The organism is Bacillus sp. CH30_1T, assembly GCF_008364765.1.
Classification (GTDB): Bacteria; Bacillota; Bacilli; order Bacillales; family Bacillaceae_B; genus Rossellomorea.
On the sequence record NZ_VTUY01000004.1, the window covers coordinates 403,700 to 519,042 of the forward strand.

The 115,343-nt window shown below is 39.2% G+C and carries 121 protein-coding genes, 1 pseudogene and 1 riboswitch (2 of these 123 running past the window's edge); of the genes and pseudogenes, 83 read left to right on the plus strand and 39 right to left on the minus strand.

Annotated elements, in window-relative coordinates; all coding sequences use genetic code 11:
- Positions 1-2,336 carry the 5' portion of an efflux RND transporter permease subunit gene (locus F0342_RS09595; RefSeq protein WP_149155729.1) on the minus strand. 724 nt of this gene lie to the left of the window's left edge, so the window shows 2,336 of its 3,060 coding nt (coding positions 1-2,336); the start codon lies at positions 2,334-2,336; its stop codon lies beyond the left edge, outside the window.
- A gap of 212 nt (positions 2,337-2,548) precedes the next feature.
- On the opposite strand from F0342_RS09595, the gene F0342_RS09600 reads away from it, so the two are divergent.
- Both F0342_RS09600 and F0342_RS09605 read left to right on the plus strand, forming a co-directional pair.
- Entirely contained in the window at positions 2,549-3,430 is an 882-nt protein-coding gene (locus F0342_RS09600; RefSeq protein WP_149155730.1) for a TetR/AcrR family transcriptional regulator, read from the plus strand.
- Between the two features lie 291 nt (positions 3,431-3,721).
- On the plus strand, positions 3,722-11,278 hold the full coding sequence (locus F0342_RS09605; RefSeq protein WP_149155731.1) for a carboxypeptidase regulatory-like domain-containing protein: 7,557 nt from the start codon (positions 3,722-3,724) through the stop codon (positions 11,276-11,278).
- Positions 11,279-11,351: 73 nt separating this feature from the next.
- On the opposite strand, the gene F0342_RS09610 is transcribed toward F0342_RS09605, so the two are convergent.
- Positions 11,352-11,777, minus strand: coding sequence for a VOC family protein (locus tag F0342_RS09610; protein WP_149155732.1), 426 nt, complete (start codon positions 11,775-11,777; stop codon positions 11,352-11,354).
- A gap of 92 nt (positions 11,778-11,869) precedes the next feature.
- Here F0342_RS09610 and F0342_RS09615 point away from each other — a divergent pair, with 92 nt between their 5' ends.
- The 7 genes from F0342_RS09615 to F0342_RS09640 all read left to right on the plus strand — a co-directional run bounded on the left by F0342_RS09615 (position 11,870) and on the right by F0342_RS09640 (position 16,194).
- Positions 11,870-12,505 (plus strand): RNA polymerase sigma factor, encoded by a 636-nt coding sequence (locus F0342_RS09615; protein ID WP_262481688.1) that lies wholly within the window; start codon positions 11,870-11,872, stop codon positions 12,503-12,505.
- 12 nt (positions 12,506-12,517) lie between these two features.
- The gene (locus tag F0342_RS09620; protein ID WP_188048472.1) at positions 12,518-12,991 is read left to right on the plus strand and encodes a GyrI-like domain-containing protein; all 474 of its coding nucleotides are present in this window, start codon (positions 12,518-12,520) and stop codon (positions 12,989-12,991) included.
- 362 nt (positions 12,992-13,353) lie between these two features.
- Positions 13,354-14,091 carry a glycosyltransferase family 2 protein gene (locus tag F0342_RS09625; protein WP_149155735.1) on the plus strand — a complete coding sequence of 246 codons (738 nt, stop codon included), beginning with the start codon at positions 13,354-13,356 and terminating at the stop codon, positions 14,089-14,091.
- Between the two features lie 13 nt (positions 14,092-14,104).
- Positions 14,105-14,248 carry a hypothetical protein gene (locus F0342_RS24790; protein WP_188048473.1) on the plus strand — a complete coding sequence of 48 codons (144 nt, stop codon included), beginning with the start codon at positions 14,105-14,107 and terminating at the stop codon, positions 14,246-14,248.
- Between the two features lie 240 nt (positions 14,249-14,488).
- Complete coding sequence (locus tag F0342_RS09630) at positions 14,489-14,884, plus strand: VOC family protein (RefSeq protein WP_149155736.1); 396 nt, start codon at positions 14,489-14,491, stop codon at positions 14,882-14,884.
- Positions 14,885-14,978: 94 nt separating this feature from the next.
- Positions 14,979-15,551, plus strand: a complete 573-nt coding sequence (locus tag F0342_RS09635) for a sugar O-acetyltransferase (RefSeq protein ID WP_149155737.1) — start codon at positions 14,979-14,981, stop codon at positions 15,549-15,551.
- Positions 15,552-15,699: 148 nt separating this feature from the next.
- Entirely contained in the window at positions 15,700-16,194 is a 495-nt protein-coding gene (locus tag F0342_RS09640; RefSeq protein ID WP_262481689.1) for a GNAT family N-acetyltransferase, read from the plus strand.
- Positions 16,195-16,235: 41 nt separating this feature from the next.
- Here F0342_RS09640 and F0342_RS09645 read toward each other — a convergent pair whose 3' ends face one another.
- Positions 16,236-16,871 carry a glycosyltransferase gene (locus F0342_RS09645; RefSeq protein WP_149155738.1) on the minus strand — a complete coding sequence of 212 codons (636 nt, stop codon included), beginning with the start codon at positions 16,869-16,871 and terminating at the stop codon, positions 16,236-16,238.
- Between the two features lie 778 nt (positions 16,872-17,649).
- Between F0342_RS09645 and F0342_RS09650 the strand changes: the two genes are divergently transcribed.
- Positions 17,650-19,059, plus strand: coding sequence for an N-acetylmuramoyl-L-alanine amidase (locus tag F0342_RS09650; RefSeq protein WP_149155739.1), 1,410 nt, complete (start codon positions 17,650-17,652; stop codon positions 19,057-19,059).
- 130 nt (positions 19,060-19,189) lie between these two features.
- A complete protein-coding gene (locus F0342_RS09655) occupies positions 19,190-19,504 on the plus strand; it encodes a DUF3892 domain-containing protein (protein WP_149155740.1) in 315 nt (104 codons plus the stop codon).
- Between the two features lie 97 nt (positions 19,505-19,601).
- Here the strand turns inward: F0342_RS09655 and F0342_RS09660 are convergent, their stop codons facing one another.
- Together F0342_RS09660 and F0342_RS09665 are read right to left on the minus strand one after the other, a co-directional pair.
- A complete protein-coding gene (locus F0342_RS09660) occupies positions 19,602-20,363 on the minus strand; it encodes an AAA family ATPase (RefSeq protein WP_149155741.1) in 762 nt (253 codons plus the stop codon).
- A gap of 100 nt (positions 20,364-20,463) precedes the next feature.
- Positions 20,464-20,700, minus strand: a complete 237-nt coding sequence (locus F0342_RS09665; RefSeq protein WP_149155742.1) for a hypothetical protein — start codon at positions 20,698-20,700, stop codon at positions 20,464-20,466.
- A 204-nt stretch (positions 20,701-20,904) separates the two neighbouring features.
- Here F0342_RS09665 and F0342_RS09670 point away from each other — a divergent pair, with 204 nt between their 5' ends.
- From F0342_RS09670 to spoIIP, 3 genes are all read left to right on the plus strand, one after another.
- Positions 20,905-22,380: a flavin monoamine oxidase family protein gene (locus tag F0342_RS09670; RefSeq protein ID WP_149155743.1), complete on the plus strand. Its 1,476-nt coding sequence runs from the start codon at positions 20,905-20,907 to the stop codon at positions 22,378-22,380.
- Positions 22,381-22,520: 140 nt separating this feature from the next.
- Complete coding sequence (locus tag F0342_RS09675) at positions 22,521-22,994, plus strand: DUF2975 domain-containing protein (protein ID WP_149155744.1); 474 nt, start codon at positions 22,521-22,523, stop codon at positions 22,992-22,994.
- A 99-nt stretch (positions 22,995-23,093) separates the two neighbouring features.
- Positions 23,094-24,257, plus strand: coding sequence for a stage II sporulation protein P (gene spoIIP / locus F0342_RS09680; protein WP_262481690.1), 1,164 nt, complete (start codon positions 23,094-23,096; stop codon positions 24,255-24,257).
- A 160-nt stretch (positions 24,258-24,417) separates the two neighbouring features.
- On the opposite strand, the gene F0342_RS09685 is transcribed toward spoIIP, so the two are convergent.
- Positions 24,418-24,633 carry a Fur-regulated basic protein FbpA gene (locus tag F0342_RS09685; protein ID WP_149155745.1) on the minus strand — a complete coding sequence of 72 codons (216 nt, stop codon included), beginning with the start codon at positions 24,631-24,633 and terminating at the stop codon, positions 24,418-24,420.
- Between the two features lie 108 nt (positions 24,634-24,741).
- A riboswitch (SAM riboswitch) is annotated at positions 24,742-24,849 on the minus strand.
- Between the two features lie 236 nt (positions 24,850-25,085).
- Here F0342_RS09685 and F0342_RS09690 point away from each other — a divergent pair.
- Positions 25,086-26,483 carry a protoporphyrinogen oxidase gene (locus F0342_RS09690; RefSeq protein WP_149155746.1) on the plus strand — a complete coding sequence of 466 codons (1,398 nt, stop codon included), beginning with the start codon at positions 25,086-25,088 and terminating at the stop codon, positions 26,481-26,483.
- Between the two features lie 102 nt (positions 26,484-26,585).
- On the opposite strand, the gene F0342_RS09695 is transcribed toward F0342_RS09690, so the two are convergent.
- From F0342_RS09695 to F0342_RS09725, 7 genes are all read right to left on the minus strand, one after another.
- Positions 26,586-27,512 carry an NAD-dependent epimerase/dehydratase family protein gene (locus tag F0342_RS09695; RefSeq protein ID WP_149155747.1) on the minus strand — a complete coding sequence of 309 codons (927 nt, stop codon included), beginning with the start codon at positions 27,510-27,512 and terminating at the stop codon, positions 26,586-26,588.
- Between the two features lie 48 nt (positions 27,513-27,560).
- Positions 27,561-28,829: a glycosyltransferase family 4 protein gene (locus F0342_RS09700; RefSeq protein ID WP_262481705.1), complete on the minus strand. Its 1,269-nt coding sequence runs from the start codon at positions 28,827-28,829 to the stop codon at positions 27,561-27,563.
- Positions 28,830-28,858: 29 nt separating this feature from the next.
- The gene (locus tag F0342_RS09705) at positions 28,859-29,920 is read right to left on the minus strand and encodes a phosphotransferase (RefSeq protein WP_149155748.1); all 1,062 of its coding nucleotides are present in this window, start codon (positions 29,918-29,920) and stop codon (positions 28,859-28,861) included.
- 2 nt (positions 29,921-29,922) lie between these two features.
- Positions 29,923-31,101, minus strand: a complete 1,179-nt coding sequence (locus F0342_RS09710; protein ID WP_149155749.1) for a carboxylate--amine ligase — start codon at positions 31,099-31,101, stop codon at positions 29,923-29,925.
- Positions 31,101-32,435 carry a glycosyltransferase family 4 protein gene (locus F0342_RS09715; RefSeq protein ID WP_149155750.1) on the minus strand — a complete coding sequence of 445 codons (1,335 nt, stop codon included), beginning with the start codon at positions 32,433-32,435 and terminating at the stop codon, positions 31,101-31,103. The genes F0342_RS09710 and F0342_RS09715 overlap by 1 nt, the downstream gene beginning before the upstream one ends.
- Positions 32,432-33,088 carry a PIG-L deacetylase family protein gene (locus tag F0342_RS09720; protein WP_149155751.1) on the minus strand — a complete coding sequence of 219 codons (657 nt, stop codon included), beginning with the start codon at positions 33,086-33,088 and terminating at the stop codon, positions 32,432-32,434. The genes F0342_RS09715 and F0342_RS09720 overlap by 4 nt, the downstream gene beginning before the upstream one ends.
- A gap of 92 nt (positions 33,089-33,180) precedes the next feature.
- Positions 33,181-34,989, minus strand: a complete 1,809-nt coding sequence (locus F0342_RS09725) for a hypothetical protein (RefSeq protein WP_149155752.1) — start codon at positions 34,987-34,989, stop codon at positions 33,181-33,183.
- A 267-nt stretch (positions 34,990-35,256) separates the two neighbouring features.
- Here F0342_RS09725 and F0342_RS09730 point away from each other — a divergent pair, with 267 nt between their 5' ends.
- The 3 genes from F0342_RS09730 to F0342_RS09740 all read left to right on the plus strand — a co-directional run bounded on the left by F0342_RS09730 (position 35,257) and on the right by F0342_RS09740 (position 37,028).
- Positions 35,257-36,342, plus strand: a complete 1,086-nt coding sequence (locus F0342_RS09730; RefSeq protein WP_149155753.1) for a hypothetical protein — start codon at positions 35,257-35,259, stop codon at positions 36,340-36,342.
- 134 nt (positions 36,343-36,476) lie between these two features.
- On the plus strand, positions 36,477-36,683 hold the full coding sequence (locus F0342_RS09735) for a hypothetical protein (RefSeq protein WP_149155754.1): 207 nt from the start codon (positions 36,477-36,479) through the stop codon (positions 36,681-36,683).
- 156 nt (positions 36,684-36,839) lie between these two features.
- A complete protein-coding gene (locus tag F0342_RS09740; RefSeq protein WP_149155755.1) occupies positions 36,840-37,028 on the plus strand; it encodes a hypothetical protein in 189 nt (62 codons plus the stop codon).
- A gap of 171 nt (positions 37,029-37,199) precedes the next feature.
- Here the strand turns inward: F0342_RS09740 and F0342_RS09745 are convergent, their stop codons facing one another.
- Complete coding sequence (locus F0342_RS09745; protein ID WP_149155756.1) at positions 37,200-37,748, minus strand: kinase; 549 nt, start codon at positions 37,746-37,748, stop codon at positions 37,200-37,202.
- A gap of 719 nt (positions 37,749-38,467) precedes the next feature.
- On the opposite strand from F0342_RS09745, the gene F0342_RS25150 reads away from it, so the two are divergent.
- Both F0342_RS25150 and F0342_RS09755 read left to right on the plus strand, forming a co-directional pair.
- Positions 38,468-39,625, plus strand: coding sequence for a hypothetical protein (locus tag F0342_RS25150; RefSeq protein ID WP_223145710.1), 1,158 nt, complete (start codon positions 38,468-38,470; stop codon positions 39,623-39,625).
- Between the two features lie 947 nt (positions 39,626-40,572).
- Positions 40,573-40,947: a nucleotide excision repair endonuclease gene (locus F0342_RS09755; RefSeq protein WP_149155757.1), complete on the plus strand. Its 375-nt coding sequence runs from the start codon at positions 40,573-40,575 to the stop codon at positions 40,945-40,947.
- Positions 40,948-41,026: 79 nt separating this feature from the next.
- Here F0342_RS09755 and F0342_RS09760 read toward each other — a convergent pair whose 3' ends face one another.
- Complete coding sequence (locus F0342_RS09760) at positions 41,027-41,464, minus strand: hypothetical protein (protein ID WP_149155758.1); 438 nt, start codon at positions 41,462-41,464, stop codon at positions 41,027-41,029.
- Positions 41,465-41,856: 392 nt separating this feature from the next.
- Between F0342_RS09760 and F0342_RS09765 the strand changes: the two genes are divergently transcribed.
- Positions 41,857-42,390 (plus strand): GNAT family N-acetyltransferase, encoded by a 534-nt coding sequence (locus F0342_RS09765; RefSeq protein WP_149155759.1) that lies wholly within the window; start codon positions 41,857-41,859, stop codon positions 42,388-42,390.
- Between the two features lie 363 nt (positions 42,391-42,753).
- Here F0342_RS09765 and F0342_RS09770 read toward each other — a convergent pair whose 3' ends face one another.
- Positions 42,754-43,632 (minus strand): LysR family transcriptional regulator, encoded by an 879-nt coding sequence (locus tag F0342_RS09770; protein WP_149155760.1) that lies wholly within the window; start codon positions 43,630-43,632, stop codon positions 42,754-42,756.
- Between the two features lie 115 nt (positions 43,633-43,747).
- Between F0342_RS09770 and F0342_RS09775 the strand changes: the two genes are divergently transcribed.
- Entirely contained in the window at positions 43,748-44,833 is a 1,086-nt protein-coding gene (locus F0342_RS09775) for a citrate synthase/methylcitrate synthase (RefSeq protein ID WP_149155761.1), read from the plus strand.
- 208 nt (positions 44,834-45,041) lie between these two features.
- Here the strand turns inward: F0342_RS09775 and F0342_RS25705 are convergent, their stop codons facing one another.
- Together F0342_RS25705 and F0342_RS09780 are read right to left on the minus strand one after the other, a co-directional pair.
- Positions 45,042-45,593 carry a CBO0543 family protein gene (locus F0342_RS25705; protein WP_395940673.1) on the minus strand — a complete coding sequence of 184 codons (552 nt, stop codon included), beginning with the start codon at positions 45,591-45,593 and terminating at the stop codon, positions 45,042-45,044.
- An 804-nt stretch (positions 45,594-46,397) separates the two neighbouring features.
- Positions 46,398-46,904, minus strand: a complete 507-nt coding sequence (locus F0342_RS09780) for a GNAT family N-acetyltransferase (protein ID WP_149155762.1) — start codon at positions 46,902-46,904, stop codon at positions 46,398-46,400.
- 270 nt (positions 46,905-47,174) lie between these two features.
- Here F0342_RS09780 and F0342_RS09785 point away from each other — a divergent pair, with 270 nt between their 5' ends.
- The 5 genes from F0342_RS09785 to F0342_RS09805 all read left to right on the plus strand — a co-directional run bounded on the left by F0342_RS09785 (position 47,175) and on the right by F0342_RS09805 (position 50,871).
- Positions 47,175-47,822, plus strand: coding sequence for a pentapeptide repeat-containing protein (locus F0342_RS09785; protein ID WP_149155763.1), 648 nt, complete (start codon positions 47,175-47,177; stop codon positions 47,820-47,822).
- A 153-nt stretch (positions 47,823-47,975) separates the two neighbouring features.
- Positions 47,976-48,320 carry a DoxX family protein gene (locus tag F0342_RS09790; protein WP_149155764.1) on the plus strand — a complete coding sequence of 115 codons (345 nt, stop codon included), beginning with the start codon at positions 47,976-47,978 and terminating at the stop codon, positions 48,318-48,320.
- 171 nt (positions 48,321-48,491) lie between these two features.
- On the plus strand, positions 48,492-49,403 hold the full coding sequence (locus tag F0342_RS09795) for an ABC transporter ATP-binding protein (protein ID WP_149155765.1): 912 nt from the start codon (positions 48,492-48,494) through the stop codon (positions 49,401-49,403).
- Between the two features lie 15 nt (positions 49,404-49,418).
- Positions 49,419-50,162, plus strand: coding sequence for an ABC transporter permease (locus tag F0342_RS09800; RefSeq protein WP_149155766.1), 744 nt, complete (start codon positions 49,419-49,421; stop codon positions 50,160-50,162).
- Between the two features lie 256 nt (positions 50,163-50,418).
- The gene (locus F0342_RS09805; protein ID WP_149155767.1) at positions 50,419-50,871 is read left to right on the plus strand and encodes a GNAT family N-acetyltransferase; all 453 of its coding nucleotides are present in this window, start codon (positions 50,419-50,421) and stop codon (positions 50,869-50,871) included.
- A 75-nt stretch (positions 50,872-50,946) separates the two neighbouring features.
- On the opposite strand, the gene F0342_RS09810 is transcribed toward F0342_RS09805, so the two are convergent.
- Entirely contained in the window at positions 50,947-51,432 is a 486-nt protein-coding gene (locus tag F0342_RS09810) for a sigma-70 family RNA polymerase sigma factor (RefSeq protein ID WP_149155768.1), read from the minus strand.
- Between the two features lie 322 nt (positions 51,433-51,754).
- On the opposite strand from F0342_RS09810, the gene F0342_RS09815 reads away from it, so the two are divergent.
- A complete protein-coding gene (locus F0342_RS09815) occupies positions 51,755-52,054 on the plus strand; it encodes a hypothetical protein (RefSeq protein WP_149155769.1) in 300 nt (99 codons plus the stop codon).
- A gap of 486 nt (positions 52,055-52,540) precedes the next feature.
- Positions 52,541-52,696: a hypothetical protein gene (locus F0342_RS24795; protein ID WP_188048474.1), complete on the plus strand. Its 156-nt coding sequence runs from the start codon at positions 52,541-52,543 to the stop codon at positions 52,694-52,696.
- A 92-nt stretch (positions 52,697-52,788) separates the two neighbouring features.
- Here the strand turns inward: F0342_RS24795 and F0342_RS09820 are convergent, their stop codons facing one another.
- Positions 52,789-53,841, minus strand: a complete 1,053-nt coding sequence (locus tag F0342_RS09820) for a serine hydrolase domain-containing protein (protein WP_188048475.1) — start codon at positions 53,839-53,841, stop codon at positions 52,789-52,791.
- A 177-nt stretch (positions 53,842-54,018) separates the two neighbouring features.
- On the opposite strand from F0342_RS09820, the gene F0342_RS09825 reads away from it, so the two are divergent.
- Positions 54,019-54,384 carry a VOC family protein gene (locus F0342_RS09825; RefSeq protein ID WP_149155771.1) on the plus strand — a complete coding sequence of 122 codons (366 nt, stop codon included), beginning with the start codon at positions 54,019-54,021 and terminating at the stop codon, positions 54,382-54,384.
- Positions 54,385-54,471: 87 nt separating this feature from the next.
- Positions 54,472-54,927 carry an NUDIX domain-containing protein gene (locus F0342_RS09830; protein ID WP_149155772.1) on the plus strand — a complete coding sequence of 152 codons (456 nt, stop codon included), beginning with the start codon at positions 54,472-54,474 and terminating at the stop codon, positions 54,925-54,927.
- 38 nt (positions 54,928-54,965) lie between these two features.
- On the opposite strand, the gene F0342_RS09835 is transcribed toward F0342_RS09830, so the two are convergent.
- Positions 54,966-55,493: a cysteine hydrolase family protein gene (locus tag F0342_RS09835; protein ID WP_149155773.1), complete on the minus strand. Its 528-nt coding sequence runs from the start codon at positions 55,491-55,493 to the stop codon at positions 54,966-54,968.
- A 12-nt stretch (positions 55,494-55,505) separates the two neighbouring features.
- Positions 55,506-55,688 (minus strand): DUF1272 domain-containing protein, encoded by a 183-nt coding sequence (locus F0342_RS09840; protein ID WP_149155774.1) that lies wholly within the window; start codon positions 55,686-55,688, stop codon positions 55,506-55,508.
- 110 nt (positions 55,689-55,798) lie between these two features.
- On the opposite strand from F0342_RS09840, the gene F0342_RS09845 reads away from it, so the two are divergent.
- The 3 genes from F0342_RS09845 (at position 55,799) to F0342_RS09855 (ending at position 57,969) form a co-directional block, all read left to right on the plus strand.
- Positions 55,799-56,476, plus strand: a complete 678-nt coding sequence (locus F0342_RS09845) for an HAD family hydrolase (protein WP_149156074.1) — start codon at positions 55,799-55,801, stop codon at positions 56,474-56,476.
- A 340-nt stretch (positions 56,477-56,816) separates the two neighbouring features.
- Positions 56,817-57,014 (plus strand): helix-turn-helix transcriptional regulator, encoded by a 198-nt coding sequence (locus F0342_RS24800; protein WP_262481706.1) that lies wholly within the window; start codon positions 56,817-56,819, stop codon positions 57,012-57,014.
- A 274-nt stretch (positions 57,015-57,288) separates the two neighbouring features.
- The gene (locus tag F0342_RS09855) at positions 57,289-57,969 is read left to right on the plus strand and encodes a serine/threonine protein kinase (RefSeq protein WP_149155776.1); all 681 of its coding nucleotides are present in this window, start codon (positions 57,289-57,291) and stop codon (positions 57,967-57,969) included.
- Positions 57,970-57,983: 14 nt separating this feature from the next.
- Here F0342_RS09855 and F0342_RS25340 read toward each other — a convergent pair whose 3' ends face one another.
- Positions 57,984-58,112, minus strand: coding sequence for a hypothetical protein (locus F0342_RS25340; protein ID WP_262481691.1), 129 nt, complete (start codon positions 58,110-58,112; stop codon positions 57,984-57,986).
- A gap of 135 nt (positions 58,113-58,247) precedes the next feature.
- Here F0342_RS25340 and F0342_RS09860 point away from each other — a divergent pair, with 135 nt between their 5' ends.
- Positions 58,248-59,321: an NAD(P)H-dependent flavin oxidoreductase gene (locus F0342_RS09860; protein WP_149155777.1), complete on the plus strand. Its 1,074-nt coding sequence runs from the start codon at positions 58,248-58,250 to the stop codon at positions 59,319-59,321.
- A 180-nt stretch (positions 59,322-59,501) separates the two neighbouring features.
- Positions 59,502-60,191, plus strand: a complete 690-nt coding sequence (locus tag F0342_RS09865; RefSeq protein ID WP_149155778.1) for a hypothetical protein — start codon at positions 59,502-59,504, stop codon at positions 60,189-60,191.
- Positions 60,192-60,226: 35 nt separating this feature from the next.
- On the opposite strand, the gene F0342_RS24805 is transcribed toward F0342_RS09865, so the two are convergent.
- Complete coding sequence (locus tag F0342_RS24805) at positions 60,227-60,364, minus strand: hypothetical protein (protein ID WP_188048477.1); 138 nt, start codon at positions 60,362-60,364, stop codon at positions 60,227-60,229.
- A 683-nt stretch (positions 60,365-61,047) separates the two neighbouring features.
- Between F0342_RS24805 and F0342_RS09870 the strand changes: the two genes are divergently transcribed.
- The 16 genes from F0342_RS09870 to F0342_RS09945 all read left to right on the plus strand — a co-directional run bounded on the left by F0342_RS09870 (position 61,048) and on the right by F0342_RS09945 (position 77,536).
- Entirely contained in the window at positions 61,048-62,226 is a 1,179-nt protein-coding gene (locus F0342_RS09870; RefSeq protein WP_149155779.1) for a TraB/GumN family protein, read from the plus strand.
- Positions 62,227-62,565: 339 nt separating this feature from the next.
- A complete protein-coding gene (locus F0342_RS09875) occupies positions 62,566-62,874 on the plus strand; it encodes a hypothetical protein (protein WP_149155780.1) in 309 nt (102 codons plus the stop codon).
- A gap of 195 nt (positions 62,875-63,069) precedes the next feature.
- The gene (locus F0342_RS09880) at positions 63,070-63,249 is read left to right on the plus strand and encodes a hypothetical protein (RefSeq protein WP_044337098.1); all 180 of its coding nucleotides are present in this window, start codon (positions 63,070-63,072) and stop codon (positions 63,247-63,249) included.
- A gap of 518 nt (positions 63,250-63,767) precedes the next feature.
- Positions 63,768-64,592, plus strand: a complete 825-nt coding sequence (locus F0342_RS09885) for a M55 family metallopeptidase (protein WP_149155781.1) — start codon at positions 63,768-63,770, stop codon at positions 64,590-64,592.
- A 14-nt stretch (positions 64,593-64,606) separates the two neighbouring features.
- Positions 64,607-65,539 carry an ABC transporter permease gene (locus tag F0342_RS09890; protein ID WP_149155782.1) on the plus strand — a complete coding sequence of 311 codons (933 nt, stop codon included), beginning with the start codon at positions 64,607-64,609 and terminating at the stop codon, positions 65,537-65,539.
- Positions 65,539-66,492 (plus strand): ABC transporter permease, encoded by a 954-nt coding sequence (locus tag F0342_RS09895; RefSeq protein ID WP_149155783.1) that lies wholly within the window; start codon positions 65,539-65,541, stop codon positions 66,490-66,492. Before F0342_RS09890 ends, F0342_RS09895 begins: the two co-directional genes overlap by 1 nt.
- Before the next feature lie 5 nt (positions 66,493-66,497).
- The gene (locus F0342_RS09900) at positions 66,498-67,511 is read left to right on the plus strand and encodes an ABC transporter ATP-binding protein (RefSeq protein WP_149155784.1); all 1,014 of its coding nucleotides are present in this window, start codon (positions 66,498-66,500) and stop codon (positions 67,509-67,511) included.
- A 42-nt stretch (positions 67,512-67,553) separates the two neighbouring features.
- The gene (locus F0342_RS09905; protein ID WP_149155785.1) at positions 67,554-69,179 is read left to right on the plus strand and encodes a peptide ABC transporter substrate-binding protein; all 1,626 of its coding nucleotides are present in this window, start codon (positions 67,554-67,556) and stop codon (positions 69,177-69,179) included.
- Between the two features lie 87 nt (positions 69,180-69,266).
- On the plus strand, positions 69,267-70,205 hold the full coding sequence (locus F0342_RS09910) for a S66 peptidase family protein (RefSeq protein ID WP_149155786.1): 939 nt from the start codon (positions 69,267-69,269) through the stop codon (positions 70,203-70,205).
- Complete coding sequence (locus F0342_RS09915; RefSeq protein ID WP_149155787.1) at positions 70,202-71,281, plus strand: mandelate racemase/muconate lactonizing enzyme family protein; 1,080 nt, start codon at positions 70,202-70,204, stop codon at positions 71,279-71,281. The genes F0342_RS09910 and F0342_RS09915 overlap by 4 nt, the downstream gene beginning before the upstream one ends.
- Before the next feature lie 22 nt (positions 71,282-71,303).
- Positions 71,304-72,227 carry a C40 family peptidase gene (locus F0342_RS09920; RefSeq protein WP_188048478.1) on the plus strand — a complete coding sequence of 308 codons (924 nt, stop codon included), beginning with the start codon at positions 71,304-71,306 and terminating at the stop codon, positions 72,225-72,227.
- A complete protein-coding gene (locus F0342_RS09925) occupies positions 72,224-73,228 on the plus strand; it encodes an ABC transporter ATP-binding protein (protein ID WP_149155789.1) in 1,005 nt (334 codons plus the stop codon). Before F0342_RS09920 ends, F0342_RS09925 begins: the two co-directional genes overlap by 4 nt.
- Positions 73,229-73,242: 14 nt before the next feature.
- Positions 73,243-74,034: a serine hydrolase gene (locus F0342_RS09930; RefSeq protein WP_149155790.1), complete on the plus strand. Its 792-nt coding sequence runs from the start codon at positions 73,243-73,245 to the stop codon at positions 74,032-74,034.
- A 479-nt stretch (positions 74,035-74,513) separates the two neighbouring features.
- Positions 74,514-74,825 carry a metal-sensitive transcriptional regulator gene (locus F0342_RS09935; protein ID WP_149156075.1) on the plus strand — a complete coding sequence of 104 codons (312 nt, stop codon included), beginning with the start codon at positions 74,514-74,516 and terminating at the stop codon, positions 74,823-74,825.
- Positions 74,826-74,839: 14 nt separating this feature from the next.
- A complete protein-coding gene (gene copZ, locus F0342_RS09940; RefSeq protein WP_149155791.1) occupies positions 74,840-75,046 on the plus strand; it encodes a copper chaperone CopZ in 207 nt (68 codons plus the stop codon).
- 72 nt (positions 75,047-75,118) lie between these two features.
- On the plus strand, positions 75,119-77,536 hold the full coding sequence (locus tag F0342_RS09945; RefSeq protein WP_149155792.1) for a heavy metal translocating P-type ATPase: 2,418 nt from the start codon (positions 75,119-75,121) through the stop codon (positions 77,534-77,536).
- A 528-nt stretch (positions 77,537-78,064) separates the two neighbouring features.
- Here the strand turns inward: F0342_RS09945 and F0342_RS09950 are convergent.
- Complete coding sequence (locus F0342_RS09950) at positions 78,065-78,400, minus strand: DUF3889 domain-containing protein (protein WP_149156076.1); 336 nt, start codon at positions 78,398-78,400, stop codon at positions 78,065-78,067.
- 283 nt (positions 78,401-78,683) lie between these two features.
- On the opposite strand from F0342_RS09950, the gene F0342_RS09955 reads away from it, so the two are divergent.
- Positions 78,684-81,761 (plus strand): GNAT family N-acetyltransferase, encoded by a 3,078-nt coding sequence (locus tag F0342_RS09955; protein WP_149155793.1) that lies wholly within the window; start codon positions 78,684-78,686, stop codon positions 81,759-81,761.
- A 132-nt stretch (positions 81,762-81,893) separates the two neighbouring features.
- On the opposite strand, the gene F0342_RS09960 is transcribed toward F0342_RS09955, so the two are convergent.
- From F0342_RS09960 to guaC, 3 genes are all read right to left on the minus strand, one after another.
- Complete coding sequence (locus F0342_RS09960) at positions 81,894-82,085, minus strand: twin-arginine translocase TatA/TatE family subunit (protein ID WP_149155794.1); 192 nt, start codon at positions 82,083-82,085, stop codon at positions 81,894-81,896.
- Between the two features lie 377 nt (positions 82,086-82,462).
- Positions 82,463-82,807 carry a hypothetical protein gene (locus F0342_RS09965; protein WP_223145711.1) on the minus strand — a complete coding sequence of 115 codons (345 nt, stop codon included), beginning with the start codon at positions 82,805-82,807 and terminating at the stop codon, positions 82,463-82,465.
- A 188-nt stretch (positions 82,808-82,995) separates the two neighbouring features.
- Positions 82,996-83,979: a GMP reductase gene (guaC, locus tag F0342_RS09970; RefSeq protein ID WP_149155796.1), complete on the minus strand. Its 984-nt coding sequence runs from the start codon at positions 83,977-83,979 to the stop codon at positions 82,996-82,998.
- A 266-nt stretch (positions 83,980-84,245) separates the two neighbouring features.
- Here guaC and F0342_RS09975 point away from each other — a divergent pair, with 266 nt between their 5' ends.
- Positions 84,246-84,797: a 2'-5' RNA ligase family protein gene (locus tag F0342_RS09975; protein WP_149155797.1), complete on the plus strand. Its 552-nt coding sequence runs from the start codon at positions 84,246-84,248 to the stop codon at positions 84,795-84,797.
- Positions 84,798-84,874: 77 nt separating this feature from the next.
- The gene (locus F0342_RS24810; protein WP_188048480.1) at positions 84,875-85,024 is read left to right on the plus strand and encodes a hypothetical protein; all 150 of its coding nucleotides are present in this window, start codon (positions 84,875-84,877) and stop codon (positions 85,022-85,024) included.
- Between the two features lie 90 nt (positions 85,025-85,114).
- Here the strand turns inward: F0342_RS24810 and F0342_RS09980 are convergent, their stop codons facing one another.
- The 3 genes from F0342_RS09980 to F0342_RS09990 form a co-directional block, all read right to left on the minus strand.
- Complete coding sequence (locus F0342_RS09980) at positions 85,115-85,711, minus strand: hypothetical protein (protein ID WP_188048481.1); 597 nt, start codon at positions 85,709-85,711, stop codon at positions 85,115-85,117.
- A 59-nt stretch (positions 85,712-85,770) separates the two neighbouring features.
- On the minus strand, positions 85,771-86,352 hold the full coding sequence (locus F0342_RS09985; RefSeq protein WP_149155799.1) for a helix-turn-helix domain-containing protein: 582 nt from the start codon (positions 86,350-86,352) through the stop codon (positions 85,771-85,773).
- Between the two features lie 392 nt (positions 86,353-86,744).
- Positions 86,745-87,704, minus strand: a complete 960-nt coding sequence (locus F0342_RS09990; protein ID WP_149155800.1) for a nucleoside hydrolase — start codon at positions 87,702-87,704, stop codon at positions 86,745-86,747.
- Between the two features lie 173 nt (positions 87,705-87,877).
- Here F0342_RS09990 and F0342_RS09995 point away from each other — a divergent pair, with 173 nt between their 5' ends.
- From F0342_RS09995 to F0342_RS10010, 4 genes are all read left to right on the plus strand, one after another.
- On the plus strand, positions 87,878-88,264 hold the full coding sequence (locus F0342_RS09995) for a MerR family transcriptional regulator (protein ID WP_149155801.1): 387 nt from the start codon (positions 87,878-87,880) through the stop codon (positions 88,262-88,264).
- Positions 88,261-89,781, plus strand: coding sequence for a class I adenylate-forming enzyme family protein (locus tag F0342_RS10000; RefSeq protein WP_149155802.1), 1,521 nt, complete (start codon positions 88,261-88,263; stop codon positions 89,779-89,781). The genes F0342_RS09995 and F0342_RS10000 overlap by 4 nt, the downstream gene beginning before the upstream one ends.
- Positions 89,778-91,460 carry an acyl-CoA dehydrogenase family protein gene (locus F0342_RS10005; RefSeq protein ID WP_149155803.1) on the plus strand — a complete coding sequence of 561 codons (1,683 nt, stop codon included), beginning with the start codon at positions 89,778-89,780 and terminating at the stop codon, positions 91,458-91,460. Before F0342_RS10000 ends, F0342_RS10005 begins: the two co-directional genes overlap by 4 nt.
- Before the next feature lie 744 nt (positions 91,461-92,204).
- The gene (locus tag F0342_RS10010) at positions 92,205-93,074 is read left to right on the plus strand and encodes a cation diffusion facilitator family transporter (protein WP_149155804.1); all 870 of its coding nucleotides are present in this window, start codon (positions 92,205-92,207) and stop codon (positions 93,072-93,074) included.
- Positions 93,075-93,518: 444 nt separating this feature from the next.
- On the opposite strand, the gene F0342_RS10015 is transcribed toward F0342_RS10010, so the two are convergent.
- Entirely contained in the window at positions 93,519-93,809 is a 291-nt protein-coding gene (locus tag F0342_RS10015; RefSeq protein ID WP_149155805.1) for a hypothetical protein, read from the minus strand.
- Between the two features lie 93 nt (positions 93,810-93,902).
- On the opposite strand from F0342_RS10015, the gene F0342_RS10020 reads away from it, so the two are divergent.
- The 7 genes and pseudogenes from F0342_RS10020 to F0342_RS25345 all read left to right on the plus strand — a co-directional run bounded on the left by F0342_RS10020 (position 93,903) and on the right by F0342_RS25345 (position 96,268).
- Positions 93,903-94,364, plus strand: a complete 462-nt coding sequence (locus F0342_RS10020; RefSeq protein WP_149155806.1) for a PH domain-containing protein — start codon at positions 93,903-93,905, stop codon at positions 94,362-94,364.
- Positions 94,365-94,416: 52 nt separating this feature from the next.
- Complete coding sequence (locus tag F0342_RS10025) at positions 94,417-94,599, plus strand: hypothetical protein (RefSeq protein ID WP_149155807.1); 183 nt, start codon at positions 94,417-94,419, stop codon at positions 94,597-94,599.
- A gap of 61 nt (positions 94,600-94,660) precedes the next feature.
- Positions 94,661-94,994, plus strand: a pseudogene (locus F0342_RS10030) (alpha/beta fold hydrolase); the annotation flags it as partial.
- Between the two features lie 38 nt (positions 94,995-95,032).
- Positions 95,033-95,497 carry a GNAT family N-acetyltransferase gene (locus F0342_RS10035; RefSeq protein WP_149155808.1) on the plus strand — a complete coding sequence of 155 codons (465 nt, stop codon included), beginning with the start codon at positions 95,033-95,035 and terminating at the stop codon, positions 95,495-95,497.
- Positions 95,498-95,551: 54 nt separating this feature from the next.
- Positions 95,552-95,689, plus strand: coding sequence for a hypothetical protein (locus F0342_RS24815; protein WP_188048482.1), 138 nt, complete (start codon positions 95,552-95,554; stop codon positions 95,687-95,689).
- 7 nt (positions 95,690-95,696) lie between these two features.
- The gene (locus F0342_RS10040; protein WP_149155809.1) at positions 95,697-96,119 is read left to right on the plus strand and encodes a GNAT family N-acetyltransferase; all 423 of its coding nucleotides are present in this window, start codon (positions 95,697-95,699) and stop codon (positions 96,117-96,119) included.
- 17 nt (positions 96,120-96,136) lie between these two features.
- Positions 96,137-96,268, plus strand: coding sequence for a hypothetical protein (locus tag F0342_RS25345; RefSeq protein ID WP_262371695.1), 132 nt, complete (start codon positions 96,137-96,139; stop codon positions 96,266-96,268).
- Positions 96,269-96,306: 38 nt separating this feature from the next.
- Here the strand turns inward: F0342_RS25345 and F0342_RS10045 are convergent, their stop codons facing one another.
- Together F0342_RS10045 and F0342_RS10050 are read right to left on the minus strand one after the other, a co-directional pair.
- Positions 96,307-96,696, minus strand: a complete 390-nt coding sequence (locus F0342_RS10045) for a sporulation protein (RefSeq protein WP_149155810.1) — start codon at positions 96,694-96,696, stop codon at positions 96,307-96,309.
- Positions 96,693-96,833 (minus strand): FbpB family small basic protein, encoded by a 141-nt coding sequence (locus tag F0342_RS10050; RefSeq protein ID WP_149155811.1) that lies wholly within the window; start codon positions 96,831-96,833, stop codon positions 96,693-96,695. Before F0342_RS10050 ends, F0342_RS10045 begins: the two co-directional genes overlap by 4 nt.
- 611 nt (positions 96,834-97,444) lie before the next feature.
- On the opposite strand from F0342_RS10050, the gene F0342_RS10055 reads away from it, so the two are divergent.
- The 3 genes from F0342_RS10055 to F0342_RS25350 all read left to right on the plus strand — a co-directional run bounded on the left by F0342_RS10055 (position 97,445) and on the right by F0342_RS25350 (position 98,950).
- Positions 97,445-97,867: a DUF1801 domain-containing protein gene (locus F0342_RS10055; protein ID WP_149155812.1), complete on the plus strand. Its 423-nt coding sequence runs from the start codon at positions 97,445-97,447 to the stop codon at positions 97,865-97,867.
- A 196-nt stretch (positions 97,868-98,063) separates the two neighbouring features.
- Positions 98,064-98,699 carry an FMN-dependent NADH-azoreductase gene (locus tag F0342_RS10060; RefSeq protein WP_149155813.1) on the plus strand — a complete coding sequence of 212 codons (636 nt, stop codon included), beginning with the start codon at positions 98,064-98,066 and terminating at the stop codon, positions 98,697-98,699.
- Positions 98,700-98,815: 116 nt separating this feature from the next.
- Positions 98,816-98,950: a hypothetical protein gene (locus tag F0342_RS25350; RefSeq protein WP_262481692.1), complete on the plus strand. Its 135-nt coding sequence runs from the start codon at positions 98,816-98,818 to the stop codon at positions 98,948-98,950.
- A 132-nt stretch (positions 98,951-99,082) separates the two neighbouring features.
- Here F0342_RS25350 and safA read toward each other — a convergent pair whose 3' ends face one another.
- Positions 99,083-99,712 carry a SafA/ExsA family spore coat assembly protein gene (gene safA, locus F0342_RS10065; RefSeq protein WP_149155814.1) on the minus strand — a complete coding sequence of 210 codons (630 nt, stop codon included), beginning with the start codon at positions 99,710-99,712 and terminating at the stop codon, positions 99,083-99,085.
- 248 nt (positions 99,713-99,960) lie between these two features.
- On the opposite strand from safA, the gene F0342_RS10070 reads away from it, so the two are divergent.
- From F0342_RS10070 to F0342_RS10085, 4 genes are all read left to right on the plus strand, one after another.
- A complete protein-coding gene (locus F0342_RS10070) occupies positions 99,961-100,722 on the plus strand; it encodes a class I SAM-dependent methyltransferase (protein WP_149155815.1) in 762 nt (253 codons plus the stop codon).
- Between the two features lie 109 nt (positions 100,723-100,831).
- Positions 100,832-101,470, plus strand: coding sequence for a hypothetical protein (locus F0342_RS10075; protein ID WP_149155816.1), 639 nt, complete (start codon positions 100,832-100,834; stop codon positions 101,468-101,470).
- Positions 101,471-101,661: 191 nt separating this feature from the next.
- Positions 101,662-102,387, plus strand: coding sequence for an HAD family hydrolase (locus tag F0342_RS10080; RefSeq protein ID WP_149155817.1), 726 nt, complete (start codon positions 101,662-101,664; stop codon positions 102,385-102,387).
- 14 nt (positions 102,388-102,401) lie between these two features.
- Complete coding sequence (locus tag F0342_RS10085) at positions 102,402-103,103, plus strand: nucleotidyltransferase domain-containing protein (protein ID WP_149156077.1); 702 nt, start codon at positions 102,402-102,404, stop codon at positions 103,101-103,103.
- A 47-nt stretch (positions 103,104-103,150) separates the two neighbouring features.
- Here F0342_RS10085 and F0342_RS10090 read toward each other — a convergent pair whose 3' ends face one another.
- Positions 103,151-103,537: a sporulation protein gene (locus F0342_RS10090; RefSeq protein WP_188048483.1), complete on the minus strand. Its 387-nt coding sequence runs from the start codon at positions 103,535-103,537 to the stop codon at positions 103,151-103,153.
- A 392-nt stretch (positions 103,538-103,929) separates the two neighbouring features.
- Here F0342_RS10090 and F0342_RS10095 point away from each other — a divergent pair, with 392 nt between their 5' ends.
- The 7 genes from F0342_RS10095 to F0342_RS10120 all read left to right on the plus strand — a co-directional run bounded on the left by F0342_RS10095 (position 103,930) and on the right by F0342_RS10120 (position 110,269).
- On the plus strand, positions 103,930-106,053 hold the full coding sequence (locus F0342_RS10095; RefSeq protein WP_149156078.1) for a peptidoglycan D,D-transpeptidase FtsI family protein: 2,124 nt from the start codon (positions 103,930-103,932) through the stop codon (positions 106,051-106,053).
- Positions 106,054-106,242: 189 nt separating this feature from the next.
- On the plus strand, positions 106,243-106,407 hold the full coding sequence (locus F0342_RS24820) for a hypothetical protein (protein ID WP_188048484.1): 165 nt from the start codon (positions 106,243-106,245) through the stop codon (positions 106,405-106,407).
- 238 nt (positions 106,408-106,645) lie between these two features.
- A complete protein-coding gene (locus F0342_RS10100; protein WP_149155819.1) occupies positions 106,646-107,128 on the plus strand; it encodes a YjdJ family protein in 483 nt (160 codons plus the stop codon).
- A 172-nt stretch (positions 107,129-107,300) separates the two neighbouring features.
- Positions 107,301-107,711: a MerR family transcriptional regulator gene (locus F0342_RS10105; protein ID WP_262481693.1), complete on the plus strand. Its 411-nt coding sequence runs from the start codon at positions 107,301-107,303 to the stop codon at positions 107,709-107,711.
- 42 nt (positions 107,712-107,753) lie between these two features.
- A complete protein-coding gene (locus F0342_RS10110; RefSeq protein WP_149155821.1) occupies positions 107,754-109,025 on the plus strand; it encodes a hemolysin family protein in 1,272 nt (423 codons plus the stop codon).
- A 71-nt stretch (positions 109,026-109,096) separates the two neighbouring features.
- Complete coding sequence (locus F0342_RS10115; protein ID WP_149155822.1) at positions 109,097-109,921, plus strand: EcsC family protein; 825 nt, start codon at positions 109,097-109,099, stop codon at positions 109,919-109,921.
- Positions 109,922-110,269 (plus strand): hypothetical protein, encoded by a 348-nt coding sequence (locus tag F0342_RS10120; RefSeq protein WP_188048486.1) that lies wholly within the window; start codon positions 109,922-109,924, stop codon positions 110,267-110,269. It begins immediately after the preceding gene.
- 61 nt (positions 110,270-110,330) lie between these two features.
- Here the strand turns inward: F0342_RS10120 and F0342_RS10125 are convergent, their stop codons facing one another.
- Positions 110,331-110,723 (minus strand): SET domain-containing protein, encoded by a 393-nt coding sequence (locus F0342_RS10125; protein ID WP_149155824.1) that lies wholly within the window; start codon positions 110,721-110,723, stop codon positions 110,331-110,333.
- A 91-nt stretch (positions 110,724-110,814) separates the two neighbouring features.
- The gene (locus tag F0342_RS10130) at positions 110,815-112,128 is read right to left on the minus strand and encodes a D-alanyl-D-alanine carboxypeptidase family protein (RefSeq protein ID WP_223145712.1); all 1,314 of its coding nucleotides are present in this window, start codon (positions 112,126-112,128) and stop codon (positions 110,815-110,817) included.
- 293 nt (positions 112,129-112,421) lie between these two features.
- On the opposite strand from F0342_RS10130, the gene F0342_RS10135 reads away from it, so the two are divergent.
- Complete coding sequence (locus F0342_RS10135; RefSeq protein ID WP_149155825.1) at positions 112,422-113,435, plus strand: S66 family peptidase; 1,014 nt, start codon at positions 112,422-112,424, stop codon at positions 113,433-113,435.
- A gap of 39 nt (positions 113,436-113,474) precedes the next feature.
- Here F0342_RS10135 and F0342_RS10140 read toward each other — a convergent pair whose 3' ends face one another.
- Complete coding sequence (locus tag F0342_RS10140; protein WP_149155826.1) at positions 113,475-113,867, minus strand: hypothetical protein; 393 nt, start codon at positions 113,865-113,867, stop codon at positions 113,475-113,477.
- A 149-nt stretch (positions 113,868-114,016) separates the two neighbouring features.
- On the opposite strand from F0342_RS10140, the gene F0342_RS10145 reads away from it, so the two are divergent.
- Together F0342_RS10145 and F0342_RS10150 are read left to right on the plus strand one after the other, a co-directional pair.
- Entirely contained in the window at positions 114,017-114,562 is a 546-nt protein-coding gene (locus F0342_RS10145; protein ID WP_149155827.1) for a GNAT family N-acetyltransferase, read from the plus strand.
- Positions 114,547-115,343, plus strand: the 5' portion of a protein-coding gene (locus F0342_RS10150; RefSeq protein ID WP_149155828.1) for a serine hydrolase domain-containing protein. It continues 232 nt past the right edge of the window; 797 of the gene's 1,029 nt are visible here — the first part of the coding sequence; the start codon lies at positions 114,547-114,549; its stop codon lies off the right edge, out of view. Before F0342_RS10145 ends, F0342_RS10150 begins: the two co-directional genes overlap by 16 nt.

Below are 115,343 nucleotides of genomic sequence, written 5' to 3' on the forward strand. Positions count from 1 at the left end.
TTAGGTGGTCCAGCAGGATTAACTGTTTCAGCGGGAACATCTAGAGAAGACAGATTCACTTCATCTTCATTTCCTTCTAAACCCAGTGTCATATCACGTTTCGTGACACCATTATCAAAGGCTTTCAACGGAATGCCTTCTGTAGCCAATCGCAGCTGTTGGCTGATCTGATTGATTGTAATACCATTTTCCTCGAGAAGCTCGCGGTTTGGAACATATTCAATCGTGGGCTCCATTTCCCCGACATTATCAACGACTAAATCAGTATCCAGTTTTTCAATTTCAGTTGAAATCGTATCACGAAGTTCAATTAATCGATCCATCTCAGGTCCAGAAACCGTTACTGTGACAGGAGCCCCTGCCGGCGGACCTTGCTGGATCGTTTCCATGAAGATCAACGCATCGGGATATTCTTCTCTCAGTTTGTCAGTCCATTCGTCAATCAGACCTTGAGCCGTTTGGTTTTCACGATCGACTCTCGCGACCAATTGACCTGTATTTTGACCGGAATTTGAAAGAGAGCTGTTGAATAAGTTTGGTAGGCCTGAACCAGTAAAAGCAGAGGTTTCATAGACACCCTCATCCGTTTTTAACAGTTGTTCCATGTCTTCTAAAGTGCTCGCTGTTTCTTCAATCGCCGTACCGATTGGTAACGTTACATCAATCGTTACTTCTTCACGGTCAGCTGACGGGAAGAATTCAAATGGTGTAAGAGCAATCAGACCAAAGATGGCGGTTGTGAAGACAAGGCCGATAGCAGTTATCAAGAAAGGTCGCTTTGAAAACTTCTTAAGAACAGTATCAGCATAAAAGTCAGCCAGCATATTCAATGGTTTTCCTAGTAAACCGGGTGCATCTGGTACTTTTCTCGTTGTTCTACTATAAAGCAGGTATCTCATGATTGGAACAAAGATCAGTGCAACGAGTGTTGATGCGATGATCGTCGTTATTAGAACAGTCGGCAATGCTCTTATGAACGCTCCGTTTCCGCCTGATAAAAATATAAGAGGAAGGAACGTGAATACAATGGCAAGAGAAGAGGTCACAATCGAAACCCAGATCTCTTTGACACCATTTACGGCCCCCATAAGCGCACGATCACCAAGCTTGTAGCGACGTTGAATATTGTCATTCACAACAATCGAGTCATCCACAAGAATACCGAGAGCGATAATGGCACCGATGACGGAGATCTGATTAAGATCCACGCCGGAAAATGGCAGTGGAATCAACCCCATCAGGACGGAAATCGGAACGGCTAATGCAACCACGAACGCTCCAGAAACGGTAAGTCCTAATGCCGTTGTCAAAATAACCGCTACAACGGAAATCGCAAGGGACATAAATAATCCATCAAAGATGTCTGTTACAATCGAAGCCTGAGAGTAATAAGGTTCAAGTTTCACATCAGAAGGGAGAGATTTTGCCAGTTCATCCACTTTGTTGCTTACTTTCTCATCCACAGAAGGGATATCTTCCCCTGACTGAACAAATGCTGTAAAGGAGAGGGATGGCTTGCCTTCAAATGTAACAATATCTTTAACCTCTTTAGGAGCAATTTCAACGTTTGCTATATCTTGTAAAAAGACCGATTCTCCTTGAGGGTTCTTGCCAACAAAAAGCTCATTCATCTCATCAAGAGTTGAGTAATGTTCAACCGTTAATTGAACGACTTCGTTATCAACTTCTTGCTTTCCTAGAGGAGTGGGATAGTATTCATCATTAATCGCATTCATAACAGCGGAAGGATTGAGTCCGGACGCTGTTAATTTATCCTGTTCTAATTCGATGACAATTTCTTCTTCGGGTAATCCTTTTACCGTTACACTGGAGACCCCCGAGATTTCCTCGACTTCGTCCTGCCAACGGTTCATTTCTTCACGAAGAGTGAGAAGGGATTCCTTGTTATCACTTGTAAGATGGTAGGAAACGATCGGCATTTTCACCGTGGATTCATTAATTTCCGGATCGAATACCTCGTCAGGAAAAGAGGTGGAAGCATCTGAAACCGCTTGTCGCACATCTCCAAACACTTCTTTTTTGTTTTCTCCATCTTCAACCTCTACAATAATAGTAGAGAAACCGGCTGAAGTGGAGGAGCTGATTTCTTTAATTCCATCAATGGACTGCAGAGAAGATTCGATGGGATTGGTTACCGTCCTCTCAACAGAGTCAACGGTTGCACCAGGATAAACGGTGCTGACCGTTCCAATGTTCACGCTTGTTTCAGGTATTTCTCGCTGTGGCAATTGTAAAAAAGTAAAAATACCGATAATTACAAACAACAAGACAAAAATCAGTGTGATTTTGGAACGGTTTAAAATAGCTTTCAACATGTATGTTATCCTCCTTTGATAACATTTTGACTCATGGGTCAAAAGTATTTTTATAACTTGAATATTTATTGATACAACAGTCATTAATCGGTTGACTCACTAGTCATTTTACATGTATTTTTTCTGTAGTCAAGAAATGATGCTCTTCTATTTTTGGGAGAGTATGGTTAAAATGATAGAGTGAATTTTCTCTGGATTTAGAGGTGTAGAAATTGGATAAACGTAAATCAATACTCGAATCAGCCGTAGAGCTCTTTGCAGAACACGGATATAATCAAACGTCCATGCAGCAAATCGCCGAAAGTGTCGGCATTTCAAAGGGCTCCCTATACTCATTTTTTCAATCAAAAGAAGATTTAATCATATCGATTTATGAACATTATCAGCAGCTTGTCTTCGAACGTGCTTTTGTAGTCGGACTAGATGGGAATTTACCACCTCTGGAAAGATTCGCAAAGCAGTTTCAAGTTCAATTTGAAGGGATACTTGAATATAAGTCCTATATGAAAATGCACATGAGGGGAGAGTCTGCAAAGAATAGTGAGAAATTGGCTGCAATGGAGCACCGTATGAGGGGACGGCTGTTCAGCTGGCTCGAGCATAATCTATTAGAAGTATTTGGGGGGGAAATCAGCCCCTACAAATGGGACCTCATGTGGATGACCCAATCCATTTATTCATCGTATATGATGTTTTTGATTTCTACTGAGGATGCCTTGGATCCTTCTATTCTCGGGAAACATGTAGTGCGACAGATTTCTCTTCTTGCTGGAGACTTTCTTGTAGGTAAGAGCAAGCCATTGTTAAATGATGGGATGATGAAATCATTTTCCGTAAGCATGGATCGGGAAGGAGCCTTCATTTCATTTGAAAAGAGGGAGAATGCCTGGAAGGGTTTGTATGAAAAAATAAACGGGTTGAGTGAAGAACATGTCAAGTATTACTTGAATATCGCGAATCGGATTTCAGAGGAATGCCGCCAAGCGGAGCCGGACGAGTTAATAATCAAAGGGTTATTTAGATTGTTGATAGATGAAGAGAATTTGAAAATAGAAGCTGAAGAGTTAGAGACATTGCTCCTTCCTGAAAAATAGGGAAGGGGTTTTTTATGTTTATAAGCAGGAAAAGATAGACTTAGAAAATTTAATATCATCAAAATTTTTTTTGAAATTGGACCATAGATTTCATATCGCTTTTTTTCCTATTTCACCTCATTTTTTTCATATCGTCCATCCGGTATTGGAATTGGCCATCACCCTTCTGAAAGGAGTTCCATTAGAACCAAAAATGCACAACTTCAGTAGTTTTCTAGACGTTTGGTAAGACAAAACTCCTATTTATCAATACCATAATTAAGACCATATCATTTTATAGGAGGTTTTTTTATGGCATTTCCCACTAATGCACAATATACCCCGGTATTAGTCGGAGGAACCCCCTTATTTGACGTCTTGGGAGATGAGAGTCCCGTATCGACAGATATTGTAGGCAATTCAACTTTCCCTGCAGGTTTCTTTGCGTACGATGGTACCAATGTCTATTTCCGGTTAAGGTTGAATGGGGATCCCCGGAATAATCAGTTAACGGGTTTCAGAAATTTCACTTGGGGTGTTTTGATTAACACAACAGGCGTAGCGGGAACTTACGACTGGCTTTTTAACGTCAATGGGTTAAACAACCGAGTCAGCTTAATTAAGAATACCGTGAAATTAGTGAATTCATGGAATGATCCAGCAGAAGGGACTGGCGGGGGGAATCCTAATTTCGCCCAGCCGATTACCAATTTCGACTTTGCCAGGGTAACGCCTGCTGATTCCAGCATCGGTGGGGGTCAGGATTTCTTTCTTGACTGGTTTCTTCCGGCAAGCACCGTCTTCTCTTTCTTAGGCATAAATGCTTCTTCAGCTATTCGTGCAGTATATTTTACCTCTGCAAACGCCAACAACTTTAACAAGGATTCCTTAAGAACGAGCGAGGGTTTTTCATTTGCAAATGCTTTGACAGATCCTATCACTCCAGAACAAGCTGATATAAGAGCGAAATTGACAACGAATAAGGTATTGAACACCGGTCCACAAACAGTTGCTCTTGGTCAGCAAGCAAATTGGACCGGCACCATTACAGTCACAAATTCCGGGCGTTCTCAAGCAACTTCCGTCTTTCTGGATGACATTATTGGGCCCGATGTCGTTAACTCTTTTGTAGTGAATTCTACTTCACAAGGATTAACAACATATAATTCAGTGACTAAATTGCTTACCTGGAACGTGGGGAACCTGAATCCGGGTGCCTCTGCAACATTAACATTTACATTAAATGGTGCATTCACGACTAGTGGTTCGCGGAATTTAGACAGGATACAAGCTTCAGGGTTTGATACTTCATCAGGAAATGCAATTCAATCCAACACATCCGTCGTCAATATCACAGTTCAGCAGACCGCCACAATCAATGGGACCATTACCGATCAATCAACAGGATTGGCACTCCCGAATACAACAGTGTCTCTTCTTCAAGGTATGAGCATTATTGTAACAACTCAATCGAACACAAGTGGATTTTATACTTTTACGAATGTAGTACCTGGAAACTATACAGTACAGGCAGCTTTAGTGAACTATGTAACGGGATCAGCTAATGTAATGGCTGTAAGTGGTACGTCAACAACGGCGAATATTGCACTTGTACCTCAGCCGAGTACAATTTCCGGAAATGTATCAAATGGTGGTCCCATTAACAATGCAACCGTCCAACTCCTCAATAATTCAGGAACCGTAATAGACACCACAACCACTAATGGAGCTGGAAACTATTCTTTCGTAAATGTAACTCCGGGTATTTATAATGTCACTGTTATCGCAGCAGGTTTTCAATCTCAAGCTAAATCAGTCATGACAGTGCCCAACCAGGCAGCTGTGGTCAATTTTACACTTGTCGCAAACCCTGGTGCTATTTCAGGTACGATCCGTGATTCCTCCGACAATACAGCCATCCCACTGGCAAATTTAGAGTTGCTTGATTCAAACGGGGTACCCATTGCCACCACGACGACAGATGGAAGTGGTCAGTATACCTTTAATAATTTAGCTCCAGGAAATTATCAAGTGAGGTCTTTCGCTACCAATTATAGTACAACGACAGTATCTTCAACAGTTACAGCTGGTAATACAACAATTACGAACATTTTTCTTGAACCAAATCCCGGCTCTATTCAAGGAACGGTAGTAGACAGCGTTACCATGACAGCCATTTCAGGAGCCTCAGTACAGGCAGTGAACAGTCAAAATGTCATCGTAGCCTCTACAACAACAAACGGAAGCGGACAATATTCATTTACTAGTCTTCTGCCTGGATCTTATTCTCTAATTTTTACAGCTGACAGGTTTGCGACCAAAAACCTCGGTGCGGTTGTTTCATCAAACACTACTACAACTCTGGATGCGTTTTTATCCAAGCTTGCTGGAGCCCTTCAAGGAACAGTACAGGATCCCAATGCCGCCGGGACACCAGGTGCAACGGTAACCATTCTACAAAATAATATACAGATTGCTTCTGTATTAACTGACACAAATGGTAACTACATGATTTCCGGACTGCCTCCAGGAAGCTATACGGTTGTGGTTAGTGCACCGGATTACACTACTGAAACCGTTGCAGCGATGATTGTAAACGGTCAAACCACCACGTTAAATGTAACGTTAAACGAAGATCCGGGTATATTGACGGGGTTTGTAAGAGACACGAATAATGACCCTATTTCCGGTGGAAGTGTTAAGGTTCAAATCAGTACCGGGGCAGGAATCATTGTTGCTACCACTGTTACGGCACCTGACGGATCCTATACGGTTCATAGCCTTGCTCCTGGGAATTACACCGTAGTAGCGGCAGCATCTAATTTTCAGGCAGCCAGCCAAGGTGTGACGATTGTTTCAAATATGACCTCTAACGTGAATTTTAACTTGGCAGCTGATCCAGGCTCTATATCTGGAATCGTATCAAATGCCCAAACTGGCACGCCAATCGTTGGTGCTAATGTAGAGGTAAGAATTGTTGATTCAAGTGGCGCAGTCATCGCGACCGTTTTGACAGATGAAAATGGGGAATATGTTGTAAATGGATTGGCTCCAAGTATCTACACGGTTCTGGTTTCAGCACCGGATTTTCAAACCAATGCCGCTACTGTACAAGTCACTTCAAATCAAACAGTGGATGGAAGCATCGCACTTGAACCAAATTCCGGTCAGATAACGGGGACAGTCTTAGACAGTGTCGGGAGTAATCCTATCTCTGGAGCAAGCGTCAGCATCGTGAATAGTTCAGGAACATTGATTACAACGGTATTAACGGATCCAAACGGAATATTCATGGTTGAAGGACTCGCGCCTGATAACTATACAGTGAACGTATTTGCAAACGAATTCCAAAACGGGACAGTGGGAGCCCTGGTAAATTCAGGGCAGACAACGCCGGTTTCGGTTTCACTGGAACCAAATCCAGGAGCGATAACGGGTACCATCAGCCCTCTTGTACCGAATACAACCATTCAACTTCGGAATGTTAACAACGTATTAATCGATTCAGTCGTGCCTAATCAGGATGGAACATTTTCTTTCAATAATTTAACACCGGGAACCTACACCGTTTTAGGCTCAGCTCCTAACTATTCAACAGCCCAGGCTGGAGTTTTCGTCCTGGCTAATCAAACTTCAACCGTGGAATTAACCCTTATCCCAAATCCAGGATCTGTGTCGGGAATCGTTATAGATAATCTGGGAAATACAGTTGGAAACGCCATTGTACAAATCTTTGATCAAAATAATACCTTAATCGGTTCAGGATTCACTGATTCATCTGGACAATATATCGTAGGAAATCTACCAAGCGGATCATTCAATGTGGTTGTCAATTCTCCTGGGTTCGGGCAGGTCATTACAGGGGTCTTCATTGAGGTCGGTCAAGATTTAAGCGATGTAAATATTTCCTTGATACCGAACCCGGGCTCCATCAACGGTCAGATCACAAATCGAACCACAGGAGAACCGATTTCAGGCGTAACTGTAATCATCATTGATGGAAGTTCTCAAATTCCAGTCGTAACTACGACAACTTCAGTATTTGGAAACTATTCTGTAAGTGGTTTATCTCCGGGCTCTTATATTGTTTCAGCATCTAAGATGAATTTTACAACAGAGCAGATTGGAGCGATTGTTATTAGTGACACAGATACGAGAGCAGATTTGTCACTAGGGGAAAATCCAGGTGCTTTGGAAGGAACTGTTGAAGATACCAATGGAAATCCAATAACAGGAAATGGTATTCAAATTTCAGTGAACAATGAAAACAATGTTCTGATAGTTGCATTTCCTGCCAATTCAGACGGCACATACACTGTTCCATCTCTCTCACCGGGTACGTACTTCATTACAGCTACGGCACCGAACTTTTCTTCATCAACCGTTTCAGCAATCGTAGAATCCAATCAAACCACCACTGTAATAAACGTATTAGCTGCAAATCCAGTAATGTTAACCGTTCAAGTCCTGATTGAAAATACTGTGAATCCTATCCAAGGAGCAACGGTTACGGTGAGGCACGTCAATAACATACCCACTGCAACAGGAATCACAGATGAAAGTGGGGTTGTCACGTTTTGCTCTTTACCAACAGGCTCATTGAATATCACAGCTGATGCTTCTTCGTTTGGAACGGATACGAAGTCTGTTATCGGAGGCCCGGGAGATACTCTATTTGCATCTCTGAATCTATCGCAAAATCCTGGTCAACTCCAAGGGTTCATTTCAAACCTTATTAATGGAGAAGCCATCCCTAATGCTGTCATTCAACTTTACGATTTCACGAATGTTCTCGTCCAAACCACGTTATCTAATCAAAATGGAGAATATACCTTCTCGGGAGTCACTCCAGGGGTGTACACTGTCATTGCCAATGCATCAGACTTTGGGCCCGAGACGGCTGGTGCCATCGTAGAATCCAATCAAACCAGTTTCCTAAGCTTTGCATTACGTTCAAATCCAGGTATCGTACAAGGATTTGTCCGGGACTCGATTACGCTTAACCCGATTTCAGGTGCAACCGTCGAAGTCAGGGAGCTTTCCGGATTGGGTCCAATCATTTTTACTACGATAACGGATTTTAATGGGTTTTTCCAGACGACAACGTTATCACCAATTGTGTATGTATTGGTTGGAAGTAGTCCTGATTTTGGGACAAACGCTGTATCGGCAGAAGTGATGAGTGGAGGTGTTACTGAAATTGAGATTCTCCTTACGCCAAACCCGGGATCCCTTGTCGGAACGGCTAGAGATGCTGCGACATTACAACCGTTGGCAGACACATTAATCAGGGTCATCGACAATCAGGGAACAGTTGTAGCGACTGTTCAAACGTCTGTTGACGGAACGTATCTTATCGAAGGTCTTGCTCAAGGAAGCTATTCAGTATCGGCTATTAACCCTGACTATCAATCAGAAATTGTTCAAACAAATATTCAGCCAAATTCTACAACCTTCTTAGACTTTAACCTTCTGGGTAATCCGGCTTCTCTTAGTGGGAACATCGTTGATGCAATCGATCAGTCCCCTTTAACCGGTGTAATTGTTGAGGTTTATTTAAGTGGAACCGACATTCTGGTAAGGCGTGTCCTTACTGACGAAAACGGAAACTATTTAATCGAAGGTCTGCCGCAAGGAACCTTTGACATGAAAGCTCAGCTTCAAGATTATTCCATTAGTGTGAACACCGTATTTATATCTCCTGGTGATAGTAAAGTGCTTAATATTGCACTTGTTCCATTCCCTGCAACTGTCCAAGGAACGATCAGAGATGCTGTGACACTTGATCCACTTAGCGGTGCACTTGTAAAAGTGGTCATAACAAATACCGACATCGTTGTTGGAAGCATCATTACATCCAGTGATGGTACGTATTCAATCAGTAATTTGCCACAGGGAAGCTATAATGTAGTCATTTCAGCAGACGGCTATGCCACAGAGGTTGTACCAGTCATCCTTGTTCCAAATGGGACAGAAACGGTGAGTGCGAATCTTGATCCGAATCCAGCCACCATTTCCGGCGCGGTATTAAATGCTCAATCGGCTGCTGGGATACAAGGTGCGTTAGTGAGAGTTTTTAACTCTGACGGCGTGTTTATAACAAGCATTTTAACCGATGAAAATGGTTTCTACACAATTTCCGGCTTGGCAGCAGGTCAATACACTCTTATAGCGAGTGCACCCGGTTTTGCAGATGGGATTAACATCGTTACGCTATCACCAGGTGAAACCGAGACACTGAATTTCAGCTTATCAAACCAAACATCAACTCTTAGAGGAATTGTACGGTATAACGTGAACAATCAACCGCTTCAATCAGCCCTTGTTCAAGTTTTTAGAATAGGTACAGCGATCCCGATTGCCTCTGTCCTTACCAATGGCTCAGGTGAGTATGTGATTGAGGGGTTAGATCCTAGAGAGTATCGAGTTGTCTTCTCAGCTGATGGATACGCAAGTGAAGTGTTCAGGATTTTCCTTACCAATGGTGAAGACCGGACACTTAATGTGAATCTACTGCGTCAGCCAGCCACCATTGAAGGTAAAGTAACCGATGCGACAACTGGACTACCGATTCTAAGTGCCGGCGTCATTACGGTGATCAGTGGAAGTGGAATCGTTGTAGCGTCCACCTTGACGGACCAAGATGGAAATTATATATTAACTGGTCTGGCACCTGGTAATTACAACGTGATCTTCTCAGCTGATGGATACGTCAGGTCGACGTTCATGATCACACTAAGCCCGAATGAAACAGCCGTCCTCAATGCCGCTTTAGAACCAAATCCCTCTACCATTACAGGAAATGTACGTGACGCGAATTCGCTCGGTCCAATTGAGAACGCAATCATCCAAGTATTCACACTCGATGGAATATTACTGGGAGTTACCCTTACAGAGAGGAATGGTAATTACACCATTTCTGGTTTGCCTGGGGGAACAGTCGTACTGGTCGTGCGTGCACAAGGTTATCAAAGTCAAATGCAAAATGTCACCGTGACGAGAGGTAACACGACGACAGTCAACTTCTTATTAGAGGATAATCCGTCAAGCGTAAGGGGGATCGTCACTGACATTCGAACCGGCGAACCCATTTCCCAGGTTCTAGTTCAAATCTTCCCGATAGGTTCCAATGTTCCGATTCGTTCTACGTTAACTGATCCAAATGGATTCTATATCCTAACTGGATTACCTGCAGGAACATACGTAATACGATTTACTGCAGCAGGCTACCCGGTCAAAGAGATTTCCATTGTACTTGGAGAAGGCGAGGACCTACAGATAGACGTTCAATTAGGAGAAGAAGCCCCACCTCCGCCACCAGGTAGCATAAGACCTGAATGTATTTCTGTAGAAAAAGTGTATGACTGGGTCATCGCAACCCATAACACCACTCAATCCGTCAGTCTCTCACTTGATTGCAGGGAGTTCGTAGATGAACTCGTGGCAAGAGGAGATGGAATAAATGTAGAATGTCAGTTTAGTCCAAATACCGAGCCGGGATGCTTGCTCATTTCGTTGGAAACAGGAACACCGGGTTATGTAGTGATTCGGGGGCAAGCTCTCCTGCTTGTGACCATCCAATCCTTATTCGATGAAGAAGATTTTTGCACCATGGAAGTACCAATCTTCTTTGATAAAAAAATAGCCGTATGCTTACCAGAAGGAATGGATGCAAGCCATGTGAACTGCTCTATCATGGATATCAAGTGTCGTAAGAAAGAAGGAAGCCTCACACGAGAGCATGTGAAACTTCAACTAGTCGCATGCCTGGAAATAGAAATACTTCATCCAGTCGTACTTGAAGTATTAGGAACTTTCTGTACACCAAGGACCATTGTCAAGCGTGTGGAAGAAGATGATATGTGTTAAGAATAAATAGAGGTGCTCTCCAGTGGAGAGCACCTCTATTTGTATGGGAATGATTAAAGATGAATCAGTAACTTTACCTTCCTTTTTTTGTTTCTTGAGCTTTACTAATATTTTCTCGATGGAAGGAAGAATCTTCTTGTTCATTTACGACGCTAAAGGGATTGTTGTCTAAATCAAAGAAATCAAACCCTTTCATCCCACCAAAGTCCTCAATAGAGGTAGTGACTACATCTGCACTCTTCAACTTCTCATGCACAGCTTCAATATTGTCTACTAAAAAATTAAAGTACACATTTTTCTTTTTCCCACTGATGACAAATTCAGTAGGCTGAGGGGAGTCCACCTGAACCAATCCTAATTGAGTGTTGCTATTTGGAAAATAAAATCCTGCACCACCATCCCAAGTATCGATCTTTCTCACATCTAAATGCTTTTCATACCATTTCATCGATTTTTCCATGTTTGTCACCGGGATAAACACACTACCGACTTTAAACAAAATACTCACTCCTTCTATTTGGAATTCATTGGTATAACGATTATACTAGAATAAAAGTTACATATGTTTTAAATTTTTTTGAAAGGAAGAAAATGTTGATATTTGAGGAACTGGAAACTACGATTCTAAAACTTTATAAGTATTGTGTGAAGCTATCTGGTACTACACCAGAAGCAGAAGACCTTGTTCAGGAGACTCTTTTGAAAACGTACAGATTGATGAAGTCAGATCCCGTACGAAACTTATCCATGTCCTTTCTCTATACCATCGCCAAAAACATTTTTATCGATGGGAAAAGAAAAAGCAAAGATGTGGTTTATTTTCATGAAGAGTATCATTTCGAATCACATGATTTTACCGAATATGACTCTCTGTTGGAATGTCTATTTACATTGTTACCCCTTAAGCAAGCTATGCTTCTCACATTGAAAGACGTGTTTGGCTACTCATCTAAAGAAATTGCCTCAATGCTTCGAATCACTGATACATCCGTCAAGACCGCTCTTCACGGTGCCAGGAATAGAATAGTGAAGGGTGCTCCATTTGCAACTTCTGATAAACAACTTCTTTTTGAAATAACAAACTCTATCGAGGAATCAAATGCATTACGATTATTTCAATATTATCGACTACTGGAAACCAAGAATTACAGAGCCTCGAGAAACGCAGTGAATAACCTTCACTATGTTGTTGATCCGGATGGAAATGTGTTAGAAATCATCAATTAAGGAGGTAAAATGATGATTATGCGTGACATGAAGGTGAAGAAAATTGGTGAATTGAAATTAGTAGGTTTTCGAGTCGTAAGTCCTGGTGACCAGTACATTATAGAGATCCCCAAAGCTGCTGCTAAGTTGAAAGAAAGGGTCGATGAGATTCAGCATCTTGTAAATAAGCAGGTTCAACTTGGTGCGTTCATAGCAGAGGACATTACTGCCGATCTGGATGGATACTGGGTAGGGATGGAAGTGGAGAAAATAGGAGCTATTCCCCCAGGCATGGTGTCACTAACGATTCCTCCCCAAACCTATGTAAGTGTCTTTTATCAAGGACTGAATCATGGAATTAAAGATGCATATCGTGACATGCATGAATGGGCAGAGATGAACGGATATACAAGACGGAGAGATTTATGGCATGTAGAGAGATTTTTTCGTTTTGATAGTGGTGAACAGGTTGAAGTGGAATTGCTGGATACAGTTGAATCGAAGTGATTGGATGGCTGACTCTGGTATTGGAGTCGGTTTTTTAGATTTGGCGTGAGTTGGCAAGATGTTTCGTCTTATTAATATTAATGTAGAAAAGTGGTTGGAACACTGTAATAATTAGATATAGCAATTATGTGTTTGGATAGACAGTTTCGCCGTTAAAACGAAAATATCACCGTTATCTCTTTTCTAGGCCTATTCTTCAGTGAACAATTCTCCCTCTTACGAATCCAAAATACCCTCATAAGCTTTAGTTCTTTTTTTGAATATAATACCCACTATATAGCTCATCCGTCTAAGCATAAAACGGGAAAGTGAATAGTCTATAGTAATCACGTCTTGTCTAAGGCAGCACTGGAGGAGTTTTCTTGAAACCTACTGTATCTATTGTTATACCTTTTTATAATTGTTCCTATGTCGATCAGGCGATTCGTAGTGCATTAAATCAATCTTACACGGACCTTGAAGTAGTTGTAATTGATGATGGATCAACGAAAGAAGTTGAGCGGCTAACCCCCTTTTTAAATCAAATTACCTACTTCAGAAAAGAAAATGGTGGAACGGCATCCGCTATAAATGAAGGAATAAAGAGAGCAAGAGGAGAATATATCGCTTGGTTGAGTTCAGATGATTATTTCGATCATATGAAGATAGAGAGGCAATTGGATTATATGTTACGAAGGGGGGCGAAGGCAAGCTTCCACAATTATGATGTAATTAATCAGACTAATGAAGTGCTGCTCCCCTTCATTGGAAAGAGATTTACCAATGCAGAAGAAATCTACCATTCCTTTATGACAATCAATCCCGTCAATGGGTGCTCCATCATGGTTCATAAGGATGTGTTCAGGGATATTGGATATTTCAGTACAGATCTTAAATTCACGCAAGATTATGACATGTGGAACAGGATGTTAATCAATGGGTATGTCATATATTATTTGGATGAGGTTTTATTGAAGTATAGATCACACCCTGAGTCGGGAACGAGTAAACATCCTGACAAATTGAAGAAGGAGGTATCAATTATTAAACATCATTATCATCAGAAGCTCCTTCGATATCTGTCGGAAAATGGATCCAGATTGAAGAGTATCAGATTCTAAGAATGGAGTGGTAATGAAGAATTTACTAATCTTCTACTACCCTCTACCACATTCAGGATCGATCAATCCATATTTGGCAGTATTAGCTATTATCATTACAATTAGAACGATAAGCTATTATACAGCCGGTTTGTACAAACACACTCTCAACGGATGAAGTAGGTAATCCAACAACATTTACCATAGATCCTGGCAAGCCCATAATCAAAGGTCTGATTTAGAAAAGCATTCTCTGCTCAGGCAGAACCCTACCCAAACCAGAAGGGCCACTCTTCTGGTTTATATATTTTTGATCTGTTATTTCTCCCTTGATGGTAACAGTATTTTTTTTGAAATAGGAATATCTAGCTTTTCATCGAATTAGTTATCTAGAGGATAAAAAGGAGTGAAAGCTTAAATGAACCAAGATCAAAGCATCACAACATTTTTTATGTTCAACGGAAAAGCAGAAGAGGCGATGAGTTTTTATACATCGATTTTTGATGATTCCGAAATTGATAATGTGATACACCACGAAGATGGCACTGTTTTGCATGCGACCTTCACTTTAAAAGGACAAACCTATATGGCAATCGATAATATAAATCGAAACGATCATCCATTTTCACCTGCCATGTCTTTGTTCGTAGCATGTGATTCGGAAGAAGAAATCGAACGTGTTTATGATAAACTATCTTTATTCGGAACTGTGTTGATGCCCTTGGAGGAGTCTTCCTTTAGTGAAAAATTCGCCTGGGTTGAGGACCGCTTCGGTGTCTCATGGCAATTGAATTTACCGAAGAGTGATGAATAATGTCAGGGCTCGCTACAAAATATCCTCCCTATAAGGAAGCATAAAGAGAGAATAGAAAAATAGTAATCTTATTACATATAATGGAGGCATATAAATGAAATCTGAAAAACAGAAAATGCTGGACGGTGAACTTTATGAACCATGGGACTCTCAATTGATGGAAGAGAGAAAACAAGCCCGTTGTTTAACACGAATGCTTAATCTAACCACGGAAGAAGAAGGCGAGGAAAGAGTTGCTGCTATTAAGAGACTATTCGGATCTACAGGGGAAAGCGTTTATTTAGAGCCTAACTTCAGATGTGATTATGGATATAACATTCACGTCGGAAATCATTTCTTCGCTAATTTTGACTGTGTGATATTAGATGTGTGTGAAGTCCGCTTCGGTGAAAATTGTATGCTCGCACCTGGAGTACATATTTACACAGCGACTCATCCAGTGAATCCGGTTGAGCGAAACAAAGGCCCGGAATTTGGGAAGCCTGTCAAAATCGGAGACAACTGCTGGATTGGTGGAGGTACAATTATTAACCCTGGAGTGAGGATAGGTGATAATGTGGTTATTGCTTCAGGTGCCGTTGTAACGAAAGATGTTCCGTCCAATGTAGTGGTGGGTGGAAATCCTGCCCGTATCATCAAGGAGATTGACTTTGAAGACAAGAAGTAATTTAGACAAGAAGTAATCTGATTCAAAAGGATGTTTCTCAAAGGTTGCAGTATAACGAACTACGTTATTCATTCGACCTAAGAGGCATTACTTGCTATTATTCACTATAAAATGGGTCAATTTTCTTCTTGAAAAGGGTGGAATGATGATGAAAATACAAGCCATGTTCCCGTCAGTTTGGGAACAAGTTAGTAACATTTATTTAGAGGGCATCAATACAGGAAACGCGACTTTCCAAAAAGAAGTACCTTCTTGGGAAGATTGGAACAAAACACATCTGAATGATTGTCGGATTGTAGCGATACTCGAAGATCAAATAGTTGGCTGGGCAGCCCTGAGTCCCATCTCAAGTAGATGTGTGTATGCAGGTGTCGCTGAAGTCAGCGTATATGTCAGTCAGAAATATAACAGAAGAGGTATAGGGAGTGCTCTCATGAAGTCTTTAATTGAACAAAGTGAGGAACATGATATTTGGACCTTACAGTCAGGTGTTTTTCCAGAGAACATTCCGAGTATTCACCTTCATAAGAAATATGGTTTTCGTGAGGTAGGTATAAGAGAAAGAATTGGGAGACTAGATGAAGCATGGCGGGATGTGGTGCTGCTTGAAAGAAGAAGTGAGAGAGTTGGTAATGAAGAATAGGAAAAGCTAGGATGGCTCGATTCATCCTAGCTCTGAAACAATTAAAACCTTTCCGGAAACTGCTTCACAATTCCAGCTGATAGGGCATCAGACAGGTGAAGAATATGGGATTTCCCTTTATCGAAGCTTGTAATGTTTCTTTTCCAGTCTTTCTTGATCCTTGCGACTGCTTCATCCGTGACGAATTGCAAGTGCATGTATAACAGGTCTTTAAGCGCATTTTCAGACCAGTATGGATTTGCTTTTGCTAAGAATGCTGCAATGTCATCTGCATTACGATACCAATCTTTGTTTAATTTCTCCACCTCTGCTTGCTTTCCATTTTTAGCAGCATCAACGATTTTTCCTGCCAATACAATATGCTCGGTTAACAAATCAGCCAGCTTATTCCCAGCCTCTTCGCCGTAAAAAGGTTTAATTGCGTTCCCGATGTCTTTCTGATTTTGAAGTAATCTTGCAAGGGCCACATCCTGATCCTCTAATCCATCAACGGCACTAATAATATAATTACGGGTATAGATAACATGATCGGTCCATAAAATTCTCATGTCTTCTTTTGCTTTCACGTTGGCCTCACTTACACATTCAGCCTGCTTAGCTTCAGCTGAAGTACTGAGTACAGGCAAGAAAGAAAGTGTTATCATCAAACTCACTACAAGAATTCCAATCTTTTTCACTAAAACTCCTCCATTCATTTGGCTTTCGTCTTTTATTATTCGCTTCTTTTCCCCATCCACTCATAGAAACCTAATTGGTAAAATGTGCTAGTATACTTGAAATAGAAATTGGTGAAGGAGTAGATGTATCTATTTTCTTGGCGGTGAAGAGATGGCAACAATCTTTAGGCTGAATGAGGGTGGAGATAAGTGGTATGGCGGCGAATTTCTCTCTTTTTTGAGGGATGCCATTAAACTTGAGAAGGGATCCATACTTTGAAAAAAGGCTGTCCAATTTTCATAAAAACTCGTTGCTTGTCCTCACCTTCCGATCACTTCCGACATAAAGTATTCTATGGAGGTGATGCATTGGCAAGAAAATTACTAGTGTATCTTTTTATCAGTCCACCAGTAACTCATTCCAAATTTGACTTGGGGTCTCCTTCCCTCTCAAATATGTACGTTGCACAGTTTGGGGTTACTCTTCGACTCCTTGCCTAGTAAGAGAACAATGGTTATAAGATCAACAGTTCATACTGAAAAAAATGAAGCGAGCAACAGTATGAAACTCCGCCGGAAAATTGAAACGATGATGAATAAGAACGAATTTACAGAAATAGAATAAAAACACCCATAAGAAAGTTTCCTCCATAAAAAATAGAATCGTGCATAAAAAATGTTCCCTTTCCGCTGGGAACATTTTTTCGTATCTTTGAATAATGCAAGTAGGAAGAGTCCAAGCATGCTTGTCCTTTGGTGAATATATTACTATATGTCATACTCTTAGGAGGAAATAATATTGAAAACCATTATGATTGATCCCGGTCATGGAGGGGCTGATCCAGGTGCAGTTTACAAGGGATATGAAGAGAAAACATTCAACTTATTGACGGCCCTTATTGTCAGGGACTATTTGTTAGCAAATTACAATGTAAATATTTTGATGACGCGAACTGGTAATCAAACATTATCATTAACTGACAGATCAAACCTAGCTAACCGTTCTAAACCCGATTTCTTTTTATCCATCCATCATAATGCAGGTGGCGGCACTGGGTTTGAGAGCTATGTGTATAACGGAAAAGTTTCTTCAAAGACCCTGACCTACCAGAGAATTATTCACGAGGAAGTAATGGCATCAGTCAAAGCACCTTACACCGTGATTGATAGAGGAAAAAAGAGAGCCAATTTTCATGTTTTACGTGAAACTACCATGTCTTCACTTCTATTAGAGGTTCTGTTTGTAGATAACCCAAAAGATGTTGCGTTACTTAACAACGCTAATTTTAGAAACACTGTAGCGGTTTCTATCGCGAGGGGTGTTGCAAAAGCTTTAGGTTTACCTGCAAAAATAGACGAGAAAGAACTTTTTAAAGTGATTGCTGGTTCTTTTACGAAGCGTGATAACGCTGATAATCGAGTAAATGAGTTGAAAAGAAAAGGCATTAATTCGTTCATTGATACTGTGGTCATTTCAGGTAAAACGTATTTCAGGGTCCAAACCGGTGCTTTTGCAGAAAGGGTTAACGCAGAAAACCAAGTGAACAGCCTGAAAAAAATGGGTATTGAAGCATTTATCTTAGTAAGAGATGACGATAACCCTAAGCCCCCTGTACCGTCTCCGACTGATCCGCCAAAACCGACACAGCCTCCACAGCCACCGGGAATACAGTATTCGATCATGGGTATATCTGTATTACGAGCTGAACAACTCGATGACTTTGCTAGAACGATTAACCGGGATGCACCAACTTTAGGGAAATTCTATATTTTTTACGGGAAACTTTATGGTATTAGAGGAGACGTTGCCTACGCTCAAGCCATACATGAAACCAACTACTTCAGGTTCACAGGCCAAGTCAAACCAAAGCAAAATAACTATGCAGGGATTGGTACTACCGGTCCAGGTAATGACGGAGCATCATTTAAGACTCCAGAGGAAGGGGTTCTTGCTCATATTCAGCATCTGTACGCATATGCATCAACCAATCCAATTCCACAAGGACAATCACTCGTGGATCCCCGTTTTTCATTAGTCACACGAGGGAGCGCCAAAAACTGGACAGACTTGAACGGAAAGTGGGCAGTGCCAGGTACCACCTATGGACAAAGCATCCTTTCTGTTTTTAATAGAAACATACAAAATGCGATAAAAAGGATGGATGAACAAAAAATTGTGTTAAATGATACTCTTGAGAAATTGAAATGATGTTAGTTGAGTGCCGTGATGGATGGCACTCTTTTTTAGGTTGGAAGAGGACCAGTGTATATTTGTCTTTTTTTATCATAATCCTTTGCTCCAGAGCTAATACTAAACGTATGTTCGGGAGGTGAAACAGATGGAAAAGAAGAGCTTTGAACAGGTTTATGAAGAATACAAGAAGCAAGGGAAATTTCAGGCAAAAGTCGAAATGGCTCAGGAGCTTGCAACTGGTGCGGAACAGATTGTAGCTGTTCGACGCAATGCGGATGATGATCTCATCGCTTTTAGAACCGAAAGTGGGAGAGAGCTGGATTATATCACTGCACTTGAAGAAGCAAAGTCAGGAAAACTGGCTCATGTCGATGTGATTCATCGGTATGGCAGAGATGTTCTTCGCAGTGAACCCGACGGCTTAAAAGAGAATAATCTTAGTGAACTTCCTTCTTTTTAACAATAATAAAATCGAGCTTAAAACTGGAATTAGTTTTAAGCTCGATTTTATTAATAAGGGAATGCTTTAATAATTCTGAATAAATCCTATTCCACATTCAGTCTTCTTCTTTTAATAAATGATAGATCATTCGTTCCCGGTCATCAAAAAATTGCTTCATAATCTTATAATGACTCGTATCTTCCAATGATGAGTCTTGTAAACCTTCTTCTGTTAATTCAATCAGGGAAGAAGAAGGGTATGACATCAGAATGGGTGAGTGAGTGGCAATAATGAACTGGGAGTCATCATTCACAAGTTCATGTATCCTGGAGAGCATGGATAACTGCCTTAAGGGGGAGAGTGCAGCTTCGGGCTCATCCAGGATGTATATCCCTTTCCCTCGAAAACGATTCATGAAGGTTGAGAAAAAGGCTTCTCCGTGTGATTGCTCGTGAAGTGATTTCCCTCCAAATGAGTCAATCACTCGTGGCCCTAAAGAGGGCTGCTGATCCATTTCTTCAATATTCGTCGCAACATTGTAAAAGCTTTCTGCTCTCAAGAAAAAACCGTCCTTAGGTCGATCGACTCCTCTCACAATTTTCAAGTACTTATCGAGATTCGAATACGAATCATACGTGGAGAATGAAAAGTTCAGCGTACCTCCTTCAGGATTAAAACCAATGGCCATTGCAATGGCCTCAAGAAGAGTTGATTTCCCCATTCCATTTTCCCCCACAATAAATGTAACATTGGGGTGAAAGGAGAGGTCTGTCAGGCTCCGAATACTCGGAATATGAAAAGGATACGAATGAAAGGAAGGAACGTTTTCCCTATGAAGTGACACTTTTCGAATATAATGCTGAGAAGATAAAGACATTATGTCCCTCCTTTTTATCTATAGGTTAGCATAATTAAACAGAATCCGGGTATAAAAAAATGCCATCACTATTTACGTAATGGCATTCCATTTTATAATCCTATCTTGAAGGTTCGAGAAGAACAACACTTTCTATCGTTGTAGCCAAAAGGCGAATGTCTGTAAACTCTTCAACTTTCATTGAATCCATATATGTGATTTGAAAGCAATCCCTGTCCAACTGGTAGGTAACGGTCATAACAGGTGAGTGATCATGACTTGATATCGTATGAACAATCTCACTATCCTTGAATTCCTTAAGAGTCTTGAGCATGGTTACGATATTTTCTAGTGACATATAACATGTCTCCCTTCTACTGCTCGAGGGATTGACTAAATACAGTCTCGTAGACCCAATGAAACTTAATTATAACATATAAACGTATAAATAGAAACGTTTGTTCTGAAAGTGACTGGAAATGAGCTCTTTGTCACAGACATCATACGTATACCCCCTTTCTTGACGTCATATGATGTAAGAAAAAGGGAGGTGGGTGATGAGATGGTAAATCAACTTTCAAGAAGTGACCCCTCCAAATTGAACTATCCAGACGATATGCTGGCCATTATCCGGAATGGATTAAATCCAACTAAGTCTAAAAAAGTGATCATCATTGGAGCAGGAATGAGTGGTTTAGTCGCAGCTTCTCTACTGAAAAATGCCGGGCATGACGTAACGATATTAGAAGGAAATAAACGAATCGGAGGCAGGGTATATACAGTTCGCAAGCCATTCACACCCGGTAATTATTTGGATCTCGGAGCCATGAGGATTCCCGATAACCACAAGTTAGTGTTCGAGTATATCAGAAAATTCAATCTGCCCTATCAAGAATTCATCAATAATTCCCCAAGAGATTTACTATTAGTAAACAATATCCTGACAACAAGAGAACAATACGAAAAAAATCCAGACATTCTACAGTATCCTTTACCAGAAGAAGAAAGGGGAAAAACAGCTTCAGAATTATTCCTTGAAGCAACCAGCCCCTTTATCGAATTATATAGAAACAGTGACTATGAGGAACAGCAAAAATTAATAAAAAAATACTCTGGCTATTCTATGGGACAATTTCTAGCAAATAACCCATACGGTAAATCATTATCCTTTAATGCCATCCGAAAAATCAATGTCATTCTCGGAATAGAAGGATTCCCTGAATTCTCGTTCGTCGACATATTAAAAGACATCATTTTTCCTATATTCAGGAAACAAACAAAATTTTATCAAATAAAGGGAGGAAACGACCACTTACCTTATGGATTTGTCCAAGAGCTTGGGACACATATTCTACTGAATCAAAAAGTGACCCACATTATTCAATCCGATGGCGGTGTAAGCGTTCGGGCAGTAGATTGCGTAGACGGATTGGTTCAGGAATACAATGCTGATTATGTCATCGTAACCATCCCTTTTACTGTCTTCCAGTATATCGATGTCATACCTTATGAATCAATATCCTTCAAAAAGTGGCAGGCGATTCGGGAAGTAACGAATGTTCCATCCGTGAAAATAGGAATCGAATTTCGTCGTCGCTTCTGGGAAGATTTGAATTACGGAAACATCGTGTCAGATCTCCCTACACGCTTTACTTTTATGCCGAGTCACGACAAGGGTAGCAACAAACCAGGGGTCATGTTAGCGAGTTACAGCTGGGGACAGAATGCACTCTTATGGAACAGCAAATCAAAAGAAGAAATCATCAAAGAAGTTTTAGAAGACCTCTTTAAAATATATGGTGAACAGGTGTATACAGAAATGCTGAACTTTGTAGTCTACAACTGGAGTAAAAACCCATTCTCTGCAGGATGTTTTACCCTTTATACCCCTGGTCAGGCAATTGATATCGGGGATTATATCAAGAAACCTGAAGGCAGAATTCATTTTGCCGGAGAGCACACGTCCTCTTTTCATGGTTGGATTGAAGGGGCGATAGAGTCGGCGGTGAGGGCAGCCAATGAAGTGAATAGCAGATAAAGGTTTAATACGTATGGGTTTGCTCATGCGTTTGTTTGTATAGGAGGTTTTTAATAGAGAATATAAAATCAATAATATATTATTGGAAAACAATAAATCTCATTATATAATTTAGAAAAACATGGTATCAGAGGTGTGATATGAAACGAGGAACGACGATTTTTCTAAAAGGGGCAGTAATGGCAATAGGAGCGACTGTATTCATACTTTGTGTTGTCTGGTTGCCAACCATGGCAAAGCATTCGGCTGATCTATTTCCGGAATTCGCTTATTTGAAATGGCCGATTCTAATAGGGTTATACTTAACTGTGGTTCCATTTAATTTAGCGCTGTATCAAGCTTTTAAGCTTTTAAAGTTTATTGAAGAGAACGCTTTTTCAGCGAAAGCAATAGTGGCTCTTCACCGAATAAAACTGTATGCTTTACTGATTACTGCCATTTATGTGGCAGGTATGGTATTTCTACTAATCCAAAATGCTCTTCATCCGGGTATTGCTATGGTTGGGATCATAATCAGCTTTGCGTCTGTCACCATTTCGATTTTCGCAGCAGTCCTTCAAGAATTACTACGAAATGCACTTAAACTAAAATCTGAAAATGACTTCACGGTATGAGGAACTAGGAAATCCGACCGAATCCCGGAAAAAACCTTCTACTCTATCAACCCCCTGCATAAAGTTAACTATTAAATACTTTATATAGGGGTACTGATGATGTCGTATAAGTCTCGAAACAACAATAGCTTAGTCCCACTAGTATTCGTCTCTATGAAGGCCATCATTCGGGTAGTATTGATCGGTATTATCTTCATGTACTTGACCGTATGGTTGATCTCGTCAACAGCCATTAAATTGAGGGTGGATAGTTTACTGTATTCATCGATGTCGGAACTAGTACCGAAGGAAACGTTTCTTATGTTGTTGTCACAGGAAATGACAGGATTGCGAGTTACAAACGAGGCAGAATTAAACAGTGATTTTGATTGGTTGGAAAGCGTCACGAATGTTTCACTTCTTGATCCACGAAGTTTATTTGGACGGGAAATCCCAGGAATCGAAAATTATCATACTCACATAGCCGTTGCGGGGAAAGGGACAGACATTACGAACCTCCCAAATGAATCACCGGCTCCTACAGAAGATCAGTTGAAAGATCAGGAAATCGATCAGAGTCAAATCGATCAGGCAAACAATAACTCGGGAGACGGAGTTCAAGAGATTGATGAAAAATCTGTCTACATCTATCATTCACACAGTTGGGAAGCGTTTAGCCCGCTGATTAAGAATAACGATTCGAAAGATCCAGCGAGTACTAACGAAAAGGTGAACGTCATTGCTGTCGGATCCAAATTAAAACAAGAGCTTGAAGCACGGGGTATTGGAGCGGTTCAGGATAAGACAGATGTAAACAAAGCACTCAAAGACAAGTCATGGACATATTTTGAATCCTATCAGTTATCAAGGGGGCTAGTACAAGAAGCCATCGCCCAAAACGATGACTTAACGTACCTGATTGATATCCATCGGGATTCTCAGCCACGAAACATCACTACCAAAACCATTAACGGTAAAAACTACGCGCGCTTGTTTTTTATCGTAGGGAAAGAAAACAAAAACTTTGAAAAGAATCTTAAGATCGCAAAGGATTTGAATGCTAAACTGGAAGAAAAATATCCTGGCATCAGCCGGGGAGTCTTCATTAAAACAAAAGCTGAAGGTAACGGGGTCTACAATCAGGACCTAACCGAGAGAGCCATGTTGCTTGAGTTTGGTGGAGTGGAAAATAATTTAGTGGAATTGTATAACTCTACAGAAGCTTTTGCAGAGATTTTTGCAGAGTATCACCAGAAGGATGCTGTAGAGGTGAATGCACAATAAGTGACAGAGATAAGACGTATGCCGTGTGGTGGACGTCTTTTTTTTGTTCCCGAGGAGAGAGGTTTCCGTAACGGCCACAATATGAACTAGTTTTCTTCCTCCAACGAAACCCCAAATAAAATAAGGAAGCAGCAATCCACTTCCTTGGATCGCTGCTTTTTTAACTGCTTAATTTCCCACAATTTCTCCAATGAATGGACCCAACATCGCTATGTGGATGGCATTCCTTTTGAAGATATTTGTATTCGTCCTCAAGTTCTTGCAGCGTCAATTCGAATAATTGTTTGTCTCCTTTTTTGAAAATGTTGTGGACAATTAACTTGTTTATTAACTCATTTCTTCGATTATGAATTGCTTCCTGAAGGATTTCCCCCATTTTTGATCACTCCTCTTATTAGTATACGAATAAAGGAAGTGGCTCATTTATTAAAAAGAGCCCTCTTCCTAGTAGTAGATAAGAAGAAGGCTTTATGTATCAAACTTCAACTCATCTTCCAAGCGAAATGCTTGTGGAATTAGCACAGTGTTCTATGATGTAGAATCTGTTGCTGAGGCATCATCGGGCCAGTCCCTATACCTCTCTGGATAAGTGGTTATATAGTTGTCATGGATTTCTTATATTATATATATAAGTATTCATAGTTGTCAACTAGGAATTAAGTGTTCGATAAAGATTATAGGCTAGAAGGGGGGATTGAAACCTGGAATATAAATGTGGAACTAACCTTCATTCCTATATTTTTTACCATTTCAGACACAGAATCTTTTTCTTATCAACAAAAAACATGATAATCTGTATACATAAACGCAATTATTGGAGTGAAACGTATGAAGACAGTGGTTGTCGTAGGTGGAGGAATTACGGGATTAACAGCTCTGTACCATCTTCAAAAAATGTCCATGGAACGAGAAATAGATATCGAGTTAATCCTAATCGAGCGAGATCGGCAGCTCGGCGGCAAAATTAGAACCATAAGAGAAGGCGAATTCATTATGGAAGCAGGAGCAGATTCCATCGTAGTTCGAAATGAAGGGGTTCTGTCTTTAGTTGAGGAACTTCAACTTCAAGAGGAACTTGTCTATAATGAAACAGGCACATCATACATATACACAAATGGCGAATTACACAAGATTCCCCAAGACACGATTTTCGGAATTCCCATGTCCGTTGAGTCTCTTAAAAATAGCACTCTGGTGTCAGAGGAAGGGAAGATTGACGCTCTTAAAGACTTTGAAACGGAAAACACGCGATTTACAAAAGAAAGTTCCATCGGTGAATTTCTAGAAGCATTCCTGGGTAAGGAACTTGTTGAGAAGCAGGTAGCTCCAGTACTGTCAGGGGTATACTCTGGAAATTTGCATAAGCTCACAATGGCTTCGACACTCCCATACTTACTTGAATATAAAAATGATTACGGCAGTATCATTAAAGGTTTATCTGCAAATAAGCAAAAATTCCAGGGGGCATCCAATAAAAAATTCATCTCGTTTAAAAATGGTTTATCAACCCTCATTGAACGTTTAGAAGAAAAATGTTTCAGTGGGACAATTTTAAAGGGGGTAGAAACAACTAAGCTACAAAAGAATGGAGATAAATATGAGCTGACTCTTAATGGCCATGGTAGAATTCAAGCGGATTATGTGGTATTCGCAACACCTCATGACGTAACCCAGAAGATTCTGACTCATGAAAAACTTGAACCTGATTTTAACAAATTGAAAAACTCTTCACTTATTTCGATTTACCTTGGATTTAACATTCCAGATGAGGAACTTCCTGCAGATGGTACAGGCTTTATCGTATCAAATGGCAGAGATGTGAAATGTGATGCATGTACGTGGACGAGTCGGAAGTGGAAGCATACGTCCAATAATCAAAACCTTTTATTGAGACTTTTTTATAAAAGTACAAACCCTCAGTACAATGAGTTGAAAGAGTATAGCGAGGCAGAACTTGTGAGGACAGCACTTGAAGATATCAGAAAAAGCGTCGGCATAGACGGAGATCCGGTTTCTGTGGAAGTAACGAACTGGAAAGACCTAATGCCAAACTATCATCTTGAGCACAGTCAGTCCGTGCAATGGTTAAATGAAAATCTTGCAACCGAACTTCCACGTGTGAAGCTGGCAGGTGCTTCATACTTTGGAGTGGGCATTGGCGCGTGTATTCAAAACGGGAAGAAGACCGCAGAATGGATTATAGATGATTTAAAGGAGAAAGTTTGATTACTTTTACTTCATTTTTTAGAAAAGGAGAGATAAAGAATAAAGAAAAAGAGTTTGGAATTTTCCAAGCTCTTTTCCTTTGTGTTTGCACGAGTTATTAAATCATTCGTCATTCTCCATTTTCTTTTTGAAATATTCAATGGTATTCTCTAAACCTGAGTTCAGATCATATTGAGGTTCCCAATTTAGATGGTGTAGAGCTTTCGAATTTGAGAGGTGACTGTGTAAAATGTCACCTTCCCGTTTCGCTGCGTAGTTTGGCTGTTGCGAAGAGTGGAGTTGGTTTGAAAGTAAGGTGTAGAGTAGGTTGACTGTTGTTTGCGTGTTGGTGCCGATATTGATGACTTGGTCGTCAGCGTTTGTGATGGCAAGAAGGTTTGCCCGGGCTACGTCCTCTACGTAAACAAAGTCCCGAGTCTGGCTTCCATCCCCAAAAATGATTGGTGTTTCATTGTTTAATAGTTGCTCAATAAAAATGCTTATAACTCCGCCTTCACCATCGCATCTTTGCCTCGGTCCGTACACATTGGCGTAGCGCAAAATGGTGTACGGAAGATCATAGAGCTTATTAAATAGTTTGATATAGGTTTCTGATACTAATTTTGAGGTACCGTAGAAGGAAATGGGACTTGTAGAACTCCCTTCATGAATCACCTCATTTGTATAACCATATACTGCACTGGAAGAGGAAAAGATGAATTTTTTTACACCGTATCTGGTGCTGTACTCCAACAACTTTACGGTTCCTAATACATTGACTGCCGCATCTTCTGCAGGATTTTCCAGTGATTTAGCTACGCTCACTTGGGCAGCGAGGTGCATAACGATGTCGGGTTTTTCTTTTTTGAAAATTCTTTCAATTTCATCGGATAATAGATTTTTTCTATATATTTTGACTCCACTTGGCACATTTTCCTCCCTGCCATTAGAGAAGTTGTCTAGAATAATTGGGGTGTGGCCTTCAGCGAGCAGTAAATCTATGAGTTGTGAGCCGATAAATCCGGCACCGCCTGTAACTAAAATCTTCATGTATGATCGTGGATCAGTTCATTCTCCCTCATGATGAGTCTCCTTTCTTCATAAATATGTTTGATAGATCTGTTCAATTTTTCTAGTCATAACCTGGCTGGTTAAGTGTTGACGAGCGTAAGATTCAGCAGCGTTAGCAAACCTATGACGTTCTTCCTTATTTGTTATGAAACGCTTTATCGCATGTGTCAGCTGTTCGACGTTACCAGGTTCACAAAGAATGCCTGTTTCTTCATGTTGAACCATTTCCGTGATACCGCCACATGTGGTGGAGATGACCGCTTGCCAGGAAAACATTGCTTCCATGACGGATAGGGGAAAGTTGTCATTCACAGTTGCTAATACATAGATGTCCGACATCGAAAGAATATGGGGTATATCGTGTCGTTTCCCAAAAAAGATCACATTATTTAGCTTGAGTTCTTTCGCTTGTTCAATCAGTTTTTCCTTCATGACACCATCTCCGACAATCCATACTTCTACATTAGTCAGGTATTCACGAATCTTGGACAATGCTTCCAAGAGAAATTCATGACCTTTGCGTGGGGACAGTCGGGAGACACACGTCAGAATAATGTTTTCATGATTTTTATGAGGAAGTGATTTGAAATCGATGCCCGTATGAACGGTGACCATCCTTTCATCTTTTGCACCGAAATCCATTAAGTTAGGTCGAAAGGAATCTGAAATCATAACGATTTCAGTACTTGCTTTAATGCCTACTTTCTCAAGTTCAGTAAAGTAAGCTTCTTCGATGGAATCTTTCTGCATTTTATTGAATTTCAAGCGACTTTTCGTAAAGAATCCGTGTGGCGTAAAGAGTAAAGGTTTTTGGTATGTTTGGTTCAAATGTCCCAATATGAAGATGGCAAATAGGTCTTGAGCGTGTATGATGTCATATTGTTGGAGATTTTTTTCTTTGAGAAAGAGTTCAAATACATGAAGGAAACTAAGATTTTTGACGATTTTTTCATTAACTTTTCCGTAGCATCTATTCATAAACTTACGGGCTGCAGAGGCAGCTTGGGGAATCCATTCTTCAAGCTGTTCTGAAGTCATGTGGTTAGGCGCTAGTACATCTACACTATGGCCGAGCTCTTCAAATCCGTTTTTTATAGAAGTGATGTAATGAGACAAACCACCTGTATGAGGGTATTGAAAAAATGTAACGTATAAGATTTTCATTGGCTTTGAATCACTGCTTTTTGTCTTCTGACCGAATGGTTGGAGAGTGAGAGACTCCTTAAAGTCTCTTTCCACATCATAATACTGATCCATGATGGCAAGAAGAGAGGGGTGAATGTTGAAAGGGGGCATTCGACTCAAGTTTTCTCATCCTTTCGTATCTATTTATAGATTCCCAGTTCACTTCCCCAAGTTGATATTTTTTCTAAATGGTAGGGAAGAAGCTCACCTCCACGGTTGTCAAAGATACGTCTTAGCTGAGTGTGTAATCCTTTTTCGAGGGTTCGTTGAAGGTACGCCATTTTGTATAATTGAATGGGTTTGGTTTTAAACTCGATTCCATATTTCTTCATTTCACTGGTGTATACGTCGACCGCATGAGTACGAATTTCTTCTGCTTTGCTTTGCCAATCCTTCCGAAAACCTAGTAAAATTTCTACCAGGACAATCATGTCAAACCATGTTGGGGAATATTTGGCTGATTCCCAATCGATGAATTGAATCGCCCAGGGTTCATTTTTGCTGACATCTTTAGAACAGATATTCTGCATATGAAGATCTCCATGAGTAATGGAGGAGCCGCTTGCCAATAGTTCCGGAAAGAAGTCAGGTCCGTTACTGTATAAGTTTTTTAGTGATTTATAATGTGGTTTGATGATGTCCTTCAATTGTTTATCCTTCTTGGCATTGTCTAGAAATGTCATTGTATTTGATATGAATTTTTCCCGGTCGTTTTTCATTTTTACCGAGTTGTAAATGGGAAACCAATTTTGAAAAGTGTTTTTTTCTTTCATGAAATTTTCTTCGTACGTGTTGGCGTGAAGTTTAGCAAGGGTTGGGATAATATAATCAAAATGCTTTGGTGTAAAGGTCAGCTGTCCACGAATTTGCCGAACGAACTCCATGAACACCCATGTATCACTTCCATGTTTCTCTATTAAGTAGATTTCAGGAAGAAATTCTTTTAAAAATGGGTAAGCATGATTGTAGACATTAATCTCGACTTCATTTTTGTATTTGGTAGAATGGTAGATTTTAAAAATGATAGGGAAGTTGTCTGTGTGTGTGTGTAGCTGAAGCTTATAAATGCTGCTTCTTTTTGTTGATTTAAGGTTTTGAATTGATGAAGCCTGGATAGTCACTTTATTCCCAAGGGACGTAGAGAGTTTTTCTTCTATTCGGTGTTTATGAAGCATAGAATTCAGTTCTTGCGGTGTATACATATTCAATCACTCCTTCGTTTTCTTTTCCACGCATTCCTCAGGTGAGATATGGTACTCCTGATAAATGGCATAGGGTCATCAGAGGCAAGAAGAGCGAATACCTTTTTTCCTCTGAGCCCATAAAAGAAGTCTTTTAAGCTCATTTCCCCATTTTTTCTTTTTTCAAGAAAGGTAAGGAAGTAACGTACTAGGTAAATCCATTGAACCCCGTCAATTTGCTGCAGTTTTGGAGATGGGCATTGACCTGTAAGATACAGGTAATATTGAAGGGCGAAATCAACTCCTGAGTGACCGGTTAAACTATGTGTCAGCCAGAACCGGGGATTGATTTCAATGAGCTTATATTGCCCATCCCGTGGATCTTTTTTATATTCGATCATACTTACTCCTTTTAGTCCCAACTCTTTCAATAGCGGAACACCGACATCAACCAGATCAGGTATTCGTTTGCTCACGATATGTGCTCCCGTTCCGAATTCTGCAGGAAATTGGTGGTTTTTTTGGAGAGTGAAAAGAGCAAGTAATTCCATATCCTCATCGAAAAATGTGGCCACTTTATAAAAGCATTGGTTGTCTCCGGGAATGATTTCCTGAATAATAAGCTCACCGAACTTGCGATAAATAGGATAGATTCTCTTTAATTGGATGGCGTCTTGAATATGAATGGCTTTCTTATTTACATGTTTTCTGAATTCATGTCCGAACACAGGCTTTAAAATACATGGGAATTCTAATTGAGTAATCGCCTCATCAAGTTGCTCTAAATTTTCCACAAAAAAGGTTTTGGCTGTTGGGACATTATATTCCAATGCTAATTCATAGGTCTTCTTTTTATCTAATAAATCCATAATTAAAGAGTGATCAGGATATAAAAACAGGTAGTACTCGGATAATTCGTTCCTGTATTTTGAGATGAAGACAACATAATCATCTGCACCTGCGTAGAGCACAGGCTTCTTATCAAGATTCATCGCTATTCCTTTTAAAAAAGACAGCAGCTCTGCTTCTTGGTTTAAGGGGCTTGGACATACCCCACATGTTGCAAGTCTTGATTTTCCCTTTGAATAGGGACCTTCTGTATCAAATGCATATACATCAATGCCTTTTCGGGAAAGGGCATGAATGATGCCAACTCCATTAGCGCTTAAATCAAGGACAACAGCTGGATGTGATGACAACATTATTCATCCCCCGAAACTATTTGATTTTGGTAAACCCCTTCAATCTTGTTAACCATGGCTTCCCGAGTGAGATGATTTTTGGCATATTGATACGCATTGCCGCCCAGTTTCTTTCTCAGTGCTTCATTTCCGATCAAGTGTTTGAGTTGAGTTGCTAACTGGCTGACATTGCCTGGCTCAATAATGATTCCGGTTTCATTATGATGAACGATTTCCGTAATACCGCCGCAATTAGTTGTCAGGATCGCTGCACCGCTATGCATGGCTTCAATAATGGAAATGGGAAGGTTGTCATTGACGGTTGGAAGAACAAATATATCTGTTTTGCTTAGTATGGCAGGGACATCATCGCGCTTACCTAAGAATCGAACGTTTGATAGTCTTAACGATTTGACTTGAGCTTCAAGCGCTTCACGCATTTCCCCATCCCCGACAATTTGCACTTCAACCTGGTTACCGGTTCCATTCATTCGAGAAAGGGCATTAAATAAGTCCGAATGTCCCTTTCTAGGTCCAAGTCTTGCGATGCATGAAATCACAATTTTCCCACTCGTTTTACCGCGATCAATGGTTTTATAATCAATCCCTGTATTAACGGTAGTCAGATTTACAGATTTCGCTCCAAGTGAACTTAATGGATCACGGAAAGAGTCACTTAAAATGACCATATGAGTCGCGTATTCAATCGCTTTTTTCTCAATCTCTTTATAATACACTTCTTCTACTGACCCTTTTTCAATTCGGTTAAATTTGACCCTGCTAAAGGTGAACATGCCATGTGGGGTGAAAAGAAGAGGTTTACCTAAATCTTCATTGAATCTCCCCAATATATTGGCTGTGAATAAATCCTGAGCATGAAGTATATCGTATTTTTCCAGTTTTACAGATTTCATCATCTGTTCATAGATGTAGAGCAAACGACTACTTTGTATAATTTTGCTTGTGTATGATCCGTATCGTTGCTCAAAGAAAGTCTTTAATTCAGGAACGATCACCTCACGCAGCTTTTCTACATTCACTTGTGAAAACTGATTCGGAGCAATGACATCCACTTTGTGACCTAAAGACCTCAAGCCCTCTCGTAGAGTGGTAATGTAATTGGAAAGACCACCCGTATGAGGATAGTCCCAAAAAGTGGCTATCAGAATGGATAATTTCTTACTGCCAGATTTACTTTTCATCTTTTTAGTCTTTGATTTCTTTTTGCGTTCTTTTTTTCGTTTAGAATCTTTACCCTTATCCTTTATTTTTGCCGTTATGGGTTTTGACTTAACTCCATAATATTTATCGAGTGCAGAAACAAGATAAGGATAAGGAAAAAATAGTTCTTTCATTTCCAGACCCTCCTTATAACTTCAAATGCTTCAGCATAAGGTACCCCAACCGTCATGCCTCGGACACTTGCTAAATGTTTTACTCCCTCATAGGAACGTGGATGTGGAAACTCCCGCATTTCCACTTCGTAATGTTTTAAGGAAGCAATTTTTTGAAAAATCACCGATGAAATGTCTACATAATAATTCGGTTTAAATTGCTTATCATTTGTCTGAATATTCCATTCACTTGAGGATACAGTTTCAAATGTAATCAATTCAATCGGATGTCTATTTGGTAGAGGACGAACTGCTGTTAATACGGCTTGAAACGTAATTTGGTGATCGATATTCAAATCGCCGTAATGATGGGTAAAAATCTTAGTAGGCTGATAGATATCAATTAATTTTTCAATTTCTTTAGTAAATAGATGTAGAGGCATCATTTCTAATTCCAGATTCGGATGCTCCAGAAAAATAACTTCTTTAATCCCAATCTCTTTGTTTGCTTTCCGGGCAAGCTGTTGAATGTGATGGGCCTCTTCCTTTCTTCCGTTTGCTGTAATGATCGAGACGACTCTATTCCCTTGATCCACTAACCTCTTTAGCGTACCAGCTGTCCCAAGTAGTTCATCATCTGGATGTGCTGCTATGACCAATACAGTTTCTTTCATTCCCTTCACCCCATTTTAATCTCTATTACATTACTATATGTATCCTTCTATATTGTCGAAACAGACACTAGCACAGGGCTAATGTCTGTTTCTTATTTATTTTTTTTCGTTTGACCAATACTAATTCCACCGCTGATAATTTGTAACCGGACATATCCATCACCATCAATCCATATGAAGAAATCAGGTCCGGCTGTTAAGAATGTTCCTTGCTGATCAAGTAGTTTACTTCCCGCATATACATTGATTTTGTCACCAAGTGTGAAATATTTATTCAAAATCGTGGTATGGAAGTCGTCTTTATCCTTGGTGAGAAGAGAAGGTAAGGCTGGCTTACTAACTTTTTTATTAGTTTTCTGGTGGAATGGTTGTAATTTTGATTCTTTAATTGGGCTGTTGTTGTGTAAGATATCGAAATCCTGCTCTTTAGTACTTTTCACTTCGTCTTTTACGATATTATTATATTTGAAATTACTGTATTTGAACTGTTTATTAGTGCGATTTAGTTTGTATTTCACTTCATTCCCGGGTGACTTGGAGCTTAAGATATCAGATTGAACTTTTTTAATAGATGGAGTAGATTTTGTTTCGTTTTTTTTCACTCTCATAGGTGAAACGTCTGTTGGCTTGACGTCCTTTTTCACTTCTTTTACTGATGAAGCAGAGTGTAAGATATCAAAGTGAAATTCTGTAGTAGGAGTAGGGGAATTTGATTCATCACCTGCCGATTCTATAGCTGAGTGATCTACACGTTTGACTTTATTATTTCCTTCTTTAGCTGGTAGGCTCGAGTTTACGATGTTGAAATTGATTTCATCAGTATTTTTCTTATATCCATCAATGATTTTTTTAGTACTTATATCAGTCCGATTTAGTTTGTATTTCAATTCTTTACCCGGTGGACTCGAGCTAATGATCTCGAAATTGAATTCGGAAGCATACTGCTTATTTTCATTAACGATTTTCTTAGCCCTCACGCAAGAGCGAATTAGTTTGTATTTCACATCTTTCGCTGAAGGAATCGAGCCAGGGATGTTGTTTTCAGTAGTAGATTTTAAATTTATATCTTCGTTTATGGATATATTAGATTGGTTATCCAATATATCCATTGTTAATGATGATTGGTTAGAAATATCTTTATCAACTTCATCTTCCTTTAAGCGGGTATAGAGCTGGTCATCTTTTTTATCTTCCAAAGGGTCTTCATGTAAAACTGCTTTCGAATTTTCTTCTTCTTTCAAAATGATGTCACGAATACCATCTTCAATGGACGAGCCGGCTGAGTAAGTTTGTGATGTACCATCTGATTCTAATAAGTGGGAGGGACGCATAGATTTCATTTCTTGTTTCTTAAGGTCATGTTGTTTCTCCTCATGAGAAGCCTTATCGTTGACTGGTTCATTATCTTGCCTTTTTATATAGGTTTTTTGCTCATTTTGATGATTATCTTTTCTAGTCTCTTTTCTTAATCTTTTCTCCTGCTCATCCTTACTTTCTTCATGGTCACATTGGCTGTTCGATGGATTATTTTTTTGTACATGTTGTATGGTTGGTGCGCTTGCCTGATATTTTGATTGGGGGATACTGTTGTTGGGATCGATATAGTTGAATCTTTCGAATGGTCGCACCTCTCGGGATAGTAAGCGGGGACATTTGCCACGTCTTTTACGGTGTTTTGGTTTAGAAACTCGAGAAAGTACTATGCTGGGTTGATCTTCAGTTGTTAGAGTGATGTCGAAAGAAGGTCGCTCAGTCGATTGATGGTGAGTATTAGTTTCGTTCAAGCTGCTCATCATACTGTGAATGACTTGAGATACATGAGTTTGATCAAGAAAAGGGGCATCTTGGAGCTGTTCTACGGGAGATGTAACAGATTCTTTTTTGGGTTTTTGGTAGCTCACAAAGATGGATTGATTGTGACAAGGGACCATAAAGTCATCGTAATAACAGGAGGAAAAGATCCTTGGCAATATATATTCATTAATAAAAAGATAACAATTGGGCATGTGCTTCACTCCACGTCTCTGTATCTATTAATAACCTATTCAAAAGCCCGGATAGAGTGAGCGGAATTTGGGATAATACCATAAAAATAGGCTATACATTCCTTTTTCCCATACATATATTGATTATGAATTGTAGACAAATTGTAAAGGAGTGGAAAACCTATGGTAGAAGAGTATGATGATTACACGAGAAGATATTCAGATCATCATGACGATGAAGAGCATTGTGAGGGAGATCCTGATGAGCAAGATGAGTTGTGCTTAGGAGACGCCGGTAAGCAAGAAAAATCAGGCAATCAAGATATTCCCGAAACAGATGAGAACTGTGCAGACGATCATGAAAAGGATTGTTCGAATCAGGATTTTGACGACCTCCCCTGTAAATCAGTAGAAGGGGTGTTGAATTCAATGTTCCAGCTTGGAGATCATCTTGAAGTTTTCTTTGAGGATGAAATGATTGACAGCGGAGGGACATTTGTGGCAGCGTTCGACAATATTCTCATTTGGATGGATAATGATGCAAATGTCAATTTCACAGATTTATGCGGTCCGATCAGTGTAAGGAAAATTGGCAGCAAGAGAAAGAAAAACCAGAAACACAAGGACAAAAATAATTCTAAATATAAACGTGATAACCAAAATGATAAGAAGAAAAAAGATAAAGGGGAAAAGAAAGAAAAAGGTTCAAGGAAAAAGGATATAAAGAATGAACACTCCGGCGTTAATGAAAAACTGCTGAACTTCGTAAAGCTTGAGAATGAAGAACATGAGACTGAGGGAAGTTCCCGGGAGAATCTAATTCTTCAACAAGTACACGAGGACAATGAAACAACTGAAAATAAGAGTTTCACTGTAGAAATTCTTGATTCTTCTGGTGGTGAAGGATTAGACTCCATACCCGGTTCATTTGATGAAAAAGAAAAGGTAATCAATTTGATCGTTGAAGATTCCTCTAACGATTCAGAAGAGGAAGAGGTGTATACTCAGCAATTGGAAACAGATGAAGATCAATCTGAGGAAAAAGAGCCGGACCCAGGCATTGAAGAAATAAGTTTCGAAATCAAAAGTGACTCACATGAGGTGTTAAAGGAAGAACTAGACATCAAAACACCGGAGGAGAGCCTTGCCTCTTCACTAATAGATGATGAAGGCATTGATGTAGTTGAAGAGTCCGAAAACCAGGAGGAAACATTCATTATGGAGGAAAGCTCTCCAAAAGATGACTCAGATCATACACCTATCAACTAACTGCTTGAATAATAAGGAATAATTAATCTAGTAAATGACTAATTCGAAATATTTTTATGAAATCTAGTTATCTGCCTTTACGCATTTAACGGTTCAGCATAAAAATAGAGTAAACACCGAAAGGAGGAAACATAATGTCAAATTTGTTCAAAGATGGAAGTATGGCTGATTTTCTTAATAAAATTTTATCTCTAGGTGATAAAATCGAGGTCCTATCTGGTGACGAAGAAATCGAAGAGGGTTCATATGTTTACGCAAGCGATAACTTCGTTGTATGGGCTGATGATGACGGCCATATGAACACGTCTAACTTAAATAATGTTACCGTTCGTAAAGTTTAGTTAACATTATTTGGAGACAAAAAGTGACTGGAGGCAATCCAGTCATTTTTTTATGGAGAAAAAATGAAAATGATAGGTAATAGCCCTATCAAATTTCATATTTTTTAATATAAATATATAGACTGTTGAATCATAAAAGAGAAAGGAGGAGGCATTATGGGATTTTCCGATAAACTTAATAAAGTACTCAAGCTTGGTGACAAAATCGAGGTTATATCGGGGGCAGAAAAAATAGACTGCGACGGGACATTTATTAAAGCAGAAGATCACTATTTAGTATGGTCTAATGGTGATGGTGACGTTTTATTCACTCACTTGGATAGGGTAACGGTGAAAAAAGTATAATCATTCTTATTAATAAATTCTAGGGATAGTACTTTTATCGGAGTACTATCCTTTTTTTGATTTCAGGGCTTGTCCTAAAACCTTTAATAAAACATTCTTTCCTTATTGATTAAAGGAAAGAACGTTCTTGTTTCTATGATATTTTAGTGAGGAACTTCATCATGTAGGGAACTACTTATGCTTCTTCCAAGCATCATGGAGCTCAGGATTTAAATTCTTTACATTTTCCAAGAACTCTCCTGTTAAACCGAATTTTTTCATTCCTTTTAACAACTTCGTTGGAACAGGTGAGTTGGATGTAAATGCTCGCTTGTGATCAATCACTTTGAATTCACCATTTTCATCCATTAACATATGGCGAACCTCCGTATCCCATCGAGAAAAGCCTAATCGTTTAAATTCTTCTAAGACGAATAAAATTTTTTTAGTCATTTCTTCGTCAATATGGCCGTATCGTTTCATATGACGGGCAAGGGATATTCCTTGAACAAACTCCATGACAATGTAATTGTCACCAAATTCATAAAGACGAGGCATAATGGATGAAGTCTGCCCTATTTTCATCGCTTCTAGTTCCCGTTGATGTGTTTCCTCCTTAAAGAAGTACTTAACAACTTTGTCCTCTGCTACCTTGTAGATTTCCCCATCTTTCCCATCACCAATCACTTCTAAGGCTTCCAGGTCTTTCTTTGAGATTTTCCCGTGAAAAAAGTTCTCCAATGATCATCACTCCTTTACATAGTAGGCTTTCACTTTTTCTATATTGTATGGAAATAGATTCAGTTTTGTAACCGAGCAAAATGCTGAAATTTCATAGAACTTGGTTTTTAAATAATGCTTTCTTAGCAAAGTGTGTTGTTTTGTAACATTAGATCCAGGGGTTCAGTCAATCAGTGTGCGCTTGATATGTGAACTGCGTAATTTAATCGTATGAATTTAAGAAGGAATTATTATGGGTTGTAACAACAGGGCCAACAGCAAAATGAATTAAAAGAAGCGGGATGAAAAGGAGGAGAAAAAACGGCAAGAACCAATGACAAAAAGTTCTATCAAGAAATTGGACCAAAAGGCAGCAACAATTCCGGTAACTCCAATAACTCAAAGAATAACTAACGATAACTAAAAAGTAAGGTGTTGAAATTATGCTATTCACTTTCTCTATTAAAGAACAATAAAGCCGAAGGAATGAACTATACTCCTCTTTGGTATTGATATTTCGAAACCCGGTTTATCATCATATAGCCTGCAGCTTTCTTAACAAAGGGTACCATATAATAGTATTCTACCAATACTATAGACTATTGTTTATTTATAGAAGCACAGGATGTTTGTCTACACGTACTATTCATATTTTACATAAACTATAGTAATTCTGTTTAGTTATTCATCATTTGATTAATAGGATTAAAATATTGATATATGAAAAGTAGGTGAGTAAATTGGGATCTAAAAGAGGTCATGATAAGAAAGACAAGCATAAGAAATCCAAGAAAGACGAATATGATGACAAGCATAATGAGTGTAAGAAAAAAAGCGAGAAAAGCAAAAAAAGCGGAAAGCGAGTACCTCAAGAAGAGTTAGAACCCCAAGATGTCCAAGTATTTCAAAGCGAACAAGGGCTTCAAGGTGAACTAGGGCCTCAAGGCGAACRAGGGCTTCAAGGCGAACAAGGGCCTCAAGGYGAACAAGGGCTTCAAGGCGAACAAGGGCTTCAAGGGRAACAAGGRCCTCAAGGCGAACAAGGGCYTCAAGGSGAACAAGGGCTTCRAGGCGAACAAGGGCTTCAAGGGGAACAAGGGCCTCAAGGCGAACAAGGGCCTCAAGGGGAACAWGGGCTTCAAGGCGAACAAGGGCCTCAAGGGGAACAWGGGCTTCAAGGCGAACAAGGGCTTCAAGGCGAACAAGGGCTTCAAGGCGAACAAGGGCCTCAAGGGGAACAAGGGATTCAAGGGGAACAAGGGCCTCAAGGCGAACAAGGGCCTCAAGGGGAACAAGGGCCTCAAGGCGAACAAGGGCCTCAAGGCGAACAAGGGTCTCAAGGGGAACAAGGGATTCAAGGGGAACAAGGGCCTCAAGGTGAATCGGGCCCTCCAGGAGAGCGTGGAATTCAAGGTGTAAAAGGTCCTCGAGGGGAATGCACATGCAATAGTAAGTACTGTAATGTGTATAGAATTGGCGGAGATCTCATTATACCTGACCAACCTGTTTCTTTTAACCATACTGGTATCAGTTCTGCTGGGGACTTTATTCATTTGGGAACCTCGATAATCGTAGTGAACGAAGGAGACTACAAAATAAACTATAACATTGTATTTACTAGTGGTAAAACAGGATTTAGTAGAGGAGGAGCGTACGCATTATTCTTGAATGGTTCAATAGTAACATCCAGCAGGTATGGTAACCAACTAGGCATCTTTACAAGTGCTCCTGTGACCCTGGATTCCATTTTTCAAGTTAATGGAGAAGCGATTGTTACTATACCAGCAGGAGGAAAAGTAGAACTTAGAAATATTGGGCATACGGCAGATAACCTCATTGGTAATGTGGATAATACTCCAACTAATAGTGCCGGATTAACAATGTTAAAGCTAAATTAATAAAAGGAAATAACTATCTAGAGGGCGCAGACCGGATATGTGGAGGTCTGCGCTTTTTTTATACTGTTCCTATTACCTTATTACTATTTTCCAATTCTTGATTTACCTTACACAATAATGGATTGCTAATAAATTGACTGAGTGATGATCTTTCACTGGAATTGATACTTTAAGCATAAATTAGAGATTGATAATAATGAGGACAATGTACAATAAATATTTTAAAGGGGGGAGATTCAATAGCCAGAGTACCAAGGGTTGTCCAAACATTGTAAATAACTACATAATGCATTTAATAAATAGTTGCCAAATACGATAGAAGGCTTGTATTTACACGGTTCCATCTAGTTGGAAGCGTATGTGAATAATTCCAGTGATATTGACTTTATCGCGGTTACCAGCCGCCGAATGACATCTAAGCATAGTTCACTCCTTGTTGGATAATACTTGAATTAAATATATTGAGCGATGCACAGTTGAAAACCTAAAGCAGCATCTTGACATACTTGTTCCATATACAAAATAGGATGAACATACAATGAAATTAGAAAGCAAAACAAAAAACTAAACAATTCCATGATGGCAAATTCATTCAGCTATCACTTGACCGTGGGAGCTGCGATATAATGCACAATCTCTATGAAATAAAAATAGTAGAAAATAGAAAACCTGTTATAACAAGAGAAATTCATCCAATCCCATGATTTGGACTTCATTGTTGACGACGACTTCGAAGATTTATATGAACACGAACTCACGATTAATTGTATAATAATTTCTTTGTGTTTAAAAATATGAAACAGACGTTTAATATTCAAATTGGACTCAGATATATGTATAAGGGAGAAGAGACTTTCTTATTTTATTGTAAGTGCTACGTTGTATAGTAATTCAAACTAATATGTGTTACCATTACTTCTTACAGCAAACAAAGGACGTGACCATTCATGATAAAAATTGAAATCCCACATGTGGATATTTCCATAACGGAACGTAAACAACCAAGAGACTCAGAAGAACCAAAGATCAAAAGCATCCAGGGCTTCATCGATCTTCACAAAATCCCAAGAGATAAAGGCGGTATCATCTTATTTTACAACATCAACGACGAACTTCTCTTCGTTGGGAAAGCACGAAAACTAAGACAAAGAGTCAAGAAACATCTTGAAGATACCGTTTCACCACTACGTAACCACAGAGGCGAAATCTACCGAATCGATGTGGCTATTGTAGAAGATGCAATGGATCGTGACATTTACGAAACATATATCATCAATAAGCTCCAAGCGAAATATAACGTAGATAAAGTTTTCTATAAATAATATCAAAAAGGAACCATTGTCACAAAATAGACGCTGGTTCCTTTTTGGTTGAAAAGTGTATATCATCAGGTAGCAGTTTTCACCTAATCACAAATTCCGGATTCCATCTAACCAACAACACTTCTCGAACCCCATAATATGTCGTATTAGTGCGATCCGTCACTCCATAAGACACCGTACATCCATCATCCGACCAAGCGATGTTGATTGTTACTATGACAGAAGGTCTCTTCACTCCTGCAATTTCAATATCCACTGACTGATTTAACTCAAAAATCGTCCGAAAACTAAGCTCTTCCCGCTGTATCGACGGCGGGGAAGGAGCATCTTCTATATTCACAAACTTCTTATCTTGATTATGGATGTCATACGTAATAAATGAACTCCCAGGCTTTATCCAGTACGTAATTAGTGCCACACGTCCTGCTTTTAAGGGTGTCCCCTTAAAAGCTTCATGAAAAAGATCTTCATACTTAATGACTTCGTTCAGCTTAATGGGATTGATGGATCCGTTCACAGAAGTACCTCCTTGGTATATGCCTATATATGGTCATAGTTATACATATTGGAGGTTGGGCTTCAATAGAACAGGTAGTTAACTGCAGGTAATGCTATAGAATTAGCCTATTAAGGGAAGGCGTCAGGGATAAGTTGTAATTGAGACGAGTATGAGACCAAGTGGGTATTATATCCTTACACAATAATAAGAAGACTCGTAAAAAACATATCTTCTAAAATAGGATATTGTTTTTTCCCGTACACCAATGATAAACCAAACATTCCTGATCTGATTGATTCAGAATTAAAGTGATACATTCGACTAAATAGATAGGTTATTGGAATGAGCGATGTTTAAAATGGTATTATTAATTAAGTATTTAAAATATTTGAGAGTAGAAAGGGAAAATAATGACTATTCATTTTTCAGAGGTAATCGAACCAAACCTTATAATTGTTGAAGCTTTTAATCGTTGGGAAAACAATCCAGACTTAATTCCTTTAATTCGCCCAAATAAAAATAAGAAGGAGCTGGAAAAACGTTGCCAGATGACTTTAGAAGATTTCAAAAACCGTTTGGACACCCACCACATTTATCTTATTTATACAGATGACAAGCTTGTGGGAGAAATGAATTACATGGTCGACCCAAGCCATCTTCACAAAAGAGCACCCGGAACCGCTTGGATAGGGATTACAATAGGTGAAGAGAATGGTCGTGGTAAGGGAATAGGTTTCAAGGCTATCCAATATTTAGAAGAAGAGATAAAAAGGAAAGGACTTACAAGAATTGAATTGGGTGTGTTCGAGTTTAATACCCACGCTTATAAGCTTTATCAACAGTTGGGGTATCAAGAAATTGCTAGAATAGCTGACTTTACCTATTGGAATAATAAAATGTGGTCAGATATCAGGATGGAGAAGCATTTAGGAGAAAGAGCATGAGAAGATAAATTCTCTTAAATTACAAATAGTTGAACAGAAAAAGGCCGAAGTAAGATCAATCTTTCTCATTTCTTGATACATTATTGTAATAAATGTAATGTTTATTCATTCTCATTCACACGCACTCCCCTCACTTATGGGTGGACTAGGTTATACAAAAGAAAGATTAAAGAATGTATTCCGTTCATTAGAACCTGTAGAAATTAGAAAGATGATTGATAAAGTTGATTCTGAAAACTTATTTGGCACTTCGGATTTATTGACTGGTCTTTTCCAAAAGAGGTAATCAAAAGAATGGAACTGCTAAAATTAACTAAAAAAGGGACGACATGATCACTAATTAGTGATCATGTCGTCCCTTTTTTACACCCTGAATCGAGACAAGAAACGCAAAAATTCCTTTTGTACTTTATGTTGATATTTTGTAATGGCAAAGGTTTTTGCTTCTGGCATGGGAAAAGCTTTTGTTTCAACCTCTAAGAGTCTTCCTTCCAGCAGCTCTCTCCTGACTGTAGATGAGGGAAGATAGGAAACGCCAAGGCCTTCTGCGATGAATCGTTTCGTAATATGTGTTTGTGAAACCCTCATCATCCTAGTTTTTGGATAGAATTGCTTTATTGTATAACAAAGATCATCCCAATAAGCAGGGTGATTGTGGGTCAATAAGTAATTCGATGCTAATAACTCCTCTTCTTCCAAAGGTGGGGCTGATTCGAAATCCCGTCCATCATGAGGAGCCACTAAAATGACTTTATCTGAAAACAATAGAGTATGTTCAAGTTCAGGACTATAGCAAGGAAGGCAGGAAAGTCCAATGTCGACTCTTTCCTCTAAAACAGCCTTCTCAATTTCAGCAGATTCAATAATTTCAACCGAAATCTCAACCTGGGGATGAGTTTCTAAATATTGTTTTAATACAAAAGGTAATACATTATCAGCAATCAAGGGGGATATAGCCATTTTAAGTGTTGTCGTATATCCCTGACTAAAGGATTGAAGATCAGAGATTCCTTCTTCATAAATCTCGATCAATCTCTTAGCATGCTGTAAATAGGACCTTCCCGCTTCTGTCAGTTTGATTTTCTTCCCAACTCTCTCAAATAGGATAACTCCCAGTTCCTTTTCAAGTTGTTTAATATGTACCGTAACGGTCGGCTGTGATATATATAATCGCTCAGCTGCTTTCCTGAAGTGATTGAATTCAGCTGCTGTAATAAACGTTTTCACCACATTCAAATCCACTTTTCCCACCCTATCCTTATTAATATATGTAATCAATTGAATTAAATATATTTAATTTTCTTAATTATAAATTCATTATACAATAATTGTAATAAAGGAAAAGGGGATGAAACGAATGTTTAGTGAAGGATTGAAAGGAATTATAGCAGCACAAACAACAATCAGTCATATTGATGGAAAGGAGGGTGTGCTCATCTATAGAGGATATGAAATCGGGGAACTTAAGGATCTGTCATTTGAAGAAGCTGCTTTCTTATTATGGTATGGGCATCTTCCAACAAAGGAGGATGCAGTGGTTATCAAAAAGAAACTGAGTACTAATCGATTCCTGACGCCTGTAATGAAGGACATCCTTCATTCTCTACCAGAAGGAATGGACATGATGAGTGTATTAAGAACCGTTATCTCCTCTGAGGGAGGACCAGAATACAATTGGAGACCAACAATTGAACAGGCAATGAGGTTAACGGCCGTTATTCCTTCTATTATTGCCTACCGATTCAATATGATATTAGAAAAACCTGCAGTTGATCCGAATACACAGCTGAACCATGTGGAAAATTATCTCTATATGTTAACCGGAAAGATTCCGTCAAAGGCAGTTGCGGATGCATTGGAATCATATATGGTCCTAACACTTGAGCATGGGATGAATGCTTCTGCTTTCTCTGCAAGAGTTACGGCCTCAACGGAATCCGATCTGGTTTCTGCCGTCACTGCAGCCATAGGGACAATGAAAGGTCCACTTCACGGAGGAGCACCATCCGGAGTCATTGATTTACTGAACGAAATAGGTACAGCTGAAAAAGCCGAAAGTATCATCAGAAGAAAATTGCTGAATGGGGATAAGTTGATGGGGTTTGGCCATCGGGTGTATAAGACTCATGACCCCAGAGCCATCACTTTAAGAAATACCCTGTTAGAAAATAAGGGGGGAGATCAGTCTTTGGATCTTGCACTTTATGTGGAGAAGAAGGCGATTGAACTTTTAGCTGAAATTAAGCCGGGGAGATCGTTATACACAAATGTAGAGTTTTATGCAGCTGCCATTATGAAATCGATCAATCTTCAATCAGATCTCTTCACACCGACATTTACAGCCAGTCGAATTGTTGGATGGACGGCACATGTAATGGAGCAGGCTGAAAACAATACAATATACAGACCTCAGTCAGAATATATAGGAAATCGAAACAGCTAATGATCCTACATGTTTACATTTAACCGGTTTGGTTTCGAAGTGCAAAATTACAAATAGAATATTAAATAACATTGGTTTTACCAACCAGATTGGTAAAGTAAAACACATTATAATTAGCATAGAAAAACGCTCCGAGTTGAAAAAGCTCAGAGCGTATCTTTTTAATTCATATACAACCTAAGCACCCCTTTAAAACAAGAAGGACAATTTAATTTTTTCTAGAGTTTCCCTCGATTTTATTTTTGATATATCTATGAAATTTATTATAAAAAATTATATTTAAAATCATTACAGGGAAGTAAAATACTAAGGAATACCACGATTTCCACGTCTTATAAGTAAAGAGACTAAAGAATTCAACTCCTATCCATTCTAATCCATATAATATCCCTGCTCCCAATATAATATAGAGCAAGTTGCTAGGTTTATTTTTCGCATAATAATTCATTAGAATAAGAAGAGTAAACGGATAGACTATATTTTGCAATAATATATCCATTATCTCGCCACTATCGTGGTCTACTGTATCATAAAAATCATAAGGGTCCATTGCTAAGAAGTAACATCCAACGGTTGTATATAAAAGGTTAAATAACAATATTCCTATAATCTCCGTATTTAAAAGAGTCTTATTTCTCTTATGTAGGAAAGAAAAAACTGAAATGACTAAGATAGTAATAAATATGGTAAACCATTCATTTTCATCAAATTTTTTAGGCAATATCGGTTTTAATATCTCAAAAGTTTTCTCGAAGCCCACTATATTACCCTCTCTCTTTTCAATATACCGAAGAGAAATTCAGTGAAAAAAAGAGTAACCAATATAACAAACATCTCGAAAAACATATCTAATGATGGGTACCAGCTTATACTGTCTGACCGTAAGACTCCAATAAATAAAAATGTTTTTTCGACTATAATTCCAAACAATATCCAAGAGAACGTAGCTAGTAATTTCTTACATAATGTAACTTTAGAACGATATACTGCCATTAACCATAAGAGGCCAACTGCAAACACAACTCCATAATGTAGTCGTATAGTCCAAAACGGAAAATGCTCTGTGACAACAGTTATTCTGTCATATGGGGAGGAAAGTGTATAAAACAGATTTTGACAAAAATAGGAGGTGAACATAAATAGCATAAAAATTTCTATTTTAGTGAACCACTTTTTTAATAAAGGAAGTGTCAAGATAAGAAATCCTGAAATGACAAGTAGTATAAAGAAGGTAGTTGCTAACATTATTTTCAAAAACTCCTAACTTTTTTATTACTCTTTTTAGAATACTCTTAACTTGTCCAAATTATTTTTTCTTTATTAAGCTATTCTGTTCCTTTAGCTTAAAAAGGAACAGCGATTCTCTTTTAAAGTATCGCACCCTATAGGAAGCTATTTATTTTACATGATGAAAATCATAATCATGTTAATAATTATGATAGTTATAATTAAGCCCAGTAAACTTTTTAAAAGTAATACTCATAGCACCATTTTGAACTCGAAAACCGAACCCGTTAGTTTACATTTTCGAAAAGAGCCTTTCAATATGAACATAGTTCTATACCTAGAAGTTCAGTCCGTACTTTTTCAGTTCTTCTGTATCATTTGGCAATGTCACATATCCTTCTAATTGCATATCAAGTTTTTCCAGCAGTTTAGATGAGGATTCATTGTCCTTCGTCGTAATTGCTACAACACGTTTTATTCCTATGTCCTTTGCAAGATCCAACGTAGCTCGTGCTGCTTCATATGCATACCCTTGAGATTGATGGTCAGAGAGAATCGCAAAGCCGATATCTACATCTTCAAGTCCTTCACGCTTAATCAATCCACATAATCCAATCGGAGCATGATCCTCCTTACGTTCTGTTAAGTACAAACCGAATCCTTCCCGTTCATACATTGCCCTCGGAACGTTCATGATATAGCCCTTTGCATCATCGATTGTACGAATTCCTTTGTCACCTATGTACTGTAGCCATCCAGGTTCATTTAATAGTTTCATAATAAATCCTGCGTCAGTTTCCTCAACCAATCTCAATACGAGTCGTGATGTTTCTGTTACCTTCATATGGAACACCTCACTTTAATCATTCCATTATATTTTAACTCGAAACATAAAATAGGTGTATTTATTCTTTGTAATGAGCTGGGAAAAATAAAATCAAATCGGGGAAACGATCATAAGCTATCTGCTATTCTTTCAGCTGAAAAGGTGCAGTGTTCCCACCACTGTCATCATTGCGAGACACACACCTGAAAAAAATCCAAGACTACTATTCAATTTTCTTCATGTTATAGTTTCTTTATATTAAATGAACATAATTGAGGTGTAATAATCATGGGGAATAAATTTAAAATAGTAGACCCAAAAATCCCTGCTCGTTTAGAGTTGGCAAATTTTCAAGATGTCTATTATGAAGAAGATCCATTCCTATCGAATTGTATTATCGAAAATGCCAGACTGGACCACGAAGAGATCGATCAGCTCGTGATATCTAAAGTGATGCTTAAAAATGTCTCATTCGTCGGTGCATCATTCCCACGGATGGATATGACAGATGTCGTTTTTGAAAACTGCGACCTGTCGAATGCAAAGTTTAACGAGGGAATCATACATCGGGTGACCTTCAAGGAATGCAAATTATTGGGTGTGAATTTTTCGGGGGCTAATTTAGGCAATGTCCGTTTTGAGGAGTGCTTGGCAAACATGAGTGACTTTGTTGAAGCACGATTAAAGCAGGTGATATTTACCCAGACGCTTTTACAAAATGCCAACTACTCTGACTGTGAACTCTTGAAAGTAAACTTTAATCAATGCGATCTTAATGAGATTGACTTCACCCAGACTGACCTTAAAGGAATTGATATTAGTACCTGCAGGTTTACACGTATAAATGTAGCTCTTGAAAATCTTTCTGGTTGTGAAGTGTCACCTGAACAAGCAATCGGGTTTGCAAGCTTATTGGGATTGAAAGTAAAGGAGTAGGCGTAAAGGAAAGCAGAGGTTGTTCAATCTGTCCGCATTTTTAAGTGCATCAGTGTAAAATCCATCAAATCCTAAAAAATGCATCAATTCATTCAAGCTGGCATATTCATGTAACAGGGCCCATTGCTTTCCAATTCGAAGGGGGAAAACAACATGAACATCTTCATCTGGGTTTTACAAGGGGTATTGGCCGGAATGTTTTTAATGGCAGCAATCGGAAAATTGACCGGATCGAGCTTGCATCGTGGTGTATTTGATCATTTACGTTTACCTCAATGGTTTCGGGTCGTCACTGGATTAGTGGAATTATCAGGTGCCGTACTATTGGTACTTGGTTATTGGAATGAAACGTACATTGGCCCTGGATCTCTCATTCTTGGCGTCACAGCTTTCGGTGGAATGCTTGCCCATATTCGTGTGAAAGATGGATTCAAAGATACTTTTATGATTGTCCTCCTAGGTATCCTTTCATTTATATTACTTTATTTGGTTAGGTAGCGTTGATTTGCAAAATATACACTGAGATTTCATTCGAAGATATTGAAAATACGAAAGGAGTGGAAAACAACCCCACTCCTTTTTCTTTCGTTTCTTTACAGTAAGTGAAACTTTTACCAATTTCGTTTCGTACATCTTATTATGAGCTTTTGAGTTGGAGGAGGTTATTTAATGATCAAAGTTGAGAACATAAGCAAGCGATATGATTCGATTCAAGCCCTTGACGATATTCATTTAATTATTCCAGAAGGCTCTTGTTTTGGGCTGGTAGGACCCAATGGTGCAGGGAAATCGACACTTATGAAGATCTTATCCGGGGTTTTACAAAGTTTTGAGGGGGATATCATCGTCAACGGGCATTCTGTCATGAAAGAAAGATTAAAGGTAAAAAAGCTCATTGGATACATACCTCAAGATATCTGTCTGGAAGAAACCCTTACTGCCAAGGATAATTTAATGTATTTCGGAAGCCTTTATGGACTTAAAGGCAAAGACCTTCAAGATCGTTGCGAAAAAGTGTTACAACAAATCGGTTTAAAAGAACGCGGGAAAGACAAAGTCATCACCTTTTCAGGAGGTATGAAGCGCCGATTGAATATTGGCTGTGCTTTACTGCATAATCCCTCCATTGTGATCATGGATGAACCTACCGTAGGAATCGATCCACAATCAAGAAACTCGATTTTCTCTATCATTCAGGAGTTAAAGGAGAAGGGAAGTACAATCATCTATTCGAGTCACTACATGGAGGAAGTAGAGCAGCTATGTGACAGCATCGGACTAATCGACAAGGGGACATTAGTCGAATGCGGAACAATGGAAGAACTGCAGCAGAAATATAATAAACCCTCATTGTTTATTTCCGGAGAAGGTTTAGATGAAGTCAGCTTATCCATACATGGGCAGGTCAAAGCCAAAGGAAATGGATTTCTTTTGCAAAGTGAATATCCTTTGACGACGCTGGAAGAACTGATTGTCGAGTTCCGCAATCAAAACATTATCCCAAGAAGGCTGGAGTTGTATCAGCCAAAACTGGAGGATATCTTTTTCGCTTTGACTGGAACACAACTGCGAGATTCATAGAAAGGGAGGATGAGCATGTGGGCTATTGCACGGACGGAATTAAAGAAAAATATTCAGGATAAAGGGTTATGGTTTTGGACGTTTATCTTACCAATCGTATTTATTATCGCTTTTGTCTTCATTTTTTCAGGGGATGATAATACAAGTTATAAGGAAGTAGTTACACAAATCATTCCCGGCTACACGATTATGTTTGCCTTTTATATCATGATCTCCATGGTGATTGCATTTGTTAAGGACAGAGATAAGGGCATGGTGTCCCGTATCGCAAGTACCCCATTACCGATCAGAGACTATTTTATAGGAAAATGGATCCCATTTTTGTTAATTGTGCTGATCCAAGTGGCAGTATTATTTGGTTTCGGTGTGGTTGTTTATGATCTGCCATTAGGAGATCCATTCGCATTGATCATGTTATCTTTGTCATTAGCATTTATTGTAACCGGATGGGGTATGGCACTCGCCGTATTGGTTAAAACGGAAAACATGGGGATTGCGATGACTCAGATCATAGCCCTTGGTGGTGCTATGCTTGGGGGTTTATGGCTTCCAGTAGAACTAATGCCGAACTTCATGCAAACAATCAGCAAGGCATTGCCTCAATACTGGGCTATCGAAGGTTACAAAGAAGTTATCCTTGCAAATGGCACAATAAAGGATGTTTTATTTAATATCGGCATTTTGCTTATCGCTGGATTAGCGGGTGGCTTCATTGCATTCGCTGCTTATCCACGATTCCTTCGTTTATCAAAGAATTGACGTGATAACAGTTTTTCTAGTGCTTCCGATTGGGGGAGCTTTTTTATTTTACAAATGACACTAGTCTAAATGGTAAATATGAGGTTCTCATAGAAAATAGTGGTATAATTCAATAGTCTGAAAATTGCATTCTATATTTATCTGGTTTCTTGGAATCGTTCAATGTGATTAATAGAGAATGAATAATTTCAAGTATCGACAAGGTGTTGAGGACAATTAACAGGCTGGGTTCTGTAATATCGAAAGGGGAAAATAAATGAATTTAAACAGTGTGAAAATAGTAGAAGTAAATAAAGCTAATTGGTACGATTGCTGTCAGCTGGAAATTTCCGATGATCAAAAGGCATACATCGAGTCAAATGCAATATCGATAGCTCAATCAAAATTTGAACCTTCACTAAATCCCTTTGCCATCTATTATGAGGACAAAGTGGTGGGCTTTTTAATGTACAATACTGTGCCTGAAGAACTCGATGCTTTCTGGGTATACCGAATCATGGTGGATAAAAGTTATCAGGGTAAGGGTATTGGAAAAACTGCAACTGCCTTGATGATAGAAGGGATGATTGAAACCCTTAATGTCGATAAGATTGTAGTGGGGTATCATCCTGAAAATAAAGGGGCACACCATTTATTTTCCAGTCTGGGATTTGTTGACCAGGGAGATAGATTCGGCAGGGAAATGGCTGTTGTGAAAACTTTGAAGTGATAAGAAATAATACAGGAAAGGCCAAGTTTAGATAATTGGCCTTTGAGTATCCTGGGCTTGAAAACTAATCAACTATCATATTATGTCCAACATTCCCCGAATCCTTTCTTTTGCTCCTTTACGCCACTTCTTCACTGCAGAAATCGAAACATTCTCTACCTCTGCAATCTCACTTACCGTCAGCATGTGCATACATGTATAAAGCACCCATTTTCTCTGATTTTCAGTTAAGCCCTCACAGTAACTGTACAGTAATTCTTGTGCTAACCCATCATTCACTTTTTCATCCTCTACGATTTCAAAAAATTCCGCTTCTTTGAAAATACTTTTCTCTTCATTCCGGTTTTCACTTGTTAATTGAGATAGTATTCTGCCGCGTACAAATGAATAAGCATATGCTGGGAAAGCCCCTTTTTCTGGATCAAAATTTTCATGTGCTTCCCAGAGTGCAATGAGACCAGTCTGATAATATTCATGCTTATTTTTGTATATGTGCAAAGAATGAATCACTTTATGAATCATTAAATCATATTGCTTATAAAGCTCTTCAAATTTCTCCAACTCAGATTCCTTCTGATTGGCGCGCCTCTCTTTGTATTCCCGGGTAGCTTAACCATACAAAGAAAAAGGGAGGGGAACAAAAGGAGTAAGCGTACGTAAACCTGAAGTAAACACAGAGTAAATAATGGAGGTGTATTCCTCTTTTTCTCATTAAAAACGCATTGTTTACCTGAATTATCATCGTTAAATATGGAAATGCGAATCAACATTGTCTCATTATTCAAGATTTATTACTTTAAGGACATATTAAGGTAGATTCGTTTACCATATTAGATCTTAAGGCAATACTAGGAGTACGAAGTGATGCAAAGGAGGGACTAACATGCCAAGGAAAGATGAAACCTCAACTGAACAAAAAGGTGAACTGGTACAGGAAAGAGAGAAAAACGAGATGCTTGAACGAATGTTAGCAGCTGTTCTGAACTATTTATCCGATGATGAAATAGAAGAGATTGACCTTGAATATCTCCTGACAAATACAAAAGATCTTAGACAATGGTGGGATCAGTACAGGGAAAAAAACAAAAAGCAGGTTGAGGATGAAATCAAAAAGTCTTTGAGCAAGTTGAGTCTTGAAGAACTAGAAAGTATTAGGGAACAAATAAAGGAAAAGAATGGCTAAGTCATTGATGACTTAGCCATTTTATGTAGAATTTTTTAATATAAAACAATCCCATACTACCTTAGATTAAAGAAGTCCAAAGTTAGCTTTCTAAATTTTGAGTTATTCATAATATTATTATGTATACTAAAAGTTGTTTATTAAGGAATTGATCGAATAGAAGGTGAATGGATAATGAAATGTTTTTTAAGGGGTACAAGCATTGGATTAACTAGCTTATTAGGTGATTTATGTTAAAATAGAAAGAGATTTATAGGAGGGAATAATCATTCTTCATTGGTATCTAACCTCAGCTTTTGCATTAATCTTAATGGTATTCAACGCTATGATTGAAAAAAAATTACGAAAATTATTTCATATTTCCAAAGAGGAAATGAATAAAAAAAAGGAATATGTATTAACGATTTCTACTATTGCATCTGCCATCACCATGTTAATCTTCATGGTGATTCTTGAGCAACTTTCAATATAAGCAGAGGAGAATTTATGACAAAATCATACGTTCTTTTTATAGGCGGATTATTTATATTTATGCTGGGTATTTTCTTATCCATCCAGTGGATTGTTATTGGAACCTTGTTTAGTATCGCTGGTGGTTTAATAATGGGAAGCAGTTCATATTTTTTGGGAAGAAAACTGTAAAAAGACGATAACACTAGTTAGTCATTTGATTGAGTAAGAAAAAACGCTCCGACTGAGCGTTTTTTCTTCATTATAATTGGCAAAGCTTTAATTCAAATCCCTTTAGTAATTTCTCGAAACAACTGATCTGCAATCGCCACAACCCTTACTGGCATTTGATTCACGATAACGGTCAAAAACATTTCACAGTCAGGATAATAAAGTGTCACTGATTCGTACCCATGTATCCCTCCCTGATGACCAATGGCTTGTCTTCCATCATCAAAGGTATATTGATGGAGCCCCAAGCCATAGGAGTGCTTCGGATCATCAGCTTCGAGGAATTGCATCATGTCATTCATCGATTCCTCAGATAATAGCTTGCCTGTAAGAAGGGCTTTCACAAACGTTTGAACTTCGATAGGATTGGAAACAAGAGCACCTGCAGTCCATATAATCGATACGTTGAGATTCGTAATTTCTGATATTTCATCTGAAAGGTCTGTCAGGTCAGGAGTCGCTCTAGAGTATCCTGTCGCAAAAGGTTTTCTCAGATCATTCGTACTTGGAAAGTATGTCCTTTTCAATTGAAGTGGTTGGATGATCCATTGATCGAATAAGTATTCGATCGATTTTCCGGAGAGTTTTTCCGCTATCATTCCAAGCAGAATATAGCCTGAATTCGAGTAGTTAAATTCAGTACCCGGTTCAAATTCAAGGTCATTGGTGGCAATAAGTCTGATAAGGCTCTGTGGCGGGAATTCATCATGAAGGCTGGATACTGCGTGCTGGATACATTTTGTTCCTGCAACATCCATCCATATATAGTCCTTCAATCCACTTCTATGTTGAAGCAATTGACGGACGGTTATATGAGTCCCGTCTTTCAAGATACCGGGTAAGAAGGAATCCACGGTTTGTTCAAGTGACACAATGCCTTCATCCTTCATTTTTAAAATAAGTGTGCTGATGAAGATCTTCGTAATGCTCCCGACCCGTAGATGATCATACGGGTCTAACTTTGCATCTGATGCGATATGACGAACCCCGGCTGCCATTGGATAGTCCTCTCCAGATGAATCTGTCAGGCATAATGAGATGCCAGGAAGTTGATATCTCTCACGAAATGATCGGACGGTATCCTCAACCAATAGTCGATCTATCAAAAAAATCATCCTTTCGAGTTGGAATTAATCAAAGTGTATCAATGGTTCATCTTAAAGTACTCAGTCTGGAAACCGAGATCTCATCCTACTAAGGGAGAAATAGAAGATTCTGGCAGGATATGTGATGCCTTATATTGAAAGGTATTCTAGTAGTCTATAAAAAATGGAGGAAGCTATATGATCAAAAGTCCGATCAAAAACAAAGTGAACCTGGTTTTTATTCCTGTAAGTAACATTGAAAAGTCTAAAGAATGGTACTCTAAAATTCTCGGGATCGAAAAAGGAGAAGACCATTTCGATCATCTATTCGTAGCCGACATGGATGGTGCAGGTATGATTCTTGACACAATGCCCATGTGGAAAGACGAAAATGGAAAACTACCCAGGCTGAACTTTCCGGCAATTCAATTTGCCACTGATGATATCTATGATTCCTATCAATTTATGCAAGAAAATGGTGTCGAATTAGTAACTGATATTCAAAATGATCAATACTTTGTTTTTAAAGATCCTGACGGGAATGTGTTGATGGTTTGTAAATAGTCATCATTTAATAGTTGGGAGACTTTTTTTAAGTCTCCCGTTAGTATACATATGAGAAATGAAAGCAATTAGAAGGAGAGATTATCCATGCCCATCCGAAATTCAGCTAAAGCCCTCATTATAAGAGATGATAAAATCCTGCTCACTAAGAATAAAGACGGGAATGGATACTTTTATCTGTTTCCAGGTGGTGGCCAGGAACAAGGTGAGACACTTCATGAAGCTTTAAAAAGAGAATGTATCGAGGAAATCGGAAGGGAAGTGGAAGTAGGAGAACTCATACACATACGAGAGTATATCGGGCGAAACCATGAACATGCTTCCTTTGATTATGACGTACATCAGATGGAGTTTTATTTTAGGTGTTCAATGTTCAATGAAATGGACAAAGATCCTGCTCCTACCAATCCAGATAGTCATCAGGTAGGGGTCGAATGGATGGATTTGAATGAGTTAACGAATTGTAGATTATATCCTAAGAAAATCATTCATTATCTAAATAAAGACCTGGCTCCTGTAGTATATCTTGGAGACATCAACTAATGTAACAAGCTCAGGGTACACTCTGAGCTTGTTTCCATTTAGAGATTATCCTTGATCCATTCCCCAGTCGTTATCGTATCCGCAAACCAGCGAAGCACTTCATTATGATGTGAGATAATTTGATCTGCAGAAATATTACTTTTATTAAAAGTAGAGTGTGCATCTGTTAATAATGTCACCTTATAACCTAAACTAAATCCCCTTCTGCAAGTTGTATCTACACAGGCTTCGGTTTGAATACCTGAGAGGATCAAGTGCTCAATATGTAAGTTAGTTAATTGCTGATGAAGATTTGTTTGATAGAAGCTATCAGGTGTATTCTTATGTACAATGATATCCCCGCATTCAGGAGAAATAGCTTCATGAATGTTCCAGCTCTCTGATTCCTTCTCTAATGGACTGTTTTTCGGACCGACATGTTGAATATAAATGACTGGTATATCTTGTTTCTTTGCATATCCAATCACTCTTTTAACATTTTTTAAAAGTGTTTCTCCTCGATGAATCGGTGGTTCAATCGAGAACATTCCATTTTGCACATCAATGATCAGCAGTGCTTTCTTCAAGCGATTCCCTCCTTAATGCTCAATTCCCGTAGGTGGTTTCGGTCTTTTGACTAACTCTCCACTACAGTTCGGGCAGATAGAGTCATTTTTAGCTGTACAATCCTCACAAAAGGTACATTCATGCACACAGATATACGCGTCATACGTTAAAGTCCTCCGGCACGCCTGACAATCCGTCTTCATTTCTAATCCCATATGTAACTCCCTTTCTATTAAGCTCTTTCCATTATATTCTAAAATGCGTTAATATAGTGAATATATGGAATGAATCTTCACCTAATATTAGAAATGGAGGACACCACGTCATGATCCAAGCGGCCATATTCGATCTGGACGGAACCTTGCTGAACAGAGACGCCTCTGTAAATGAATTCATCACTAGCCAATATGAAAGACTGGATAAATGGTTAAGACATATCCCAAAAGAATCGTACATAACTAGATTCATTGAATTAGACCATCGCGGCTACGTCTGGAAAGATGAAGTGTACAAGCAGCTTATCGAGGAATTCACCATTCCTGAAATAACCTGGGAAGAACTGCTGGAGGATTACATCAGTGAATTCAAGCACAGCTGTGTACCTTTTCCACATTTACATAAAATGTTGGATGAATTAAGTGATAAAAATATCAAACTTGGAATGATCACAAATGGCTTCGGCCAGTTTCAAATGGACAACATCCTGGCTCTTGAAATAAAAGCATACTTTGATGAAATTCTAGTTTCAGAATGGGAAGGCTTGAAAAAGCCTGACCCAGAAATCTTTAAGAGAGCATTAGTAAGGTTGAATTTAGAACCTCATGAATGCATCTTTATCGGGGATCACCCTGAGTATGATGTATATGGTGCTCAAAAAGTGGGGCTGAAAGGTATATGGAAGAAAGACCCTCACTTGAGTCATGCGGAACAAGCAGATTGGGTGATTGATGATCTGATGGAATTGCCGAAATATATTGATCATCTTAATAGCAATGGAAAGTGAAATAAATGACCATCAACAAACCAATCGACCCGAATTGGTGGTCGATGGCAACTAAGTATTTTCCTATCAGTTTTTTTAAAATGTATATATACTTCATCTCGTTCAAAAGTCGCACCTAACTTTCAACCAATCAAACCAGGAAGAACTTCCGATTTAACTGTATATTGTAAATAAGAAAATTATGCGGTTTCTCTTGAAAATGTGTAGAAATTTCTTTATATTTAGTAAATATAATTTTACCAAATGTTGGAGGAATCAACCTATGAAGGACATGAAGAAATTATGTAACTCCATAAATAATTGTTTTGTAAGAGATGACACTCATACTGACAAACTACATATGGGAGAGATCGTTCACATTCTCCGTGTGAAGTCTCAACTAACACAAGAGGAATTAGCTCATAAAGCAAACGTGAGTGCTCAAACGATTAAGAGGCTTGAAGGGGGAAGGGGAAAAGTAAGTGACATCACCTGCCGATCAATATTCGAAGCACTTGGAGTAAATATTACTTTATTAACGGAGCTTTTAGAGAAATGACGTAAATTGATGTATTAATAACAAAGAAGGAGTTGTAAAAGTAGGTTAACTTATTGGAGGCGTGATTTTTGCCTTCTTTTTAAAAAAGTTTTAAAGGAAGACATGATCATCATGATTAAGAGTTTCTGCTATTCCACACAGCTGTCTAAAATTTCTAGCAGATTACGAAGGTGCAAAATTGATATCAGGGTTTGGTAGGTGCTATATTATTCTGAATAAGGTATGAATTCCAATCATACCTTTTATAGAGTTCAATCCAAAGAAGGGAGAACTTATGAATAATAAATGGGAAGCAGCACTACCATCTCTATCTCAAGTTACCGTGTTTTCCAATCTCAATAATGAACCTGTCAGGATCCATGGTGGAGATGATAGTCTAAGATGCATTGGTGTAGGGACGGATGCAGCGGTCTTTCAATCCATTTATGCTCCAGAGTTTGCGTTCAAATTGTACGCGGAGGATAAGGGATCAAAAATTAAAATAGAAGAAAAAGTGTACAAAACCATTGGGAACTCATCTTTTTTCTCAACCTGCTATGAAACTTATGATAAGTTTCTCGTTCTAAGTTACGAAGAGGGACCAACATTATTCGATTGTCTGCTCCAAGGAATTCATATCCCGGAACAAGCAGTTCAAGATGTGGAGGATGCCAGACAATATGTGCGTGATCAAGGGTTGAACCCCCGTGATATTCATTTAAAGAATATATTGCTTCAAAATGGAAGAGCCAAAATTATAGATGTGTCAGAGTACGTCCTCCCAGGAAATGATTTTAGATGGGAGCATTTAAAGAAAGCATATGAGGATCATTATAACCTCATAGATGGAAAAGCAGTTCCATATTGGTTACTTGAAACAATTAGAAAATGGTATAATTCATGGAACAAGCATTTCACTTCTTATGAGGAATTTATGAAAATTGTATTAAAGTTTACTTCGTTTAAAAAAGACTAAAAAAGCGTTCAGAGCTATAAAAACTCTGAACGCTTTTTTTCTAAGAAAAGGTACTTCCAGGTATCAATACCACTTGCAAGTATGTACTTCTCAATACAGCTAAAAAGTAATTCTTTTATGGGTTCACATGCTGATACCTTCATTCTAAATCATACATTATTTGAAGTCTCTTTCTATAAAAGTAAGAAAGTGAGCAATCAATTGTATTTGACAGATAAATTTGACATAATTTATTTAATCTTCAATTTTAAGTAATTCAAGAAAATGGAGGAGAAAACATGTGGAATCAAAACAACGTTTCTAGAATTCTGGGTACTCACTATCCCATCATCCAAGCAGGAATGGCTGGTGGAATCACTACTACAAATCTGGTATCGTCAGTCTCAAATTCGGGAGGACTGGGAAACTTGGGAGCAGGATATATGTCCGCTGATGATATGAAACTAGCAATCAAAGAAATAAAAGGTCAAACGAATCAGCCTTTTGGGGTGAACCTTTTCATACCTGAAACTCCAATAGTAAATGATGAACAAATAACCCACGCCAAAAGATTATTGGAGCCTTTTAAAAAAGAATTACACCTAACCGACAACGGCTCGTTTTCAGAGCTGCAAAACAATTTTGAAAATCAGCTAGAAGTCATCTTCAATGAAAAGATACCCGTTTGCAGCTTCACGTTCGGCGCCCCATCTAAAGAGCTTGTGAAAGAGTTAAAAAAGGAAGGAACCATCGTGATCGGCACCGCGACGACTGTTGAAGAGGCAGTTTTCAATGAAGAGTGCGGAGTAGACATCGTTGTCGCCCAAGGAAGTGAAGCAGGTGGGCATCGGGGCACGTTTCTAGGATCTTTTAAACACTCAATAATCGGAACCTTTTCTCTAGTGCCACAAGTGGTGGATGCGGTTTGCATTCCTGTGATTGCTGCAGGAGGTATTATGGATGGAAGAGGCGTTATTGCAGCGCTTGCTTTAGGGGCAAAAGGAGTCCAAATGGGAACTGCTTTTCTTACATGTAAAGAGAGTGGGGCTGGGGCTTTTCATAAAAGGGCTGTTCTAGAATCATCAGAAACGCATACGGTCATCACAGCTGCCTTTAGCGGGAAACCTGCTCGAGGAATCGAAAACAGATTTACTAGGGAAATGCAGGAATTCGAGAGCCTATTACCTCCGTATCCCATACAAAATGCGTTAACGAAAAAACTGAGAAAAGAAGCGGGTATTCAGGGAGTTCCAGAATTCATGTCTATGTGGTCTGGACAAAGCCCGAGACTCAGCAGGGATATATATACTAAAGAACTGCTTGTATCCATCGTAACTGAAGTGGATGAAACTCTGGGGAGGTTGAATGAATAACTAAGTCACTCCATACAATTCATAGTCCCAATCTCACAAATCCTATTTTCCAAATATTAAACCTTGTAATCATTTCTAGCAAAGGTATAATTTTGATATAAGGAAAGCGTTTTTTTATTTATCGTAAATTTTCTAAATAGTTAAAATCTATTCGTTATGTTGCGTTTTTAGGAGGTACAAATGAGAGAAATATTACCTGGATCTGTACTGTCTCATATTCAGTATGGTTATCAAAAAGTTCCTAAGAAGGTCAAAAGTCAATGTCCAAACTGCTCAAAGACAAGTGAATTTGTTTTGAAGGCCAATTTTTATCAAGTGAACAAAACAGGACTGTTTGCAGAGGCAAATTGTTCAGAGTGTAAGAAACCCGCTATATTTGTTATCATGCTTAATGATGATTCGGTCAATCGACGTGAGGAAGCTGGCCTTTATATTTATGATCCACTGGCAACGAACGGACCGTTGGATCAGATTCAAGGGAATAAACGGATTCCACAGGACCTCGTCCGATCATTTCGATCCGCATTAAATGTCAGCCAGACGAAGGATAACTCTGCTACAGCCGTTATGTCTAAGCGCGTGCTCGAGAGTGTTCTGAAGAATTTTAATGGGGATAAAGTAAATGGGCAATCCTTATCGGAACAATTCGACCAATTACCCAAGAATGTCGACCTTACAAAGCCTATCCAGGCCCTGAGCCACCTTGTGCATCCAAACTCCCCCTTCTATGAAATGCTTGAATTGGAAAGGGAAATTGACGATGAAACAGCGGGATTACTTATGGAATTACTAGAAGGCCTCATTGAATATTTATTCGTTCTTCCAGAAAAAATCGAAACGTTACAAGAGAAAATTGAAAAGAAATATTAGTAGAAGTAGAGTGCCGTTTCTAGCACTCTACTTTTTTATAGTGATTTTAACTTAAGGGAATCCAGTGCCTGGTTCACGTCATCGATATCATAGATTTTCTTCTCTAAACAAAACTGAATCACGAGATCGAATCGTTCGCTGTCTGAAAGGGAGAAACCGGCAGCACACAACATATCACCGGTTTCTTCCTCCGACAGTTCCAGAGAAAAGCACAGGGCTACTACTGTACGTTTACTCGGCTTATAATTAGGAATCGATCTGATTTTCGAAAAATGCTTTCGGTCAATTCCTGCTTTTTTGTGGATGCCATCAACAGGAGCTATACAATTGGGAGTTCATTTTTCTAGGTGCGAATATCGATGCTGCTGAAGAAGCCTTGAATATCGGCATCGATGTCGGGAATGCATATCAATTTGAGGCTTTTTCTGAAGGAGTTGAAAAGATGTATGATGTGGTGAGTGAGGCTGTGTGTCAGAAGAGACGTTGATGTTAATATTGAATTTTGGATCTCATCTATCTATTAGATGGGATTTTTTCATTATAGAAACGCATGATGTCCTTTATAATGAATTCGCCGTTATATCTTGAATTTCGCCGATAAAACAAGGATTTCGCTGTTATATTTGAAATTTCGCCGATAAAATTGAAATAGCGCCGTTAAATTGGACGAATAGCAATCAACACACCAAATTACTTACCTTAAGCCATACAAAACTTATAAGAATACCCTCAACAATCAATAACTTTCACGATTCTGTATAGAATTTATTTAAATTTTGCCAAAACTAGTTTATCATTATAAGGTAGATTCAATTTAAACCAATTGGAAGTCAACGGAGTTAAAGGAAGGGACACTATGTCGACAGAAAACGAAAAGAATATTACCAGAATACATATGGATGGGAAGGAATACATTCTCATCGGAACTGCTCACGTATCGCGTCAGAGTGCGGTGCAGGTAAAAGAAGTGATCGAAGCAGAACAGCCGGACACGGTTTGTGTCGAACTGGATGAACCAAGGTATCAATCAATCGTCGAGGGAGATAAATGGAAAGATACAGACATCTTTCAAGTAATTAAAGACAAAAAAGCTACTTTACTTCTTATGAATCTAGCCATTGGATCATTCCAGCGACGGATGGCCAAACAATTTGGAATCAAGCCGGGTCAGGAAATGATTCAGGGAATTGAATCAGCGAAAGAAAATGGCGCTGAACTCGTATTGGCTGATCGGAATATACAAATCACGTTCTCCCGTATTTGGAACAGTGTTGGATTCAGTGGCAAAGCAAAACTCATGACCCAAATCATATACAGCATCTTTAGTACCGATACCATTACAGAAGAAGAACTCGAAAAAATCAAATCTCAAGATATGCTGGATTCGATGTTAAATGAATTCACCCAAGTTTTTCCTAAATTGAAAACACCATTAATCGATGAACGAGATCAATACCTTGCCCAGAAAATCAAAGATGCACCGGGAGAGAAAATTGTTGCGGTGTTAGGTGCAGCTCATGTTCCTGGTATCACTAAAGAAATTTATAAAGAACATAATTTGGACAAACTGAACGAACGTCCTGCTAAATCAAAATGGCCAAAGATTATAGGCTGGGCCATTCCCGTCATGATCCTTGCCGTGATTGCCTACACCTTCATTTCCAATCCTGATGCCGGGATACAACAGGGAATTAGTTGGATACTATGGAACGGAGGATTCTCTGCACTTGGCGTAGCCATCGGATTGGGACATCCATTAGCGATATTGACAGCATTCGTAGCAGCACCATTCACGTCGTTAAATCCACTTCTGGCAGCAGGATGGTTTGCCGGATTCGTACAAGCATATTTCCGCAGACCAAATGTCGGTGACTTTGACTCACTATCTGAAGACGTCCTTAGTGTAAAAGGATTCTGGAGAAACAAAGTAACGCGAATCCTCCTCATTGTCGTGCTTGCTAACTTAGGAAGTACACTTGGTACTGTAATTGGTGGGGCAGATGTTGTGCGGCTGTTTCTTGAAAATTTAAAGTAAAGTGAAATAAGCTATCCTTTTGGGGGTAGCTTATTTTTTATAAAATGATGTTGGAATATTATGTTAAAATGGATAGAATAATGATATTTTGGAGGGATCTTTAATATGAAACACAATATTAGCAGAGATGCACACTGATTACTCATCCTACTTGTTGGGTCTAGTTTTGTTATGGGATTCACACTTTTCACACATTCTGTTCAGGGAATAATCGCTTATGTATTTGGGATTATTGGATTTAGTGGTGTGGCTTTTCTTGTTTTTCATATTGAAGACAGAAAAGGAAGGAGACTAAATAATACATATAATTAGGAATAGCTAAGTTCAGGAGGCCATATGATGAATCAAGAATCACTATCAAACTTGATATCTATTAACAACGATGTTTTGTGGGGAGTCATTTTAGTAATGGGACATTTAATCTCCACTACACTAGCATTAGCCATTTTTTCATCAATTCTGCTTCAAAATAAGAAGAAAGGATTATTATTCCTTATTCTCTTAATTGTCATGGGTGTGCTGACACTCTATAGAGTCATGAGTTATTCTATAACATTTGGAATAATTATTGGCTTCATGTATATCATTTTATGTTTTGTTACCTTTATCTCTTTAATAAGGAAAATGACTAGGGAAAATCAATTGTAATTTGGTTTTAATCTCATATGTAGGATAGAGTGATAGAAAGGTTAAGAAAATTATTTTCTCCTCCAAGGTTGACCATTAGGATGTCTGTAATGTAGTTGAGTCATTTTTGTAACATAAATAATTTTTTAAGAATATATTGAAAAAACAAGCCTATATTTATTATAATAACAGAAAGGATTTATAGAGGAGGATCTAATGGACACCCACAGGAGTAAAAGGATATCCAAGTTATACCGAAAGTTGATTACTTCTGATGCAACACAAGCTTTCCTTATTTATAAAGGCCTAGATGAGACAACGAAAGCAGAATTACTCGATTTAGTGGCAGAGATGGGCTCTCAGCACTCAGAAAAACTTTTGAATAAAATAAGCTAACATACATTAACCGAGTGTAGGACCTGGAGAGGTGATTTCTCCAGGTCTTTTCCTTTGAAAAGGGGGAAAGATGGAGGATTTGAATATAGGGATTTTCGGTTTATTAGCGAAATAGTAAATTTATCAACAGAATTTCATTTTTATCAGCGAAATCCAGAATATATCAGCGAACCATAATGAACCAGTAATGCACAGTATCACAGGTCATTTGTCCTTCATCCAACGCTCAAAACCAAGGATATCTAACCTCTGCATAAACAAAAGAGTGCGGTGTGATTTCGATTATGAAATCCATCGCATTTTTAGTTTTTCATAAGATTTGATGATTCTAATTAACTATCTATTTACTAAAAAGGTGAAAAACCTTTTGAATGAAACTAAACATAGTTCTATTTTCCTTATTTTATGATGATAGGAATAAATTCCTTTTTATTCAAAAAAATGTTGTAATTAGGTGTATTAATATTTATAATATTAAGAAAATTTAATAAATATCCTCTAGGAAAGGAGGGCACTAAATGAATGTATATATGTCGGTGGATATGGAGGGAATTACAGGCTTAGTTGATCATACACATGTAGATTCGAGCAAGCATAATTATGAGCGTGGGAGAATCATCATGACCGAGGAAGCGAATACGGTTATATCTGCTGCCTTTGAGTCAGGTTGCACCGAAGTACTGGTCAATGATAGTCATTCACAGATGAACAATTTATTAATTGAAAAGCTGCATCCAGAAACAAAGTTGATTTCCGGTGGAGTGAAACCATATTCAATGGTTCAAGGACTGGATGAGACGTTTGATGGGGCTTTTTTTGTGGGTTATCACGCACGCGCATCGACGAAGGGTGTGATGTCCCATTCGATGATCTTCGGCGTTCGCAACATGTATATCAATGATGTTGCTGTGGGTGAGCTGGGCTTTAATGCGTATGTTGCAGGGTTTTACGGGGTTCCAGTGTTGATGGTTGCCGGAGATGACCAGGCAGCACTTGAGGCAGAAGCATTGATCCCTAATGTTACGACAGCCGTCGTGAAGGAAACGATTTCTCGTTCTGTGGCGAAAAGTCTGACACCTCAGAAATCAACTCAATTATTAAAGAAGAAAACCGAAGAAGCGATACATAATAAAGAAAACGTAAAACCTCTCACTCCACCTGACCAACCGACATTGCGAATCGAATTTGCGAATTACGGACAAGCGGAGTGGGCAAGTCTTATGCCAGGAACAGAACTTGAGACAGGGACGACCACTGTACGATTCGAGGCGAAAAATATACTGGAAGCCTATAGAGCCATGCTTGTCATGACTGAACTGGCGATGCGAACTACATTCTGTTAGAAAGTGTGAGATCAATGGGTACATATTTGTTGAAACGACTTCTGGCCATGGTGATAACGTTATGGCTGATTGTGACATTAACATTTTTCTTAATGCATGCCATACCAGGGTCACCATTTAATGAAGAGCGAAATACAAGTGAGATCGTACAGCAAAATTTAGAAGCTCATTATCATTTGAATGAGCCGGTGATGATTCAATATTTTCTCTATTTAAAGTCCCTTGTTTCATTAGACTTTGGTCCATCTATTACACAACCATCACAAACCGTAAATGATTTATTAGGAAGGGGATTTCCAATTTCCTTTGAATTGGGAATGATTACTCTCGTAATTGCAGTATTGTCTGGCATTATTTTAGGCGTATTGGCTGCTCTCAGACATAACGGAATCATAGATTACATGGCAATGACTTTCGCCGTACTCGGGATTTCGATTCCAAACTTTGTGATGGCGACATTACTTATTCAGGAATTGGCTGTAAACAGGGGAATCTTCCCTGTAGCCACATGGACGAGCTGGCGTCACATGGTTCTTCCGACCTTGGCATTAGCAACAGGGCCAATGGCCATAATTGCCCGTCTGACTCGTTCTAGTATGTTGGAAGTGTTAACCCAGGATTATATTCGAACAGCCCGTGCCAAAGGGTTGTCACCAATCAAGATTGTGTTTAAGCACGCCCTGCGAAATGCCTTACTTCCGGTTGTAACTGTACTGGGTACTCTAGCAGCAGGAATATTAACAGGTACATTCGTCATTGAACAAATCTTTGCGATTCCGGGAATGGGAAAGTATTTCGTGGAGAGCATCAATCAGCGTGATTATCCTGTCATTATGGGGACGACTGTATTTTACAGTGCATTTCTCATACTTATGCTGTTTTTGGTGGATTTAGCTTATGGTTACCTTGATCCCCGTATTAAGTTACATAAGAAGGAGGCGAAATAATGGGAGTTCCAAAACACCAAGAACCAAATGTGACTCCAGACGTACTGGATGAGTGGTTTACACCCAAGAAGAGGAATAAAGATGATGCGGAAGCGGTGGTCCGACCGAGTCTTTCCTATTGGCAGGATGCGTGGAAGCGCCTTGTGAAAAATAAGCTGGCAATGCTTGGCTTTGTTTTTTTAATCGGATTAATTGTGATGGCTGTCATTGGCCCCATTATTTCTCCCCATGACGTAACGAAGCAAACACTTTCGAACCAAAACCTGCCTCCTTCCGGTAATCACTGGTTTGGTACCGACGATATGGGACGAGATGTATTTACCCGTACATGGTACGGTGCACGCATATCGTTATTTGTAGGTTTTATGGCCGCACTCATTGATTTTGTTATCGGGATTGTATATGGAGGCATTGCAGGTTATAAGGGTGGTAAAACCGATAATGTTATGATGCGTGTTGTTGAAATTCTATACGGATTACCTTACCTATTAGTTGTGATTTTATTAATGGTGGTGATGGGGCCGGGCCTGCTCACTATTATCGTTGCCTTAACCGTGACGGGCTGGATCGGGATGGCCCGAATTGTAAGGGGACAAGTGCTGCAAATTAAAAACTATGAGTTCATTCTTGCTTCTAAAACGTTTGGTACGAAAACAGCCCGTATCATACGGAAGAATCTCCTGCCTAATACGATGGGACCGATTATCGTTCAGATGACACTGACAGTACCTAGCGCTATTTTTGCGGAAGCATTCCTAAGTTTCCTTGGATTGGGAATTCAAGCTCCTTATGCTAGTTGGGGAGTAATGGCTAATGACGGCTTATCTACGATTCTATCAGGCTATTGGTGGCGATTATTCTTCCCGGCTTTATTTATTTCACTAACTATGTTTTCATTCAACGTTTTAGGAGACGGACTACAAGATGCACTTGATCCTAAGCTAAGGAGGTAATCATCATGAATCACGTATTATCTGTACAAGATCTACATGTACATTTCTCGACATATGGGGGGGAAGTCAAAGCGGTTCGGGGAGTGAGCTTTGATTTACATAAGGGAGAAACGCTCGCCATTGTCGGCGAATCAGGATGCGGAAAGAGTGTAACGTCTCAAAGCATTATGAGGTTAATTCCAAGTCCACCTGGGAAAGTGACGAACGGCAAGATACTATTTAAAGGAAAAGATCTTTTAGGTGTAACCGAACCGCAAATGCGAAAGATTCGAGGGGCCGATATCTCGATGATTTTTCAGGATCCCATGACAGCACTGAATCCGACCCTGACAATCGGGGAGCAAATCATAGAAGGAATTCTGCAGCATAACGACGTTTCCAAGAAACAGGCTAGACAAAAAGCGATTGAGATGTTGACACTTGTCAGTATTCCAAACCCTGAAGAACGAATAAAGCAATATCCCCATCAATTTAGTGGAGGAATGAGGCAGCGGATTGTTATTGCCATGTCACTCGTATGCGAACCAGACGTAATAATCGCCGATGAACCAACAACAGCTCTCGATGTAACCATTCAAGCTCAGATTTTGGAATTATTCAAAGAAATCCAACAGAAAACCGGAGTCTCGATTATTTTGATTACCCATGATTTAGGTGTAGTAGCTCAAGTTGCTGATCGTATTGCCGTCATGTATGCCGGTAAGATTGTAGAGGAAGGAAATAGAAGAGAGATCTTCTATCACCCTCAACATCCGTATACACAAGGGTTACTGAAATCAGTTCCAAGACTTGATCTTGATGGGGAAGATCTGATTCCGATACCCGGCTCACCGCCTGATTTATTTTCACCACCCGTTGGATGTCCTTTCGTTCCCCGGTGTGAAAAGGCGATGGAAGTGTGCGACCGTGTATATCCTGCGAAAACACAGCTATCAAACGATCACCACGTTGACTGCTGGCTACAGGATAAGCGTGCAAAAAAAGCGATGCTTTCATCTATTAGCTTAACCATCCGTTAGGTTAATTGTTTGATAGATAAAAAGAATAAGAGGGGGAAGAAAATGAAGAAGCTATTATCAGTTTTTTTAGCAGGAATGCTCTTGTTTGTGTTGGCGGCTTGTACAGCTACGAAGGATGCAGGCAGTGAGTCAAGCAGTGGAGACAGTAAGAAAGAAAATACAGGAAAGGTTCTTCACTTGAACAATGGTGCTGAACCAACGTCTTTTGATCCTCCCATAGGATTCGACTCCTATTCCTGGACAGCGTTAAACAATTTAATGGAAGGGATGACGCGTTTAAACGCTAATCATGAACCCGAAGCGGCAATGGCAGAAAAATGGGACGTGTCCGAAGATGGAAAAGTATACACATTCCACATTCGTGACAATGCCAAATGGTCTAATGGAGATGATGTAACCGCTGGAGACTTCGTTTTTGCCTGGAAACGTCTGTTGAATCCGGAAACGGGATCACCGGCTGCCTTCTTAGGTTATTTCATTGAAGGTGGAGAAGCTTTCAATACAGGAAAAGGGTCAGCTGATGAAGTGAAGGTAGCAGCGAAGGACGAGAAAACATTTGAGGTGACTTTAACAAGTCCACAAGCATATTTCTTAAGCGTCATTGCGAATCCAGCGTTCTTCCCAATCAATGAGAAGGTTGCTACTGAAAACCCTGAGTGGTTTGCAGAAGCTGATACATTCGTTGCAAATGGGCCATTTAAATTAACTGAATGGGAGCATGACAGCCACTTTGTCATGGAAAAGAATGATCAATATTGGGATAAAGATTCAGTGAATTTGGATAAAGTTCATTGGGCAATGGTGAACGATACAAACACGGATTATCAATTATTCAAAACGGGGGAGCTGGATACAGCAGACGTACCAGCTGATTTAAGTAAACAATTATTCGAAGAAGGCAAAGTGAATGTAGAAGATCAAGCAGGAACCTACTTCTACCGTTTCAATTTAGAAAAAGAGCCTTTCCAAAATCAAAACATCCGTAAAGCATTTGCCATGGCGGTAGATCAACAACAAATGGTCGAATTTGTGACAAAGAATAAGGAAAAAGCAGCTTACGGCTTCGTATCAAAAGGTTTCAAAGATCCTTCCGGGAAAGACTTCCGGGAAGCAAATGGAGATTTAGCGAAAACAAATATCGAAGAAGCGAAAGCCCTTCTGAAAAAAGGAATGGAAGAAGAAGGGTACGATAAGCTACCTGAAGTAACCTTAACGTACAGCACTAGTGATACACATCAGAAAATTGCTGAAGCACTTCAACAAATGTTCAAGGAAAACTTGGAGGTTGACGTTAAATTAGCCAATATGGAATGGAACGTATTCCAGGACGAGCAAAAAGCATTGAAGTTCCAATTATCACGAAGCTCATTCCTGGCAGACTACGCAGACCCGATCAACTTCCTGGAGAACTTCCAAACAGGCCACTCTATGAACCGAACAGGTTGGAATAACGAAAAGTTCGACAGCTTAATCAAACAAGCCATGAATGAAGCAGATGAAGCGAAGCGTTTCGAATTAATGTATGAAGCAGAGAAAATCTTAATGGATGAAATGCCGATCATTCCTATCCACTTCTACAATCACGTGTATTTACAAAATGAAGATGTATCCGGTATCGTTCGTCATCCAGTTGGATACATGGAATTAAAATGGGCAGACAAGAAATAAGTGCTTGAACTAATAGTGAGTGGAGAAGACGCAAGGCTACTTGAAGCCTTGCGTTTGCTCCCTCTTTTTCTACGAAAGGGGTAATGTATGGTGATAAAAGCTTCAAAACTCAATGTAGGGGATACAATAGGTGTCATTGCTCCTGCAAGCCCTCCGAAACCTGAACCATTAAAAAAAGCCCTATCATTCCTTGAAGAATTAGGTTTGGACATAAAACTGGGGAAATCTGTCCATAAGAAATATGGGTACCTGGCAGGTTATGATCAAGAACGGATAGAAGATATACATATGATGTTCAAAGACAGTGACGTTAAAGCCATCATTTGTGCTTGCGGCGGTTTCGGCACAGGACGTATCGTATCCCGATTGGATTACAACTTGATAAGGGAAAACCCGAAAATCTTTTGGGGATATAGTGATATCACTTTTTTACATACAGCTATTCAACAACAAACTGGACTCGTTACGTTTCATGGTCCTATGTTAAGTTCAGATATTGGTCTTTCGGGTGTACATGCATTAACGAAGAGTTCCTTTGAACAGTTGTTCCGTTCGGGAGACATCGAATATACAAACAAACTTTCCATGTTGGAAACTGTTGTTGAAGGCGCAGCAAGCGGACCTGTAATAGGTGGAAATCTTACCTTATTGGTTAGCACTTTAGGGACTCCTTTTGAAGTGGATACAAAAGGTAAAATCCTATTTATCGAGGATATCGATGAAAAACCTTATAAAGTGGACCGAATGATGAATCAGCTGAAAATGGCGGGGAAATTCGATGACGCATCTGGAATCATCATCGGGGATTTCAAAAACTGTGTGCCAGAAAAACACGAACAATCTCTGACTCTCGATGAGGTGCTCAAAGAACATATTTCAGATGCTGGTAAACCTGTTTTAAAAGGATTTCATATCGGTCATTCTTCCCCAAGTATCGCCATACCATTAGGTAGCATGGGACGAATGAATACGTATAACCAAACATTTATCGTAGAAACAGGCATAAGAGAGGATGAGAATAATTGAAGATCCATCAATTGGAAACATTCCGAACAGCTATCCCGCTGCATACTCCTTTTAAAACTGCGTTGCGCACTGTTGAAGTGGCAGAAGCCATCGTTGTGAAATTAACGTGTGATGACGGGACGGTTGGATGGGGAGAAGCACCGCCAACAGTCGTCATTACAGGGGACAGCTTATCCAGCATTGAATGGGCCATCCTACAAGTGATCAAGCCGGCCATCATAGGTAAGAGTCTCTTAAATTACGAACAGCTTTTTCAACATTTACATTCATTAATTGTCCGTAATTCAAGCGCAAAGGCTGCTGTAGATATGGCCTTATATGATTGCCTTTCTCAGCACTGTAATATTCCACTCTATCAATTTCTTGGTGGGTACCGTCATGAGCTGGAGACCGATTATACTGTGAGCGTTAATAGCCCAAAAGAAATGGGTGAAGATGCAGAAGCCTATGTGAAGCAAGGCTTTGACGTACTGAAGGTCAAAGTAGGAAAAGATGATATCGAGACGGATATAAAAAGAATTCATGAGATCCGCCAACGAATCGGGTTCGATATCAAAATTCGACTGGATGCCAATCAAGGCTGGGAATCGAAAGCGGCTGTCAAAACGATTCGTAAACTGGAAGACCTTGATCTTAATATTGAGTTAGTCGAGCAGCCTGTACCTGCTCATGATATTGAAGGGCTAAAGAGAGTCACTGATGGAGTGGATACACTGATTATGGCAGATGAGAGTGTTTTTACACCATATCAAGCATTTGAAGTGTTAAAAACCCGCAGTGCAGACCTGATCAATATCAAACTCATGAAAGCAGGGGGCATTTATTACGCTCAGAAAATTAACGATCTCGCGGAGGTTTGTGGTGTCGAATGTATGGTAGGAAGCATGATTGAAACGCGCCTTGGGATTACGGCCGCAGCTCATTTTGCAGCAAGCAAGAAAAACGTGACCCGATTTGATTTCGACGCCCCTCTTATGTTGGCAAAAGATATTGTAGTGGGAGGCATAGAATATAACGGTCGAATGATAACGATGCCTACCCAACCTGGATTAGGTATTGAGAGAGTACTAGTTTAAATGAATATGAGGGGGAATTAATATGACGACAAAAGCGCTAATAGCAGTACCTGTATCAACCGTATGGACATCCAAGGATTCAGCCCGTGATTTGGATTCACCTGCCGTTTCCAATCCCGTGCAAATCAACGAATGGTTAGATTCCTTGACACATGAAACCCGGTTGGCTCTGTGCGATGAAAACCGTATACAATCTCAAGCTTTATTCGGCCAGGAAGTATTGGTGATGGAAGAGAAGGACGGTTGGTCTCGTGTGATCATTCCAGACCAAGCTACATCGAAAGACAATCAAGGGTACCCTGGTTGGGTCCCAAGCGCTCAACTTTCACACGGGGAGTTACCTCATACGGATACATATGCCATAATCACAAGCAAATTTGCGGATTTAATCAATGAAGAGAATGAGGTGGAATTGGAACTTAGTTTCCAAACGATTTTACCCGTTGTGAAAGAGCATGTTCATGTTATTGAAGTTTTGACTCCGTTAGGTACACGCTTCTTAAAACAGAAAGATGTAATCATCTCAACCACGAAGGTTAACGATCAAAAGGGTAGTGGCCAAGACATCGTCACTTCAGGAGAAGCTTTTCTTAATCTTCCTTATTTATGGGGAGGGATGACGAGCTATGGGTTTGATTGCTCAGGCTTCAGTTATACCATGTGCAAGGCGAATGGTTATCTGATTCCACGAGATGCAAATGACCAGGCTAAAGCCGGAAAAGAAGTAGCACTGGATCTATTAGAGCCTGGTGATCTTTTATTTTTTGCTTATGAAGAAGGGAAGGGGAGCATTCATCACGTTGGAATCTATCATGGTGACGGACAGATGATCCACTCTCCCAATACTGGGAAAACCATTGAAACCCTTTCCCTGAAAGGTACCTACTACGAGAAAGAGCTGTGTATAGCAAGGCGCTACTGGGGGGAAACGGAGGAATCATCTTGACGAATCACAAACTACTCGAAGTAAAGGAATTAAAAAAATACTTTCAGCTTGAAAAAGGTAAAACCTTAAAGGCAGTGGATCGGATTTCATTTGATATATATAAAGGTGAGACATTCGGTCTAGTAGGGGAATCGGGTTGCGGGAAGTCGACTATTGGCCGCACCATTATCGGTTTGTATGACAGGACAGAAGGGGAAGTCATGTATGACGGGAAGAACGTTCATACACTCTCTGATAAAGAAAAGCTGTCCTTTTATCGAAACATGCAGATGATATTCCAGGATCCGTACGCTTCTCTTAACCCCCGTTCAACGGTACGTGAAATCATTGCAGAACCGATGGATGCACACGATATATACCGGGATAAAAAAGAGCAGATGGAACGTATTTATCAGCTCTTGGAAGATGTCGGGCTGAATAGGGATCATGCGAATCGCTATCCCCACGAATTCAGTGGCGGACAGCGTCAGCGAATTGGCATAGCACGTGCACTTGCTCTTAATCCAGATTTCATCATCGCCGATGAACCGATTTCTGCTCTTGATGTTTCCGTTCAAGCTCAAATCGTAAACCTATTGAAAAAGCTTCAAAAAGAAAAGGAGTTGACCTTTTTATTCATTGCTCATGATCTTTCTATGGTAAAGCATATTAGTAACCGCATCGGAGTGATGTATCTGGGACATATGGTTGAATTAACCGAGAGTAAGGAGCTATATAAAAAGCCTCTTCACCCTTATACCCAAGCATTACTTTCAGCTATCCCCATCCCTGATCCCGATGTAGAGGATGAGCGTGAACGAATGATCATTCAAGGAGAAATCCCCAGTCCAATCGATCCACCAAGTGGCTGTGTATTCAGAACCCGTTGTCCTGTAGCCATGGAAGCATGCTCTAGCCATAAACCTAAATGGAAGGAAGTAGAAGAACAGCACTTTGTTGCTTGTCACTTATACGACAATGAAATCACAAAGGATCATGACGAAGTAGCGGTCACAAAGTAAAGGATGAATTGTAGATGAATGAGAAATTATTAGAGGAAAGAATTCTGGACGCTATTGATAAATGTATAGGCAGGGTCAGTGTGGCCATTGACCTGCCTTCACACTCCATCCAATTCAATAATGACACTCCTTATTCTGCCGCAAGTTTAATCAAGGTTCCGATCTTACTTGAAGGCTTTCGGCAGGCAGAGCAAGGGAAAATCGATTTAAATGAAATGGTAATGGTTCCTAAAGAGTGTAGAGTAGGAGGGGCAGGAGTGTTGTCAACACTATCCGAAAATATTTCGTTGACGGTAGAAGACCTCCTCACACTCATGATCATTGTGTCGGATAACACCGCGACGAATCTCATTATCGACCGTATAGGGTCAGAAGCAATAAATAACCTTTGTAACTCTTTAGCATTAAAACACACTAAACTTAGTCGGAAATTGATGGATTTTCAAGCAATAGATCAAGGGTATGACAATTTCACCTCTGCAACTGATATCATCAACTGCTTACGTATACTAGACCAGAGCCCACTATTCAGTGAGCAAAGCCGTGAAAAAATGCTATTTATATTGCATCAGCAACAATTTGTCACCAAGCTTCCGGCAAGAATGGACAGGGAGAGAGTCTTTATAGCAAACAAAACTGGGGAATTACCTGGGGTTGAACATGATTGTGCAATTGTTCGGTGTGAAGAAAAAACTGCCTACATAGCTGTATTAATTGACGGACTTGAAGAAAACGATTCTGCGCGAGACACAATTGCCAAAATCGGAAAGTTCCTATACGATTATTTAGCTAAACTTAATCAGTAAAAAAACAGCATTTTCCCACGGGATTCTTTACCTTTTTGTTGTCTATTTAAGTAAATTATTTCGTTCTCACTGTAAAAACGTTCTATCCGCGCTCGCTCTTTGTGATACTCATTTACGCTATACCTGGATCTTCAATACTCTTGATTTAATACCAGATGATCACATAAGAAAAACAGATGTTGAGCTAGAAAAAAGAGGAAGATGAAATCAACAAACATATAGAGATAAGATATTAAATGCGTGGATCCCAATATGGAGACGCGCTTTTTTTGATGTAGGAAGAAAAAAAGCGGTATAAGAGACCCATTTAAGGTGTTACTCTTAGAATAAACCAATAAAAATGTATCAAATCAATTTTCTTTACATACCATAATGGGGTATAGTATATTAAAAGCATGGAGGTGGGGAAGATGACCGATGAAAAGAATGAAAAAAATCCTGAGATTAACCCATCCGTGATTCAAGAAGAAGAGCGTGTAATGGATGATGCTGCATGCTCTGATGAAGGTATTCGGAAAAGCCATCACTCTGATAAAGTTAAGAAAAATCTTGTAACGCGATTAAATAGGATTGAAGGACAAATAAGAGGAATTAAAGGCTTGATTGAACGTGATACGTATTGTGACGACGTCATTACTCAAATATCCGCCACTCAATCTGCCCTCAACAGCGTAGCCAAAATTCTATTAGAAGGTCATATGAAAACATGTGTTCTTGATCGAATTCAAGAAGGAGACACAGAAGTATTAGATGAAGTCATGGTTACAATCCAAAAACTCATGAAAAAATAAAGGAGAGTTTACAGATGCAAAAAGAATCGTTAACAGTGGAAGGTATGTCTTGTGGACATTGTGTTAAAGCAATTGAAGGCAGTGTGGCTAAATTAGACGGTGTGAAATCGGTGCAAGTAAGTTTGGAAGATAAGAAAGTAGAAGTTGAATTCGATGGTTCACTATTAAAGTTTGATGACATCAAAGAAACAATTGATGATCAGGGATATGATGTGGTGTAAGATACTGTGCATTCTCAGCACGGTTTTCTTTTACAATAAAGTATACCCCGTATAGGTATGGAGGGTTCAGAAATGGCTCAGCATAAAGAAACCAATATTGCTATAACAGGAATGACTTGCGCTGCTTGTGCGAATCGAATCGAAAAAGGTCTAAATAAATTGGACGGTGTAGAAATTGCAGCGGTCAACTTCGCGATGGAGAAAGCAGCGGTAAAATACAATCCGGAAGTAGTGAAACCAATTGATCTTCAAAAAAGGATTCGAGATCTAGGTTATGACGTACAACTCGAAAAAACCGAGTTTGATATTACCGGAATGACCTGTGCTGCTTGTTCTGCAAGAATCGAGAAAGTATTGAATAAGCAAGATGGTATACAACATGCAACGGTAAATTTGGCCTTAGAAAAAGCAACCATTGAGTATACCCCTGGTACGATCACGATAGATCAAATCATTCAAAAGGTTGATTCAATTGGCTACGGTGCAACAGTGAAAAATGATAAGAATCAAGAAGAACAAACCGATCATAAACTTCAAGAGATTCAGAAGCAAAAACGTAAATTCATATGGTCACTATTATTATCGCTGCCCCTATTGTGGTCAATGGTAAGTCATTTTGAATTTACATCGTTCATCCCCTTACCGGATATATTAATGAACCCTTGGGTGCAAATGTCTTTAGCAACACCTGTACAGTTTATTATCGGGAAACAATTTTACCTTGGGGCTTATAAAGCATTAAAAAACAAGAGTGCCAATATGGATGTTTTGGTCGCACTTGGAACATCGGCAGCTTACTTTTACAGTGTATTTCTTGCCTATCAGTCCATTGGATCGGGAATGCATATAGTTGAGCTATATTTTGAAACTAGTGCCATTTTAATCACACTCATTATTCTCGGGAAATTGTTTGAAGCCAAGGCAAAGGGTCGTTCTTCTGAAGCCATAAAGAAGCTTATGGGTCTTCAAGCTAAAACTGCAACTGTAGAAAGAGATGGAAAGGATGTAGAAATTCCTTTAGAAGACGTTGTAACAGGAGATATCGTGTACATCAAACCAGGTGAAAAAGTTCCTGTAGATGGAGAAGTCATCGAAGGTCGTTCAGCACTCGATGAATCGATGATTACAGGAGAAAGTGTTCCGGTGGATAAATCTATAGGTAATACATTAATCGGTGCCACAATGAATAAGAACGGATTCCTTAAAATGAAAGCTACAAAGGTAGGGAAAGATACCGCCCTGGCACAGATTATCAAAGTGGTGGAGAATGCTCAAGGCTCCAAAGCTCCTATTCAACGATTAGCGGATACAATTTCGGGTTTATTCGTCCCTATCGTTGTAGGAATTGCAGTCCTGACATTTCTTGTCTGGTACATCTGGGTTGAACCAGGTAATTTTGCCGAAGCACTTGAAAAACTGATTGCCGTTCTTGTGATTGCCTGTCCATGTGCCCTTGGGTTAGCGACTCCGACTTCGATAATGGCAGGTTCGGGACGTGCAGCTGAATTCGGGATTCTCTTTAAAGGCGGAGAATATCTTGAATCAACCCATGGGATTACAACCGTTGTACTTGATAAAACGGGTACTGTTACAAACGGTGAGCCGGTATTAACAGATGTAAAAGTGGAAGATGGATATGATGAAGTGGATTTTCTTGCTTTGGTTGGTGCAGTGGAACGGTCTTCGGAGCATCCACTAGCTGTTTCAATTGTTAAAGGGATTAAAGAAAAAGGAATTACATTATTAGGAAGCGAAGAATTTGATGCTGTACCAGGGTATGGTGTAAAAGCAAAAGTTGGGATTAATGAAGTGGTCATCGGTACCACGAAACTTATGGAACATAATGGTATCCAAATCAATCATGTGATAGAAACCAAACAAACTCTTGAGACTGAAGGAAAGACGGTTATGCTCGTTTCTATTAATGGAAACTATGCAGGCCTTGTCGCTGTAGCAGACACTATAAAAGATACTTCTAAACAAGCCATTCTACGGTTAAAAGATATGGGCTTAGAAGTCATCATGATCACTGGTGACAATCAGCGTACCGCTGAAGCAATTGCAAAAGAAGCTCATATCCATCATGTAATTGCGGAAGTTTTACCTGAAGGAAAAGCAATGGAAGTTCAAAAACTTCAGAAGGAAGGAAAGAAAGTCGCGATGGTGGGAGATGGAATCAATGATGCCCCTGCACTTGCGATGGCTGATATCGGAATGGCGATCGGTACAGGTACAGACGTAGCCATGGAAGCTGCCGATATCACCCTTATCCGCGGTGACTTGAACAGCATTGCCGATGCTATCTTTATGAGTAAGAAAACCATTCGTAATATTAAACAAAACCTGTTCTGGGCCCTGGCCTATAACTCACTCGGCATCCCCATCGCCGCAATGGGATTCTTAGCACCATGGCTTGCCGGAGCTGCAATGGCATTTAGTTCTGTGTCCGTTGTTTTGAATGCCCTGCGCTTGCAGAGAGTGAAGCTGTGAACTTAAAAGAGATCAAAGGTGACATGACCTTTGATCTTTTTTACTCATTCGATAAACTTGTCTTCAATTGTTAGGGATTATCCATACCTATTGACCATTATATAAATCAATGGATTTATTATTTATTTTGGACGATTTGTTTAAATCATTCCTAGATTAATTCAGCATCTTTATGGGGGACCCAATCCTATTTCGATTTTGATTCGGGGGACCAATGAATCCTTTATTGGTGACAAAGCCTCGGCGATATTTTCAGGGTTGATGCCATTGGATAGCCCGAATACCTCCAGGTGGGGTTAGGCGCAACGTATCCGATCCCTCGGCCGTTTTTCTTAATATTAGTACTATCAAACACACATAATCTGATTTCCCCGTTCCATTTCCCCCTTTTGAAATATCCATAAAAATATAAACCTATAATGTATAAATGATACATTGAGGGAATGGGTGAATGCGTATATAAACCAAAAAGGCCTCTTAGATAAGTTTTCTAAGAGGTGAGTTCCTTAAAAGACAGCAGACTTTCAATTATCGATCCGTTTCCGTGAATTTGATATCAATCAGCTTTTCAGTATCCGTTTCAAATTGAATGTCCACAAACACTCCAAATTCTTTCCCTCCACGTTTTAACCATAGTTTAAATTTCTCTGTCGATACCTTCGATCCGTTTTCCTTCCCGATATGGAGATAGTCAACAATCGCCGCATCTGGATATTTCTCTTGAGTCTTTTTCACTGCCAGACTTCCCCATTTAGCATAAGAGGGAATCTCTTGTTGAGCGTGTACGTGTACGGGTTTCAGGTCAACTATTGCCGCGTTGGCAATAAAAATCATGCATAGAACAATTGGGATATGTCGTTTCATTTTCAATACCAAAACCTTCTTTTTATCTTGTAGGTTTGTCTAGTCTGACTGAAATTATTCTGCATTTCCCATTTAACTTACAAATTACATAAGTAAATGAAATCTTTTTTTAAGTTAGAATATTCTTTACTTACTAAACATAAAATCTTAAACTGTGGATGAGGAAGAAAATCTTTCCAACTAAATGAAAGGAGGCGATGACGATGATTAAAATCGTCGATGTAATGCAAAAAATCAATAAGGATGAGGTTATATATATTAAAACCTAGTGTAGGAGGACATTATGAAGACGACATTGGAGCAAGTGAAAATTGTAGAATATCATGAAGGATTAGCAAAAGGAATCGCGAAAATGTGGAATGAAAGCCGTGAAAACTGGGGTGGAGATTCGGTTGTCACTACTGAACAAGACGTGAAAGATAAGGAAGCTAACTCCACAAATCTTCATCTGTTTTTGGCAATGGTGGGGGATGATGTGGCAGGTTATTGCGGATTGTCTGAATATCGCGAGGACGAAGGTGCCCTTTACATTCCTCTTCTGAACGTTCACCCCAAGTATCAGGGCTTAAAGATCGGCAAACAACTCGTATTGAAAGCGTTAGAGAAGACTGTAGAATTAAAATGGCCGAGACTGGATTTATTTACATGGGCGGGTAATACAAAAGCCGTTCCACTTTATAAAAAATGCGGATTCTTCTGGGAGGAACGTGATGACACCGTTCACCTGATGAATTTTATCCCCATGGTGCTTCAAATTGACTGGCTAAAGCCTTTTTTTGAGAAGCATGATTGGTATACAACAAGTCAGCGTTTAATTGAAATCAAACCCGATGGCCTTAAAGATCGAGATCATACTTATTATGAATACAAGTGGGAAGAAGGAAATGAGTTCGTTCGTATTCAATTTGAACGAACGGGACGAGGCATTCGCTTAGTTGAAACGCAGGATTTTTTAGTGGAAATGAGGCTGCCTGACTTTAAGATGCTCGAGAAAAAAGAACACTATACGACTTATCATGTAGAGAATCGCAGAGAGAATCCGGTTGAAATCTCCCTAAAAGGAGTATCATCTTCTCATGTAAAGAATGAATTCCATGAGACCGTTTTAGTGGGTAAGAACTGGATTGGAGATTTCCCTGTCAGTGTCTCTATGCCAGCTAGTCAACCAAGTCCTTGGAAAAAGCACCCGACTGTTGGGGTGACAGTTGAGGTGGATGGTCAATCAATCCCATTAGCACTAGGGGTCTTCCCTAAACAAGCGGGAAAGCTTCATTTAAGATCGGTAAAAAAGAATTGGAAATCACATAGTAAAGGAATGCTCTATCTTGATTTGGAAAGTCAATTAGAAGAAGAAACTACCTGGACGATTAAACTGCCAGTAAATAAGGTAGTAGAGTGGGAAACTTCAGAAGTGAAGGTGAAAATGGAAGGGAAAAAGAGAATTTCGATTCCACTTCCGATCCAGCTATTAAAAAATGGCTTTTTGTCAGAAGAGGTGAATGTAGCTGTTGAACGAAAAAACGGGGAGGCCACTACTTTTTCCACTCGGCTTTCATTGGCTCTACCGGGTTTTGGGGCAAAATTTGGTGGCGAGACAGAAGAGAATTGGATAGGGTTTAACGGTCCGCACTACGTAGAGATTGAAAAACGAAACCATATCGTCAAAGTAGGCTCTATGAATGCAACCCAAGATCCGATAACTTTCTTCACCCCAAAATTTGGAAAACCATATAGTGAAGAGTTTTCTAAAAAAGAAGCTTCTACTGTAGACTATATTGAGCTTCCTGAAGCTTTCGTGATGAAAACAACACTAAAGTCGGATGCATTTTCCTCCATGCTTCTGAACACCTATTTTAAAATTTACGGTGATGGCTTAGTGGAAATCACACATGAAGTGGTGAATGCTGGAGAAGAAGACAGGAAGCATCTTTCCCTGATTCAGCCTGTTCTTATTAACTTCGAAGGAATGGCTATCCCACAAAGGGACGGAGTCTTAATCGGGAATGAGTCACTGGTTCCTTTTATGGAGTATATTAATGATAAAGATATGGCTGAACGTTGGATTTTCACAAATTCTTCAATTGGAGATACTATCGGCCTTGCTTGGCCAGAGGAAGCACTTGGAAGAAAAGATGATTGGCGAATGGCTCTTGAATATGAAATCGACCTGATACAATCCCAGGAAAAAACGTGCTTAGGTCCAATCCAGGTCGGGATCAATGCATCCAACAACTGGTCTAAGTGGCGGGAGTTGGTGTTGGGTGATGGAGGGGACATGAAAGAGCTGCCCCTGTATACTTTAGATAAAACAGGTGGAGATATTATTTCTACTGTTGGTGGAAGGGAAGATTATTCATTCCAATCCATGCTTACTCCTTATATTCATGGTCAATTAACCGTTCATTCAGAAAATGAATCTTTCGCGAAAAAAGTGGATAAAGCTGAGTCAGTTACCCGTTTGAATTTTGAAATTGAGCATTCATCACCAGGTGTAAAATGGATAGAGGGACAATTCGAATCCAAAAGTCACTTCGGGAAAGTAGAAGTTATGCAACTTGTTAAGGGGAAGAGGGAAGTAAAGGTCGAGAGGAACGAAGATGTTTGGTCTGTAGATAATGGCGTCATTTCGTTTAAAGCGTCATCTGCATATTATCCTGGTATCTATTCCTTATCGATTGACGGTAAGGAAACGTTGGATCATCAATATCCAAACTCGGGTCCACGGGCGTGGTGGAATCCGTGGGGGGGAGGTATCAGATACTCTTTCCAAGCCGTTAGTTCCTATTCAATGTTGAAAGAGAATACTGCAATCGGATCTGTAACAAAGTTGGATCAACACGGCCATCAGTGGGAAGGGATTTGTTTAACAACAGAATTTAAGGAGCATGAAAAGATGAAGGGAATTGTTCTTCGTCAATATGCTTTAACACTTCCAGAAGTGCCGGTCCTGGCTGTATACGCGGAGATTCAGCAGGATTCAGGAAGAACGTATACGAAAGAGTTGATGGATTTAGAGGCTTTTTTCAAGTCTGGAGAAACATTAACATCCAGTTTCGTTAAACTACCTACACAAGGTATGGTCCATAAATACTATGCAGGCGTAGAGGAATTCGTATTGAGAGATACACCATTTATTACGGTTGGATCGGATGATCACCCAGAATCTGTGACATTTGTTCACCCAAGCACCAGAAAACGGTCAGAAGCTTATTTGAACCAAGATGTGCTTCTAGTCGCATCAACAAACGAGTTGTCTGCAGCCACGGGAGAAACCATCGTAACTGAACCAACAATCCTATTCTACGGTGAAACTCAGTCTGCACAAGCAATCAAACCGCTACAAAACCTTCGATTCACCTAAAGAACTCCACGAACCTACCCCTGCGTAGGTTCGTGTTTTTAAATAGGGAGGGACGGACCTTCAAATGATCCGATTTTCCAGGTTATCAGATTTTCAGTCTGTTGGAGGTCCGTCCCTAACAGTTAAGCAGTACTATTGATCTTTATTCATATTCTTTTCACCATTATGGACTGTATCCTCATCCTCCATCAATCCACTGACTGCCTGTTTAAATTCTCTCAAAGAAACACCTGCAGCTTTTCCGAGCTCTGGAAGTTTGCTTGGTCCAAAGAATAGTAGTGCTACGAACAAGATAATCGCTATTTCACCGAAACCCAGATTCATTTTTATTTCCTCGCTTTTTTTTGAAGTAGTTTTAGTACGAACTTTGCTTTAACTTACTTTAAGTCGAATATTTCAACAATTTCTTGCCATTTAATCATCATATCCCAAGAGAATTGAGGTACGGATGAGATGATGCTATTTCCACTCATTTCTCCAGATATCAGTATCGTTCCAACAAAACTAAGTAGGAATAGAGAACAGAAGACATAACAAGCAATAGATTCCTTACGATATTCATAATTTCTCATATGAATGCACCTCAGTTTAATTTAATTTTCAAGGACCAATGTTTATTTTAAATAGGCATTGCAAAAAAACTCTTAACTGCAAAGAGAAAAAAGGGTTTACGATCACATGTATTTTTAGAATGTAAGGATTCAGAGGTAATTTGAATGGGACATGACTACTTCAAGAAAGCCCAATGAGTCTGGAAAAATCTCAGTGCTAAATAGACATCCAGCTAAAGGGATTAATTTAAAGTGTAATGTCGGAAGAATGGAAGTTTTATTTGAAGTCATACCATCTTGTTTCTGAACCAGCGAAGGGACCGCGTCGATAATCATTTCTGCATCGGTTAAAAACACATGGTCAGAAATAGTAGCCACATCATCAAAACTTAAGAAAATTGGGCTTTGATTCTGTTGTTGAACAGGTACTGTCCCAAACAACATGCTAATTACCATCAATAACAACAATCTCACCACAGTCACTTCACCTCCCAAGATAATATTAAAACTAATTATAGCTTAATTTCCCCCGGTGTCTATAACTTCTTAAATGAAGGTAAGAGGGACGGACCTCCGATTGGCAAAATCTTCGATAATTCGGATAGTATATAGGTATAGAGGTCCGTCCCTAATAAAAAGAGCCGGATACGAATGTACCCAGCTCAAGTCATTATGGTAAGAGATTAATATACTTTGTCGCCATTAAAAATTGAATTTTTCACTACTACATAATCTACTGTTCGGATTGCTTCAAGCTTCGTACCACCAGCATAGGAGATAGAGGATTGAAGGTCTTGCTCCATTTCGATCAACGTATGTTCCAGTGACCCTTTATGTTCAACAAACATTTTTTTACCTTCTACATTTTTCTTTTCGCCTTTTTGGAACTCTGAAGCTGATCCAAAGTATTCTTTGAAGAGCTTGCCGTCTTTTTCAATTGTATCTCCTGGAGACTCTTCATGGCCTGCGAATAGGGAACCGATCATCACCATGGACGCACCGAAACGAATGGATTTTGCTATATCACCGTGGGTACGGATACCACCATCAGCGATGATTGGTTTTGTAGCGGCTTTTGCACACCAGCGTAGAGCAGCCAGCTGCCAGCCGCCTGTACCAAATCCGGTTTTGATTTTCGTAATACATACTTTCCCTGGTCCGATTCCCACTTTTGTAGCATCAGCACCTGCATGTTCCAATTCTCTTACAGCTTCTGGAGTACCAACGTTTCCGGCAATCACAAAGCTCTCAGGTACGTGTTTTTTAATGTGTTGAATCATGCTGATTACCGCATTGGAATGACCATGTGCAATATCGATGGTGATAAACTCCGGTGTCAGCTTTTCTTCCGCTAACTGCTCTACAAAAGCATACTCTTCATCCTTAACACCTACAGAAATAGAAGAAATCAGCCCGCGGGACTTCATATCTTTAATAAAAGAAATTCTTTTTTCAGGCTCGAAGCGATGCATGATATAGAAATAATTATTTTCAGCTAAATATACAGCGATTTTTTCATCAATAATGGTTTGCATATTGGCAGGTACAACAGGTAACTTAAAGGTATGTCTACCAAGGGTCACACTCGTATCACATTCAGAACGACTGTTAACCACACATTTTGCAGGAATTAATTGAATATCTTCGTAATCAAATACATTTTCCATTATTACACCCCTAAACACGAATATTAAAGTTTGGTTGTTTTGTAAATGTTCGTACATAAGGTAATTTACATCATTTTCTTATCGATGTCAAAGATTTTTATCATTTTAAGAGAAAAGGCTTTAGACTTCGGCACAAATTATTGATTCAACAAATATTTTAGCGTTTGCAAATATGGGTTTATGAACCCACTGAAAGAAAGACTATGTTAGAGTATAAGGAAGAAGGGCTTAGTAACAATCCGTATAATAGGAAAGGTGGTTAAGCTATGTACTGGGTAATCGCTCTTTTCGATGAAAAGACTGAAGAGTTGATACAAGAAATATGGAAGGAACTTACTGTAAGAAATATTTCTTACTATGAGGAAGAAATCAACGATGCGCGTCCCCATATTACGATAGGGAGTTATAAAGAATTAGATAAACACAAATACATAAAAGCATTAGAGGAGTATTATGAACATAAAAAAACGATCGATATCACCTTCAACACCGTCGGTTCATTTCTAAACTTCGGAACTCTATTTTTCTCCCCGACCATCACAAGAGAACTGCTAAACTTTCATTCGGATCATCATGATTTTTTTCGAGAATTCAGTGAAACAGCTAATCCACTCTATCTTCCTGACAAATGGATCCCACACTGCACTTTAGCCAATAAGCTCTCGCCGGAAAAATTATCTCAGGGCTTTAAGCATTGTTTAGAAAGAGGAGACTTAATTAAAGCGAAGATAATCGGGATTGCTTTAATTGAATTAGTCGATGATTCAAAGAGTTGCATAGACGCTCCGATCGTTTACTCAAAATCATTATTGGAGTAAAACACAACATCTGCAGAGGCGATTTTTGGTTGATTATGGTATCCTAGCGAAGAACGACTCTTCTAGGGGGTATACCAATGATGGAACTAATCAATATTATTTTATTCCTTTTATTCATCGCATGTAGCATGGAGATTTTCGCAATGGGAAAACAACAAAAACAAATGAATGCGACTATCAAAGAGCTGAGAGACGATATTAAGAAATTAGTGAATCATGAAAGGTAGTAGAAAGTGCAGAGGGGCTTTTTTTAAACTAACATGAAAATTAGCACTAAAAACGCAATGGAGACCTCTCCATTGCGTTTTGTTATGAGGTTATACAAATTGATTATTTTTTCGGAACTTCTCCATTAGACCTCTGGCATAAACGTTCGCTTTCCCCACATCTCCTTTTTCCATATAATAATCAAACAGCAAAACGCCGTAATGCTCCATTGGGAGAACGTAGCCCGTTTCCTGAAAATGAGGATAGGCTTTTTCTTCCAAGTGATCAAAATACCCTTTTTTGTCCTCATTGACATTCAATTTGTGTAACGTAAAGAAGTGATAGAACGTTTTGTTTTCAGTTTTTTTTGATAGAGTCAAGCCTTCTTCTATAATTTGTAGTAAATCATCTTTCGAGGTCCGTCCCTCTTTGGTAAGGGCATTTATGTATCCTTCAAGTGAACCGAGGTAGTTTGGGTCTTGGGGTTGACGGGTGTTGTTGACGGACTTTTTGTATAGTTCGCTTGCTGACTTGAATTCACCACTTCTGAGTTGGTGATAGGCGTAGTTATGGTGAAGAAGTGCTCGTTGGTACTCCAGTTCGTAGGCTTCAGCCATGTCTATTAATCGTTGGTATTCTTTGCCTTCCACATTGGAATCATCGGATTGTTCAAGTTGTAACAGCATCAGCATCTCTGACTCGATCATCCGGGAGAAGCTGCGCTTCTCTACAAAGAATTGCAATGCTTTATTCGCATAAAAGTAGGCTAATACATTTGAATGAATGGAATGGTAGGCAACGGCCAAATCATAATAACATTCCCGGTTAGAATAGTCGTCCAGGCTAATCTTCTTAAGTACTGAAATGGCTTTGAAGTTATCCTCATGTGATGAATTCCTTTTATGTGCAGCAACATATTATGCTCATATGGACTAAGTTCTGACCACATCTCCATTTCTTTAATGAGACGTTTCGCAAGTTGATTTTCTCCGGAAAATATATGATATCTAGAAAGAATCAAGGTATACGTTCGATAAAAATCCTGGATCTGCAATAAATGAAACCCTTCCAGTCTTTTCTTTATAGAATCTGCCTTGTTCTGCAGCTTCTTAATGATTGATTCATGCCATTCTTTAAGAAGGGAATCGATACTCTTATAATTCTCTAATTCCTTTTCCATTTGAATTCCTAATCGATCACTTAATAATTGGATTGTTTCTTTTGAGACCTCAGTAAGTCCTCGTTCTATTTTACTAATATGGGTAGTGGAACAAATTCCTTCTCCCAAGTCCTTTTGTTTAATCTCTCGATGTTCTCTATAGAACTTGATAATTTTACCTTCCAGCATGATCTCATCCCCTTTTGCAATCGTTCCAATTCATCCAATATTATCATAACCCCAATTGAAATTTGTCCATTTAGTAGTTTTTCTATTAATTATCGAAGAAAAATAGGTCTATGTTAATTGATAATGTGATTTCAATCAGTCGCAAAGACCTAATCAAAACCCCGATAGCTACCTGACTGAAAGAATACTAGAATAAAGTTGTACTACTATTAAGAATACTTATTAAAAAAGAAAAGAAAGAGGTAGTAATTATGAATCCACACTCAATCGCGAGACGATCGGCAGTGATCTCCCGTAAATTGGTAGGAGGGACGAAATGAAGAAGTTTTCATATGCACTGCCTGAAATAAATAGCTGATATAATGAGAAGGAAGGACCTCTATATAAAGAGATCATTCCTTTTTTCTATCAAATGATTCCCCGGTCATCACATTCATAAATCGTTCGAAAAACATCCCATACTCGAAAGAGAAGGCAATCCGATGCTTTTTTGCTTTTTCTTCGAACTGAATGTACGGTCTGATATCAGCAATGCTTTGTCCGCGGTGGATGCCAGAGCTCGTAGTCACCACATGAACGGGTAAATTTCGAAACGTGAACATATCTTCATTGACGGCTGTCATCAAGGTGAGTGCATCATGTACTGGGCTTCCTTTAATTAATGGGTTTCGCTCCTTGTAATACCCATAGTAATAGTCTAAGAGAGGCTTAACAAGCTTAGATCGGCCCTTATACTCGATGTAATCAACCATTTCAGGTGTTACAATTGCATGGTCAGTTACATTTAGAGGGATGATGGTAAGGTTACTCGCGTATGTCAAAACAATCTTAACTGCAATCGGATCAGAATGAAAGTTTGCTTCAGATACCGCCGTTACATTTCCCGGTACCCAGAATGCTCCACCCATAATATAAATCTTTTTTACTTTGTTCATAAGAGTCTGGTATAAGATAAACATATTCGCAAGGGACGTCAGCCTTCCAACATTTACAATAATCAGTTCATCCCCATACTTCTCAATCAATCTAATAATCTCAAAGAAATTTTCAATAATACCTTCATACAGACTAGGCTTAATTGGTCCAAGTCCATATTCTCCGTGTATTTCAGGATAGAATTTAGGCTCTTCTGCTGTCATCGGAACCTCTGCTCCACCAATAATTGGAATCTGATCTCTTAGGTTCAACAGTTTCATAAGGTAGTGAGCACTTGTCACAGCACGGGATCTTGGGACATTTCCATAATCGGCTACGACTCCGACCAGTTCAATCTCTTCACTTAGGTAAGAATAGATCAAGGCAATCGTATCATCGATTCCAATATCTGCAAATAACAATACCTTCTGCATGATTCACTCACCACCTCTGCAATCTTTATTTCTAGTATATGGAAAACAGTATTCTGATTATGTGTAAAGGGACCCCTACCAAAGAACCAAAAACTTATAAAAAAATAGTTGAACTTTACGTTAACGTTAATGGTAAACTTGAAGTATCAAAATTTTCTAACAAAGAGATGATCCCTATGACATACACAATAACTCAGTTGGCAAAGGAATTTAACGTAACGACACGCACGATAAGGTATTATGAGGAGCTAAATTTGTTGCAACCGGCAAGGAGCGAGTCAGGAAGAAGGATCTATTCAAAGAGTGATATCACGAAACTGAAATTGATTTTCAGGGGAAAACGCTTTGGCTTCTCTTTGGATGAAATCAAAGAAATGGTCCTATTATTTAATCAGGATCGAACTGGAAGGAAGCAGTTAGAGCGCACGATTGAATATGGAACCAAACGAATTGAGGAGGTGACAACCTTTATTGAAGAGCTCGAAGCCATGAGAACAGAAATGGAAGAACTAAGGGATGAGTTTACCAGAAAATTAAATGAGACAGGGGAGACATCAGATTGAATATTTCACGTTTATTGTCACGAAATGCCCGTAAATATCCAACACATCAGGCCATAGTTACAGAAGGAGAAGTGTTAACCTACCAACAACTTAATGAAGCAGTTAATCAATTTGCCTCAAGTTTACATCATCGCGGTATCGGTCTTGGAGATAAAGTGGTGTTATTCATGCCAAACACAAAGGAATTTGTGATTAGCTATTTTGCCGTTCTCCGGCTAGGGGCCATCATTGTCCCTGTCAATGCGAAACTGACACAAGGAGAGCTTCAATACATAACGGATCACAGCGATGCAAAAGCCATTCTCGTTCACGAAGGGTTATGGGAAACCTGTAGGGATTTAAAAACCAATGAGCTATTGTGCGTGAAAACAGGAAATGCCCAAGACTCATGGAAGTCCTTTGAAACCTTATTAAAAGAAGGAAGGACAGATGAAATCGATTGTCCATTAACCGAAGATGATGAAGCGACAATCCTTTATACATCCGGCACTACGGGTCAACCCAAAGGCGTCCTGTTCACGTATCGAAACATACTTACTGTATCCATCATGATGTGTGTTGAATTTGAAATGAAGCCAGAAAGCAGAATTCTACACATGATGCCTCTCAGTCATTCTGCACCGCTTCACCTTTTTCTTGTTGCCGGCACCTATGTGGGAAGTACCCACGTCCTATCACCAACCTTCACACCAGAAAGCTTACTCAAGCTTGTCGATCAAGAAAGGATTACCCATTTCTTCGGAGCACCTGTTGCCTACCTATTCACTGCCAAAATGCCAAACATCGACACCCATAACCTTACATCCATGAAATACTGGGTCTACGGCGGAGCACCCGTATCAACCGAAGAAATTAGTTATATTAAAGAAAAATTAGGGACGGACCTCCTTCATTGCGTATACGGTTTAACTGAAGCTGGCCCAAGCGGGACTTTATTAACCGCCGATGAACACCATGAAAAAGGGGGAAGCATCGGTAAGAGAGGAGCCCTGGGAACCGACATCATCATTGCCAATGAAGATGGAGAACCGGTAGGGGTCAATGAGGTAGGAGAAATACTCCTTTACGGGGAAGGAAATATGAAAGAATATTACAAAGACCCGGAAAAGACAAAAGAGACTTACATGAAGGGTTGGCTGAAAACGGGTGACCTCGCGAGGACGGATGAAGACGGATACATCTGGGTGGTCGACCGGAAGAAGGACATGATTATTTCAGGTGGCGTAAATGTTTATCCTAAAGAAATTGAAGAGCAATTGATCAAGCATCCAGCAATTTCTGAGGTAGCAGTAGTAGGTGTCCCTCATCGAGAGTGGGGGGAGACCGTAAAAGCATATATTGTAAGTTCACTGGATGGAGAAAAACTTGCCCAGGAATGTAAAGCTTATCTAGCTGGAAAATTGGCAAGCTACAAAATTCCTAAACTGTATGAAGGGATCCCTGCACTACCGCGTAATGCAACGGGTAAGATTTTGAAACAAGTATTGCGCGACGAAATACAGGAGGTAAGATTATGAAAAAAATTGAAAACTTCTATCGAGAAGATCCTCATTTCAACGAACTCATGAAGCAATATCTGGACAAAGATTTTTTCGGCTGGGCTGACCAAGAGCTTGACGCATTCGGTGAACTATGTGCAGGGGAAATTGATGATCGAGCCGTACACACCGACCGTGAAGGGCAGCCAAGACTGATCAAGTACAACCGATTGGGAGAAGAAATTTCTGAAATTTGGGTGAATGAAGGATATAAGAAAACGGTCGAACAAACTTATAACAGGGGGATTGTCGGATATATCCATAAAGACATTCCTTCCCTCGGTCACAAAGGGAACTATGTGTATTCCTATGCTCAAGGCTATCTCTTATCTCAAACAGAGCCTGGATTTTATTGTCCGGTCACTTTATCCATGGCTACTGCTTTGCTTCTTGAAAAGTATGGTTCGGAACAGGTGAAAAATAGGTTTCTGCCCCATGTGCTATCCACAGGAGAAGTGGAATTATATGAGGGAGCTACATTCTTAACGGAACGGCAAGGAGGGTCTGATGTTGGTGCCAATGATACAAAAGCCGTCAAAAATGGTGATACTTATCAGCTTTTTGGTGAAAAATATTTTGCTTCCAACTCAGGAATGTGCGGAGTGACCATGGTGCTTGCCCGTATCTATGGTTCTGGAGATGGAACGAAAGGACTCAGTCTGTTTGCGGTTCCTTGGAGGAAAAATGATGGTTCACTGAATGGCATTCACATTAGAAGATTGAAAGATAAACTGGGTGTCCGGGCGGTCCCATCAGCAGAAGTGGAATTCGAAGGAGCTGAAGCCTATCTTATAGGAGAACAGAATCGCGGCATCTATTATATGATGGAGGCATTGAATCTCTCCCGTGTCTGCAATGCCGTTGCCTCGATCGGAATCATGAGAAGAGCCTATCTAGAAGCAAGAAATTATGCATTCTATCGTGAAGCATTCGGTCAGCCATTGACCCAATATCCGATGATCAAAGAAACATTGTCTCGTCTTGCAGCCAAGCAGGAGGTAGAAACAAGTGCAGTATTTCATCTTGTCCACCTGTTCGACCGTGTCGTTTCAGACGATACCCTGACGACAGAAGAAGAAACCGTCCTAAACAGATTACTTATTGCGATTTTGAAAAAGGAATCAGCAGAGCAAGCGATTCATTTCTCTCACGAAGCCATTGAAATGCACGGAGGAAATGGCTACATCGAGGATTTTGTTTTGCCTCGCTTACTTAGGGATGCCCAGGTATTGACGGTGTGGGAAGGAACAGCGAATATTTTAGGACTTGAAGTATTAAGATTAATGAATAAGCATCGTGCTCATGAGTACTTTTTGGTCAAAATGAAAGAAGAGTTATCCAATTTGCCAGAAGAGCTTCTGTTGTTTAGTACCCCAGTTACAGACGGTATCGCAAAACTAGAACAATTATTGGAAAAAGTAGCAGTGGGGGACGTCAACACGCAAACTTATCATTCAAAACGAATCGCTGAGTTAATGGCCAATATCTTCGAAAGTGTCATCGCACTTAAGGATGCCCATATAATAGGGGGAGATAGGAAGCGAATGATTGCTGAAGTGTTTATCGAGCATACATGGAAACAAACCGAATGGATTGATGAGGAAATGAAATCAGTACAATATTTCGATGAAATTGTTGGTGTAAGTGTAAAAGTATAAAAATAATTAGCCCCTAAGCTCAGATGGAGTTTAGGGGCTAATATTATTTTTCGCAACAGCAAGGACAATCACATTCTTTTTTCGTCTTACATGTGCATTGCTTACATGAGCATTCTTTTTTCAACAAGAAAGGGCACCTCCCGTTTTGACTTATTGTATTATTCAATGTAACCAAAACTTTTCTTTCCATACATTCAGCATTAGAGTGGTTATTCTGATAAATTTTTTATTTGTAAAACTAAAATGTGAAGGCTGAAATTTAAAGGTGGATTGAGGTAGATTTGATGTATTATTGAGAAAAATCAGCTCATATTCAACTTAAGATCCTATATGGAAGATCGGTCATGCTATTTCAGAAGTATTTGTGCTTGTGTACTTCAGTCCAAGAGTTGGATATCAGCGAAATTTTCGTTTTATCAGCGAAATCAATCGATACATTTATCAAAAATACTGACTGCCCGTAAATGGAGATCATAAACCGTTTATGAAGAAGCAGGCTTGACAAAACCTAGTTTTTCAGCTGATATTGTTGATTAATAGTGAAAGATTCATAGGAATCAACAATTTCAGGAACAAATAGGATTGCACTCGCAGTCCTATTTTTTATGAACTCATAAAAGTTTACTCAACTAAACATTTTTAACCTCTTCATAATAAGATAGCTCAACTAAAGAAGGTTGCTATAGACCCACATGAATGCGGATTGATATGATAAACACAATTAAAGTGTGGAGGATTTAACCAGTGGATCAAGAAAAATATAAGCAGTTAAAATTAGGTGAACGCGGAGCTATCATCAGTATCCTTGCATACATCGTATTATCAATAATAAAGTTTATCATTGGCAACACTGCCAATTCAGAAGCATTGCAAGCAGACGGCTTGAACAACGCGACAGACATTGTCGCTTCAGTTGCTGTACTTATTGGACTGAAATATTCCAGAAAGCCTGCAGACCAGGATCATCCCTATGGTCACTGGAAAGCAGAAAGCGTTGCCTCTCTAATTGCCTCATTCATCATGATGATTGTAGGACTTCAAGTACTATATAATGCCATACAGTCTGTATTTGACGGAAATACCCAATCACCAGATCTTCTTTCAGCATGGACAGGGGTGGGTGCAGCTATCGTCATGTATCTGGTATATCGCTATAACAAAAGACTGGCTGAAAAAATAAACAGTCAATCCCTTATGGCTGCAGCCAAGGATAATCTTTCAGACGCATGGGTGAGTATCGGAACAGTAGTCGGAATTCTTGGAGCCCAATTCTATCTTCCTTGGTTAGACCCTCTGACGGCCGTTCTTGTAGGCCTCTTAATTTGTAAAACCGCATGGAATATTTTCCGGGAAGCTTCACACTATTTAACAGACGGATTTGATGAACAGTTGATTCAAACATATGAAGAGACCATTCTAACCATCCCTGGTGTAAAAGGGGTAAAGGATATACGCGGGAGAAACTATGGGAACAACACTGTCGTGGATGTGGTTATTTTAGTAAGGTCAACACTTGATATTAAACAGGCACATGATATTTCAAGCGTTGTAGAGAGAGAATTGATGAAGAAGCATGAAGTCTACGATGTACATGTACATGTGGAGCCGAATTAATGGGTAGTAGGTTTCACATATACTTTTTTATAGGCTGCAATTATAAACTGAATAAATTAGTAATCATCAAAAGGACCCGACATGGGTCCTTTTAGATGGATGTCAATTCATATTAATAAAAACACCGATTTGAATTACCCGATGAATTTAGCATCAAAAATACATTCAGTTGATTCTGTCCGGTTAAAAATACGTATTCCAATCAGAAAAAATTTCAATTAATTCGAAAATTAGGTAAAAAACCTTTTGCGTAACATAACCAGGTGATGTTAAATAATCTGGTTTTGATAATTCCATTGGCACATTTATTGGGGTATTTAACAGTTTCGTTCATACTTATCATCATGCCAATCATCTCTGGGTTTAACATCTGCTCGGAAGAATTTTCTCTGTCACAGCATCTCTAGGGGCAATGACCATACCGTTCGGATCCCTTATCAGTGGCTATCTTGCTGAAATATTTAGCAGCACGGCTGTATACATCGGGAGTGCCGGTTGAATCTTATTTATTTCCCTAGTATGGATCTTAAACAAAGCCTTACGTGCCCTTCCACACACCTCAAAGATTAATCCAGAGGAACTAGGCTTGGCAGATGAGAGTGTAACGGCTACATCTTGATAAAATACTTTACTATCACGTGAAAGGATTGGATGGTAATGGTAAACTAGAAGAATACTAAATTCTATGCTAATTCCCAAAGCGATCAAAAATAATTCAGGCATTTTCGTATACACATGGACTTCCTGGATGAACCAATTTGTTCATTCCAAACAAGCAGGTCATAACGCTGAAAGTCAAAAAACAGCAAATAAGGGGATGAATATATAATGAAATTTCGCTCTAAAATTGATCGATTTTTTATTTCTGTGATTTTCATATCATTGCTTCTTATCTCCATTGTATATTTGATTCCACTTATTTTTATTGGTCGTCCATCCATAATGGACATCATTGTCGTTATAAGCTTATATGCTTTTTCAGCAGTCATCATTATATGGACAGGATTCTTTCAGCAATATGAGTTGTGCGAAGATTACCTATATATTAAAGGAGGTCCATTCAGGAGCCGAATTTTCTATGGTGATCTTACCAGAGTGAGAACTACCCGGGATATTTACTCTGGATACAGAATCTTGTCTTCCAGGGATGCCCTTGAAATCTATTACCGAACCGGGTTTTGGGGGAGTGTTAAGATTTCACCTTGGGACAAGGAGCTTTTTCTATCTGAGCTGGATAAACGCTGTTCCCATTTGTTCATTCAAAGTTCACCCCAAATCAATTCTAAATAATCTGAAACCTTGTTTGATTTATAAACGTATACAATATCAAGAGGTGATGATCATGACAGGAATATTATTCATTATACTAATCCCAATCGTCTTCACATTGATTGCTTTAAATCTTTCCCATCCATCAAAAAGAGGCGGCAGAAGTGGGGATGGGGGCTATTATGGTCCTTATGATGGCGGCCATGATTCAGCAGGCGGCTGCGATACCGGATTTGGCGGTGGAGGAGGCGAATAATTTGCTTCCTTCTGTTTTTTTACTAGAGACGGTATTCGTAATACATAGGAGATGAACACCGTTGAAGCGTTATTATATTCAGCACCGAAATTTGGACATTCATATTACAGAATGGGGAGACCCTTCTGATGCTGTAATATTTTGCCTGCATGGACTTGGTAGTACCAGTCTCAGTTTTACTGAAGTGGCTGAGGAATTAAAAGAGGATTACAGGATCATTTCAATTGATGCACCTGGCCATGGTAAAACCCCTCCTTTTGAAAATGAAAAAGACTATGAAATGGATAAAAATGGCTGATTGGATAAATGAAGTAGTTGTTCTTCTTGAAATAGATTCTTTTTACTTCTTATCTCATTCATGGGGGAGCTTTGTCGCTCTTCACTATGCCAGGAACCGATGGAAATAGGAAACACACGAGGAGGCACTCATTCTATGATTCTATTACAAGCAATGAAAGATCATGAATATACTCTTTGGTTTCAAGAATCTATTAAAGAGTACGCAGAGGAAAAGACGAAAGCCGGTAACTTCCAAAAGGAATCTTCATTAGAGCAGGCCGAAAACGAATTTAATCAATTACTTCCTAATGGACTAGAGTCAAAGGATCATTATTTATTTACTTTAATTGATGGTGAAAACCAGGAAGGCGTAGGGGCTTTATGGATTAATGTACAGGAGGACGGTAAAGTAGCATTCATTTATGATATTAAGATTCATGGAAGCAAAAGAGGGATGGGGTATGGAAAAGAAGCATTAAAGTCCCTGGACTCATTTGCGAGGGAAAAAGATATATCAAAAATATCGCTGCATGTATTTGGTCATAACAAAGTTGCTCTTTCCTTGTACCAGAATACAGGGTTCGAAGTGACCAATGTCTTGATGTCAAAGACTCTTTAAGTTTGAACAAAGGACACCCAGGTGTCTTTTTCTATGTAAAGGAGGCCATGCAACTTGACTGCATCAAGTGAAATATTCAGTTATGATGACAGTTATTTTTTAATAGGAAATGCAGGAATACTAATCTTTGGAATGGTTGTACTAATCCTGATCATCGTATTCCTTTCCATATTTTTAAAGAAAAGAAAGTAGGAGCCTTATGGGAATCGTAGGATATGCACAAATGGACGATTTGGAATCTCTTATACAAATAGATTGTCAAGTGATTGGAAACAAAAGCAGGTATGAACAAATCCAGGAGGCAATATTAGAAAAGAGATGTTTAGTCGTTAAAGAGGGAGAGACTACTGCCGGGTTTCTTATATTTAACAACCACTTTTTCGGAAACACTTTCGTCTCTCTCATCATTGTTTCACCAGAGGAAAGAAGGAAGGGCAATGCCTCTATACTATTGAAACATGTTGAAGAAATATCGCCGTCAGAAAAAATTTTCTCGTCTACTAATCAATCAAACGAGCAAATGCATAAAACATTTCAAGGAAATGGCTATTCTCAAAGTGGAAAGATCGAAAACCTGGACCCGGGGGACCCGGAGATTATTTACTATAAACAAAGAAGATAGGAAAGGGGGGGCATGAAGTGGTTATCATTTTAGCCATTTTTCTATTAATCTTTTCATTTGATTTCACCAAATTCAGAAAGCAAAATCAAACCATGATTGAGCAAAATGAGAGAATTATTAAGCTTCTCGAGGAAATTAAGAATAAATAATACATATGGAAGAAGGCTCCCTAATAAGGAGCCTAGCTTCAATTGATTGTAATGTAATCCTCATCCAGGCTTTCTACGCCTTGATCGAACGTCAGCTTCGTTTTAAAAAGGTAGCGAACCCCGTTTTCTTCAGAGTATGGCAGAGATTTAGGAATCCGGTAGGTGAAGGATAATTTGTTTCGTTCTTCAGCCTTTATGCTATCAGATTTTAAAACTGTAGTTGAATCAATGATTTTTTCTTCCTTGCCATTATTATCAAGCATCACGAGGTCACATTCCACCCGCCTAAGCTTTTGTTCGATAATGCCTCCCTCTAAAAAAAAGTATCCTTGTAAAAGTTCTCCTTGCTTGAACGAGTTTTTAGGTAAAACAAGATCAATCTTCGCAGAGCCAATACCAAAGAGGGACATATATTTACGTAAAATCATTTGACATCCTCCTTTTTTGCTGAAGAATATTTATTATCTATTTTTTCTTCGATTTTGTTCATCTCATTTTTATCGTTTAATATTTCATTTTTGTTTTGTTCTATTAGTTGAGAGAGGTTCGTTTTTAATTTTTTCATTGCTGATAACTTCCTTTCAAAATGAAGTGATATAGAAAAAGACCTTTACCGGAATCGGTAAAGGTCTTTTTAGACATATATAAACCTTCACCAACTGGTAAAGGTCTCGCTAACAACATGGTTGTCAATAAAGCCGAGAGTGATACACTCTGTAGTGACGACTTTATTGTTACAGCTACTCCCCTTTAGGAGAATATTAAATTATGAGACTATCATAATCGATAGGTGGAGGATTGTCAATGATTTTGGATGTCGGGGTGAAGTAGAGAGATTCGAAATCAACCTATAATTTTTTTCTCTTTTCTCGGATCGCCCATCCTAATAATGAAAAAAGAACTATAACAATTAGTTGAATCCCAATCAGAATTAACATGCACGTTCCTCCACTCAGTTTATAGATATTATATCTACCGATTTTATATTGATATGGTTTCAATGATTTGGTGTTTATCTAACTGGTAAAGGAAACAATACCCAATAAATTCCTTTTTGATTAACCAATCTCCCGTGCATGATAAATTCCTAACTTAACACAGGATGCAGGAATCGAGCTGGAAAATAGAGAACTATGTGGGTAGAATAAAATGTGAGAATAAGAAAGGGGCAGTCGAATGTATGAATTGAAAACAAAACAAAATGACAGCAGTGTAATTGAATTTATCGAAGCAGTGGAGAACGCAAAAAAACGCGAGGATGCCTATAAACTGCTGGATATTTTCACAGAGACAACGGGGTTTGAAGCGAGAATGTGGGGACCAAGCATTATCGGGTTCGGTTCTTATCATTACAAATATAAAACAGGACATGAAGGGGATGCTCCGTTAGTCGGTTTTTCACCGCGGAAAGCGAAAATAAGTCTATATTTTGCCCCAGGGAATCCAGAGAAGGATGAGCTATTGAAGGCATTCGGTAAGCACACAAACGGAAAAGCATGTGTGTACATAAACAAAGTAGCAGATATCGACCAAGACGTTTTGAAAAAATTGATTAATCAATCTGTGAGTTTTCTTCAAAAAACATATCCTAATCCTTAATTAGGATAATCAGGAGGAATTAGTCTAATTACCATGACTAATTCCTTATTTTTTTTACAATGAAGCTTTTTATTTGATATTAAAGAAAATATCCTATAATATTAATCTCGAATTAAAACTATTTCAGTTCGAAGTAATTAAGTTAGTTTCATTGAACTGGATGATGAAATTCACAATCAGAAAGGGACGATTCAATATGACAAAGGTTTTATACATTACAGCACATCCGCATGATGATACACAATCCTATAGCATGGCAGTAGGAAAAGCATTTATTGACACATATAAAGAGGCAAATCCAACTCACGAAGTTGTGAATGTAGACTTATACAAAGAAAACATTCCACAAATTGACGCTGACGTATTCAGTGGCTGGGGAAAATTACAATCCGGGCAAGGATTTGAAGAGCTTTCACAAGAAGAACAAGCAAAAGTTGGCCGACTTGGTGAATTATCAGATCAATTTGTTGAAGCTGATAAATATATCTTTGTTACTCCATTCTGGAACTTCTCCTTCCCTCCAGTAATGAAGGCATATATTGATTCTGTGTCCGTTGCAGGGAAGGCATTTAAATATACAGAACAGGGACCTGTTGGGCTTTTAACTGACAAAAAAGCTCTTCATATTCAAGCTCGCGGAGGTATTTACTCTGAAGGACCAGCTGCAGTAATGGAAATGGGTCACCGCTATCTTGACGTGATGATGCAATTCTACGGAGTTCCTTCGTTCGAAGGCTTATTCGTTGAAGGTCATGCAGCAATGCCCGACAAAGCTGAAGAAATCAAAGCAAATGCGATTGAAAGAGCTAAGGATTTAGCACAAACTTTCTAATAGTATGAAAGAGTCAACTTCGGTTGGCTCTTTTTTTATTTTCCATAATAATGAAACTATTTTCTCTAAAAATTCGTATAAGAGCATACAGAAGGAAGAATAGAGGAGGAAAAAGAATGAAAGAACAATTTTTTATCGATATTGAGGTTTCTCATTCATTATCAGAAAAGTTACAAAATCTTATTGATACTAAAAGAGCTGAAGCGGGATCACACAATGTTTTCATCCAACATGTCATTTCCATTAAGTGACAATCGTTTCACGGTTATTTTAGAAGTCGTTCAGGAAATCTATTAATTTTATCATAGGAATTTCATCGTATTACTTTTCTCAATAGCTATAAAAAAGAGAGACCCTCCATAACTATCGAGGATCTCCTTGCTTTATCTCTTTATAAACATTTGCGTCCAATAATGACCGTACGATCCACCCTTCACATAGCCTACACCGATTTCTGTATATGTCGGTGAAAGGATATTTTTTCTGTGTCCTTCGCTGTTCATCCATGCTTCAACTACTTCGGCAGGTGTTCTTTGCCCAGCGGCAATGTTTTCACCTGCTGCTTGATAGGAAATTCCGAAATCCTTCATCATTTGGAAAGGAGAGCCGTATGTTGGGGATGTGTGACTGAAATAGTTCTTCGTAATCATGTCCTCTGACTTATAACGTGCCACACGTGATAATTCCCAATTTTCCTTCAGTGGCGGTAAACCCACTTTTGATCGTTCCTGGTTCACCAGCTTCACCACTTCGTATGTATAACTTTCAGCAGTGTGATTTGCTCCTGGTATGTTTAGGGTTTGTCCAGGATAAATCATATTCGGGTTGCTGACCTTCGGGTTCGCCGAAATCAGCTCAGATACACCCACCTGATGTTTTACGGCAATCTTCCACATTGTGTCTCCATAACTCACAGTATACGTACCTGCTGCGGAAACCTTAGAAGCTTGACCAAAACCAATGACAAAAGTGACAGACAACAATAAGATAGATAAAAGTTTTAAAGTTTTCATAGTTCTATTGAAATATAATTCTGTTAATTTTGAAACAGGTAGTTGTTACCACCTTCCGCTAATCCCATTAAATCAACATATAGTAAATATTACTAGGATATTTCAGAGTGAAAGATGGTGACTATATAATCAGAGTTAATAAAATACCAAATCATGGTCGTTTTTCGGTATAATGGAAAATAGTAACTATTAGTGGTGATTGCTAAAATAGTATTGTAAGTTTTATAGATTGTAAGGAGGTCAGCTCTATGACAGTTTCATTATTTGAAAGTTTATTAAATGATGTGGAAAAACATTTCTCGGGATGGGACTTTTCCTTTGTCACGGAAACGGGACGAATGGAATCTGGAATGATTTCCTGGTCGTATGGGAGTTTGGCCATTCCACTGATACGGAATGCGAAATCCCTGCTTGATATGGGAACGGGGGGAGGAGAATTGCTTTCTAAACTACAGCCCTTTCCACCATCTGTTTGTGCAACAGAAGGATACGCTCCTAACATTCCTGTGGCTAAGAAATGCCTGGAGCCATTAGGAGTTAGAGTAGAAGGTATCGATGGAGACGACAACCTTCCATTTGAGGCAAACCAATTCGACTTGATCATCAACAAACACGAATCCTATTCTCCTGGTGAAGTGAATCGGATTTTATCACCAGGTGGCACCTTTTTAACTCAACAGGTAGGTGGAGAGGATTGTAATGACATCAATAGAGCCCTCGGTGCTCCTATCAATGATGAGTTTCTACATTGGAACCTTGATTATGCCCATAAGCAATTGGGAGAAGAGGGTTTTGATATTCTTTTGTCTAAAGAAGAATTTTCTACCCAACGCTTTTATGATATTGGTGCACTAGTCTATTACTTGAAAGCCATCCCTTGGCAGGTCCCGGATTTCAGTATTGAAAAATACCATGATCCATTGTTCAGGCTTCACCAATCCATCGAAGAAAAGGGATTCTTTGAAGCAAAACAAAATCGTTTCATCCTGAAAGCGCAAAGTCAGGATTAATGGACAAAAATAAAACCTTATCTTATATATAATCTTAAAACAGAAGAGGAAGATATCGAAAAGCAACAATCTAACTCTTCCTACGTTCACTTCAAAGGGGGACTTCATTATGTGGATCAACTTATTGTTCAGCGTTATCTTCATCACCGGAATTGTGTATCTGATACGGTTTCGATTAAACCTTAAATATTCCGCAGAAAAAGCAGTCAATGCCTTGTTTCCAACCAATGAAGAAGATATGAACAGCATTGTGATTCCAAATGAATTCAAGGTGATGCAGCCTTTAACAAAGGAAACAAAATCTTATCAGTGGGTTAAATGGGGGACGGTAGGTGTCATTAGCCTGTTAACTGGTTTATTAGTGGTTGTATACTGGACCGATATGCTTCATCAATCTATTTTTAGCATTGTCTATCTTTTTTTCATTTTGATCAGCTCCATTAAACACCGTGGGAATTTTTATTTGTTAGCTGATGGCCTTATACTGAATGGCTATTATGTTCCCTGGGGCAGGGTTAAAGGATATAAAGTAGAAAAGATTATTAAGTGGCATGAGCTGTACGGTTTAGATGGCAAAATCAATCAAGGCTACAAATTAGAGGTGAAGGTGAAAAACAAATGGATTCAACCACAGTTTGTAGTAGTTAGAGATCAGGTACACTTGGATAGAATTCTATCACTGTTAGAAAAGCAAGGAGTGCAGAGCATAAAAGAAAGATCCCACACTCCGGTTTCTAAAAATGTGTAACGTTACTCATAAACGGAATTGATACTGACATTTTCAAGCCATTTCCCCGGATTCTTACCGTCTACTTCAGCAAGCCAAATGTCTCGATTCTCATCTGTGATCGACTATCCCCTGAACCATAACAACTGGTGAATGGAGGGGTGACTCCTGGACTTTCCTTCATAACAAAACATTAAAGGGAGTTTATTAATATGAAACATCTAACTCTCGAACACTATGACTTACTATTATTTGATCTGGACGATACTTTATTCGGTCACTCGGAAGCTTATGAGAGAGGAGTAGGGGACACACTTAAGCAATTTCCTGAACTGCGACAAATTGCACCAAATGTATTTTATAAAACCTTTTTAAAGCATAATCATTTACTATGGGGCAGGTTTTCTTCAAAGGATTTGGATTTCCATGAATTCTCTTTGAAAAGACTAGAGAACACACTTAAGGAATTCAGTATTTCTGTAGAGGAGGAAGTGTCCCTCGCCATCGTTAAAGCCTTTCAATGCTCTTATCTCAATCGCATCCATCCTCATCATGAATTGAATGAATTTTTATTGGAATTAAGTAGCAGTGTTGGAGTCGGGATTGTTACGAACGGTACCGTATATAATGCTTACGAAAAGGTTCATCGACTTGGACTATCCTCTATCTTTCCAAAAAGCTCTGTCATAATCTCAGAGAAGGTAGGCTTCTCGAAACCTGATACGGAAATTTACCAACACACCCTGGATGTTTTTGAAAGTAATCCGGATCGCACACTATTTATTGGAGACAATTATTTCACTGATATAGTCGGGGCGAAATCATTAGGTTTAGATACGATATGGATCAACAAATTTGATTATGAGTGTCCCCACGAACGGCCGGATTATACGTTAAAGCGTCTATTAGATTTGAAAGAATTAATAATGAAGGTGTGATATTAATGAAAAGACTGCCTGCAATTAAAGCAGCGAAGAAATTTGTATTAGAAACCTTTCCAACATGTCAAGCAGCACTTCTCGGTGGCAGCGTAGTCAGGGGAGATGAAACGAATACATCCGATTTAGATATTGTCATCATTGACGAAAGCCTCCGTTCAGAATACCGAGAATCTTTCAACTTACATGGATGGCCAATTGAAGCCTTCGTCCATAATAGAAAAACAATTCAGGTCTATTTCCAAAAAGACTGCCAAAGAGCCCGGCCTTCATTGCCTAGAATGGTATCAGAAGGGATCCCCCTAATCGATCATACCATCATTCCAAGCCTCAAAGAAGAAGCAAATAATCTTTTGAGGGACGGACCTCCAAAATGGGACAGTCAAACGATTGATATGAAGAGATATTTCCTTACTGATGCATTGGATGATTTTATTGGATCACAGGAAAGAGGAGAAAGCATTTTTATCGCGGGCTCTATTGGGGAATCCCTTCATGAGTTTGTCCTCAGAACCCGAGGTCAATGGATTGGTGCCTCGAAATGGATAACACGGGCATTGAAGGAATATGATGAAAGCTTTGCAGAAGATTTTGTGGAAGCTTTCGACCAGTTTTATCAAAAAGGGAACAAACAACCCATTGTAAGTTTGGTGGACTCTGTATTAGAACAACACGGAGGACGATTGTTCGAAGGATTTTCTTTAGGAAAGAAATAAAGTATAAAAGCCCTTCAAAGAAAGAAGGGCTCATTTCAATTCTGACATTATACTACTATCTGAAACTCATCATGATCGACACTGTTTACACCATCGTCGAAGACCAGTCGGGTGACAAACTTATAAGAAACATTGTCACTACTCGGTGGAAATGAATCTGAAAGTCTGCACGAAAAGTGAATGGTGCGTTGTTCGTTTGCTTTCATCGTTGATGAGCTTAATATAGTATTGTGATGAAGAACAGATGAGCGGTTACTATTCTGATCGTACTGTAAAAGGTCGGTCTCGATCCTTTTTAATTTCTGCTCCACTCGTCCGCCTGTAAGTTCATATTCCCCTTTAATGACGTCTCCTGGGCAGAACTCTTTTTTGTTCAATACCAAATCAATCTTTGTTGCACCAATACCGAACCTGCACATCAGTTTACTAAACATAACAGCCATTCAACCTCACATTCATCTAGTTACCAATTCTACGCAATAAGGAGATCTTTGGTTTCACTTTTCTGCGCCTTTTCTACGACTATATTCTAAAAGAAAAGCATCTCCTTTGTCTACAACCCTTCTTCGACATATTTCGCGAACTTTTATAAGTATTATTGGAATTTTCCAATGTTCGGTCCCCACACATTATTCTCCATATAATGAATCATACCCCAGATGAGTATGCTAATTGGAATTTGTTCCATAAAGAGGTAGAAATATAGTCTGAATTTCTATAAAATAGGACTAGAACATTATCATATTTTGGTAAAATACTAGCTTAAGAAGGGGTCATTCAATTGAAGGAAAAGAAGAAAAAGAAAAAAACCCATGTCCCATTGAGAATGAATTTACTTTTTATTTCGGTCTTTTTTCTATTTTCACTCTTGATTCTTCGTCTTGGGATTGTACAAATCGTGCAAGGGAACCATTATGAAGCGGAAGTGGCCAGAACCGAAAATGTGAAATCACATAATGGAACACCTCCGAGAGGAAAAGTCTATGATCGTTATCGAAATGTAATAGTGGACAACGTACCTTTAAACGCAATCACCTACACCAGAACGCAATCGACAAAGCCCGAGGATATGCTGAAAGTAGCAAGAAGTCTGGCAGAGTTAATCGAAATGAAACCTGACAAAATAACAGATCGAGATCGAAAAGATTTCTGGTTATTGAGTCATCCTGAAAAAGCTGAAAAACTGGTGACAAAGGATGAATTGAAGAAACTCGAAGATGATGAAGATCTTACAAAAGATGATGTGAACAGAAAGGTTTATGAAATGCAGCTCGAGAGGATAACCGAAGAGAACATCAAATCTTTTAATAAACAAGAAGAGGAAGTTCTGGCGATTTTCCGCGAATTTAACACAGGTTACGCCCTTACTCCTCAAATCATCAAAAATAAAGATGTATCCGTGGAAGAAATGGCAAGAGTCAGTGAACGCCTGTCAGAGATGCCTGGAGTGAACGTTACCACGGACTGGGAAAGAAAATATGTGAATGATAGCACCTTGAGAACAATTCTAGGAAGAGTCTCAACTTCACAACAGGGGCTCCCAAGTGAACTTGTTAATGAATACAAAGCTCAAGGATATGCACTTAACGACCGTGTTGGGACCAGTTATTTCGAATCACAGTATGAAAACGTCCTAAAAGGTCAAAAGGAAGAAATCGAATACATCACGAAAAATGGAAGCGTCCTTGATACACAGCTCGTCAGCGAAGGTCACAGTGGAAAGGATGTCGTATTAACTATCGACCTTCAGCTTCAAAAAGAAATCGAAAAGATCGTGGAAGAAGAGCTAAGCAAACAGGCATCCCAATATTGGGAATCTCCATTCCTGGATCGTGCTTTTGTTGTTATGATGGATCCACACACAGGTGAAATCCTTTCCATGGTCGGAAAGAAATATGGGAAGGATGCAGATGGAAAGACTGAGATGCAGGATTATGCTTTAGGGACATTTACTTCTGAGTATGGAGTGGGGTCTGCGGTTAAGGGCGCTACTGTGTTGACGGGGTATATGACTGGGGCGCTGAATGTTGGTGATGTGCTTTATGATGAACCGATTCGGATAAAGGATACACCAGTAAAAAAATCTTGGTTTAATGGATCGAGGTACCTTAGCGATATACAAGCTCTTGAGATTTCGTCTAACGTCTATATGTTTAAAACAGCAATAAAAATTGCAGATGGCACTTATCGTCCTAATCAGCCTTTGGACATTAACCCTGACGCCTTTGATATTATGAGAAATTACTATAGTCAGTTTGGCTTAGGGGTCAGAACGGGAATTGATCTCCCTGGAGAGGTAGAAGGTTTAAAAGGGAACGAAAGAAAACCGGGTAAACTTATGGACTTTGCCATTGGGCAATATGATTTATACACACCCATGCAACTTGTCCAGTATGCTTCCACCATTGCCAATGGAGGCTATCGCATGAAGCCACATATCATGAAAGAAATTCGTGAACCCAGCCAAGAGAGAGATAAAGTGGGACCTCTCCTATATGAAAACCAATCCCAAGTTTTAAACCGGATTGATGCAACAGAAAGAGAGATACAGCAGGTCCAGAGAGGATTTTACCAAGTAGCTCACGGAAGTAATGGTACTGCCAATAACTTTAGAAGTGCACCTTATGATGCTGCAGCAAAATCAGGAACGGCAGAAGCTTTCTATTATAGCCCTGAAGAAAAAAGACAATATGAAACTTTCAACACCACTCTAATCGGCTATGCCCCATACAACAACCCGGAAGTAGCCTTTTCAGTTGTATTACCATATTCACACCAGAACAAAGATCCTTACGTAAACAAAACCATAGCCAAACGTGCCATGGACAAATACTTCGAGTTGAAGAAGCAATACGAAAAAGACGGATACTTTGACTCATCCACAGAAGAAGAAGTCCGTAATGCCGACCAACTTGAAGAGACGGAAGAACAAGGAACAGAAGTGGAATAATATCAACGCAACCCTTTGTACTGAAGAGTTGCGTTGATGATTTCAGATCTCTTGTAATATTCATTATTAAGCTAGGATGCATGTAATGGACCGCCTAGTCTTTTGCTTGATATTTAATTAAAGATGAAACTTATCCATTTTTCAAACGTATATATATAAAGACATCCTCATTTAATGGGAGGGAAACGTATGTTATGGAGGATCATCAGTCTTGCCGTGGGATTCGGATTATTAAATGGGCTTCTAAGAAGTACATTTCCAAAGATCTCCTTTGAAGCAGGAAATCAAAACGAAAGACAGATCCAAGAAGAAGAAAGAGTGAAAGCCGGCAGCTGGTTTACTGGCGGACAGTAAGAAAAAATGTCAGGGGGAGCCTCCTGGCATTTTCTATGCCAATAACTCCTCAGCTAAGATGAAAGAGATTTTCATGCTTGATACTATGGTAAAATTAGTTAATGACTATCAAAGTTCGTAAGGGAGGGACGGACTTCTATTTAACATAAGATTCAAGGTAAAAACGCATTGAATACCGGCTTTCTCAGTTGAATTTAGAAATAATTTAAGGTCCTTCCCTCTAGAAAGGAGAAAAATTATGTCAATTAAGTATTGGTCTCAGATAGGTGTTGGTTTGTTGTTTTTTGGGTTCACGGTATTGTTTTCCTGGTATGAAGGGAGTGCGCTGATGGATAATCCTTGGGAATGGAAGTATTCAACTCCGTTCAGTGGGATGATTCACGGAAGCGGCTTAACGCAGGAGCAGATAGTGGATCTTGATTTCTTTGTGTACGCGGCCAAGTTTTCTCCACTGTTCCCAAGCATCATGATCATGAGTGCCAGTTATCTTTTGGTTCTCCTTGGATACAGGTTACTTAAACATCGTGGTTTTCCATTATTTTTAACTCTGTTTGGAATGGTGTATCTATTGATGAGTGCTTTTATCGCATCATCTCCCACAACTGGTGGGAACATTCTTTTTTTGCTATTTGTCTTAATAGGACTCTTATTGGTCATTCTCGCCTTTCTTTTTCACTTCTCTCCATCTCTACGAATGAAGGATCAATCCAACCAAGCATGATAAAGGGGAGAGAACTTAATGAAATGTGTGATACAGATCAGTAAGGTTAGAAAGGTAAAAATTCAATCATAATAATTCACTCTTTATACCATTTTACATAAAACCATAACGTTTAACTGTACGGTTTACCATAAATAAAGTATACTACTCTAGAGGTGATGTCCTTGGGAAGTTGTATCGAATAGGAGAACTTTCGAAGCAAAGTCAAGTGTCCAAAAGGACAATTGATTATTATACAAAAATAGGTTTATTGGAATGCGATCGATCACGTAATAATTATCGGTACTATCACGAAAATACGTTAGCTGACTTAAAGATGATTGAACAATGCCAGCAGATGAAAATGTCTTTACATGAAATTAAAGATCGATTAACGGTAATGAAATCCGTGGAAGTGGATCCCTCGATTCTAGAGAAACAAGTAGGCCATATTCGAAATGAAATGGATCATTTGCATAACGAATTACATGAAGTTTTACACGCTATGGAAACGCTAGGGGATGAAGAACGCAATCAAATGATAAAACAAGTATCCCCACAGGCTTTGGCCTTATTCCAAACATTAATGGTTTTTTCTGGTTAATCCAGCATAATAGATAAACAACTACAGGAGAGTGACTTTTTTTTGGACGATATACCACTGAATTCATTAGTATTATTAGGAGCATTAATACTTTTATCTGCCTTTTTTTCATCGGCGGAAACGGCTTACTCAAGCGTAAATAAGATTAGACTTAAGAACTTTGTAAGTGAGGGAAGACGAGGGAGCATTAAAGCGCATTATATCGCTGAAAACTTTGATAAAGCACTGTCCACGATATTAGTTGGAAACAACATCGTGAACATTGCCGCAGCCAGTATTTCAGCAAAGCTTGCGACAGATATTTTCGGAGGAAACACGGGTCTTGTCATCAGTACTTTTGTCATGACTTTATTAATTCTGATTTTCGGTGAAATCTTGCCTAAATCATTGGCAAAAGAAAATGCTGAAACCTATTCCTTGACCATATCAGGCGTTCTCTTTTTCTTAATTAAAGTTCTTACACCGATTAACTTCTTTTTTATCAAATTAAAAGAGTTGGTATCGAAATTCTTCTCGAAAAATCACGAGATGCCGTCTGTCACAGAGGAAGAATTAAAAGTGATGCTTGATATTAGTGAAGAAGAAGGAGTCATTGATAAAGAAGAAAGAGAATTGATTCACCGTTCCATGGACTTTGATGAAATCCTTGCAACCGAGGTCCTGACACCCCGGATCGATGTCAAGGCTGTTGAAGTGAATCAACCGATTGAAGAAATTAAGGAAATGTTCTTTGAAGAGCGATTTTCTCGAATTCCGGTTTACGAAGATCATATTGACAATGTGATCGGAATTCTTTCAGAGAAAGAGTTCTTTACTCATTTGATCAAATTCGGTGAAGTAAACATCCGGGAATTGATTCGGGAACCAATGTTTATATTTGAATCTGTCAAAATCTCAACTCTTCTTACTAAGCTTCAAAAGAACAATGTGCATATGGCCATTGTAGTAGATGAATTTGGTGGAACAACCGGAATCATCACCCTTGAAGATATCTTGGAAGAGATTGTAGGGGAAATCTGGGATGAGCAAGATGAGAAAACTCATTCCATGAGGAAAATCAGTGAAAATGAATATCGATTCGATTCACAATATCAATTGGATGAATTTACAGAGTTACTCGATGTACGAGAGCCAGAGAGTTCTTATCATACAATTGGCGGATGGGTCGTTGAAAGCTTTGAAGATCTTCCATCAGAAGGTGACAGCTTCGACTATGAAAACTTAAAAGTGAGCGTAGAAGAAGTGGATAATCGCCGGGTACGTACGATTAAAGTTGAAATACTAGAAGAAAAAACCGAAGATATTGTTCAGTAAGTATGAAATAACAGGCTCTTCATTGCCTGTTATTTTTTTGGTTTATTATTTATTGAGGAGGATGCTTTTATATGCATGAAACAGAAACAAGAGAAGCTCTTTTACGGGAACTTGAAATTGTAAATAAATGGGCGGAAGACCAAAAAGGATTATGGTTTTGGGAGAAGCTTGGCCGTATTCCCTTTATGATTCTAGACCGGATCACTCCTCAAATGGTTCATAACAAGATTGGTCAAGCACTGGATGAAATAGGAAGCTACATACAAAAGGGCGGAAGTTACCTTACAAGCGAAAAAGAAGTCGTTAAGCGATTTACTAAGAAAACAGCCAATCCTCATTTAAATGTAGAAGAGATCGCAAAGCTGCCCATTTCTGATATGGATGAAGTAAGCGAAGGGATAGTGGGCATGAGAAAGAAGGTTGCGATGACCCAGGGGGCGACTACCGGAGTCGGTGGCTTCCTGACTCTAAGTATTGACATACCTTTCATCCTCGGCATATCACTTAAGACTCTTCAGGAAATCGCAATAAGTTACGGGTATGATCCAAATGATCAGCAGGAGCGTATTTTCATTATTAAATGCTTACAATTCGTTTCTTCAGATATTGTTGGGAAGCAAGCGATCCTTCAAGAACTATCAGACTTTAACAAAAAGGATATGGAGAAGAGAGAACAAACCCTTTCACAGCTTCAAGGCTGGAGAGAAGTGATGATCAGCTTCCGTGACAACTTCGGATGGAAAAAACTATTCCAAATGATTCCCATCGCAGGCATCCTGTTCGGCTCCTTCATCAATAAATCCATGATCTCAGACATTGGCGAAACCGGCCGTATGCTCTACCGTAAAAGACGAATCCTTGAGAAGCTGGAAGAGGGACGGACCTCTGAAATATAAATGTTCTGGAGAAAAGGCTATATATCAATTGCTTTTAATGATGAATGCAGATCAGAGGTCCGTCCCTCTGATCTACAATCTTTTGTTTGGATGGAGGAGATCCGCAAAAGCGCATGCGTTTATGTCGATTCTAGTAATGAACCATGCCAAAAGATTAATGATAAGGAAATCATTCAGTCCTTAGTTGATTATATAAATGGTGGCATTGATTGGGATGATCAATCAACCGAACCCCGTTCACATAAAAAAACCTATAAGTTTGATCATGTAACAGTTGAATTCCTTTTCGAAGGAGACAAGGAAATTTATTTGAAATCAGATAAAGGGACAAAGCTAACCAAAACCTGAATTCCTAAAAATCATTAATCAGTAAAATAAAAGGGACCTCCAAGTGGAAGTCCCTTTCATATTATTCCTCTTCGCTTTTATCTTTATTAAACCAAAGCGGTTCATCATTATCCACTTCGCCATTGTAATTAATCAGCAATTCTTCGCCAGCTTGAATGTCTTTGTAGGCATAAAAGTCGAAGGTATGGTTATCAAAATTTATCTCGTAAGTTGTATTAGGTGTATAAGAATGATTAAACAACATTCCATAACCTAATAGAAGTGCTGTATGATTGATTCCGTATTCAAATACATAATCCGCCAGGAACGTTTTCTCAATATGTTCATGTTCTTCATTGGGATAGGGGATGACTGGTGCTTCATGAACCAGCTCTCCTTTGGCTATATCTCTTTTTGCAAAAACGCCACGATTAAGGTCACCGTCACTAAGGGACGATATTTTCACTTCGATCATTATGCCACCTTCTTTCTAAATCCTTTAACTTAGTAAGCTTGACACGAACTGGATAGAAAAGCAATATTAAATCTTTATAACAGCCAGCTAATTAAAACAAATTCCCCAAAAACCCTTGAATGCTTCGTGCACTGCGTACTAGCCAACTAGCCTTCTCTACTGACTCAGCGGCATAAATATCCACTTTATAAGAAGGTTGTTTTTTATCAAATATATACTCATTCCTTTCTGGCGTATCGAGCATCATTTCTCCAATCTTTTCTCCTTTTTCAATTGGAGCTTGAAGGGTCCCATCATCATTAAGCTTATCTTCATCTAATTTGATTGAAGCTTTCAGTTTATCTTTCTCTTCTTTTGTTACTCGAATAGATATAGGCTTGTCTATCTTGATGGAAACCGATTGTTTCTTACCATCTGGAACGTCTAACGTGTGTTCCTTTTTCTTATCAATATCATTTAAATTATATTCAACCGTCTCAAACTCATCAAATCCATAATCAAGAAGTTCTGTCGTTTGAATAAATCGTTCTGCACTGCTGGGCTGTCCATATTCATCCTTGGCATCTAAAATAACGGAAATATATCGGACTCCATTACGTTCCGCTGTCCCGGTAAATGTAGAACCAGCGAAGGGAGTGGTTCCAGTCTTTAATCCATCTGCACCTTTATAATAAAAAGATTTATCTTTTAAAAGACCGTTTGTGTTCTTCATGAGGAGTTCTTCCTCTGTATCCGGTCTGAAAACTTTGGAAGAGAGACTCGATGTCTCTAATACTTCCGGAAAATCATGAATAAGGTAATACGCTAAAGTGGCCATATCTTCAGCCGATACCATGTTTTCATCATTCACATCGGTTCCTTTCGGAAACATTCCGAGCATATCATAGTTACTCAGCCCCGAAGAATTAACAAATTGAAAACTCTCAAATCCAAGTTCTTTAGCTTTGGCATTCATCTGCTTCACAAATTCACCTTCAGTACCTGCCACCACTTCCGAAAGAGCAATTGCTGCGCCATTTCCTGATTTAATCACCATGGCATCATATAGTTCTCTTACCGTATACTCTTCATCCGCTCGCAGGGGGACATTGCTCAATCCGGGTGCATTCGCTAATTGATAGACTTTGTCGCTTACTTTATACTTTTGATCCCATTTAATCTTTCCTTCTTCAATGGCTTCTAACACGAGATATTCTGTCATCATTTTCGTCATGCTGGCAATCCCGAGGAGCTCGTCTTCATGTTCCTTATACACAATCTTACCTGTATCTGCTTCCACTAAAATCGCAGCATCTGCATTTATATCTAATTTTGTCTTACCATGTGCCGTTTGCTGATAAGGCGTCATGGCCATAAGTGATATCATCAAAACCGACAGGCTTTGCTTTACCATATTCTTTTTCAAATCAGTACCTCCAAAAAACAATTTTACGCAACCAAATTATTTTACCATACAAGCCGCACAAACAACCCAAATCACCACAACCTTTTCAAATCGTTCATATTATTGTAAATAATTGTTTCGTGAAAAAATATTACCACGAGATGAGGGACGGACCTCCATTTAAGGAGGGCGCGTAAATGTTGCTACCAGGATTATTTGCATCATTTTAAGAATTTACTCCACAATTGGTAAATAACCCCTTGTAGCAAGTCTACCAATCTGGTAAAATCATCTAAAAAGTTTGGAGAGAGATTATGATTACATATCCAATACTAAAAAAAGACGCAACCATAGGCGTGACCGCACCTTCATCAGGAGTACCATTGGAACTACATGACATTCTCAAGCAGTCGATCAAAAAAATGGAGAGCAAAGGCTACTATGTTCAGTGCGGAGAGACCGTGTGGACGCAGAGTAAAGCTAAATCTTCCTCAGCTCAAATAAGAGCCATGGAATTGAACCAAATGCTGCAAGACGAAAAAATCTCCCTAATCATCCCACCATGGGGCGGTCAACTACTCATAGAAATCCTTGACCTCATTGACTATGAAAATATTAAACCGAAATGGCTGTTGGGTTATTCCGACACGAGTGTGCTTTTACTGGCACTAACATTAAAGACCGGAATCGCCACTGCGCATGGAACCAATCTTGTTGATTTAAGAGGGGAGTACTCCGATCCAACGACTGCGCAATGGGAAACCGCTCTCTCAACGAAAGAAGGATCGTCTGTTACTCAGTATTCATCCCAACACTATCAAAAAGAATGGAATCACGACCAGCCTTCTCCAACAGTCTTTCACTTAAATGAGGCAACTATTTGGAAAACAGCAGGAAATCAAGATGTAAAGGTCAATGGCCGTATACTCGGAGGCTGCATAGATGTCATCAGGCACTTGATCGGAACGCCTTACGGAAATATAGCAGATTTTAGAGAGAGGCATATAAAGAATGAACCCATCCTCTGGTATTTTGAAAACTGTGAATTAAACACTGCTGATTTGCGCCGTTCACTTGTACAGATGAAATTAGCTGGCTGGTTCGACCATTCTTCTGGAATTCTGTTTGGAAGAAGTGCTAGCAACACGCCTGTTGGTGATTATAAGATTGAAGATGTCTATCAAGAGCTATCAGACGAGCTGCAGATTCCAATCGTGTACGATATTGACTGTGGGCATCAGCCTCCTCAAGTTACTTTTATCAATGGAGCACATGGAGAGGTAGAAGTCTCAGGTGGAAAAGGAAAAGTCATTCAAACATTCAAATAATCAATAAAAAAACGTCCTACTCCAGGACGTTTTTTCTGCCTACTTCTTCGAAACTTTATATCGCTTTTCATTCATCATCCACATGATGTATCCCCATAGCCATCCACCTGCTACACAGCATACGAGTAAAAGGGGAAGGTAGTCTCTGATCACTACATACAGAATCACTGAAAATACCAATCCAGTAATCAACGACCCATATACAACTGAAAAGAACCATTTCCCCTTTTTCCGAATGGTTTCCCAACGTCTCCAGTATGCGCCATCCTGCTCCCTGCTATTGATAAAGAAAACACAGGCATTCATAAAAAAGATAAGGCTGATGACCAAATACATGTAGGCTTTCGGATCTAACCAAAACACTAGAAAATTAATCAAAGAAGTGAAGGAGAACATGATATATATAAGTTTATTTTGTTTTATTTTTTCCATTCCAGCGCCCCCCAATCTTCTGTATTATATCAATACCTTTCAATAACGACCAACAAATTCCAATATATTAAAGGAAATTCCCTACAGTTTCTAGAAGACTAAAGGTGATTAAGATAAGTTTACTTTCAAAAGATAAAGGAGCAATCATCATGTTTACTTTTAAACTAAACGACGAATTAGAATTAAGACTTCTCGATATACAGGATGCTGAACGAATCCATGAACTGACTGATCAATCCAGATCCTATCTGCGTGAGTGGCTCCCATGGGTGGATTACTCAAAAACGGTTGAGGATTCAACGGAATTTATTAAAGGTACACGTTTAGGCTTCGCGAATAACAAGAGCTTAACTACCGGCATCATTTATCAAAATGAAATAGTAGGAGTAGCAGGATTCAACATACTTGATTGGTCAAACAAAGTGGCATACATCGGCTATTGGCTTGGTGAGGGCTATCAAGGAAAAGGGATTATGACGACAGTTGCAAAGGGACTAACGAAATACGCGTTTGAATACTATAAAATGAATAAAGTCGAAATAACCGCTGCAGAGTTCAACCATCGCAGTCGAGCAATACCCGAGCGTCTTGGTTTCAAGGAAGAAGGGAAGCTGAGGCAAAAAGAATGGATTTACGATCATTTTGTAGATCATATTGTATATGGGATGCTTGCAGACGAATGGAAGAAGGCTTGAAACAGCCCGTGCAAGATCCACTAAAGGAATTGATCACCTGGGTTGAAGGCATTAAACATAAAAACTGGAGTTCTGCTGCATCCCTTTATATAATAAAGGATGATCAGGTCGTATTGGAGCATTATAGTGGCAGGCACTCCCATGAAAAAAATGCTTCTCAAATCACAGAAAAGTCTCAATTTAATGTAGCTTCTGCCCGTAAAAGTTATTTAGGCCTTACGGTTGCCTACGCTTTACATGATAAATATATTTCGAGTCTAGATGATCCCATCACTCAGTATTTTCCTGAGTTTGATAAGGATTTGTTCATGGGCACAACGATCCGTCATCTTGTAACTCATTTCCACGGACTCGATTCCGACGAAAATGGATACATATTTCGGGAATTCAAGCCCGGTAGCAGCTGGGCATACCGTAACGTGGGTGTGGACATTATGACAAGATTAATTCACCGACTGTATGGAAAAGGGTTCCCGCAGCTATTAAACGAGATGGTTTTTACTCCATTGGGGTTTACTGAAACGGGATGGAGAACGGAACCAAATGAAAATCTTGTAGCTATCATCGACCGCATTGATAAACCTGCACTTCCTGGACTCGGGACAGTTTCAGATGGCACGGAGAAGAATTTATTTGTATCTCCCAGGGAATTTGCTCTCTGGGGACAGCTACATGTTCAAAAAGGCATGATGAATGGAAGACAAATCGTCCCCTCTAAAGTGATTGAGACTGCCACCACCATTCAAAATGTTTCGTATTCTGATTCCACTATTCCTGGGAA

Bases quoted from the DNA above. Each gene is read 5' to 3' on its own strand.
- F0342_RS09605 (WP_149155731.1), top strand. From the start codon at position 3,722: ATGGCATTTCCCACTAATGCACAATATACCCCGGTATTAGTCGGAGGA.
- F0342_RS09615 (WP_262481688.1), top strand. From the start codon at position 11,870: ATGTTGATATTTGAGGAACTGGAAACTACGATTCTAAAACTTTATAAG.
- F0342_RS09620 (WP_188048472.1), top strand. From the start codon at position 12,518: ATGATTATGCGTGACATGAAGGTGAAGAAAATTGGTGAATTGAAATTA.
- F0342_RS24790 (WP_188048473.1), top strand. From the start codon at position 14,105: ATGAAGAATTTACTAATCTTCTACTACCCTCTACCACATTCAGGATCG.
- F0342_RS09630 (WP_149155736.1), top strand. From the start codon at position 14,489: ATGAACCAAGATCAAAGCATCACAACATTTTTTATGTTCAACGGAAAA.
- F0342_RS09635 (WP_149155737.1), top strand. From the start codon at position 14,979: ATGAAATCTGAAAAACAGAAAATGCTGGACGGTGAACTTTATGAACCA.
- F0342_RS09640 (WP_262481689.1), top strand. From the start codon at position 15,700: ATGAAAATACAAGCCATGTTCCCGTCAGTTTGGGAACAAGTTAGTAAC.
- F0342_RS09655 (WP_149155740.1), top strand. From the start codon at position 19,190: ATGGAAAAGAAGAGCTTTGAACAGGTTTATGAAGAATACAAGAAGCAA.
- F0342_RS09660 (WP_149155741.1), bottom strand. From the start codon at position 20,363: ATGTCTTTATCTTCTCAGCATTATATTCGAAAAGTGTCACTTCATAGG.
- F0342_RS09665 (WP_149155742.1), bottom strand. From the start codon at position 20,700: ATGTCACTAGAAAATATCGTAACCATGCTCAAGACTCTTAAGGAATTC.
- F0342_RS09670 (WP_149155743.1), top strand. From the start codon at position 20,905: ATGGTAAATCAACTTTCAAGAAGTGACCCCTCCAAATTGAACTATCCA.
- F0342_RS09675 (WP_149155744.1), top strand. From the start codon at position 22,521: ATGAAACGAGGAACGACGATTTTTCTAAAAGGGGCAGTAATGGCAATA.
- spoIIP (WP_262481690.1), top strand. From the start codon at position 23,094: ATGTCGTATAAGTCTCGAAACAACAATAGCTTAGTCCCACTAGTATTC.
- F0342_RS09685 (WP_149155745.1), bottom strand. From the start codon at position 24,633: ATGGGGGAAATCCTTCAGGAAGCAATTCATAATCGAAGAAATGAGTTA.
- F0342_RS09690 (WP_149155746.1), top strand. From the start codon at position 25,086: ATGAAGACAGTGGTTGTCGTAGGTGGAGGAATTACGGGATTAACAGCT.
- F0342_RS09695 (WP_149155747.1), bottom strand. From the start codon at position 27,512: ATGAAGATTTTAGTTACAGGCGGTGCCGGATTTATCGGCTCACAACTC.
- F0342_RS09700 (WP_262481705.1), bottom strand. From the start codon at position 28,829: ATGCCCCCTTTCAACATTCACCCCTCTCTTCTTGCCATCATGGATCAG.
- F0342_RS09705 (WP_149155748.1), bottom strand. From the start codon at position 29,920: ATGTATACACCGCAAGAACTGAATTCTATGCTTCATAAACACCGAATA.
- F0342_RS09710 (WP_149155749.1), bottom strand. From the start codon at position 31,101: ATGTTGTCATCACATCCAGCTGTTGTCCTTGATTTAAGCGCTAATGGA.
- F0342_RS09715 (WP_149155750.1), bottom strand. From the start codon at position 32,435: ATGAAAGAACTATTTTTTCCTTATCCTTATCTTGTTTCTGCACTCGAT.
- F0342_RS09720 (WP_149155751.1), bottom strand. From the start codon at position 33,088: ATGAAAGAAACTGTATTGGTCATAGCAGCACATCCAGATGATGAACTA.
- F0342_RS09730 (WP_149155753.1), top strand. From the start codon at position 35,257: ATGGTAGAAGAGTATGATGATTACACGAGAAGATATTCAGATCATCAT.
- F0342_RS09735 (WP_149155754.1), top strand. From the start codon at position 36,477: ATGTCAAATTTGTTCAAAGATGGAAGTATGGCTGATTTTCTTAATAAA.
- F0342_RS09740 (WP_149155755.1), top strand. From the start codon at position 36,840: ATGGGATTTTCCGATAAACTTAATAAAGTACTCAAGCTTGGTGACAAA.
- F0342_RS09755 (WP_149155757.1), top strand. From the start codon at position 40,573: ATGATAAAAATTGAAATCCCACATGTGGATATTTCCATAACGGAACGT.
- F0342_RS09765 (WP_149155759.1), top strand. From the start codon at position 41,857: ATGACTATTCATTTTTCAGAGGTAATCGAACCAAACCTTATAATTGTT.
- F0342_RS09775 (WP_149155761.1), top strand. From the start codon at position 43,748: ATGTTTAGTGAAGGATTGAAAGGAATTATAGCAGCACAAACAACAATC.
- F0342_RS09780 (WP_149155762.1), bottom strand. From the start codon at position 46,904: ATGAAGGTAACAGAAACATCACGACTCGTATTGAGATTGGTTGAGGAA.
- F0342_RS09785 (WP_149155763.1), top strand. From the start codon at position 47,175: ATGGGGAATAAATTTAAAATAGTAGACCCAAAAATCCCTGCTCGTTTA.
- F0342_RS09790 (WP_149155764.1), top strand. From the start codon at position 47,976: ATGAACATCTTCATCTGGGTTTTACAAGGGGTATTGGCCGGAATGTTT.
- F0342_RS09795 (WP_149155765.1), top strand. From the start codon at position 48,492: ATGATCAAAGTTGAGAACATAAGCAAGCGATATGATTCGATTCAAGCC.
- F0342_RS09800 (WP_149155766.1), top strand. From the start codon at position 49,419: ATGTGGGCTATTGCACGGACGGAATTAAAGAAAAATATTCAGGATAAA.
- F0342_RS09805 (WP_149155767.1), top strand. From the start codon at position 50,419: ATGAATTTAAACAGTGTGAAAATAGTAGAAGTAAATAAAGCTAATTGG.
- F0342_RS09815 (WP_149155769.1), top strand. From the start codon at position 51,755: ATGCCAAGGAAAGATGAAACCTCAACTGAACAAAAAGGTGAACTGGTA.
- F0342_RS24795 (WP_188048474.1), top strand. From the start codon at position 52,541: ATGACAAAATCATACGTTCTTTTTATAGGCGGATTATTTATATTTATG.
- F0342_RS09825 (WP_149155771.1), top strand. From the start codon at position 54,019: ATGATCAAAAGTCCGATCAAAAACAAAGTGAACCTGGTTTTTATTCCT.
- F0342_RS09830 (WP_149155772.1), top strand. From the start codon at position 54,472: ATGCCCATCCGAAATTCAGCTAAAGCCCTCATTATAAGAGATGATAAA.
- F0342_RS09840 (WP_149155774.1), bottom strand. From the start codon at position 55,688: ATGGGATTAGAAATGAAGACGGATTGTCAGGCGTGCCGGAGGACTTTA.
- F0342_RS09845 (WP_149156074.1), top strand. From the start codon at position 55,799: ATGATCCAAGCGGCCATATTCGATCTGGACGGAACCTTGCTGAACAGA.
- F0342_RS24800 (WP_262481706.1), top strand. From the start codon at position 56,817: ATGGGAGAGATCGTTCACATTCTCCGTGTGAAGTCTCAACTAACACAA.
- F0342_RS09855 (WP_149155776.1), top strand. From the start codon at position 57,289: ATGAATAATAAATGGGAAGCAGCACTACCATCTCTATCTCAAGTTACC.
- F0342_RS25340 (WP_262481691.1), bottom strand. From the start codon at position 58,112: ATGAAGGTATCAGCATGTGAACCCATAAAAGAATTACTTTTTAGCTGT.
- F0342_RS09860 (WP_149155777.1), top strand. From the start codon at position 58,248: ATGTGGAATCAAAACAACGTTTCTAGAATTCTGGGTACTCACTATCCC.
- F0342_RS09865 (WP_149155778.1), top strand. From the start codon at position 59,502: ATGAGAGAAATATTACCTGGATCTGTACTGTCTCATATTCAGTATGGT.
- F0342_RS24805 (WP_188048477.1), bottom strand. From the start codon at position 60,364: ATGTTGTGTGCTGCCGGTTTCTCCCTTTCAGACAGCGAACGATTCGAT.
- F0342_RS09870 (WP_149155779.1), top strand. From the start codon at position 61,048: ATGTCGACAGAAAACGAAAAGAATATTACCAGAATACATATGGATGGG.
- F0342_RS09875 (WP_149155780.1), top strand. From the start codon at position 62,566: ATGAATCAAGAATCACTATCAAACTTGATATCTATTAACAACGATGTT.
- F0342_RS09880 (WP_044337098.1), top strand. From the start codon at position 63,070: ATGGACACCCACAGGAGTAAAAGGATATCCAAGTTATACCGAAAGTTG.
- F0342_RS09885 (WP_149155781.1), top strand. From the start codon at position 63,768: ATGAATGTATATATGTCGGTGGATATGGAGGGAATTACAGGCTTAGTT.
- F0342_RS09890 (WP_149155782.1), top strand. From the start codon at position 64,607: ATGGGTACATATTTGTTGAAACGACTTCTGGCCATGGTGATAACGTTA.
- F0342_RS09895 (WP_149155783.1), top strand. From the start codon at position 65,539: ATGGGAGTTCCAAAACACCAAGAACCAAATGTGACTCCAGACGTACTG.
- F0342_RS09900 (WP_149155784.1), top strand. From the start codon at position 66,498: ATGAATCACGTATTATCTGTACAAGATCTACATGTACATTTCTCGACA.
- F0342_RS09905 (WP_149155785.1), top strand. From the start codon at position 67,554: ATGAAGAAGCTATTATCAGTTTTTTTAGCAGGAATGCTCTTGTTTGTG.
- F0342_RS09910 (WP_149155786.1), top strand. From the start codon at position 69,267: ATGGTGATAAAAGCTTCAAAACTCAATGTAGGGGATACAATAGGTGTC.
- F0342_RS09920 (WP_188048478.1), top strand. From the start codon at position 71,304: ATGACGACAAAAGCGCTAATAGCAGTACCTGTATCAACCGTATGGACA.
- F0342_RS09930 (WP_149155790.1), top strand. From the start codon at position 73,243: ATGAATGAGAAATTATTAGAGGAAAGAATTCTGGACGCTATTGATAAA.
- F0342_RS09935 (WP_149156075.1), top strand. From the start codon at position 74,514: ATGGATGATGCTGCATGCTCTGATGAAGGTATTCGGAAAAGCCATCAC.
- copZ (WP_149155791.1), top strand. From the start codon at position 74,840: ATGCAAAAAGAATCGTTAACAGTGGAAGGTATGTCTTGTGGACATTGT.
- F0342_RS09945 (WP_149155792.1), top strand. From the start codon at position 75,119: ATGGCTCAGCATAAAGAAACCAATATTGCTATAACAGGAATGACTTGC.
- F0342_RS09950 (WP_149156076.1), bottom strand. From the start codon at position 78,400: ATGAAACGACATATCCCAATTGTTCTATGCATGATTTTTATTGCCAAC.
- F0342_RS09955 (WP_149155793.1), top strand. From the start codon at position 78,684: ATGAAGACGACATTGGAGCAAGTGAAAATTGTAGAATATCATGAAGGA.
- F0342_RS09960 (WP_149155794.1), bottom strand. From the start codon at position 82,085: ATGAATCTGGGTTTCGGTGAAATAGCGATTATCTTGTTCGTAGCACTA.
- guaC (WP_149155796.1), bottom strand. From the start codon at position 83,979: ATGGAAAATGTATTTGATTACGAAGATATTCAATTAATTCCTGCAAAA.
- F0342_RS09975 (WP_149155797.1), top strand. From the start codon at position 84,246: ATGTACTGGGTAATCGCTCTTTTCGATGAAAAGACTGAAGAGTTGATA.
- F0342_RS24810 (WP_188048480.1), top strand. From the start codon at position 84,875: ATGATGGAACTAATCAATATTATTTTATTCCTTTTATTCATCGCATGT.
- F0342_RS09980 (WP_188048481.1), bottom strand. From the start codon at position 85,711: ATGATCGAGTCAGAGATGCTGATGCTGTTACAACTTGAACAATCCGAT.
- F0342_RS09985 (WP_149155799.1), bottom strand. From the start codon at position 86,352: ATGCTGGAAGGTAAAATTATCAAGTTCTATAGAGAACATCGAGAGATT.
- F0342_RS09995 (WP_149155801.1), top strand. From the start codon at position 87,878: ATGACATACACAATAACTCAGTTGGCAAAGGAATTTAACGTAACGACA.
- F0342_RS10005 (WP_149155803.1), top strand. From the start codon at position 89,778: ATGAAAAAAATTGAAAACTTCTATCGAGAAGATCCTCATTTCAACGAA.
- F0342_RS10020 (WP_149155806.1), top strand. From the start codon at position 93,903: ATGAAATTTCGCTCTAAAATTGATCGATTTTTTATTTCTGTGATTTTC.
- F0342_RS10025 (WP_149155807.1), top strand. From the start codon at position 94,417: ATGACAGGAATATTATTCATTATACTAATCCCAATCGTCTTCACATTG.
- F0342_RS10035 (WP_149155808.1), top strand. From the start codon at position 95,033: ATGATTCTATTACAAGCAATGAAAGATCATGAATATACTCTTTGGTTT.
- F0342_RS10040 (WP_149155809.1), top strand. From the start codon at position 95,697: ATGGGAATCGTAGGATATGCACAAATGGACGATTTGGAATCTCTTATA.
- F0342_RS10045 (WP_149155810.1), bottom strand. From the start codon at position 96,696: ATGATTTTACGTAAATATATGTCCCTCTTTGGTATTGGCTCTGCGAAG.
- F0342_RS10050 (WP_149155811.1), bottom strand. From the start codon at position 96,833: ATGAAAAAATTAAAAACGAACCTCTCTCAACTAATAGAACAAAACAAA.
- F0342_RS10055 (WP_149155812.1), top strand. From the start codon at position 97,445: ATGTATGAATTGAAAACAAAACAAAATGACAGCAGTGTAATTGAATTT.
- F0342_RS10060 (WP_149155813.1), top strand. From the start codon at position 98,064: ATGACAAAGGTTTTATACATTACAGCACATCCGCATGATGATACACAA.
- F0342_RS25350 (WP_262481692.1), top strand. From the start codon at position 98,816: ATGAAAGAACAATTTTTTATCGATATTGAGGTTTCTCATTCATTATCA.
- safA (WP_149155814.1), bottom strand. From the start codon at position 99,712: ATGAAAACTTTAAAACTTTTATCTATCTTATTGTTGTCTGTCACTTTT.
- F0342_RS10070 (WP_149155815.1), top strand. From the start codon at position 99,961: ATGACAGTTTCATTATTTGAAAGTTTATTAAATGATGTGGAAAAACAT.
- F0342_RS10075 (WP_149155816.1), top strand. From the start codon at position 100,832: ATGTGGATCAACTTATTGTTCAGCGTTATCTTCATCACCGGAATTGTG.
- F0342_RS10080 (WP_149155817.1), top strand. From the start codon at position 101,662: ATGAAACATCTAACTCTCGAACACTATGACTTACTATTATTTGATCTG.
- F0342_RS10090 (WP_188048483.1), bottom strand. From the start codon at position 103,537: ATGTTTAGTAAACTGATGTGCAGGTTCGGTATTGGTGCAACAAAGATT.
- F0342_RS10095 (WP_149156078.1), top strand. From the start codon at position 103,930: ATGAATTTACTTTTTATTTCGGTCTTTTTTCTATTTTCACTCTTGATT.
- F0342_RS24820 (WP_188048484.1), top strand. From the start codon at position 106,243: ATGTTATGGAGGATCATCAGTCTTGCCGTGGGATTCGGATTATTAAAT.
- F0342_RS10100 (WP_149155819.1), top strand. From the start codon at position 106,646: ATGTCAATTAAGTATTGGTCTCAGATAGGTGTTGGTTTGTTGTTTTTT.
- F0342_RS10115 (WP_149155822.1), top strand. From the start codon at position 109,097: ATGCATGAAACAGAAACAAGAGAAGCTCTTTTACGGGAACTTGAAATT.
- F0342_RS10120 (WP_188048486.1), top strand. From the start codon at position 109,922: ATGTTCTGGAGAAAAGGCTATATATCAATTGCTTTTAATGATGAATGC.
- F0342_RS10125 (WP_149155824.1), bottom strand. From the start codon at position 110,723: ATGATCGAAGTGAAAATATCGTCCCTTAGTGACGGTGACCTTAATCGT.
- F0342_RS10135 (WP_149155825.1), top strand. From the start codon at position 112,422: ATGATTACATATCCAATACTAAAAAAAGACGCAACCATAGGCGTGACC.
- F0342_RS10140 (WP_149155826.1), bottom strand. From the start codon at position 113,867: ATGGAAAAAATAAAACAAAATAAACTTATATATATCATGTTCTCCTTC.
- F0342_RS10145 (WP_149155827.1), top strand. From the start codon at position 114,017: ATGTTTACTTTTAAACTAAACGACGAATTAGAATTAAGACTTCTCGAT.